The sequence below is a fragment of the Streptomyces sp. NPDC091292 genome (genome assembly GCF_044757265.1).
Lineage (GTDB): Bacteria > Actinomycetota > Actinomycetes > Streptomycetales > Streptomycetaceae > Streptomyces.
Genome location: NZ_JBIVUQ010000012.1, coordinates 54,858 through 168,249 on the forward strand (window position 1 = coordinate 54,858; position 113,392 = coordinate 168,249).

At 70.4% G+C, this 113,392-nt stretch carries 107 protein-coding genes, 5 tRNA genes and 1 riboswitch (1 of these 113 running past the window's edge); of the genes, 49 read left to right on the top strand and 63 right to left on the bottom strand.

Translation table 11 applies throughout. From position 1 onward, the window contains the following. Positions 1 to 141: 141 nt before the first annotated feature. Positions 142 to 777 carry a uracil phosphoribosyltransferase gene (upp, locus tag ACIQNU_RS27980; protein ID WP_401371724.1) on the bottom strand — a complete coding sequence of 212 codons (636 nt, stop codon included), beginning with the start codon at positions 775 to 777 and terminating at the stop codon, positions 142 to 144. A gap of 94 nt (positions 778 to 871) precedes the next feature. Here upp and ACIQNU_RS27985 point away from each other — a divergent pair, with 94 nt between their 5' ends. The 13 genes from ACIQNU_RS27985 (at position 872) to ACIQNU_RS28045 (ending at position 7,916) form a co-directional block, all read left to right on the top strand. Next, entirely contained in the window at positions 872 to 1,054 is a 183-nt protein-coding gene (locus ACIQNU_RS27985) for a hypothetical protein (protein WP_401371726.1), read from the top strand. Between the two features lie 264 nt (positions 1,055 to 1,318). Continuing rightward, complete coding sequence (locus ACIQNU_RS27990) at positions 1,319 to 1,858, top strand: hypothetical protein (RefSeq protein ID WP_401372067.1); 540 nt, start codon at positions 1,319 to 1,321, stop codon at positions 1,856 to 1,858. 64 nt (positions 1,859 to 1,922) lie between these two features. Beyond that, positions 1,923 to 2,420, top strand: a complete 498-nt coding sequence (gene tadA, locus ACIQNU_RS27995; protein WP_401371727.1) for a tRNA adenosine(34) deaminase TadA — start codon at positions 1,923 to 1,925, stop codon at positions 2,418 to 2,420. A 41-nt stretch (positions 2,421 to 2,461) separates the two neighbouring features. Continuing rightward, a tRNA-Ser gene (locus tag ACIQNU_RS28000) sits at positions 2,462 to 2,546 on the top strand. A 168-nt stretch (positions 2,547 to 2,714) separates the two neighbouring features. Further along, positions 2,715 to 2,963, top strand: coding sequence for a hypothetical protein (locus ACIQNU_RS28005; protein ID WP_401371729.1), 249 nt, complete (start codon positions 2,715 to 2,717; stop codon positions 2,961 to 2,963). Continuing rightward, positions 2,948 to 3,388 carry a type II toxin-antitoxin system VapC family toxin gene (locus tag ACIQNU_RS28010; RefSeq protein ID WP_401371730.1) on the top strand — a complete coding sequence of 147 codons (441 nt, stop codon included), beginning with the start codon at positions 2,948 to 2,950 and terminating at the stop codon, positions 3,386 to 3,388. The genes ACIQNU_RS28005 and ACIQNU_RS28010 overlap by 16 nt, the downstream gene beginning before the upstream one ends. Before the next feature lie 86 nt (positions 3,389 to 3,474). Next, complete coding sequence (locus ACIQNU_RS28015; RefSeq protein WP_401371732.1) at positions 3,475 to 3,714, top strand: type II toxin-antitoxin system Phd/YefM family antitoxin; 240 nt, start codon at positions 3,475 to 3,477, stop codon at positions 3,712 to 3,714. Then, positions 3,711 to 4,151: a PIN domain-containing protein gene (locus tag ACIQNU_RS28020; RefSeq protein WP_401371734.1), complete on the top strand. Its 441-nt coding sequence runs from the start codon at positions 3,711 to 3,713 to the stop codon at positions 4,149 to 4,151. The genes ACIQNU_RS28015 and ACIQNU_RS28020 overlap by 4 nt, the downstream gene beginning before the upstream one ends. A gap of 90 nt (positions 4,152 to 4,241) precedes the next feature. Beyond that, on the top strand, positions 4,242 to 4,418 hold the full coding sequence (locus ACIQNU_RS28025; RefSeq protein WP_389898673.1) for a hypothetical protein: 177 nt from the start codon (positions 4,242 to 4,244) through the stop codon (positions 4,416 to 4,418). A 54-nt stretch (positions 4,419 to 4,472) separates the two neighbouring features. After that, positions 4,473 to 4,766 carry a Dabb family protein gene (locus tag ACIQNU_RS28030; protein WP_401371736.1) on the top strand — a complete coding sequence of 98 codons (294 nt, stop codon included), beginning with the start codon at positions 4,473 to 4,475 and terminating at the stop codon, positions 4,764 to 4,766. Between the two features lie 203 nt (positions 4,767 to 4,969). Next, positions 4,970 to 5,917: an RNA polymerase sigma factor SigF gene (locus tag ACIQNU_RS28035; protein WP_401371738.1), complete on the top strand. Its 948-nt coding sequence runs from the start codon at positions 4,970 to 4,972 to the stop codon at positions 5,915 to 5,917. Positions 5,918 to 6,161: 244 nt separating this feature from the next. Beyond that, the gene (locus ACIQNU_RS28040; protein ID WP_401371740.1) at positions 6,162 to 7,043 is read left to right on the top strand and encodes an RNA polymerase sigma factor SigF; all 882 of its coding nucleotides are present in this window, start codon (positions 6,162 to 6,164) and stop codon (positions 7,041 to 7,043) included. A 78-nt stretch (positions 7,044 to 7,121) separates the two neighbouring features. Continuing rightward, positions 7,122 to 7,916: a hypothetical protein gene (locus tag ACIQNU_RS28045; protein WP_401371742.1), complete on the top strand. Its 795-nt coding sequence runs from the start codon at positions 7,122 to 7,124 to the stop codon at positions 7,914 to 7,916. Between the two features lie 11 nt (positions 7,917 to 7,927). On the opposite strand, the gene ACIQNU_RS28050 is transcribed toward ACIQNU_RS28045, so the two are convergent. Then, positions 7,928 to 8,149, bottom strand: coding sequence for a hypothetical protein (locus ACIQNU_RS28050; protein ID WP_401371744.1), 222 nt, complete (start codon positions 8,147 to 8,149; stop codon positions 7,928 to 7,930). A gap of 1,456 nt (positions 8,150 to 9,605) precedes the next feature. Between ACIQNU_RS28050 and ACIQNU_RS28055 the strand changes: the two genes are divergently transcribed. From ACIQNU_RS28055 to ACIQNU_RS28070, 4 genes are all read left to right on the top strand, one after another. Continuing rightward, the gene (locus tag ACIQNU_RS28055; protein ID WP_401371746.1) at positions 9,606 to 10,106 is read left to right on the top strand and encodes a MarR family winged helix-turn-helix transcriptional regulator; all 501 of its coding nucleotides are present in this window, start codon (positions 9,606 to 9,608) and stop codon (positions 10,104 to 10,106) included. A gap of 24 nt (positions 10,107 to 10,130) precedes the next feature. Beyond that, on the top strand, positions 10,131 to 12,653 hold the full coding sequence (locus tag ACIQNU_RS28060) for an MFS transporter (RefSeq protein ID WP_401371748.1): 2,523 nt from the start codon (positions 10,131 to 10,133) through the stop codon (positions 12,651 to 12,653). A gap of 118 nt (positions 12,654 to 12,771) precedes the next feature. Beyond that, the gene (locus tag ACIQNU_RS28065; protein WP_401371750.1) at positions 12,772 to 13,590 is read left to right on the top strand and encodes a YceI family protein; all 819 of its coding nucleotides are present in this window, start codon (positions 12,772 to 12,774) and stop codon (positions 13,588 to 13,590) included. 10 nt (positions 13,591 to 13,600) lie between these two features. Further along, entirely contained in the window at positions 13,601 to 14,068 is a 468-nt protein-coding gene (locus ACIQNU_RS28070; protein ID WP_401371752.1) for a PPOX class F420-dependent oxidoreductase, read from the top strand. Positions 14,069 to 14,142: 74 nt separating this feature from the next. On the opposite strand, the gene ACIQNU_RS28075 is transcribed toward ACIQNU_RS28070, so the two are convergent. Beyond that, on the bottom strand, positions 14,143 to 14,913 hold the full coding sequence (locus ACIQNU_RS28075; RefSeq protein ID WP_401371754.1) for a TetR/AcrR family transcriptional regulator: 771 nt from the start codon (positions 14,911 to 14,913) through the stop codon (positions 14,143 to 14,145). Positions 14,914 to 14,940: 27 nt separating this feature from the next. Further along, positions 14,941 to 16,503 carry an MFS transporter gene (locus ACIQNU_RS28080; protein ID WP_401371756.1) on the bottom strand — a complete coding sequence of 521 codons (1,563 nt, stop codon included), beginning with the start codon at positions 16,501 to 16,503 and terminating at the stop codon, positions 14,941 to 14,943. Positions 16,504 to 16,728: 225 nt separating this feature from the next. Between ACIQNU_RS28080 and ACIQNU_RS28085 the strand changes: the two genes are divergently transcribed. After that, positions 16,729 to 17,598, top strand: a complete 870-nt coding sequence (locus ACIQNU_RS28085; RefSeq protein WP_401371758.1) for an endonuclease/exonuclease/phosphatase family protein — start codon at positions 16,729 to 16,731, stop codon at positions 17,596 to 17,598. A gap of 19 nt (positions 17,599 to 17,617) precedes the next feature. On the opposite strand, the gene ACIQNU_RS28090 is transcribed toward ACIQNU_RS28085, so the two are convergent. The 14 genes from ACIQNU_RS28090 to ACIQNU_RS28155 form a co-directional block, all read right to left on the bottom strand. After that, entirely contained in the window at positions 17,618 to 19,783 is a 2,166-nt protein-coding gene (locus ACIQNU_RS28090; protein ID WP_401371760.1) for an ArnT family glycosyltransferase, read from the bottom strand. Then, a complete protein-coding gene (locus ACIQNU_RS28095) occupies positions 19,780 to 21,225 on the bottom strand; it encodes a glycosyltransferase (protein WP_401371762.1) in 1,446 nt (481 codons plus the stop codon). The genes ACIQNU_RS28090 and ACIQNU_RS28095 overlap by 4 nt, the downstream gene beginning before the upstream one ends. Before the next feature lie 26 nt (positions 21,226 to 21,251). Further along, a complete protein-coding gene (locus ACIQNU_RS28100) occupies positions 21,252 to 22,829 on the bottom strand; it encodes a sensor histidine kinase (RefSeq protein WP_401371764.1) in 1,578 nt (525 codons plus the stop codon). Then, positions 22,826 to 23,569: a response regulator transcription factor gene (locus ACIQNU_RS28105; protein ID WP_401371766.1), complete on the bottom strand. Its 744-nt coding sequence runs from the start codon at positions 23,567 to 23,569 to the stop codon at positions 22,826 to 22,828. The genes ACIQNU_RS28100 and ACIQNU_RS28105 overlap by 4 nt, the downstream gene beginning before the upstream one ends. Before the next feature lie 78 nt (positions 23,570 to 23,647). Next, complete coding sequence (locus ACIQNU_RS28110; protein WP_401371768.1) at positions 23,648 to 24,574, bottom strand: amidohydrolase family protein; 927 nt, start codon at positions 24,572 to 24,574, stop codon at positions 23,648 to 23,650. Next, positions 24,522 to 24,899, bottom strand: a complete 378-nt coding sequence (locus tag ACIQNU_RS28115) for an antibiotic biosynthesis monooxygenase family protein (RefSeq protein WP_401371770.1) — start codon at positions 24,897 to 24,899, stop codon at positions 24,522 to 24,524. Before ACIQNU_RS28115 ends, ACIQNU_RS28110 begins: the two co-directional genes overlap by 53 nt. A gap of 51 nt (positions 24,900 to 24,950) precedes the next feature. Continuing rightward, positions 24,951 to 25,859, bottom strand: coding sequence for a DUF2797 domain-containing protein (locus ACIQNU_RS28120; RefSeq protein WP_401371772.1), 909 nt, complete (start codon positions 25,857 to 25,859; stop codon positions 24,951 to 24,953). Between the two features lie 88 nt (positions 25,860 to 25,947). Then, on the bottom strand, positions 25,948 to 27,543 hold the full coding sequence (locus tag ACIQNU_RS28125) for a bifunctional 3-(3-hydroxy-phenyl)propionate/3-hydroxycinnamic acid hydroxylase (RefSeq protein WP_401371774.1): 1,596 nt from the start codon (positions 27,541 to 27,543) through the stop codon (positions 25,948 to 25,950). Between the two features lie 45 nt (positions 27,544 to 27,588). Further along, positions 27,589 to 28,866, bottom strand: coding sequence for a VOC family protein (locus ACIQNU_RS28130; RefSeq protein WP_401371776.1), 1,278 nt, complete (start codon positions 28,864 to 28,866; stop codon positions 27,589 to 27,591). Continuing rightward, positions 28,866 to 29,798: a fumarylacetoacetate hydrolase family protein gene (locus tag ACIQNU_RS28135; RefSeq protein ID WP_401371778.1), complete on the bottom strand. Its 933-nt coding sequence runs from the start codon at positions 29,796 to 29,798 to the stop codon at positions 28,866 to 28,868. The genes ACIQNU_RS28130 and ACIQNU_RS28135 overlap by 1 nt, the downstream gene beginning before the upstream one ends. A gap of 123 nt (positions 29,799 to 29,921) precedes the next feature. Further along, positions 29,922 to 30,500: a carboxymuconolactone decarboxylase family protein gene (locus ACIQNU_RS28140; RefSeq protein ID WP_401371780.1), complete on the bottom strand. Its 579-nt coding sequence runs from the start codon at positions 30,498 to 30,500 to the stop codon at positions 29,922 to 29,924. A 102-nt stretch (positions 30,501 to 30,602) separates the two neighbouring features. After that, the gene (locus ACIQNU_RS28145; protein ID WP_401371782.1) at positions 30,603 to 31,202 is read right to left on the bottom strand and encodes a TetR/AcrR family transcriptional regulator; all 600 of its coding nucleotides are present in this window, start codon (positions 31,200 to 31,202) and stop codon (positions 30,603 to 30,605) included. A 193-nt stretch (positions 31,203 to 31,395) separates the two neighbouring features. Next, a tRNA-Arg gene (locus tag ACIQNU_RS28150) sits at positions 31,396 to 31,468 on the bottom strand. A gap of 204 nt (positions 31,469 to 31,672) precedes the next feature. Continuing rightward, positions 31,673 to 31,763, bottom strand: a tRNA-Ser gene (locus ACIQNU_RS28155). Positions 31,764 to 31,990: 227 nt separating this feature from the next. Here ACIQNU_RS28155 and ACIQNU_RS28160 point away from each other — a divergent pair. Both ACIQNU_RS28160 and ACIQNU_RS28165 read left to right on the top strand, forming a co-directional pair. Further along, positions 31,991 to 32,449, top strand: coding sequence for an SSI family serine proteinase inhibitor (locus ACIQNU_RS28160; protein WP_401371784.1), 459 nt, complete (start codon positions 31,991 to 31,993; stop codon positions 32,447 to 32,449). Between the two features lie 272 nt (positions 32,450 to 32,721). Continuing rightward, positions 32,722 to 36,936, top strand: coding sequence for a PAS domain-containing protein (locus tag ACIQNU_RS28165; RefSeq protein ID WP_401371786.1), 4,215 nt, complete (start codon positions 32,722 to 32,724; stop codon positions 36,934 to 36,936). 71 nt (positions 36,937 to 37,007) lie between these two features. Here ACIQNU_RS28165 and ACIQNU_RS28170 read toward each other — a convergent pair whose 3' ends face one another. The 8 genes from ACIQNU_RS28170 to ACIQNU_RS28205 form a co-directional block, all read right to left on the bottom strand. After that, a complete protein-coding gene (locus ACIQNU_RS28170) occupies positions 37,008 to 38,717 on the bottom strand; it encodes a long-chain fatty acid--CoA ligase (RefSeq protein ID WP_401371788.1) in 1,710 nt (569 codons plus the stop codon). Between the two features lie 76 nt (positions 38,718 to 38,793). Beyond that, positions 38,794 to 39,426 (bottom strand): SigE family RNA polymerase sigma factor, encoded by a 633-nt coding sequence (locus ACIQNU_RS28175; protein WP_401371790.1) that lies wholly within the window; start codon positions 39,424 to 39,426, stop codon positions 38,794 to 38,796. Between the two features lie 185 nt (positions 39,427 to 39,611). Beyond that, on the bottom strand, positions 39,612 to 40,778 hold the full coding sequence (locus ACIQNU_RS28180) for a lipid-transfer protein (RefSeq protein ID WP_401371792.1): 1,167 nt from the start codon (positions 40,776 to 40,778) through the stop codon (positions 39,612 to 39,614). Next, the gene (locus ACIQNU_RS28185) at positions 40,775 to 41,260 is read right to left on the bottom strand and encodes a MaoC family dehydratase (RefSeq protein ID WP_401372069.1); all 486 of its coding nucleotides are present in this window, start codon (positions 41,258 to 41,260) and stop codon (positions 40,775 to 40,777) included. The genes ACIQNU_RS28180 and ACIQNU_RS28185 overlap by 4 nt, the downstream gene beginning before the upstream one ends. A 53-nt stretch (positions 41,261 to 41,313) precedes the next feature. After that, positions 41,314 to 42,510, bottom strand: coding sequence for an acyl-CoA dehydrogenase family protein (locus tag ACIQNU_RS28190; protein ID WP_401371794.1), 1,197 nt, complete (start codon positions 42,508 to 42,510; stop codon positions 41,314 to 41,316). Next, entirely contained in the window at positions 42,510 to 43,472 is a 963-nt protein-coding gene (locus ACIQNU_RS28195) for a bifunctional MaoC family dehydratase N-terminal/OB-fold nucleic acid binding domain-containing protein (protein ID WP_401371796.1), read from the bottom strand. Before ACIQNU_RS28195 ends, ACIQNU_RS28190 begins: the two co-directional genes overlap by 1 nt. Further along, on the bottom strand, positions 43,469 to 44,632 hold the full coding sequence (locus ACIQNU_RS28200) for an acyl-CoA dehydrogenase family protein (RefSeq protein WP_401371798.1): 1,164 nt from the start codon (positions 44,630 to 44,632) through the stop codon (positions 43,469 to 43,471). The genes ACIQNU_RS28195 and ACIQNU_RS28200 overlap by 4 nt, the downstream gene beginning before the upstream one ends. 416 nt (positions 44,633 to 45,048) lie before the next feature. After that, entirely contained in the window at positions 45,049 to 45,360 is a 312-nt protein-coding gene (locus ACIQNU_RS28205; protein WP_401371800.1) for a hypothetical protein, read from the bottom strand. A gap of 341 nt (positions 45,361 to 45,701) precedes the next feature. Here ACIQNU_RS28205 and ACIQNU_RS28210 point away from each other — a divergent pair, with 341 nt between their 5' ends. Next, a complete protein-coding gene (locus tag ACIQNU_RS28210) occupies positions 45,702 to 46,580 on the top strand; it encodes a bifunctional DNA primase/polymerase (RefSeq protein ID WP_401372071.1) in 879 nt (292 codons plus the stop codon). 189 nt (positions 46,581 to 46,769) lie between these two features. Beyond that, a complete protein-coding gene (locus ACIQNU_RS28215) occupies positions 46,770 to 48,326 on the top strand; it encodes a glycosyltransferase family 39 protein (protein WP_401371802.1) in 1,557 nt (518 codons plus the stop codon). Positions 48,327 to 48,375: 49 nt separating this feature from the next. Here the strand turns inward: ACIQNU_RS28215 and ACIQNU_RS28220 are convergent, their stop codons facing one another. The 14 genes from ACIQNU_RS28220 to ACIQNU_RS28285 form a co-directional block, all read right to left on the bottom strand. Then, positions 48,376 to 48,513, bottom strand: a complete 138-nt coding sequence (locus ACIQNU_RS28220) for a hypothetical protein (RefSeq protein ID WP_401371804.1) — start codon at positions 48,511 to 48,513, stop codon at positions 48,376 to 48,378. A gap of 96 nt (positions 48,514 to 48,609) precedes the next feature. Then, a complete protein-coding gene (locus ACIQNU_RS28225; RefSeq protein WP_401371806.1) occupies positions 48,610 to 49,035 on the bottom strand; it encodes an RICIN domain-containing protein in 426 nt (141 codons plus the stop codon). A 345-nt stretch (positions 49,036 to 49,380) separates the two neighbouring features. Beyond that, entirely contained in the window at positions 49,381 to 50,559 is a 1,179-nt protein-coding gene (locus ACIQNU_RS28230) for a tyrosine-type recombinase/integrase (RefSeq protein WP_401371808.1), read from the bottom strand. Next, positions 50,559 to 50,777, bottom strand: coding sequence for a helix-turn-helix domain-containing protein (locus ACIQNU_RS28235; RefSeq protein ID WP_401371810.1), 219 nt, complete (start codon positions 50,775 to 50,777; stop codon positions 50,559 to 50,561). The genes ACIQNU_RS28230 and ACIQNU_RS28235 overlap by 1 nt, the downstream gene beginning before the upstream one ends. Beyond that, on the bottom strand, positions 50,771 to 52,189 hold the full coding sequence (repSA, locus tag ACIQNU_RS28240; RefSeq protein WP_401371812.1) for a replication initiator protein RepSA: 1,419 nt from the start codon (positions 52,187 to 52,189) through the stop codon (positions 50,771 to 50,773). Before repSA ends, ACIQNU_RS28235 begins: the two co-directional genes overlap by 7 nt. A gap of 87 nt (positions 52,190 to 52,276) precedes the next feature. Beyond that, entirely contained in the window at positions 52,277 to 52,624 is a 348-nt protein-coding gene (locus tag ACIQNU_RS28245) for a SpdD-like protein (RefSeq protein WP_401371814.1), read from the bottom strand. A gap of 24 nt (positions 52,625 to 52,648) precedes the next feature. Continuing rightward, positions 52,649 to 52,804: a hypothetical protein gene (locus ACIQNU_RS28250; RefSeq protein ID WP_401371816.1), complete on the bottom strand. Its 156-nt coding sequence runs from the start codon at positions 52,802 to 52,804 to the stop codon at positions 52,649 to 52,651. A 12-nt stretch (positions 52,805 to 52,816) separates the two neighbouring features. Then, positions 52,817 to 53,008, bottom strand: a complete 192-nt coding sequence (locus tag ACIQNU_RS28255) for a mobile element transfer protein (protein WP_401371818.1) — start codon at positions 53,006 to 53,008, stop codon at positions 52,817 to 52,819. A 5-nt stretch (positions 53,009 to 53,013) separates the two neighbouring features. Continuing rightward, entirely contained in the window at positions 53,014 to 53,202 is a 189-nt protein-coding gene (locus ACIQNU_RS28260; RefSeq protein WP_401371820.1) for a hypothetical protein, read from the bottom strand. Between the two features lie 18 nt (positions 53,203 to 53,220). After that, on the bottom strand, positions 53,221 to 53,955 hold the full coding sequence (locus ACIQNU_RS28265) for a DUF2637 domain-containing protein (protein ID WP_401371822.1): 735 nt from the start codon (positions 53,953 to 53,955) through the stop codon (positions 53,221 to 53,223). Then, positions 53,955 to 54,179, bottom strand: a complete 225-nt coding sequence (locus ACIQNU_RS28270; RefSeq protein WP_401371824.1) for a hypothetical protein — start codon at positions 54,177 to 54,179, stop codon at positions 53,955 to 53,957. Before ACIQNU_RS28270 ends, ACIQNU_RS28265 begins: the two co-directional genes overlap by 1 nt. A gap of 84 nt (positions 54,180 to 54,263) precedes the next feature. Next, entirely contained in the window at positions 54,264 to 55,634 is a 1,371-nt protein-coding gene (locus tag ACIQNU_RS28275; RefSeq protein WP_401371826.1) for an FtsK/SpoIIIE domain-containing protein, read from the bottom strand. 2 nt (positions 55,635 to 55,636) lie between these two features. Continuing rightward, positions 55,637 to 56,005 carry a hypothetical protein gene (locus tag ACIQNU_RS28280; RefSeq protein ID WP_401371828.1) on the bottom strand — a complete coding sequence of 123 codons (369 nt, stop codon included), beginning with the start codon at positions 56,003 to 56,005 and terminating at the stop codon, positions 55,637 to 55,639. A gap of 138 nt (positions 56,006 to 56,143) precedes the next feature. Next, positions 56,144 to 56,923, bottom strand: a complete 780-nt coding sequence (locus tag ACIQNU_RS28285) for a GntR family transcriptional regulator (RefSeq protein ID WP_401371830.1) — start codon at positions 56,921 to 56,923, stop codon at positions 56,144 to 56,146. Between the two features lie 18 nt (positions 56,924 to 56,941). On the opposite strand from ACIQNU_RS28285, the gene ACIQNU_RS28290 reads away from it, so the two are divergent. After that, a complete protein-coding gene (locus ACIQNU_RS28290) occupies positions 56,942 to 57,406 on the top strand; it encodes an NUDIX hydrolase (protein ID WP_401371832.1) in 465 nt (154 codons plus the stop codon). A gap of 358 nt (positions 57,407 to 57,764) precedes the next feature. On the opposite strand, the gene ACIQNU_RS28295 is transcribed toward ACIQNU_RS28290, so the two are convergent. The 5 genes from ACIQNU_RS28295 to ACIQNU_RS28315 form a co-directional block, all read right to left on the bottom strand. Beyond that, entirely contained in the window at positions 57,765 to 58,436 is a 672-nt protein-coding gene (locus ACIQNU_RS28295; RefSeq protein ID WP_401371834.1) for a hypothetical protein, read from the bottom strand. 568 nt (positions 58,437 to 59,004) lie between these two features. After that, positions 59,005 to 59,307, bottom strand: coding sequence for a hypothetical protein (locus tag ACIQNU_RS28300; RefSeq protein WP_401371836.1), 303 nt, complete (start codon positions 59,305 to 59,307; stop codon positions 59,005 to 59,007). Next, entirely contained in the window at positions 59,304 to 60,035 is a 732-nt protein-coding gene (locus ACIQNU_RS28305) for a GntR family transcriptional regulator (protein ID WP_401371838.1), read from the bottom strand. Before ACIQNU_RS28305 ends, ACIQNU_RS28300 begins: the two co-directional genes overlap by 4 nt. 8 nt (positions 60,036 to 60,043) lie before the next feature. Next, the gene (locus tag ACIQNU_RS28310; protein WP_401371840.1) at positions 60,044 to 60,268 is read right to left on the bottom strand and encodes a hypothetical protein; all 225 of its coding nucleotides are present in this window, start codon (positions 60,266 to 60,268) and stop codon (positions 60,044 to 60,046) included. Between the two features lie 550 nt (positions 60,269 to 60,818). Beyond that, a complete protein-coding gene (locus ACIQNU_RS28315; RefSeq protein WP_401371842.1) occupies positions 60,819 to 61,097 on the bottom strand; it encodes a hypothetical protein in 279 nt (92 codons plus the stop codon). A 78-nt stretch (positions 61,098 to 61,175) separates the two neighbouring features. On the opposite strand from ACIQNU_RS28315, the gene ACIQNU_RS28320 reads away from it, so the two are divergent. Beyond that, complete coding sequence (locus tag ACIQNU_RS28320; protein WP_401371844.1) at positions 61,176 to 61,931, top strand: GntR family transcriptional regulator; 756 nt, start codon at positions 61,176 to 61,178, stop codon at positions 61,929 to 61,931. A 197-nt stretch (positions 61,932 to 62,128) separates the two neighbouring features. Here the strand turns inward: ACIQNU_RS28320 and ACIQNU_RS28325 are convergent. Both ACIQNU_RS28325 and ACIQNU_RS28330 read right to left on the bottom strand, forming a co-directional pair. Next, a tRNA-Ser gene (locus tag ACIQNU_RS28325) sits at positions 62,129 to 62,215 on the bottom strand. 42 nt (positions 62,216 to 62,257) lie between these two features. Further along, the gene (locus ACIQNU_RS28330; protein ID WP_401371846.1) at positions 62,258 to 63,781 is read right to left on the bottom strand and encodes a S1C family serine protease; all 1,524 of its coding nucleotides are present in this window, start codon (positions 63,779 to 63,781) and stop codon (positions 62,258 to 62,260) included. Positions 63,782 to 64,088: 307 nt separating this feature from the next. Between ACIQNU_RS28330 and ACIQNU_RS28335 the strand changes: the two genes are divergently transcribed. From ACIQNU_RS28335 to ACIQNU_RS28345, 3 genes are all read left to right on the top strand, one after another. After that, complete coding sequence (locus ACIQNU_RS28335) at positions 64,089 to 64,925, top strand: glycerophosphodiester phosphodiesterase (RefSeq protein ID WP_401371848.1); 837 nt, start codon at positions 64,089 to 64,091, stop codon at positions 64,923 to 64,925. Between the two features lie 53 nt (positions 64,926 to 64,978). Further along, entirely contained in the window at positions 64,979 to 65,608 is a 630-nt protein-coding gene (locus ACIQNU_RS28340; RefSeq protein ID WP_401371850.1) for an ATP-binding protein, read from the top strand. A 282-nt stretch (positions 65,609 to 65,890) separates the two neighbouring features. Next, positions 65,891 to 66,853: a DUF5926 family protein gene (locus tag ACIQNU_RS28345; RefSeq protein WP_401371852.1), complete on the top strand. Its 963-nt coding sequence runs from the start codon at positions 65,891 to 65,893 to the stop codon at positions 66,851 to 66,853. Positions 66,854 to 67,089: 236 nt separating this feature from the next. Here ACIQNU_RS28345 and ACIQNU_RS28350 read toward each other — a convergent pair whose 3' ends face one another. After that, complete coding sequence (locus ACIQNU_RS28350; protein WP_401371854.1) at positions 67,090 to 67,413, bottom strand: hypothetical protein; 324 nt, start codon at positions 67,411 to 67,413, stop codon at positions 67,090 to 67,092. A gap of 532 nt (positions 67,414 to 67,945) precedes the next feature. Further along, complete coding sequence (locus ACIQNU_RS28355) at positions 67,946 to 68,635, bottom strand: bifunctional DNA primase/polymerase (RefSeq protein WP_401371856.1); 690 nt, start codon at positions 68,633 to 68,635, stop codon at positions 67,946 to 67,948. Between the two features lie 574 nt (positions 68,636 to 69,209). Here ACIQNU_RS28355 and ACIQNU_RS28360 point away from each other — a divergent pair. Together ACIQNU_RS28360 and ACIQNU_RS28365 are read left to right on the top strand one after the other, a co-directional pair. Then, a complete protein-coding gene (locus tag ACIQNU_RS28360) occupies positions 69,210 to 70,652 on the top strand; it encodes a PP2C family protein-serine/threonine phosphatase (RefSeq protein ID WP_401371858.1) in 1,443 nt (480 codons plus the stop codon). Between the two features lie 156 nt (positions 70,653 to 70,808). Beyond that, positions 70,809 to 72,317: an aminopeptidase P family protein gene (locus ACIQNU_RS28365; RefSeq protein ID WP_401371860.1), complete on the top strand. Its 1,509-nt coding sequence runs from the start codon at positions 70,809 to 70,811 to the stop codon at positions 72,315 to 72,317. Positions 72,318 to 72,400: 83 nt separating this feature from the next. Here the strand turns inward: ACIQNU_RS28365 and ACIQNU_RS28370 are convergent, their stop codons facing one another. Next, on the bottom strand, positions 72,401 to 72,862 hold the full coding sequence (locus tag ACIQNU_RS28370) for an ATP-binding protein (protein WP_401371862.1): 462 nt from the start codon (positions 72,860 to 72,862) through the stop codon (positions 72,401 to 72,403). A 238-nt stretch (positions 72,863 to 73,100) separates the two neighbouring features. On the opposite strand from ACIQNU_RS28370, the gene ACIQNU_RS28375 reads away from it, so the two are divergent. From ACIQNU_RS28375 to ACIQNU_RS28415, 9 genes are all read left to right on the top strand, one after another. Beyond that, on the top strand, positions 73,101 to 74,006 hold the full coding sequence (locus ACIQNU_RS28375) for a hypothetical protein (protein WP_401371864.1): 906 nt from the start codon (positions 73,101 to 73,103) through the stop codon (positions 74,004 to 74,006). An 89-nt stretch (positions 74,007 to 74,095) separates the two neighbouring features. Next, positions 74,096 to 74,893, top strand: a complete 798-nt coding sequence (locus ACIQNU_RS28380) for a YcnI family protein (RefSeq protein WP_401371866.1) — start codon at positions 74,096 to 74,098, stop codon at positions 74,891 to 74,893. A 144-nt stretch (positions 74,894 to 75,037) separates the two neighbouring features. Next, a complete protein-coding gene (locus ACIQNU_RS28385; RefSeq protein ID WP_401371868.1) occupies positions 75,038 to 75,691 on the top strand; it encodes an SCO family protein in 654 nt (217 codons plus the stop codon). Further along, positions 75,688 to 76,191 carry a copper chaperone PCu(A)C gene (locus ACIQNU_RS28390; protein WP_401371870.1) on the top strand — a complete coding sequence of 168 codons (504 nt, stop codon included), beginning with the start codon at positions 75,688 to 75,690 and terminating at the stop codon, positions 76,189 to 76,191. Before ACIQNU_RS28385 ends, ACIQNU_RS28390 begins: the two co-directional genes overlap by 4 nt. A 49-nt stretch (positions 76,192 to 76,240) precedes the next feature. Then, entirely contained in the window at positions 76,241 to 78,241 is a 2,001-nt protein-coding gene (locus ACIQNU_RS28395; protein WP_401371871.1) for a copper resistance CopC/CopD family protein, read from the top strand. 6 nt (positions 78,242 to 78,247) lie between these two features. Beyond that, on the top strand, positions 78,248 to 79,615 hold the full coding sequence (gene efeB, locus ACIQNU_RS28400) for an iron uptake transporter deferrochelatase/peroxidase subunit (RefSeq protein WP_401371872.1): 1,368 nt from the start codon (positions 78,248 to 78,250) through the stop codon (positions 79,613 to 79,615). A 103-nt stretch (positions 79,616 to 79,718) separates the two neighbouring features. Beyond that, on the top strand, positions 79,719 to 80,654 hold the full coding sequence (gene pheA, locus ACIQNU_RS28405) for a prephenate dehydratase (protein WP_401371874.1): 936 nt from the start codon (positions 79,719 to 79,721) through the stop codon (positions 80,652 to 80,654). Positions 80,655 to 81,315: 661 nt separating this feature from the next. Then, positions 81,316 to 82,605 (top strand): serine--tRNA ligase, encoded by a 1,290-nt coding sequence (serS, locus tag ACIQNU_RS28410; RefSeq protein ID WP_401371876.1) that lies wholly within the window; start codon positions 81,316 to 81,318, stop codon positions 82,603 to 82,605. 2 nt (positions 82,606 to 82,607) lie between these two features. After that, positions 82,608 to 83,417: an HAD family hydrolase gene (locus ACIQNU_RS28415; protein WP_401372072.1), complete on the top strand. Its 810-nt coding sequence runs from the start codon at positions 82,608 to 82,610 to the stop codon at positions 83,415 to 83,417. Between the two features lie 169 nt (positions 83,418 to 83,586). Here ACIQNU_RS28415 and ACIQNU_RS28420 read toward each other — a convergent pair. From ACIQNU_RS28420 to ACIQNU_RS28445, 6 genes are all read right to left on the bottom strand, one after another. Continuing rightward, positions 83,587 to 83,672 (bottom strand) — tRNA-Ser (locus tag ACIQNU_RS28420). A 247-nt stretch (positions 83,673 to 83,919) separates the two neighbouring features. Then, complete coding sequence (locus ACIQNU_RS28425) at positions 83,920 to 84,162, bottom strand: hypothetical protein (protein WP_401371878.1); 243 nt, start codon at positions 84,160 to 84,162, stop codon at positions 83,920 to 83,922. A 158-nt stretch (positions 84,163 to 84,320) separates the two neighbouring features. Continuing rightward, entirely contained in the window at positions 84,321 to 85,040 is a 720-nt protein-coding gene (locus ACIQNU_RS28430) for an ABC transporter permease (protein ID WP_401371880.1), read from the bottom strand. An 11-nt stretch (positions 85,041 to 85,051) separates the two neighbouring features. Next, positions 85,052 to 85,963, bottom strand: coding sequence for an ABC transporter ATP-binding protein (locus ACIQNU_RS28435; RefSeq protein WP_401371882.1), 912 nt, complete (start codon positions 85,961 to 85,963; stop codon positions 85,052 to 85,054). Then, complete coding sequence (locus tag ACIQNU_RS28440) at positions 85,960 to 86,865, bottom strand: ABC transporter permease (protein WP_401371884.1); 906 nt, start codon at positions 86,863 to 86,865, stop codon at positions 85,960 to 85,962. Before ACIQNU_RS28440 ends, ACIQNU_RS28435 begins: the two co-directional genes overlap by 4 nt. Continuing rightward, positions 86,855 to 87,868 (bottom strand): ABC transporter ATP-binding protein, encoded by a 1,014-nt coding sequence (locus tag ACIQNU_RS28445; protein ID WP_401372074.1) that lies wholly within the window; start codon positions 87,866 to 87,868, stop codon positions 86,855 to 86,857. The genes ACIQNU_RS28440 and ACIQNU_RS28445 overlap by 11 nt, the downstream gene beginning before the upstream one ends. 346 nt (positions 87,869 to 88,214) lie before the next feature. On the opposite strand from ACIQNU_RS28445, the gene ACIQNU_RS28450 reads away from it, so the two are divergent. The 7 genes from ACIQNU_RS28450 to ACIQNU_RS28480 all read left to right on the top strand — a co-directional run bounded on the left by ACIQNU_RS28450 (position 88,215) and on the right by ACIQNU_RS28480 (position 95,902). Then, the gene (locus tag ACIQNU_RS28450) at positions 88,215 to 89,099 is read left to right on the top strand and encodes a M24 family metallopeptidase (protein ID WP_401371886.1); all 885 of its coding nucleotides are present in this window, start codon (positions 88,215 to 88,217) and stop codon (positions 89,097 to 89,099) included. Positions 89,100 to 89,250: 151 nt separating this feature from the next. Further along, the gene (locus ACIQNU_RS28455) at positions 89,251 to 91,011 is read left to right on the top strand and encodes an SDR family oxidoreductase (RefSeq protein ID WP_401371888.1); all 1,761 of its coding nucleotides are present in this window, start codon (positions 89,251 to 89,253) and stop codon (positions 91,009 to 91,011) included. After that, the gene (locus ACIQNU_RS28460; protein ID WP_401371889.1) at positions 91,008 to 91,928 is read left to right on the top strand and encodes a metal-dependent hydrolase; all 921 of its coding nucleotides are present in this window, start codon (positions 91,008 to 91,010) and stop codon (positions 91,926 to 91,928) included. Before ACIQNU_RS28455 ends, ACIQNU_RS28460 begins: the two co-directional genes overlap by 4 nt. 180 nt (positions 91,929 to 92,108) lie before the next feature. Beyond that, a complete protein-coding gene (locus ACIQNU_RS28465; protein ID WP_401372075.1) occupies positions 92,109 to 93,071 on the top strand; it encodes a MerR family transcriptional regulator in 963 nt (320 codons plus the stop codon). A gap of 123 nt (positions 93,072 to 93,194) precedes the next feature. Then, positions 93,195 to 93,743, top strand: coding sequence for an RNA 2'-phosphotransferase (locus tag ACIQNU_RS28470; RefSeq protein ID WP_401371891.1), 549 nt, complete (start codon positions 93,195 to 93,197; stop codon positions 93,741 to 93,743). 183 nt (positions 93,744 to 93,926) lie between these two features. After that, the gene (locus ACIQNU_RS28475) at positions 93,927 to 94,886 is read left to right on the top strand and encodes an LLM class flavin-dependent oxidoreductase (protein ID WP_401371893.1); all 960 of its coding nucleotides are present in this window, start codon (positions 93,927 to 93,929) and stop codon (positions 94,884 to 94,886) included. 41 nt (positions 94,887 to 94,927) lie between these two features. After that, positions 94,928 to 95,902, top strand: a complete 975-nt coding sequence (locus tag ACIQNU_RS28480; protein ID WP_401371895.1) for an HAD hydrolase family protein — start codon at positions 94,928 to 94,930, stop codon at positions 95,900 to 95,902. A gap of 70 nt (positions 95,903 to 95,972) precedes the next feature. On the opposite strand, the gene ACIQNU_RS28485 is transcribed toward ACIQNU_RS28480, so the two are convergent. The 5 genes from ACIQNU_RS28485 to hisC all read right to left on the bottom strand — a co-directional run bounded on the left by ACIQNU_RS28485 (position 95,973) and on the right by hisC (position 105,555). Continuing rightward, on the bottom strand, positions 95,973 to 97,703 hold the full coding sequence (locus ACIQNU_RS28485) for a GAF domain-containing sensor histidine kinase (RefSeq protein WP_401371897.1): 1,731 nt from the start codon (positions 97,701 to 97,703) through the stop codon (positions 95,973 to 95,975). 68 nt (positions 97,704 to 97,771) lie between these two features. Next, a complete protein-coding gene (gene cydD / locus ACIQNU_RS28490; RefSeq protein ID WP_401371899.1) occupies positions 97,772 to 101,506 on the bottom strand; it encodes a thiol reductant ABC exporter subunit CydD in 3,735 nt (1,244 codons plus the stop codon). A 99-nt stretch (positions 101,507 to 101,605) separates the two neighbouring features. Next, on the bottom strand, positions 101,606 to 102,613 hold the full coding sequence (cydB, locus tag ACIQNU_RS28495; protein WP_401371900.1) for a cytochrome d ubiquinol oxidase subunit II: 1,008 nt from the start codon (positions 102,611 to 102,613) through the stop codon (positions 101,606 to 101,608). Positions 102,614 to 102,630: 17 nt separating this feature from the next. Further along, positions 102,631 to 104,136, bottom strand: a complete 1,506-nt coding sequence (locus ACIQNU_RS28500) for a cytochrome ubiquinol oxidase subunit I (protein ID WP_401371902.1) — start codon at positions 104,134 to 104,136, stop codon at positions 102,631 to 102,633. 336 nt (positions 104,137 to 104,472) lie between these two features. Beyond that, positions 104,473 to 105,555 carry a histidinol-phosphate transaminase gene (gene hisC / locus ACIQNU_RS28505; RefSeq protein WP_401371904.1) on the bottom strand — a complete coding sequence of 361 codons (1,083 nt, stop codon included), beginning with the start codon at positions 105,553 to 105,555 and terminating at the stop codon, positions 104,473 to 104,475. 481 nt (positions 105,556 to 106,036) lie between these two features. Here hisC and ACIQNU_RS28510 point away from each other — a divergent pair, with 481 nt between their 5' ends. The 3 genes from ACIQNU_RS28510 to ACIQNU_RS28520 all read left to right on the top strand — a co-directional run bounded on the left by ACIQNU_RS28510 (position 106,037) and on the right by ACIQNU_RS28520 (position 109,503). Next, positions 106,037 to 107,158, top strand: coding sequence for a LacI family DNA-binding transcriptional regulator (locus ACIQNU_RS28510; protein ID WP_401371906.1), 1,122 nt, complete (start codon positions 106,037 to 106,039; stop codon positions 107,156 to 107,158). A gap of 241 nt (positions 107,159 to 107,399) precedes the next feature. Next, positions 107,400 to 108,458 carry a metallophosphoesterase gene (locus tag ACIQNU_RS28515; RefSeq protein WP_401371908.1) on the top strand — a complete coding sequence of 353 codons (1,059 nt, stop codon included), beginning with the start codon at positions 107,400 to 107,402 and terminating at the stop codon, positions 108,456 to 108,458. Positions 108,459 to 108,639: 181 nt separating this feature from the next. Beyond that, positions 108,640 to 109,503 (top strand): hypothetical protein, encoded by an 864-nt coding sequence (locus tag ACIQNU_RS28520; RefSeq protein WP_401371909.1) that lies wholly within the window; start codon positions 108,640 to 108,642, stop codon positions 109,501 to 109,503. Positions 109,504 to 109,614: 111 nt separating this feature from the next. Here ACIQNU_RS28520 and thiC read toward each other — a convergent pair whose 3' ends face one another. Then, positions 109,615 to 111,474, bottom strand: coding sequence for a phosphomethylpyrimidine synthase ThiC (gene thiC / locus ACIQNU_RS28525; protein WP_401371910.1), 1,860 nt, complete (start codon positions 111,472 to 111,474; stop codon positions 109,615 to 109,617). Continuing rightward, a riboswitch (TPP riboswitch) is annotated at positions 111,467 to 111,623 on the bottom strand. Its footprint overlaps the gene before it by 8 nt. A 71-nt stretch (positions 111,624 to 111,694) precedes the next feature. On the opposite strand from thiC, the gene ACIQNU_RS28530 reads away from it, so the two are divergent. Continuing rightward, complete coding sequence (locus ACIQNU_RS28530) at positions 111,695 to 113,212, top strand: YibE/F family protein (RefSeq protein WP_401371912.1); 1,518 nt, start codon at positions 111,695 to 111,697, stop codon at positions 113,210 to 113,212. Positions 113,213 to 113,334: 122 nt separating this feature from the next. Here ACIQNU_RS28530 and ACIQNU_RS28535 read toward each other — a convergent pair whose 3' ends face one another. Beyond that, positions 113,335 to 113,392, bottom strand: the 3' portion of a protein-coding gene (locus ACIQNU_RS28535) for an SsgA family sporulation/cell division regulator (protein WP_401371914.1). The gene runs 380 nt beyond the window's last position; 58 of the gene's 438 nt are visible here — the last part of the coding sequence; its start codon lies beyond the right edge, outside the window — the gene reads right to left on this strand; the stop codon is at positions 113,335 to 113,337.

Here is a 113,392-nt window from a genome sequence, read left to right on the forward strand (position 1 = left end):
GGAGTTGACGGGGACCGGCCTCCGCCCGAAAGTGGCTTTGGCGGGCGCCCACGGGCCGTTGCCATTCCGGGTGTACTTGGGCTGGGCGCTGAGCCCGGCAGCCGTGTCGGCAGACGTTGCTACTGTACCCCCGCGCGGTTGCTACTCCGCTGCTCCGTACATGCGGTCGCCCGCGTCGCCCAGGCCCGGGACGATGTAGCCGTTTTCGTTCAGGTGTTCGTCCACCGAGGCTGTCACTACCGTGACGGGGGTGCCGGCGAGTTCGCGTTCCATGACCTCGACGCCCTCGGGGGCGGCGAGGAGGACCACGGCGGTCACATCGTCCGCGCCGCGCTTGATCAGCTCCTGGATCGCCGCGACCAGCGTCCCCCCGGTCGCGAGCATCGGGTCGAGCACGTACACCTGCCGCCCGGACAGATCCTCCGGCATCCGGGTCGCGTACGTGGACGCCTGAAGCGTCTCCTCGTCGCGGATCATGCCCAGGAACCCGACCTCGGCGGTCGGCAGCAGCCGCATCATGCCGTCGAGCATGCCGAGCCCGGCGCGCAGGATCGGCACCACGAGGGGCCGCGGGTGGGACAGCTTGACGCCGGTGGTCGGTGAGACCGGGGTCTCGATGTCGACCAGCGCGGTCCGTACGTCGCGGGTGGCCTCGTACGCGAGCAGCGTGACGAGTTCGTCGGCGAGCCGCCGGAAGGTCGGGGAGTCCGTACGCCGGTCGCGCAGGGTGGTGAGCTTGTGGGCGACCAGCGGGTGGTCGACGACGTGGAGACGCATACCCATAACAGTAGCCGGGGCCCGCGCACCCTCGTACGGGCATCAAACCGCCCGACCGGGGGAAAGGGGGAGGGACCGAGTGGGGGTGTCGCGTATGCCGGAGCAGGAACCGGAGACCGGACGGGAGGTCGAACGGGAAGCCGAGCGCCGGCGGCGCCGCGCCCAGTTCCTCCGCGACCTCACCGAGGCGCGGGAGCTGCGCGACCGGGTCCAGCCGCGTCGCGTCCGCGCGGCCCGAATGCGGCAAGCGGTCCGGATGCGTACGTTCCGCTGGTGAGGGGGCGGCGCACACCGCAGCGTGCGCGCGCCGCCGTACACGCCCGCCGTTCGGCCCTGAACACCCCCCTGAACTTGCCCTGAACACGCCCTGAACACGCCGTCCGGACAAAGCGACGCGGACACAGCGGGCGGAAGACCTCTCCTCACGGCGTGGTTTCTGCCACGATTCCGAGTGGGCGGGAGTCTGGCTCAGCACCCCCGCCCCCGACCTCCGCCGGGGGGAACCCCAACCGGCACGCCTATGACCAGTGGGAGAGTCACGGTGTACTTCGCCGCACTGCTCGCGCGCACCGAAGACGGGTGGGAAGCGAGCGACACAGATCTGGACGATGTGGAAACCCTGTCGGACCTCACCGACCTGGCCCATGAGGCATCGGTCGACGACGACACGGTGCTCGTCCTCATCGAACAGGAAGGTGCGTGGTTCGGCGTCGTCCGCGTGGACGGCGAGGAAGACCCGCGTATCTACGTCTCGGACGCCGCCGCGGCGGCTCGCAGTTCCTACGGCGAGATCCTCCTCACCGACGAACTGCTCGGCCGCGATCCCGGCGACGACGCCGATCTCGACGCACTCGACCTCGACGGCACCGAGGACGGCGAACCCGACGCCTCCTCGTCCGACGACGAGGACGATGCCGCGCCGTCCGCCGACGCCGCGCCCTCGGGTCCGATCGGGGACAGCGCCGTCCTCGTGGACCTCGGAGTCACCGTCAAGGAGCTGCTCGCCCTGGAGAGCGGGGACGCGCTCGGAGAGATCGCGGAGGTGCTGGGAGTGGCGGAGGTACTCGAAACGGTCCGCTAGGACTGATGCCCAGGACGGATGCCGGGGCGGATGTCGGGGCGGGTGGCGCGTGTAGGTTCCCCGTATGAACGACCGTCCCGCCACCCCGCCCCAGGGACCGCCCGATCCCGTACGGGACCCCTGGCGGGCGGCGATGCGGCTCGCCCTGGACGAGGCGCGGCTGGCCGTCCGGGGCGGTGACGTACCGGTCGGGGCGGTCCTGCTGTCCGCCGACGGCACCCTGCTGTCGGCGGGCCACAACGAGCGGGAGGCGACCGGTGATCCGACCGCCCACGCCGAGATCGTGGCGATCCGCCGGGGCGCCGCGAAGCTCGGCTCGTGGCGGCTGACGGACTGCACCCTGGTCGTCACGCTCGAACCGTGCACGATGTGCGCGGGCGCGCTCGTGCAGTCACGCGTCGACCGCGTGGTCTACGGCGCCCGCGACGAGAAGGCGGGCGCGGCCGGCTCCCTGTGGGACGTCGTCCGGGACCGCCGGCTCAACCACCGGCCCGAGGTGATCGGCGGGGTCCTGGCCGAGGCGTGCGGACGGGTCCTCACGGACTTCTTCCGCGACCGATAGTGATTTCTGAGCACGCCCCACCGTGCGGTAAGGTCTCTCTCGGTAGCGTGTCCGAGCGGCCGAAGGAGCTCGCCTCGAAAGCGAGTGTGGCGCAAGTCACCGAGGGTTCAAATCCCTCCGCTACCGCTCTCACACCCTCTTGACCTGCGGAAACGCGGCCGGGAGGGTGTTTTGCGTGCGGCACGCGGGCTGATGACAGCACAATTGGCCTGCGCACGGGGCGTGTTACCCCTTCCACCGGACGAGCCCCCTCGAACTGGACAGAAGTCCTACTCCTAGTGGGATAATGCACGCATGGCTATTGATCACGCGCCTGCGGACGAGACCACAGTCAAGAAGTCCGTCACCATCCCCAGATCGCTTGCTCGGGAGGTAGAGGCCCGCACCGGCGCCCGGGGCTTCTCGCGCTTCGTCTCCGACGCTGTTGAACACGCCCTCGCCCTGACCAAAACCAGAGAGATCGTCGAGGCGTACGAGGACGAGCACGGCTCCTTCACGCCCGAGGAGATCGAGGAGGCCCGTCGGACATGGCACGGCGAGTAGCCCCGTCGTTCCCCCGCGCCCTCCTCGTCCTCGATGCGCAGCCACTGTCTCTCCTGGCCGACCAGGACCGCAGAATGGCACTGATGCTCAAGGTCGCAGAAGCCGAGGGGTACGCAGCCGCGATCTCCACGGTCAGCATCGCCGAGGTCCGCCGCACCGGACAGGCCGCGAACCACCTGCGCTGGCTGCGCTCCCGGCTCACCGTCATTCCCGCAACCGAGATCATCGCCGACCGCGCGGCAGAGCTACTGGAGGACGCCGGCCTGGACGGTCACGAAAACGTGGTGGACGCGCTCGTAGTCGCCACTGCCGCCTGCTCGGGCGGACCGATGAAGGTCGCCTCCACCGACGGTTCCCACATTCCGAAGCTCTGCCACGCGGCATCCGTAGGCCGCAGAAGCCCGGTGGAATGGGTCCGCGTCTGACCCTGTCCGGCAGGCCCTGGACGTCCAGGGGGCTCCTGACCCAGAGCGTCAGGGTGCGGGCGGGTGCGAGTAGTAACATGTACTACATGGAGACCACGGCTCGGGAGTTCAATCAGAAGTCCTCGCAGATACTCGCGGCGGCGGCGCGTGGCGAGACGATCACCGTCACCAAGAACGGCGTCGCGGTCGCGCGCGTGGTGCCCATCAACGACGATGTCCCGCCCTATCCCACCGACCCCATGGGCGAGATCGACCTTCCCGACCTCGGCCTCCCCAACCTCACCAACGACGAGATCGAGGACGTACTCGGGGGAATGGGCACGTGATCGCCATTGCCGACACCAACGCGCTCTACCGCCTCCTCGACCCCGGCCTTGACGGTCATGAGGCACACAAAAAAGCGCTGGCAACCATCAGCCACCTCATCGTCCCGCCCATGGTCCTCGCCGAGCTGGACTATCTGATCTCGGCGCGGGGTGGGGCCCGCAAAGCGCTGGCCGCGGCGCGGTTCATCGAGCGCTACGCCGCCACCCGCCGGTTCGAAGTGCCGCACGTCGCGGCGCACTTGAGTGCGGCCATCGCTGTGGCCGAGGGGTACGCGGATGCCGATGGCGGGAAGGGCGTCGGGCTGACGGACGCCATGAACGTCGCCCTGGCGGCGGCGTACGGAACCGCTGTCCTGTTCACCACCGACCGGCACTTCCGCATGATCCGGCCACTGACCGGACATCCGGCGTTCCGGCTTCTGCCCGATGACGCGTAAGGGCTCCCGTGGCACGTTGTTGACGGCGGGATACACTGCACCGCCGACAACAGGGGACGCGGGCGGGCGGCAGGTAGGGGAGGCCACGGCGTGGTGCAGACGAAAAAGATCGCGCTCTATGTGGTGGTCGTCTTTGTGCTGTATGTGATCATCACGGATCCGGGCAAGGCCGCCGACTACGTGCAGATAGGGTTCGAGGGCATATCGAGCGCCGCTCAAGCCATCGGTGACTTCATGACGTGGATCGTCAACGGCGCCAAGGACTGAGCGAGCGACGGAGCCCGTCCGTCCGCCTGTCCACCGGTCCGTCTAGGAGTCGCCGTGATCCGCCACCTGGTCCTGTTCAAGCTCAACGACGGCGTCGTACGCGACGATCCGCGCGTCGTCGCGGGTGCCGAGGCGTTCAAGGCGCTCGGCGGTCAGATCCCGGAGCTGGCGTTCTGGGAGTGCGCGTGGAACATCAGCGACCGGCCCATCGCGTACGACTTCGCGATCAATTCGGCGGTCGCGGACACCGACGCCCTCCGGCGCTATCTCGAACACCCGGCCCACCAGGCGGGCGTCGCCCTGTGGCGCGAGTTCGCCACGTGGGTGATCGCCGACTACGAGTTCTGAGGCCCCGCACCCCCGGAACGCCCCCCTCCGTACCCCGGAACCCCCCACGGCCTACCGGCCGCCCTGGGGGGTTCGGTCATATCTCCCCCATATCTCCCCCAACACGGCGTTATGCGGTGCTTGCACACAGTGCACATGTCTTGTGATGCTATGACCGCTTTTGACGGATGAGTTGAACGTTTTGTACGAACGTGGGTGAAGGGGTGGCGTTGACCGTGCCGGCCAGTACTGCGCCTCAGGCTCCACCCCAGCCTCCGCCCCAGGCCGCCGCGCCCCCGGCGCCGCCCCACCAGGCCACACCCCCGGACACTCTCGCGCCCCAGGACCCCCCGGCCGAGCAGCCGCCCCCGGAGGAACCCCCCGCCGGCGAGCCCGCCCCGCCCCGCAGCCGAGGCGCCGACACCCGCGCCCTCACCCAGGTCCTCTTCGGGCAGCTCAAACACCTGGAGCCCGGCACCCCCGAGCACGGCCGGGTCCGGGGCGCGCTCATCGAGGCCAACCTGCCCCTCGTCCGGTACGCCGCCGCTCGCTTCCGCAGCCGCAACGAGCCGATGGAGGACGTCGTCCAGGTCGGCACCATCGGCCTGATCAACGCCATCGACCGCTTCGACCCGGACCGGGGCGTCCAGTTCCCGACCTTCGCGATGCCCACCGTCGTCGGCGAGATCAAGCGGTACTTCCGCGACAACGTCCGTACCGTCCACGTACCGCGCCGCCTGCACGAGCTGTGGGTGCAGGTGAACGGCGCGACCGAGGATCTGACCACCAACTTCGGGCGGTCCCCGACCACCGCCGAGATCGCCGAGCGGCTGCGCATCACCGAGGAGGAGGTGCTGGCCTGCATCGAGGCCGGCCGCTCCTACCACGCGACCTCCCTTGAGGCCGCCCAGGAGGGCGACGGACTGCCCGGCCTGCTCGACCGGCTCGGCTACGAGGACCCCGCACTCGACGGCGTCGAACACCGCGACCTCGTACGGCATCTGCTCGTACAACTGCCCGAAAGGGAGCAGCGGATTTTGCTGTTGCGTTACTACAGCAATCTCACGCAGTCGCAGATCAGCGCCGAACTGGGTGTGTCCCAGATGCATGTGTCAAGGCTCCTCGCCCGAAGCTTCGCGCGCTTGCGATCCGCAAACAGGATCGAGGCGTAACCGGAACGGGTCGACCGTCTCCGGAGCCGGTTGCCGACCTCACACGCGCCGAAAACCCCCAGACCCCCTGTTTCCTGCGCAGACTCCCCCTCCACATGTCGACAAGTCACTACAGCGTGTTGCCGACATGTGACATTCTGCGGGAACCGCGTTTGCCGGGGCCCCACCGCCGGTATTCAGGTGGAGGCTGCGTTCCTCAGACGGGTGCGCCGGCCACGACCGTCCGCGACCTCAAGGGGGTGGCATGTCCGTAGACCAGGGCAGCTCGAAGGTGCTCACGCTCACGAAGAGCGCAACCGCGCCCGACGCGCTGAACAGCCCGGCGGTGACCGTTCACCGCTCGGCGCCGTCCACGACTTCGGAAGCCATCGACACCCGCACCCTGTCCCGCTCCCTGTTCCTGCGGCTCGCCGCGCTCGGCGAGGACAGCCCGGAGCGCGTCTATGTCCGGGACACCCTCATCGAACTCAACCTCCCGCTCGTGCGGTACGCGGCGGCGCGCTTCCGCAGCCGCAACGAGCCGATGGAGGACATCGTCCAGGTCGGCACGATCGGCCTGATCAAGGCGATCGACCGCTTCGACTGCGAACGGGGCGTGGAATTCCCCACGTTCGCCATGCCGACGGTCGTCGGTGAGATCAAGCGGTTCTTCCGGGACACCTCGTGGTCGGTGCGGGTGCCGCGCCGCCTCCAGGAACTCCGCCTGGCCCTCACCAAGGCCAGCGACGAACTCGCGCAGAAGCTCGACCGCTCGCCGACCGTCCCCGAACTCGCCGCCGTCCTGGGCGTGTCCGAGGAGGACGTGGTCGACGGCCTCGCGGTCGGCAACGCGTACACGGCCTCGTCCCTGGACTCGCCGGCCCCGGAGGACGACGGCGGCGAGGGCTCCCTCGCGGACCGCCTCGGGTACGAGGACTCGGCCCTGGAGGGCGTCGAGTACCGCGAGTCGCTGAAGCCGCTGCTCGCCAAGCTGCCGCCGCGTGAGCGGCGCATCATCATGCTGCGGTTCTTCGCGAACATGACGCAGTCGCAGATCGGCGAGGAGGTCGGTATCTCGCAGATGCATGTGTCGCGGCTGCTGACCCGGACGCTGGCGCAGCTCCGCGAGGGCCTGATCTCCGACTAGCCCTTCCTGGGGTTACGGGTTACCGGGTTACGGGTACCCAGGGTTCCTATTTGACGGACCGTCAGCCACACTGGCGCGATGCGACGGACTTGGACCCGGGGGCGCAGGGGTGCCGTGGCCGCGGTCTCGGTGACCGCGGTCGCCCTCGGCACGCTGCTGGCCGCGTGCGGCACGGGCGGCGGCCTGGACGGCTATGTGGCGGTGGGGCCGAACGGCGGCTCGGGGTCGTCCGGCAAGGCGGTGGGGCCGACGGGTGAGGTGGCGTTGGTGCCGCTGGACGGGGATCGGGGTTCCGGTGATGGCCCTTCCGGGGGTTCGGGGGGTTCCCGTTCGCCGGGGGCGGGGTCTGGTGGGGCGAGTACGGGTACGGGTTCCGGTACGGGTGCGCGTACGGGGGCGTCGAGCGGTGGGGTGAACTCGCCGGCCGGGCCCGGCACTTCGGCGCCGGGGCCGACCTCTGGGACGGGCGGTACAGGCAGTACGGGCGGTACGGGCGGTGGCGGCTCGGGTGGGGCTCCGGTGGAGGGGACGCCTGATCCCCCTTCGTCGTCTCCGACGCCGGACACCCCTGCGGCTCTGACTCTCGACGCACCCGAACGCGAGGCCGCCGACCACCGCTGGTGCGAGAACGTCACGGTCGCCTTCCACAACACCGGTGGCACGGCGGCGCGTTCCGGCACCGTCACCTTCGGCACCCACATCATCGGCGCCCTGGGCATCGACTGGGCAACCATCGAATCCACTCAGCCGCTGCCGGCGCCGATCGCGGCGGGCGGGACGAAGGAGAAGACGTACGAGGTGTGCGTGGACGCCTGGCGAGTGCCGCTGGGCATGCACATCGAGACCCGCGACGTGTCGGCGACGTGGAAGTGACGTGCCCGGAACTAGCTGAGGGCCAGCCAGGCGACCGCCGCGACGATGACGACGGCCGCGATCACCCCGGCGATAAGGCCGACACGGGGGCCGGACGAGGTGGCCTGGGGCTGCTGGGGGCCGCCTCCGGCCTGGGGGGCGCCTTCGTCGACGAAAGCGCGGAACATCTGGGTGCTGCCCGCGGGGTCGTAGCCGCCCTCGGGTCCCTGGGGAGCTTGGGGGTTCTGTGCCATGGGCGGACCTTAGCGAATGCACGTCCGTGCGGGAACAGGTGGGGTGGGCTGCGCCCGGCAGAACGGGTGGGGGTCGACTCCTGCCCCGCCGGACACAACCGGCGGTGGCCGAGCGCCGCTGCGGCGGGGACTGGCCTGCGGCCAGCAGACGACTGTGGTGAGGCCCGCGACAATTCCGCCGGACACAGCCCGGCCGTAGCTGAGCACCGCTGCGGCGGGAAGGGGCCTGCGGCCAGCAGGCAACCGAGGGTCGGGCCGGAGACCATTCCGCCGGACACAACCGGCCGTAGCTGAGCACCGCTGCGGCGGGAATTGGCCTGCGGCCAGCAGACGACTGTGGTGAGGGCCGTGACGATTTCGCCGGACACAGGCCGCTGTGGGTGAGCGCCGCTGCGGCGAACCTGGGGCTGCGCCCCGAGCGGAGAACGTTGGCGACAGTCGTGGCTGTTGCGCCGGACACGACCGGCGGTGGTTGAACAGCGCTGCGGCGGCAAATGGCCTGCGGCCGGCAGACGACTGTGGTGAGGCCCGCGACAATTCCGCCGGACACAGGCCCCTGTGGGTGAGCGCCGCTGCGGCGAACTTGGGGCTGCGCCCCGAGCGGAGAACGTTGGCGACCGTCCGTGGCTGTTGCGCCGGACACAACCGGCGGTGGCTGAGTACCGCAGCGGCGGCAAATGGCCTGCGGCCGGCCAACAACTTGGTGAGGGCCGTCACGATTTCGTCAGCACAGCCCGGCCGTAGCTGAGCACCACTGCGGCGAGAATTGGCCTGCGGCCAGCAGGCGACCGAGGGTCAGGCCGGAGACCGTCCCGCCGGACACAACCCGCCATGGTCAACCACCCCTGCGGCAGCAAATGGCCTGCGGCCAGCAGACAACCAGCCTGAGGCAGAGACCATTCCGCCGGACACAACCCCAAATTGCTGCGGTCGGCCAACAACTTGGTGGGGGCCGTGACGATTTCGTCGGGCACAGGCCGCTGTGGGTGAGCGTCGTTGCGGCGAACCTGGGGCTGCGCCCCTAGCGGGGAGAGCGTTGGCGACAGTCGTGGCTGTTGCGGCGGACGCGGTCGGCCGTGGTCAGCAGTGGTGTGGGAAGGGGGCTGTGGCGCGTCGACAGCCGGGAGTGGTGTCAGCGCCGTGGGCAAGCACCGCTGCGGTGGGGATTGGCCTGCGGCCGACAGGTAGGCAGGCTGCCTTGAATCAGGCCGGTGAGCAAAACCGAAGCGACCCTGGCGCCTCCAGCCTTCCCAGGGACCCCGCGCTCGCAAATGGGCCGCCCCTTCGCCTTCACAGGCCCATCCCGGCGCCCTTACCCCACCCCACCTGCACCTTTACCCGTCACCCCCCGCCCCTTTACCAGGTTTTTAGGGCGTTCGCACCCCTTTTCGTTTGCCTGTGGCAACCATGCTTCTCTATGGTTGCCCTAAGCAACAAGTAGTGTGGGAGGGGTTTCGTGGTGGCTCGGCGGCAGTATGAGGAGCTGGCTCGGCAGCTCGGTGCCATCGGGGCCGTGAAGCGCGGGATGGCGCGAGCGCTCCCGCAGGACTGTCCCCCCGGCTCGGCGATCGTTCTCACCCTGCTCGACCGGCACGGTGACATGCGGATGAGCCGCCTCGCGGAACTCCTCGCCGTCGACATGTCCGTGACCAGCCGCCATGTGGCGCACGTCGCGGAACGGGGCTGGATCGAGCGGTGCCCCGACCCCGCCGACAAACGCTCCCGCATCCTGCGGCTGACCCCTGCGGGCAAGGAGCGCCTCGACGACATGTCCGAGCGTTACGTGGAGACGCTCGCCCACTTTCTCGGCGACTGGTCCGACGACGAGGTCGACCAGCTCTGCACCCTGCTCGCCCGGCTGCGCGACAGCTTCGGGGACTGCCGGGCGCAGTCCGTGCGGCTCCCGAACCCCGGAACCCGGATCCCTTCCGCACCGACCACCCGTACACCCGTTTAACACCCGTTCAAGAAAAGGAAGTCCATGGCAACGACCACACCGGCCGGTGTGCGGGGCAGCCATGCCAAGCACGGAGGGGCGGCCCCGGACGGCGCCCCGATGACGCACCGGCAGATCATGGAAGCGCTCTCCGGACTGCTGCTCGGCATGTTCGTGGCGATCCTGTCGTCCACGATCGTCTCCAACGCCCTGCCGCAGATCATCAGCGACCTCGGCGGCGGGCAGAGCGCGTACACCTGGGTCGTCACGGCCTCGCTCCTCTCGATGACGGCGACCACCCCGCTGTGGGGCAAGCTCGCCGACCTCTTCTCGAAGAAGCTCCTGGTCCAGATATCCCTGGTCATCTATGTCGCCGGATCCGTCGTCGCGGGTCTCTCGCAGAGCGCCGGCATGCTGATCGCCTGCCGTGTCGTGCAGGGCATCGGCGTCGGCGGTCTCTCCGCCCTCGCGCAGATCGTGATGGCCGCGATGATCTCGCCGCGTGAGCGCGGCCGGTACAGCGGCTACCTCGGCGCCACCTTCGCCGTCGCCACCGTCGGCGGCCCGCTGCTCGGCGGTGTCATCACGGACACCTCGTTCCTGGGCTGGCGCTGGTGCTTCTACGTCGGCGTCCCGTTCGCCGTGATCGCTCTTGTCGTACTTCAGAAGACGCTTCGGCTTCCCGTCGTGAAGCGTGAGGGCGTCAAGGTCGACTGGGCCGGTGCCTTCTTCATCAGCGCCGCGGTCTGCCTGCTGCTCGTCTGGGTGACCTTCGCGGGCGACAAGTACGACTGGATGTCCTGGCAGACGGCCGCGATGGTCGGCGGCTCGGTCCTGCTCGGACTGATCTTCGTCTTCATCGAGTCCATCGCCAAGGAACCGATCATCCCGCTGCGGCTGTTCCGCAACCGCACCATCACCCTCGCCTCCCTCGCCTCCCTCTTCGTCGGTGTCGCGATGTTCGCCGGCACCGTCTTCTTCAGCCAGTACTTCCAGCTCGCCCGCGACAAGTCCCCGACGATGTCCGGTGTGATGACGATCCCCATGATCGGGGGGTTGTTCATCTCGTCCACCGTCTCCGGGCAGGTCATCACCAAGACCGGGCGGTGGAAGGCCTGGCTCGTCTCCGGTGGTGTCCTCGTCACGGCCGGACTCGGCCTGCTCGGCATGATCCGGTACGACACCCCGTACTGGCACATCGCGATCTTCATGGCGCTGATGGGGCTCGGCGTCGGCATGATGATGCAGAACCTCGTGCTCTGCACCCAGAACCAGGTCGACCCCTCCGACCTCGGCTCCGCCAGCTCCACGGTCACCTTCTTCCGCTCGCTCGGCGGCGCGATCGGCGTCTCCGCGCTCGGCGCGATCATGGCGACCCGGATCACCGGCTACGTCAAGGACGGCTTCGCCGCGCTCGGCCCGAAGGGCGAGGCGCTGGGCCACGGCGGCACCGGCGGCGGCGCCATCCCCGACATGGACACGCTGCCCCCGCCGATCCGTACGGTCATGGAGGCCGCGTACGGGCACGGCATCGCGGACGTCTTCCTGATCGCCGCTCCGATGGCGTTCCTGGCGTTCCTCGTGACCCTCTTCATCAAGGAGGTTCCGCTGCGGACCAAGGGGGCGCTGGCGCAGAGTGCGGAGGCGGAGGGTGAAGGGGAGCCGGCCCCGGTTCCCGTCGCGGCCATGGCGTCCGCTTCCGCCGCCCCTTCCGCCTCCCCTTCCACTGCCGCTTCCATACCCGGCCAGGCCCATGCCCCGGCCTTGGACGCCGTTCCGGTCCCGGTGGCCGCCAACGGCCTCGGTGGCATTCCGGTACGAGGTCACGTCCGGGGTGTCGAGAGCGCGCCGGTCTCCCGGGCCGCCGTCACGCTGATCTCGCTCGGCGGACGCCAGTTGGGCCGCGCGGTCGCCCAGGCCGACGGCTCCTACGCGGTCGACGCGCCGGGCTCCGGCTCGTACGTCCTGATCGCATCGGCCGACGGCTTCCAGCCGCAGGCGTCCACCGTCGTGGTCGACGGTGAACCCGTCGCGTACGACATCCTGCTCAGCGGGACCAGCGGGCTCGCCGGGCTGGTGCGGGCCGTGGACAGCGGGGCGCCGGTCGCCGGGGCGATGGTCGTCGTGACCGATGTCCGCGGTGACGTACTGGCCACCGGAACCACCGGCGACCAGGGCGAGTTCACCTTCGCCGAGCTGGTCCCCGGGCCCGTCACGGTCGCCGTGAACGCGGCGCGCCACCGTCCGCTCGCCCTGCCCGTCGAGGTCGGCTCCACCGGGGTCACCCGGATCGAGGTCGACCTGTACCCGGGCGCGCAGGTCCTCGGGACCGTACGGGCGCCGGGCGGCGGGCCGCTGCACGACGCGCGGGTCACCCTCGTCGACGCGGCGGGCAACGTCATCGGCACCGCACGGACCGGACCCGACGGGGCGTACGGGTTCACCGATCTCGACAGCGGTGAGTACACCGTCATCGCGACCGGGTACCCGCCGGCCGCCTCGACGGTCAGCGTGAACGGCCACGGGGTCGACGCGCACGACATCGAACTCGCGCACCCCGGCGAGTAGTCATCGGTCGGGTGAAACGGGGCGGGTGGCGAGTCCACCCGCCCCTTCCGGCAGGACGATGGCCCACGACGACAGTCACCGACCGATTCATCAGCGTGCATCAGAGGAGAACCACCAGATGGCAGTCCGTGGGCGGATTCGTACGCGGGACGGGTGGGCCGTGCCGCATGCCGTCGTCACCCTCACCGACATGACCGGTGCGCAGGTGCTGCGCGCCGGGGCCGACGACGAGGGCGCCGTACGCGACGCGACCGACCTCGCCCCCGGTTCGTACACGGTCATCGTGACCGCCGTCGGGTACGCGCCCGTCGCCTCGACCGCCCTGGTCACGACCGGTGGCCGGGCCGAGATCGGGAACGTCGTCCTCGCCCGCCAGGGCGGCACCGAACTCCCGCCGCCCGGACCGTGGACCGTCGACCCCGCGCACTCGTCCGTCGGCGCGGTCGCCCAGCATCTGGGGATCTCCAGCGTGCACGGGCGGTTCACGGAGTTCGGGGCGCGGGTCGAGGTCGCCGGCGATGTGGAGAAGTCCCGGGTCGAGGCCGTCATCAAGGCCGCCTCCATCGACACCGGCAACGGTATGCGCGACAGCCATCTGCGGTCGGCCGACTTCCTCGACGTCGAACGGCACCCGGAGATCACGTACCGCTCGACCGGGCTGACCCCCGCCGGGCCCGACCGCTGGACCGTCCACGGTGAGCTGGCGATGCGGGGTGTGGTGCGCGGGGTCGCTCTCGACCTCAGCTACCTCGGGACCGGGTCCGATCCCTGGGGCGGGGTGCGGGCCGCGTTCCGGGCCACCGCCGAGCTGCGCCGCGACGACTTCGCCATGCACTACAACCAGGTCGTCCAGGCCGGGATCTCCGCGATCGGTACGACGCTGAAGGTCACGCTGGACATTCAGGCGGTCCAGGGCGAGGCGCTGCCCGAGGCGTAAGGTGCCGGTCATGGCACCCAACATCGCTACGAACACCTCCGTCTCACTGGACGAGTTGCTGGACTTCGTCCGGCCCCGGCATCGCGGGATTCTGCTGACGCGCCGGAGTGACGGGTCACCGCAGAGTTCGCCGCTGGCCATCGGGGTCGACGATTCGGGGCGGATCGTCATGTCCACGTATCCGGAGCGGGCCAAGACGCGGAATGCGAAGCGGGACTCGCGGGTGAGTGTGCTGGTGTTGAGCGATGAGTGGAATGGGCCGTGGGTGCAGGTGGACGGGGTCGCGGAGGTGTTGGATCTTCCGGAGTCCGTGGAGCCGTTGGTGGAGTATTACCGGAATATCGCGGGGGAGCATCCGGACTGGGACGAGTACCGGGACGCCATGCGGAAGCAGGGGAAGTCCATTATTCGGGTTTCACCTACCCGGTGGGGGCCGGTTGCCACCGGGGGGTTTCCGGCTCGGTTGAGCGAGGACTGAGGGCGAACCGTTGGATTGGGTTGTGCCCACCCGTTCCGCCGTGCGGAACGCCTGCCCACAACGGGACCCGAGCGTTATCTCTCGGCCATTGCTTCGATTCCCTTGATCAGGAGTTCCAAAGCGAAGGTGAAGTCTCGTTCTCGCATTTCTTCTACCGTGTCGCCTCCCCTCGCTGCCATCAGGTCCGCTGATTGTTGGACCAGAGGGGCCAGGTCCGGGGTGCTTTTGATCGTGGACATCGCTTCGCTGTAGTACGCGTCCTGCGTCATGCCCGCCGCCGCCGCGCGCCGCGCGAAATGGCCCTCGATCGTGCCGAAGCCGTAGACGAACTGGAAGACCGCCGAGAGCGCGCCCGTCTGGCCCTGGGCGGGCACGCCCGTGCGGCGGATGACGCGCTGGACCGTCATGGAGAAGTCCAGCGAGTGCGGGCCGATGTTGAGGAAGGTGCCGGCGAGCGGGGACGTCCACGGGTGGCGGACCAGGAGCGAGCGGTACGCGCGGGTGAGGGCGCGGAGTTCGTCGCGCCAGTCGTCCGGGGCGTCCGGGTCCGGGAGGCGCAGTTCGCCGAAGACGTGGTCCAGGGCCAGTTCGAGGAGGTCGTCCTTGGTGTCCACGTACCAGTAGACCGACATGGCCGTGACGTTCAGCTCGGCGGCCAGGCGGCGCATGGAGAACTTGGCCAGGCCCTCCGCGTCGAGCAGCCGTACCGTCGCCTCGGTGATGCGGTCCCGGTCCAGGCCGGACGGGTGCTCGCTCCGGCGTCCGGACGCGGCGCGCGGCGCCTTGCCCTCCAGCCAGACGCTCGTCCGTGCCGGACGCTCGGCCCGGTCGGCTGCCCTCACCATGGCGCACCTCTTCCTTGTGCGCCGATGTTATGCGGCGCTCGTACGCTTATCCGTGTCAGTGTCGGTGGACTTGCCCGTGGTGGTGTCCGCCGACATCGCCGAGTCTGCCCGTTCCGCGCGCCGGAGCAACGCGGCGGCGAGCAGTCCGCCGAGCAGTACCGCCACCGCGCCCACCAGTTGGCTCGTCTCCAGGCCGGAGGCGAAGGCGTCGGCGATCTCCTGGCGTTCACCGGCCGACGACGCCGCGGCGAGCGCGGCCGGCAGGGATGCCGCGGAGACGGATACGAGCGCGAAGAAGCGGGAGTTCAGTACGGCGCCGAGTACGGCGACGCCCAGGCCGTTGCCGAACTCGGCGAGCGTGCCGTTGACGCCCGCGCCGACGCCCGCCTTCTCGGGCGGGATCGCGCTCATGATCGCGTTGGCCATGGCGGGCATGGCGAGCGCGATGCCCGCGCCCATCACGACCAGACCCAACAGCATCCCGCCGTACGCGCCGTCCGTGCCGCCCGAGAGGAGGGCGATGGCGGCGAGTCCGGCGGCCAGGAGGGTCATGCCGGAGGCGATGGTTCCGGGCGTGCCGAGCTTGGGCAGCAGCCGGGCGCCCAGGCCCGTCAGGTTGAGTGCGACGACGGTGACGGCGAGCGGCGCCGTGCGCAGACCCGCTTCCAGAGCCCCGTAGCCCAGTACGAACTGGAGGTGCTGGGTGAGGAGGTAGAGGGAGCCGCCCATGCCGAAGGCGACCAGGATCGCGCCGGCGACGGCGCCGACGAACCGCTGGTTGCGGAAGAAGTGCATGTCGAGCATCGGGTACGGGACGTGCAGCTCCCAGCGGACGAAGGCGCCGAGGGCGAGTACGCCGACGGTCGCCGACGCCAGGACCTGGGCCGACGTCCAGCCGTGCTCGGGTCCGGAGATGATCCCGTAGACCACCGCCGTCATACCGATCGTGGAGAGGACCGCGCCGAGCAGGTCAGGGCGGTCGCCCTGCGGGTTCTTGGACTCGGGGACCAGCCGGATTACGGCGATCAGGCCGAGCGCCGCCACGGGGATGTTGATGAGGAAGATCGCGCCCCACCAGAAGTGTTCGAGCATCACACCGCCGAGCAGCGGACCGACCGCGAAGCCCAGGGAGTTGACGGTCGACCAGATGCCGATCGCCTTGACCCGCTCGGAGTCGTCGAAGATCTGTACGACGACCGCGAGGGTCGTGGTGATCAGCAGGGCGCCGCCGATTCCCATCCCGGCGCGGGCCGCGATCAGCTGTCCGGACGTCTGCGAAAGGCCCGCGGCGAGTGAGCCGACGCCGAAGAGGGCGAGTCCTGCGGCGAGCATCTTCCGGCGGCCGTAGCGGTCCGCCGAGCTGCCGGCGGTGAGCAGGAGGCCGGACTGGACCAGCGAGTACGCGTTGATCATCCACTGGATGTCGGCGGTGGACGCGTCCAGTTCGCGGGTGAGCGAGGGGATCGCGACATTGAGCACGGTGTTGTCGAGCAGCACCGTGAGCTGCGCGAGCATGAGGACACCGAGGATCAGCCAGCGGCGGGGATGGCGCTGGAGGGTGCTGCTCGTCTCGGCGGCGGGGGCCGTCATGCCGGCTCACTCCTTATACGGTGTACGTCGGTCGGGTGACGTTCACCGTAGGGCAAGCCTTGTACGGCGTACAAACGGGTTTTGCTCCGCTGGTTGAGCCGTGATTCGTCTGGTTGAGCCGTGATTCGTCTGCCGGTCCGCTGTGGCTGGTCGCGCAGTTCCCCGCGCCCCTTCAAGGGCGCGTCCCGCACCCGAAGTTCAGCCGGCCCCCTTAGCCTCACGGCCATGACACAGCGACGACGCACCGTCAGATCCCTTTCCCTACTCGCCGCCGGGCTTCTTGCCGGACTCACCGGACTCACCGGGTCTCCCGCGCAGGCCGACTCCTCCGTCCCCCTCCGTGTCGCCTCGTACAACCTGCACGCGGGCTCCGGCATGGACAACGTCTTCGATCTCGACCGGCAGGAGGCCGTGCTGCGCGGGCTGCGGGCCGATGTCATCGGGCTCCAGGAGGTCGACGTCCACTGGGGCGAGCGCAGCGAGTGGCGCGACATGGCCGGGGAACTCGCCCGGCGCCTCGGCATGCACGTGTACTTCGCGCCGATATACAGCTTCGACCCGCCCGCCGACGGCGCGCCCCGGCGTGAGTACGGGCTCGCCGTGCTGTCCCGGTACAAGATCCGCTCCGCCGAGAACCACGACCTCACCCGGCTCTCCACGCAGGACCCGAACCCGGTGCCCGCCCCCGCACCCGGCTTCCCCGAGGTCGTCGTCAAGGTGCGCGGGGTGCCCGTCCATGTGTACGTGACCCATCTCGACTACCGGGGTGACCCGTCCGTACGCACCGCCCAGGTCGCCGACACCCGCCGGATCATGGCCCAGGACTGCGACGCGCGCGGGAAGTGTCCGGCGCGGATTCTGCTCGGGGACTTCAACGCGCAGCCGACCGCCCCCGAACTCGCCCCGCTGTGGAAGGAGTTGACGGCCGCCGATCCGGGCGGGCCGACCTATCCGGCGCGGAACCCGACGCAGCGCATCGACTATGTCGCCGTCTCGCACGACACCGTGCGGGTACGGGACGCGGCGGTGGTCGAGACGCTTGCCTCGGACCACCGCCCCGTCGTCGCCGATCTGACCGTCACGCGCGGCCGTTGATCGGTCAGCCATAGATCGGTCAACTCACCGGCTTGGTCAGGTCGTAGAACGTCGTGCTGCCCGCCGTGACCTCCGTGTAGTGCTCCTCCACCCAGGTCGTGATCGCGGACGCGGTGCCTTCTCCGCCGCCCATGCCGCCTCCGCCGCCGCCTCCTGAGATGAAGTAGTGGATCTTCCCGTCCTCGACGTACCGCTGGAACTGGGCGAGCGTCGGGGACGGGTCGCTCCCGTTGAAGCCGCCGATCGCCATCACCGGGTCGCCGGTGGCGAGCTGGTAACTCGCGGCGTTCTGGGCGCCGATGGCCGCGCCCGGCCAGGTGTAGTCCCCGGCGTTCGCCTCCAGGAGCTGCTTCGCCTCCGTGCTGACCTGGGCGCCGTCGAGCAGGCCGCCCATGCCGCCGCCTCCGCCGCCTCCGCCTCGGCCGAACTCACGGGCACCGGCACCCGGGGCCTGACCCTGGCCCTGTCGTCCGGCGCCCGCCTTGCCCGTCCCGCCGCCCGGTGCCGTACCCGCCTGGGGTGCCTGCCCGGTACCGCCCGCAGGCGGCTGCCCCTGCCCCTGCCCCTGCGCGCCGGGGGGTCGCATCCCGCCACCGGGACCTCCCCCGAACCCACCCCGCCCCGCACTCGCCGGACCCGCCGTCACGATCGACCCCGTGTGCGCGGTGTCCAGCGTCGACAGGGTGTACGCGGTCGGAGCCGCCAGCGCCGCCACCGCGCTCACCGCCACCGCGAGCAGCGCGACCCGGCGCCCTAGCCGCAGCGCGAGCAGCAGACCGAGGGCCCCCGCGATGCCCGCGACCAGGACCGCCGTCCGCAGCCACGACAGATAGTCCGGGGTCCTGCCCAGGAGTGTGTACGCCCACCAGGCCGTCACCCCGACCGTCGCCGCGAGGAACAGCGCCGCCCACGGCTTCGCCCGCTCCTCCCACAGGACCGTCGCGCCCATGCCGACGAGCGCCGCGATGTAGGGGGCGAGGGCGACCGTGTAGTAGTCGTGGAAGATGCCCGCCATGAAGCTGAAGACGGCGACCGTCGTCAGCAGCGCGCCGCCCCAGACCAGGAACGCGGCGCGCGCGGAGTCGGTGCGCCGGGCCTTCCACGTCACGATCAGACCGGCGGCCAGCAGGATCAGCGCGGCGGGCAGCAGCCAGGAGATCTGGCCGCCGGAGGATTCGTTGAACATGCGGCCGATGCCGGTGGTGCCCCACCGTCCGCCGCCCGCGCCACCCGCGCCACCGCCGCCTCCCCCGCCCACACTGCCGGCCTCGTCGCCGTTGAGCCGCCCGAGGCCGTTGTAGCCGAAGGTCAGCTCCAGGAAGGAGTTGGTCTGGGAGCCGCCGGTGTACGGCCGTGACGACGCGGGCCACAGTTCGACGATCGCGACCCACCAGCCGCCCGACACCAGCACCGCGAGCCCCGAGAGCAGCAACTGACCGAACCGCTTGCGCAGCCGAACCGGGGCGCACACCGCGTACACGATCGCCAGCGGCGGCAGGATCAGGAACGCCTGGAGCGTCTTGGCGAGGAAGGCGAAACCGACGGCGACGCCCGCCCACACCAGCCACTTGGTGCGGCCGTCCTCCAGGGCGCGCAGCACGCAGTAGACCGTGACGGTCATGAGGAGCGCGAGCAGGGCGTCCGGGTTGTTGAAGCGGAACATCAGTGCCGCGACGGGCGTCAGCGCGAACACCGCGCCCGCGAGGAGACCGGCGGCCGGGCTGAACCGGCGCCGCACCGCCGCGTACAGGACGGCGACCGTGCCGGTACCCATCAGGACCTGCGGGGCCAGGATCGCCCACGAGCTGAGGCCGAAGATCCGTACCGACAGCTCCATCGGCCAGAGCGAGGCGGGCGGCTTGTCGACGGTGATGGCGTTGCCCGCGTCGAGCGAGCCGAAGAAGAACGCCTTCCAGGACTGGCTGCCCGCCTGGACGGCCGCCGAGTAGAAGGAGTTGGCGTAGCCGGAGGAGGTCAGGTTCCAGAAGTACAGGGCCGTGGTGGCGAGGAGCAGGCCGAGGAAGGCGGGGCGTGCCCAGCGGGGGTCGTCGGGACGGCCGCGCCAGAGCCGGGCGGCGCGGCCTGCGCTTTGGCGGCGGTGGGGGTGCGCGGCGGCCAAGTTGTTGGGGACGGGTGCCGGGGGCGGGTAGCCCGCCAGGGACGGATCGGTGGGCGAGGTGGTCATCGGGTGTTCCTCGGGTCGGAGTCGAGCGGACGGCGGGCGTGGCGGGGGGACATGCCCGGGTCCTGGTGGGGGAGTTCCGTGTGGGGGAGTTCCGTGTACGGGGGTTGGTGCCTGTTCTCGAAGGGGGACCAGTCGGGTGCGGCGGCGGGCTTCTCCTGCGGGGCGTCCGGCTGCTGCCCCCGGTCCGGGAACACCCACGCCCTCAGCAGCAGGAACCGCAGGACGGTCGCCGCGAGATTGGCCGCGACGAGCACCGCCAGCTCCGTACCGTGCGAGGCGTCCGACGCCGCCGCGTCGAGTGCGGCGAGCGACCCGCTGGTCAGGGCGAGTCCGATCCCGAAGACGACCAGGCCCTGCGCCTGATGCCGTACGGCACGGTCCCGGCCGCGTACCCCGAAGGTGAGCCTCCGGTTGGCCGCCGTATTGGCGACGGCGGACACCAGGAGCGCGAGGGCGTTGGCGATCTGGGCGCCCGCGACCATCCGGAAGCCGGAGTACAGGAGGAGGTAGAACAGCGTCGACAGCGCCCCGACCACGCAGAACCCGACGAGTTGGCGGGCCAGTCCGCGCGGCACCCCGGTGAGCGCCCGGTCGCGCGGGTCGTCGCCGAACGGGCGGGCCAGCCGGTCGAGCGGCAGCGCGCCCACGGCGAGCGCCCGCCCCACCCGCCACACCCCCTTGAGGTCGTCCGTCGCGGTCCTGAGCAGGTGCACGGTCGAGTTGGGGTCGTCCACCCAGTCGACCGGCACCTCGTGGATGCGCAGCCCGGCGCGCTCGGCCAGCACCAGCATCTCCGTGTCGAAGAACCAGCCGGTGTCCTCGACGAGCGGCAGCAGCACCTGTGCGACGTCGCGCCGGATCGCCTTGAAGCCGCACTGCGCGTCGGAGAACCGGGCGGCGAGCGAGCCGCGCAGGATCAGGTTGTACGCGCGGCTGATGAACTCCCTCTTGGGCCCGCGTACCACCCGCGAACTGCGCGCGAGACGCGAGCCGATCGCCAGGTCCGAGTGGCCGGAGATGAGCGGGGCGACGAGGGGGAGGAGCGCGTTGAGGTCGGTGGACAGGTCGACGTCCATGTACGCGAGGACGTGCGCGTCGGACGCGGCCCATACGGTGCCCAGGGCCCGGCCGCGCCCTTTCTGTTCGAGCCGCACCGAGGAGACCTCGGGCAGCGACGCCGCGAGCCACGCGGCGACCTCGGGGGTGCTGTCCGTGGAGGCGTTGTCGGCGATCGTGATGCGGAAGCGGTACGGGAACGTGTGGGCGAGATGGTCGTGGAGCCGTACGACGCACGGCTCCAGATCCTTCTCCTCGTTGAACACGGGGACCACGACGTCGAGGACCGGCACACCGTCCGCACCGGCGGGAAGGTGCTGCCTGGCCGGCAGGGCACCCAGGGTCGGCCCGGTGGGGCCGGTGCCGAAAGAAGAGTCGGTTCGCATGCCACCGACACTCGCCAGACCCGCTGTCAGGGCTGTGTGGTCCGCCTGTGGCCCGCCTGTGAGTGCGTGACAGTCGTGTGAACTGCCGTACCGGGCAAGGCGCGCCCGCCCGTGACGGACCCGGAGACACCCACGTCGTACGCGGGCAGATGGACCGTGAACACCGTCCGCCCCGGCCCGCTCTCGACCGTCACACCACCCCCGTGCGCGGCCGTCACCGCCTGCACGATGGCGAGTCCGAGCCCGGTGGACCCCGAGATGCGGGAGCGCGAGGAGTCGCCGCGCGCGAACCGTTCGAAGACGTGCGGCAGCAGCGCGGGCGGGATGCCGGGCCCGTCGTCGGACACGTCCAGACAGACCCACCTCCCGTGCCGGTGCACCCGCGCGGTGACGGTGGTGCCCGGGGGTGTGTGGGTACGGGCGTTGGCGAGGAGATTGACGAGGACCTGTTGGATACGGGCCGTGTCGGCGAGGACGAGCTGCGGCTGCGACGGCAGGTCGAGGCGCCAGGCGTGGTCCTGGTCGGCGGCGCGCGCGTCGCTGAGGGCGTCCACGACCAGGGGCGACAGGTCGGCGCACGCGTACTCCAGGGGGCGGCCCGCGTCGAGCCGGGCGAGCAGCAGCAGGTCCTCGACCAGGCCGGTCATCCGGTGCGCCTCGGATTCGATACGGCCCAGGGCGTGCCGGGTGTCGGGTCCGGTGGGTTCGCGGCCCCGGCGGGTGAGTTCGGCGTAGCCGCGGATCGACGCCAGTGGGGTGCGCAGTTCGTGGCTGGCGTCGGCGACGAACTGGCGTACCCGGGTCTCGCTGTGCTGGCGGGCGTCCAGCGCCCCGTGGACGTGGTCGAGCATGCGGTTGAGCGCGGCGCCGACCTGGCCGACCTCGGTGCGCGGGTCGGCCTCGGTTTCGGGGACGCGCTCGTACAGGGCGACCTCGCCGCTGTGCAGGGGCAGTTCGGAGACGCGGGTGGCGGTGGCGGCGACGCGGCGCAGGGGGCGCAGGGCGACGCCGACCATGGCGGCGCCGGCGAGCGAGGCGGCGACGAGTCCGGCGGCGGTGACGCTGATCTCGACGGCGATGAGGGTGTGGAGGGTGTTGGTGACCTTGGCGGTCGGGATGCCGACGTAGAAGGTGCCGTTGACGCCTTGGGCATAGGTCACGCGGTACTCGCCGAGCCCGGGGAGGTCGACGTTGTGCTGCTGGTGCTCGACCTTGGGGACGCCGGAGAGCGCGGCCTCCTGGGCGGGCGTGAGCGCGTCGCTGGACAGGCGCAGGCCGTAGCTGTCCTGCGTCTCCTTGCTGACCTCTCCCTCCGCGATGGTGCCGTCGACGACGACCGCGCCCAGGGTGCCGGGTTCCTGTGGCCCCTTGGTGACGAAGTCGAGCGGCCCGTCGTCCGCCGCGTTGTGCCTGGGCGGGACGCCGACCGGGCCGGCCGCACGCAGCGCGAGAGGTTTGAGCGCGCCGTCGAGCTGGTCGTACAGATGCGAGTGAATCGCGATCGTGGTCACCGTGCCGATGACCGCGCAGACGACGGCGATGAGGGCGACCGAGCCCACGACGAGGCGGGTACGCAGGGACCTCGTACGCGGGCGCCGGGTCATGCCGGGACGGCGGGCTTGATCAGATAGCCGGCGCCGCGCCGGGTGTGGATCATCGGCGCCCGACCGGCGTCGATCTTCCGCCGCAGATACGAGATGTACAGCTCGACCACATTGGCCTGGCCGCCGAAGTCGTAGCTCCACACCCGGTCGAGGATCTGCGCCTTGCTGAGCACGCGGCGCGGATTGCGCATCAGGAACCGCAGCAGCTCGAACTCGGTGGCCGTGAGGTGGATCGAACGCCCGTCCCGCACCACCTCGTGGCTGTCCTCGTCCAGCGTCAGATCGCCCACGACGAGCAGCGACTCGCTGCGCCGGTCCGCCGCCCCCGCCCTGCGGATCAGCCCCCGCAGCCGCGCGACGACCTCCTCCAGGCTGAACGGCTTGGTCACATAGTCGTCGCCGCCCGCCGTGAGCCCCGCGATCCGGTCCTCGACGGCGTCCTTCGCGGTCAGGAACAGCACGGGTACGTCCGGCAGTTCACGGCGCAGCCGCCCGAGGACGGCGAGTCCGTCCATGTCGGGCAGCATCATGTCGAGGACGACGGCGTCGGGCCGGAACTCGCGGGCGGTGTGCACCGCGCCGGTCCCGTCGCCCGCGCTGCGGATCTGCCAGCCCTCGTAGCGCAGGGCCATCGACAGCAGCTCCGTGATGGACAGCTCGTCGTCCACGACGAGCACCCGGACCGGACTCCCGTCCGGCCTCAGCAGTTCGGTCCGCCCCTGGGGCGTGGTAGCGGTCATGCTGCACACCCTGGGACGCGGGCCTGAGAAGGCTCTTTCGGGAACCTGTGAATCTCCTGAGAAAGGGCCGCCCGGTCCTCACCCCAGGTCGAACAGCCGGACCCCGTTCCCGTAACAGACCGCGCGCAGCCATTCCGTACCGAGATCGAGCCGTTCGAGCGCGTCGAGCTGGTGGACGTACGGATACGGGATGTTCGGAAAGTCCGTGCCGAGCAGGACCCGATCCCCGAGGTCGCCCAGCCGCCCCAGCTCGGCCTTCGGGAAGGGGCTCATCCCTTCACTGAAATCGGTGAACGCCATCGTCGTGTCGAGCCGTACCTCCCGGTACCGCTCCGCGAGGTCGAGGAAGTCCGCGTACTCGGGCATGCCGAGGTGCGCCACGACCAGCCGCAGCCCGGGATGGCGCGCGAGGACCCGTCCGACCGGCTCAGGCCCGGTGTGCTTGCCGGGTACGGGCCCCGAGCCGCAGTGCGTCACGACGGGAACACCGGCCTCGGCCAGCAGCCCCCACACGGGGTCGAGCACCGGGTCCGCCGGGTCGTACCCCCCGACCTGCACATGCGCCTTGAACACCCGCGCCCCGTCGTCGAGCGCCCGCCGGACATACGCCTCCACACCCGGCTCCGGGAAGAACGTCGCGGTGTGCAGGACATCGGGTGTCCGCACGGCGAACCCGACGGCCCACTCGTTGAGCCACGCCGCCATGCCCGGCTTGTGCGGATACAGCATCGCGGTGAAGGCCCGTACGCCGAACGCCCGCAGCAGCGCGAGCCGTTGCTCCTCCTCCTGCCGGTACGCGATCGGCCACGCGACGCCCGTCAGCGGCCCCACACCGTCGAAGTACGCCCACACCTTCCGCAGGACCCGCTCGGGCATGAAGTGCGTATGGACATCGACCAGCCCGGGAAGCCGGTGCCGCTCCCGAAACCCCCGAACACTCTCGATCTCCCCCTCACTCACCGCGCCCCTCCGTCCCTCCGGCCTCGGGACCGCGCCGGAACTCATAACTCCGCTCGACCTTGGCGACGTGCACGGCGTACCGCTCGTACCACTCGTCGCGCCCCCGCCGCTGCGCGGCACGGTGGTCCACGACGGCCCGCCACTCCTTGATCGCGTCCTCGTCACGGAAGTACCCGACGGTGACGCCCAGTCCGCCGGGCGTCCGCGCGGAGTCCATCCCGAGAAACCCGGGGATCTCCTGGACCAGCTCCTCCATACGGTCGGCCGTCTCGCCGTACCCGTTGTCCCCGTCGGTCCGCAGGGAGGTGAACACCACGGCGTAGTACGGCGGCTCGTGCGCGGCGACAGGCGCCACAGGATGATCGCTCATGACACCCAAGATGGTTCCTGCCCCTGCTTCCTGTCCATTGCCTCCTGCCCCTCAGAACAACTCCTTCTGCACCGCGGACACATCCCGCACGGGCAGGGTGATACGCCCTGGACCGGCGCCGTCGGCGACCAGCGCCCATCCCCTCATGAGCCGGCTGTCGAGTACGACGACCTGCGGGGCGACGTCGAGATGCAGATCGGGCCCGGCGACGGCGAGCAGCCGCCCATGGACGACCCCGCCCTCGGCCAGTTCGCTGACGACGCCGCCGGCGGGCGGCAACCCGTCGAGCCCGAACACGGCACCGTGATCGACCACCGCGCACGGCAACGGCTCCAGCGCCTCGGGCCAGCCGTCCAGCGCGCGGGCGGTGCGATGGAGCCGGGTCAGCGCGGCGGCGCGATGCGCCGGACCGGGCAGCTCGGCCCGTACGGCGCGCTTGGCACCGTACGGGATCCGGTCGGGCACCCGCAGCGCGGCCCGCAGCAGCTCCTCGGTCCGTCTCGCGGCCATGAGCGGCCCGGCGCCGAGCCAGCTGAAGGCGACGGCACCCTGTTCGAGGAGCCGGTCCGCCCCTCGGTGCACCCCGGTGATCCCGACCTTGACCAGCCCGTCCCCGAACCACGCCAAATAGACGTGGTAAGGCCGGGGGTCGTCGAGAAAGGTGTCGGCCGCCACGGAATGAGCGCGGTCGACGCGAGCACACGCGTCACACTGCCCCCGGGTACTCCGCCCCGGCACCACGGCATGGTCCCCGCACCCGACCCACCGCCCACCCCGCCACACCCCGGGACACCGCCGTATCCCCACGACCCGAAAAGCGATGAGGCGCCCGTACACAAGAGGACTCTCCCGCTCCGCACCCGCGTCCCTCGCCCACCGAAGCCGGGGGCCTGTCTCCCCCCACCGCACACCCACACACGACCAACTCACACAGTCGAAGCTAGCCGCCCCCACCGACACCCTGTTTCAGAAAATGGCCAGATCCCCGATACCCACCGGAGATCTGGCCACTTTCGTCAGAGAGGGTTCCCCGGACACGGTTTCCTGTTCATGACAGCGACGCGCGCTCGGCGAGGACGCGTTCGGACAGGTTGTGCACGAGCCCGTCCGCCGCGTGCGGGGTGCGGACCCCGCCGAACAGGTGGAAGTCGGGGCGGATCAGGACGACCGACGCGTTCAGCTGTTCGAACCACGCGGCGTACCTGCCCTCGGTGTCCGTGAGTCCGCCGGGCCCGAAGTGGGCGCTGCGGCCTCGCAGTCGCTGCCAGGCCGTGCGCTGGACCGGCGACAGCAGCTCCAGCGGATCGCGGTCCCGTCCCAGCAGGAGGAAGCCGCCCGCGGGGAGCACCTCGTCGAGGAGACCGGTCCGCGTCCCCGAGCCGACCGTGGCCTGCAAGCCCAGGCCGCCGCCGATCCCGTCGTCCTGGAGGGTGCCGCCGCGCAGGGTCCAGTTCTCCCGCACTTCGTGGACCATGCCGACGCTTCCGCCCAGCATGGCGTCGCGCTCCGCGCACTCGTCCGGGTCGGTCATGCAGATCAGCCGGCCGAGGCCCACCGTGTCCTGGATGACCCGCGCGATCTGCCCGGAGCGTTCGGCCGTGTAGTCCTCCAGGAGCCGCTCGTCGCCCTCGCCCCGGACCAGCAGGACCAGACGCCAGGCGAGATTCGCGGCGTCACGGATGCCGGAGTTCAGTCCCTGGCCGGTGAAGGGCGGCATCTGGTGCGCGGCGTCCCCGGCCAGGACGACACGGCCCTTGTTCCACCGGTCGGCCCAGCGGCCCCGGAAGGTGTACCGGGCGTGCCTGACCAGCTCGGCGTTGCCGGGGTGGATCTCGAAGGACTTGAGCAACTCCCATGAGTTCTCGTCGGTGTCGACGGACTCCTGGTCGTCCGTCGGCATGATCATGAACTCCCACCGGCGCCGCCCCGGACCCGCCGGTACGAGGGTCGTCGGCCTGCCGGGACCCAGCACCTGGCAGGCGTAGGGCAGCCAGTCCGGCGGCGTGTGCGGGATGACGTCGACGACCAGCCAGTCACGGTTGAAGCCGAGGTCCGTCAGCTCAAGGCCCAGCAGCGCGCGTACGGTGCTGTTGGCGCCGTCGCAGCCGACGGCGTAGGCCGCGCGCAGGGTGCGCGGCGCTCCGTCCGGCACCGGGGCGAGGCCCGTGTGGGGCCGGATGGTGGCGCTGACGCCGCTCCCGTCGTCGGTCAGCCCGTCGAGCGAGAAGCCCCGGTACTGGTCGATCCGCGGCTCGGCCCGCACCCGCCGCTCCAGCAGGGTCTCCAGGTCGGGCTGGGAGAAGCCGGACATCTGGGCGAGGCCGGACTCCGACTCCAGCGGGTACTCCGAGTCACCCAGGGTCCGCCCCGCCCCGTCCGCGAAGCTGAACCGCTGCCCGTCCACGCCCCAGGGTTCGAGCATCCCGTCGAGTTCGGCGCCCATGCCGAGCTGCCGCAGGACCCGTTGGACGTCGTGGCTCATGGCCACGGCGCGGGGCAGCGGGTAGGGCTGCGCCCACCGCTCCACGACGCTCACGCGCAAGCCCTGCTGCGCCAGCAGGAGTGCCAGCACCTGGCCGACCGGGCCGGCGCCCGCGATCAGTACATCGGTGTCGTCTCCGCGCCGCGTCACGTCGTGGTTCACCGTTGTCGCCCTGTCGTTCGTCGTTCTCGCGTCGTCGCTCATCGTTCAGCCCAGGGGTCCCATGTAGGTCTGGTCGACGTAGGTGTCCGACAGCGGCTCCAGCGCGTCGGGCCAGGTGCCGGTCACGGTGCGGCGCTCGCTGCTCGGGCGCGGCCTGCCGTCCCAGCCGACCTGCTCCATGTAGTAGTAGAGACAGACCAGGTGGCCGTCCGGGTCGCGCAGGTGGGCCGCGTAGTCGATGCCCGCGTACAGCTCCGGCGGGATGCCCTCGACCAGGGTGTGGCCGTGGCTCTGAAGGAACTCCACCGCGGCGCGCAGCTGGCGGTAGCTGCCGACCTCCATGCCCATGCTCAGGCACGAGCTGTGCTCGCTCAGCCCGAGCATGCCGCGCAGCGCCTTGTCCGCCAGGACGAAGGAGTGGTGCTCGGTGCCGTTGCGCAGGAACACGATGCGCTTGCCGCGGTACGCGGACTCCTCGACGTGTTCGAAGCCGAGCAGCTCCGTGTAGTACGTGACCATCTCGTCCATGCGCTCGGTGAACACCGACACGGGGCCGAGCTTGGTGACCTTGAAGGGGCGCGGCAGAAGGATGCCGCCCACGTCGTGGGTCTCCGCCAGGTGCGACTCGGCGGGCCGCCAACCGGAGTGGATGTCGATGCCCTTGTCCAGCGCCTCACGGACCTCGGCGGCTTCCGACATCTGGGGCAGGGGCGGCCTGTCGTCGAAACCCCGGTAGTGCATCGCGTGCGGCTTGGAGTTGCGGGACCAGCCGACCTGCTCCATGCCGTAGTACAGCTCGACCATGTTGTCGTCCGGGTCGCGGAAGTAGATGTGCCAGTTCCCGCCGGGCATGTCCCGCCCGACGCGCCCGAACTCCACGCCCTTGGCGCGCAGGTACTCCTCCGCGTCGTGCACTTCCTGGAGGGTGCCGACCTGCCAGGTGATCTGGCTGAGGGTGATGTCCTTCGCGATCCGGTCGTTGCCGTTGACGGTGCCGAAGGTGCGGTGGGCGAGCAGCAGCGCGTGATGGTCGGACGAGTTGCTGGTGAAGATCATGCGCGGGTCGGTGACGACGCCCTCCACCAGGGAGCGCAGCTCCGGCGGCACCTGGTCGAGCAGGCTGACCTCGTCGGTGACGCGGAAACCCAGGAGGTCGGTGTAGAAAGCGATCGACTCGTCGAGGTGATCGGAGTTGAAGCCGAAGTGACCGAAGCGGCGGATCTTGAACGGGCGGGGCAGCAGCACTCCGCCGACGTCGTACCGCGCGGGTTCCGTGCCGGACGTGCCGGATGTGCCGGATGTGCCGGGTGTCGGGGTGGTCATCACTTGTCTCCGTCCTGGTCGTCCGCGGCCGGGTAACCGGGGCCCGCGGTCACGGGGTTGCTGAGTTCGCCGATGCCCGTCACCCAGGTGACGAGGGTGTCGCCGGGCTGGAGGAAGACGGGCGGCTCACGGAACAGGCCGACGCCCGCGGGCGTGCCCGTGAAGATCACGTCGCCGGGCAGCAGGGGGGTCACCCCGGAGATGTACGCGATGAGCTGGGGGACGGAGAAGAGCAGGTCCCCGGTACGCCCCGTCTGCATCACCTGGCCGCCCAGGCTGCACCCGATCTCCAGGTCGTCCGGATCCTCGAACTCGTCCGGCGTGACGAGCACGGGACCCATCGGGCCGAATCCGGGGAAGGACTTGCCCATGGAGAACTGCGGTGCGATGCCCTCCAGCTGGATCACACGCTCGGAGATGTCCTGTCCGACCGTGAGGCCGGCGACGTGGCTCCACGCGTCCTTCTCGGCCACGCGCTCGGCGTGCCGGCCGATGACGACGACCAGTTCGACCTCCCAGTCGACGTTCCGGGTAGGCAGCGGGACGGCGTCGTACGGGCCGGTGAGGCTGGTACGGAACTTGGTGAAGATCAAGGGTGTCCCGGGCGCCGGGATATCCCCCTGGTGCCCCTGCGCACGGCCGGCCTCCTCCAGGTGGTCCCGGTAGTTGGCGCCGATACCGTAGACCTGCCGCGGCGCGGGTACGGGATTCTGCAACCCGTCGAGCGGCAGTCGCTCCTGCTCGTCGTCCCAGGTGTACGAGGCGGCCCACTCGACCAGGGCGTCCCAGCTGTCGAAGACGCGCTCGGGATCGGCCGGGAAGCGGCCCTTGCTGGCCTGCTCCAGATCGACGGCGGTGCCCTTGTTGTTCTTGTGGTCCTTCTGGTCCTTGTCCACGAGGACCAGGCGGTTGGCGATGACTCCTAGGCGCATGACGGCGCGCTCCTTCGGCTCAAGAGGTGTGGGAGGTTCTGCGGTCCAGGAGGTCCCGGAGTCCGGGAGGTCCTGAAGTTGAGGGGGTCCTGAAGTTGAGGGGGTCCTGAAGTCGGTGAGGTTTCAGGAAGGGAATGCCGGAGCGGCACGGGGACCGTCGAGCGGCACCCCCAGGGACCGGAGGGTTCCGGCGAGCAGGACGTAGTGGCCCACCAGCATGGGCAGTTCGATCATCTGCTCCGTGGTCAGCAGCGCACGCAGCTCGCGCGAGGTGCCCTCGTGGATCACCTGGTTCACATGGAGCTGGTCGGCCGCGGCGATCAGCAGACGCTCGCGCGGGCACCAGTTCCCCGCGGCTTCACCGGTGAGCGCGGCCAGTTCGCCGTCGGACAGCCCTTCCCTGGCGCCGAGTTCGACGTGGTGGGCCAGCTCGTAGGCGCTTCCGCAGCGCCAGGCGGTCCGGATGATCAGCAGCTCGCGTTCCCTGCCGGGGAACACCGAGTGCGCCAGCAGTCGCAGGCAGAAGGGCAGCCAGGCCCGGAACAGCGCGGGGTGGCGTACCACGGTGCTGAAGAGATTCGGTGCGTCGTCCCCGAATACGCCGGAGAGCAGTTCACGCTGCTCCTCGGTGCGCTCGGCGGGCGCCAGGGGGGTGAGGACGGACGCGGTCGGCCGGGGGACTTCTGGAACTTCCTGGTTCATGACGCTGCCCCTATGTCTCGTTCTCCGTACTCAGGGGCTCGGCACGCTCCGGCTCGTCGGTGACGTCTCGGTCAGCGGGGCGGGTCAGGTGTGCGGGCCGAGTCAGGTGTGCAGCAGTGCGGGAAGCAGCGCCTGGTCGACGCAGCGCGCGAGGTACTCCGCGTCGGCACAGGCTCCCTCGAACACCGGCCGGGTCAGCGCCACACTGAGGAACAGCTGTGGCAGGAAATCCGTCGCCGAGGGTCTGGAGGCCAGCTCGCCCCGTTCGACGGCCCGGTCGACGACACCGGCGAGATCGGTGAACCACGGCTGCACCAGCGTGGTGCGCATCGCCTCGGCAAGCTCCTCGTCGGCGAGTACGGCATGGCCGAGCGCGGCGATCAGTGCCGAGTCCTTCTCCGCGGTGGGGCCGAACAGATCGACCATGGCCATCAGATCGCCCCGGAGCGTCCCGGTGTCGATCTCCTCCGGCCTGAGCGGCCGGGTGGCGTAGAGCGCCGCCGCGACCATCTGCGGCTTGGTCGGCCACATCCGGTAGAGGGTGGCCTTGCTGCACCGCCCGCGCGCCGCGACCAGGTCCATGGACAACTCGGCGTACCCGACCTCGCGCACCACGTCCATCACCGCGGCAAGCAGCTCCTCCTCCCGCTCGGGGGTCATCCGAGGACGGCGAATCGGCTCATCACCGCTGGTACGGGCCATCACGAGGCTCCCTTTAGTACAGAACTGTTTCGTACCATCACCGTAGACCAGGCCCCGGAGAAACGCAACCGTACTATTTCCCGGGGCCACCGGAGCAGCGAATCCGGCACGCGACAGGCACGCACCAGGCAGACAACACGCACGCGACAGAGAGACCCCGTGGATCACTCCACGGGGTCTCTCTCATCCAATGTGCACTCGGCAGGATTCGAACCTGCAACCTTCTGATCCGTAGTCAGATGCTCTATCCGTTAAGCTACGAGTGCCTGTTGTTCTGTTGTGTTTCTTGCTCTTCCTGGCCGGGTTGTGGCCCGGTAGGCGTTGCGGGAACAACATTACATGACCGGCGGCGTGAGGTGAAATCCGTTTGCCGGACCTGGGCTGACCTGCGCAGATGCCACTTTTGGCGGCGGTAACCGAGACGCACCGAAGCCCCGGTCGGGGTCGACCGGGGCTTCGGTATCAAGGTGCGGAGGCGGAGGGATTTGAACCCTCGATGGGCTTGAAGGCCCAAACCGCATTAGCAGTGCGGCGCCATAGACCGGACTAGGCGACGCCTCCCGCACAACCGCCTTCGCGCGAGCGCGATGCGGTGCGTGCAGATGATGACACAGCCGAGCGGGGTGTCACCAATCGCCCCCCACGGTACTAGGCAGCCCCAGCGCAGGGCAAAGCCCTTCCCCGTACCGCAACATCCCACGCGCCGCCGCGTTAAGCCTCCCGGACCCGTAACCCGTACGCGTACTCGTACCCCCGCACCCCTCACCCCCGCACCCCGTGGAGCCCGCATGCTGCGCCGTCTCGTCGTCACCGCCGCCGCGTCCCTCGCCTCCGTCGCCGCCCTCGGCGCCGGTCTCCCCGCCACCGCGCACGCCGAGGCGGCGCCCCTGCCCCTCCCCACGCTCCTCGCCGCGCCCGACCACCTCACCGTCACGGTGTCCGGATCGGAGCGGCGTATCGACGGCACGTACCGGCTCGACTGCTCGCCCGCCGGCGGCACCCACCCGGACCCGGAGGCCGCCTGCCGCCGCCTCGACCAGCTCACCGCCGAGCGCCGCGACCCCTTCGCGCCGGTGCCCGCCGACGCCATGTGCACCCAGCAGTACGGGGGCTCCACCACGGCCCGCGTCACCGGCCGCTGGCAGGGCCACGCCGTCGACACCACGTACTCGCGGACCAACGGATGCGAGATCGCCCGGTGGAACGCGATGGTGCCGGTGCTGCCGGCCCCCGGACGCGCCCGCTGAGGAAACTCCCCGGAGCACACCCCGTAGGGAAGCCCCCATAGGAAGCCCCCGCAGGAAACCCCCGTACGTGTGACCAGCGGCCCCGACCCGACGCCCGCCCGGGGCCGCGCGGGCGTCACAGCATCTGCCTCGCATCTGCGTGCGACCTCCCTCTCATCCGGCGTCGCGAGCGCAACCGCTCCCCGTAGACTCCCTCGCGTGACACGCTGCGGGCCGCGAGGCAAGATGGCCTGCGCGGTCGGCTCGATGCGGTAACAGGGAGGAAGCGTCTCGTGAGCAGCAGGCCATCCCGAGGCGCTGCTCGCCTCGCAGCGATACTCGACGCGCTCCCGGACGCGCTGGTCCTGGTCAACGCGAACGGGACCGTCGTCAACGCCAACACCATCGCCCTGGAGACCTTCGAGGCCCCCGGCACCGCGCTGGTGGGCCGCGGGCTGCTCGATCTGCTGCCCGAGTTCGACTCCCGGCTGATCCCCGGCTCGATGCGCCGCCCGGACACCATCGACACCCTCGGCCGTACCAAGCCGAAGCGCATGATCGCCCGCCGCACCGACGGCGGCGAGTTCCCGGTCGAGGTCACGAGCGCGAATCTTGAGAACGGGCAGCACGCGTACGACGGTCACGGCGGCGGGTACGGATACAGCGGCGACGAGCTGCTGATGCTCGTCGTCCGCGATCTGTCGGGCACCGTCGACACCGAGGCGGAGCTGGCGCGTTCGCAACGGCAGACGGAGATGATCCTGCGCGCCGCCTCCGAAGGCGTCGTCGGCACGGACACCGACGGGCGGGTCGTCCTCGTCAACCCGGCCGCCGCGCAGATACTCGGCTATCGCGCCAGCGACCTCGGCGGCCAGGAGCTGCACGCCCTCGTCCTGCACTCGCGCGAGGACGGCGAGCCCTTCCCGTTCGAGGGGTCGCCGCTCGCCGACACCCTCAAGTCCGGCCGCAAGCACCGCGTACGCGGGCAGGTCCTGTGGTCGAAGAAGGGCGAGAAGGTCCCGGTCGACCTGACGACCGCGCCCGTACGCGACGGGGACCAGCTCGTCGGCGCCGTGCTGACCTTCACCGACCGGCGCGGGTACGACGCCCTGGCCGCCGAGAAGGACGAGCTGGGCCGGCAGCACGCGGAGGCGGTGACACGTCTCCGCGAGGCGCACGCGCAGGAGCTGGCCGCACTCGCCGAGGAGCACGAGGAGCAACTCCACGCCGAGAAGGACCGGTACGCGGCGCTCGCCGAGCGCGAACAGGACCGGTACGAGGCGCTGGCCGAGCGGCACGAGCAACTGCTCGCCGTGCTGGACGGCTCCCTGCGCGGCCCGCTGGACGAGCTGCGCCGCGAACTGTCCGGGCTCGCCGCCGACGACGCCGGGCAGCTCTGGCCCGAGGCGAACCAGATCCTGCACCACCTCGCCGCCGGATACGCCCGCATCACGACCCTCGTGGACAACGTCCTCGGCTACCAGCGGCTCGACTCCGGCGCCGACACGCTCGCCAAACGGGCCGTGATGCTGGACGCCGTCGTCGCGGCCGGTGTCGAGGGCGCGGTCGAGCTGATCGGTCCGGGGCGCGCGCAGTTCGCGGTGCACGCCCCGCCGATCGAGGCCGAGGTCGACCCGGAACGCCTCGCGAACGCCCTCGCGCACCTCGTCGCGGACGTCGCGGGCGTCGACGCGACGGGCAACGCGCCGGTCGCGGCGGGCGGTTACATGGACTCGACGATCGTGGTGGCCGCGGCCCAGCGCGGCGAGGTCGTCCGGATCGAGGTACGCGGGCCCTACGCGGGCGGCGACCCCGTGCACGAGCCGATCGTGCGGGGGATCGTACGGGCGCACGGCGGTGTGCTCCAGACCCATGTGGTGCCGGGGATGAGCGGCAGCGCGTTCGTGCTTGAGGTGCCGATCGGGGGTGGGGCGGGGACGGTTCCGCCGCCCGGGGTGGCTCCGGATGGGGCGGGTGTGGGTACGGGTGCGGGTGTCGGTGCGGGTGTGGATGTCGGCGCGGGTGCGCAGGTGGCCGTGGCCGAGCAGGGGGCCGGGACGGGCGGTGGCCGTGGTGGGCGGCGGCGGGCCCGGCGGGCCTCGGTCGACGCGTTCCTGGAGAGCGAGGTCGCGGGCGACGGCACCGGGGCCGGGACCGGCGACGACGGTAGTAGTACGGGTGCCGGGCCGGAGTCGGGCGTACCGACCGGGCGACGGCGGGGGCGGCGCGCGCCCGAGGCATCCGTGACGCAGGAGACGGCCGGGGCCCTGGTGGCGCCGATGCCCGCGCCGGGTGGGACGGACGGGACGGTGGGCGTAGCGGCCGGCGGAGCGGTTGGTGGCGACGCGAGCGGCGGTACGGGGCGTCGGCGGGGGCGGCCCAGCCCCGCCGAGGGCTCGGTCGTGGCCTCGAACGAACAGGCCGCGCTGCCTCCGGGGCTCGGCCAGGCGGTCCCGCCGCAGGGCGTCCCCACACCGACCGGCCGCCGGGCGCGCCGTGACGACGAACAGCAGCACGCTTTGCCTCCGGGGGCGACGGGTTCCGGGACGGGTACGGGTTCCGGTACGGCCATGGGTGCGGCGCCGGTGTCTCCGTACGCGCTGCCTGCCGGCGCCGGGGCCGGGGCCGGAACCGGGGGAATGGACGACGGCGAGGGCGCGGAGATCCCGGGTCAGCAGTCGGGGCGCCGGGCGCGCCGCGCACTGGGCCCCGCCCCCGAACAGAACGGTCCACGTCCGGTCTTCGCCCTGCCCCCGGCCGACGCGGACCGCGCACCGACGGGACCGGAGGTACCGACTGCTGCGCAGGGCATGTCGGGTGCGCCGGGCGCGCAGGCACCGGGCCGTCAGGTCGACGGGCGGCGAGCCCCGGGTGCCGGACCGGCCGGTGCGTACGACGACGGTGGCTACGGGCACAGCGACCTCGACGGACACGGCGACACCGGCCAGCACGCCGCCGCGCTGCACGACCCGACCGAGGACCACACCCCGCCGCAGCCCCACCCGGCGGACCGTCCGACGGGGCGCCGCAGGGGCCAGCAGGCCGAGGGCGGGCCGTATCCCGGGGCGGGGGTTCCGGTGCCCGGGGTTCCGGGACAGCAGCCGGTGCCTGGTCAGGGCACGCCCGGCCAGGGAATCCCGGCCCAGGGCGGTCCCGTACCGGCCCATCCCGCACAGCCGACCCCCGCACAAGGCATCCCTCACCAAGGCGCACCGGCCCAGGGCACACCGGCACCCCTCGACCCCCGCGTCCGCGCCGCCCAAGCCCTGCCCGCCGAGGGCCAGGCCCCGACGGAGATCGCCGCAGGCGACCCGTCGTCCTCCACGCAGGGCCGTGCCATAAGCGTCCGTACGCTCGGCCAGGGCGTCCCCTTCGACCGCCAGATCGCCGAGCAGCAGCGCGCCACCGGCCAGCCCCAGCAGACCCCACCCCACGGCACTCAGGGAGCACCGGGCGCCCAAGGCACACAGGGGACGCTCGGCGGTGCGAACAGCGCCTCCGCCAACCGCCGCCGCAAACTCGCCACCCGCCCGGACCTCGCCCAGAACCAACCCCCGACACCGGCACCGGAACAGGCACCGGCACCGGGGGGCCAGCCCCAGGCCCAGCCGCAGGCGCACCCCCACCCCCAGTCCCGCCTCGCCACCGCCTCCGCCCCCAGCGGCCGTTCCTACGCCATAGGAGCGCCGGACGAGGACGCCGACGAGGGCCCCGAGCCGCTGGACGGCCCCGGCGGCGCCGTCGAGATCGCCGATCAGCCGCAGCTCCAGCCGATGGACGACGAGCTGCCCCCGGAGCCGCTGGACAATCCGCGCCGCCTGCTGGTGTGGCCCGCGCCCGACGTCAGTACCCAACAGGCCCTGAGCGACCGCGGCTACCGTCCCGTCATCGTCCACTCCCGCGAAGAGGTCGACGCCCAGATCGCCGCGTTCCCGGCCGCGCTCTTCGTCGACCCGCTGACCGGTCCCATCACCCGGACCGCGCTCCAGTCGCTGCGCCAGGCCGCGGTCGCCGCCGAGGTGCCCGTCCTGGTGACGGCCGGCCTTGGCCAGGCGACGCGCGAGGCCGCGTACGGCGCCGATCCCGCCGTACTCCTCAAGGCGCTCGCGCCGCGCGACAGCGAGCAGCATCCGCCGCGGGTCCTGCTCATCGAGCAGCATGCCGAGATCGCCCTTGCGCTCACGGCGACGCTGGAACGGCGTGGGATGCAGGTCGCGCGGGCGGAGACCGACGCGGACGCGGTGACCCTGGCCGCGCAGATGCGGCCGAACCTCGTCGTGATGGACCTGATGCAGGTACGCCGTCGGCGCGCCGGAATCGTCGACTGGCTCCGCGCGAACGGGCAGCTCAACCGCACCCCGCTCGTCGTCTACACCGCCGCCGTCGACCGGACCGAGCTGCCCCGGCTCGCGGCGGGCGAGACCGTCCTGTTCCTCGCGGAGCGCTCCACGAGCACCGAGGTACAGGCCCGGATCGTGGACCTGCTGGCGAAGATAGGGACCAACTAACGGCGATGGGCGGGTGTTTCACGTGAAACACCCGCCCGATGAGTCGCCCATGGAGGTCGCCCCGGTCGGCGTCAGATCTGCGTCACATCCAGCTCCCCGGACGCGTACTGCTTCCGGATCACCTTCTTGTCGAACTTGCCCACGCTCGTCTTCGGCACTGCCGGAATCACCGTCCACCGCTCCGGCAGCTGCCACTTCGCGACCCGCTCGGCGAGGAAGGCGCGCAGCGTCTCGAAGTCGGCGGTCGCGCCCTCCTTGAGGACGACCGTGGCGAGCGGACGCTCACCCCACTTGTCGTCCGGGACCGCGACGACGGCCGCCTCCGCGACATCCGGGTGCGCCATGAGCGCGTTCTCCAGGTCGACCGACGAGATCCACTCGCCGCCGGACTTGATGACGTCCTTGGCCCGGTCGGTGAGCGTCAGGAAACCGTCGTGGCTGATCGTCCCCACATCTCCGGTCTTGAGCCAGCCGTCCGCGCTGAACTTGTCCTCGGGCCGGAACGCCTCACCGTCCGTCCCACCGAAGTACGCCCCCGCGATCCACGGCCCGCGCACCTCCAGCTCACCCGCCGACTCACCGTCCCACGGCAGCCGCTCACCGCCCGGCCCGCTGAGCCGCGCCTCGACGCCCGCCGGGAAACGGCCCTGGGTGAGCCGGTAAGCGAACTCCTCGTCCGTGCCCACGGCGTGGGCCGGGGGCCGCGCGATCGTGCCGAGCGGCGAGGTCTCCGTCATGCCCCACGCATGACAGACCCGCATCCCCAGCTCGTCGAACGCCGCCATCAGGGCCGGCGGACACGCCGAGCCACCGATGGTGACCTGGGTGAGCGAGCTGACATCGCGCGGCTTCGCGGTGAGTTCCGCGAGGAGGCCCTGCCAGATGGTGGGCACGGCGGCGGCGTGCGTCGGCCGCTCCGCCTCGATCATCTCGGCGAGCGGGCCCGGCTGGAGGAAACGGTCCGGCATCAGCATGTTCACGCCGGTCATGAAGGTGGCGTGCGGGAGCCCCCACGCGTTGACGTGGAACTGCGGTACGACGACCAGGCTGGTGTCCGCGTCGGTCAGCCCCATCGACTGGGCCATGTTGACCTGCATCGAGTGCAGGTACACCGAACGGTGCGAGTAGACGACGCCCTTCGGGTCGCCCGTCGTGCCGGAGGTGTAGCACATGGCGGCGGCCTGCAACTCGTCCAGCTCGGGCCAGTCGTACGTGGTCGGCTTCCCCGCCAGCAACTCCTCGTACTCGTGCACCCGCGCGCTCGCGCCCTCCAGTACGGAACGGTCGCCGGGCCCCGAGACCACGACATGCTCCACTCCCGGCAGATGCGGCAGCAGCGGACCGAGCAACGGGAGCAGCGAGCCATTGGCGATGATCACGCGGTCCGACGCATGGCCGACGATCCACGCGAGCTGGTTCGCCGGGAGCCGCAGATTGAGCGTGTGCAGCACCGCCCCCATGGACGGCACCGCGAAGTACGCCTCCACGTGTTCCGCGTTGTTCCACATCAGCGTGGCGACCCGGTCGTCGCCCCGTACCCCGAGATCGTCGTGCAGCGCATGCGCCAGTTGGGCCGCCCGGGAGCCGATCTCGGCGAAGCTGCGGCGCTGCGGTGCGCCCTCGCCCGTCCAGGTGATCACCTGGGAGCCGCCGTGGATCGTCGACCCGTGGGTCAGGATCCTTGAGATCAGCAGCGGAACGTCCTGCATGGTGCTCAGCACGGCGGCCTCCGGTGGCTTGGCAGAGAAGGTCGGGGATCGGTGAGCCGATTCTGCGGCCATACCGCGTGGTATGTCACTACCCCCGCGTAACTTCTCGTACCCGATGCCTTCAGGCGGCCCCCGCCGCCCCCGGATGTCAGGCCGCCGTGAGTTCCGGATCCTCGCGGAGCTTGCCGAGCGCCCGCGACACGGCGCTCTTCACCGTGCCGATCGACACCCCGAGCACCGCCGCCGTCTGCGCCTCGCTGAGGTCTTCGTAATACCTGAGGACGACCATCGCCCGCTGCCGGGCCGGCAGCTTCATGATCGCCCGCCACATCGCGTCCCGCAGCGCCTGCTGCTCGGCCGGATCCCCCGCCGGAACCGTCTCCGGCTCCGGCAGCTCGTCACACGCGAACTCGTCCACCTTGCGCTTGCGCCACTGCGACGTCCGCGTGTTCAGCAGGGCCCGTCGCACATACCCGTCGAGGGCCCGGTGGTCCTCGATGCGGTCCCACGCGACATAGGTCTTCGTGAGCGCGGTCTGGAGCAGATCCTCGGCATCGCTCGGATTCGCCGTGAGCGACCGGGCGGTACGGAGCAGTACGGGCCCCCGTGCCCGTACGTAGGACGCGAACGACGGGTACGCCCGGTGTGCCGTCGGCGTCGTGGCCGGTGTCGTGGCCGTCGGTGCCGCGAGCGGCGTGGCCGTCGGAGCCACACGCGCCGTGGCCGTCGGTGCCACGTGCTTCGCTGCGCTGGTGCAGACAGGCGCCATGGTTGCGGTCATGGCTCCACGCTAGGAGCGCCCCCTACCTTTGGGGATCGGCCACAGGTCCCGAAGCCGTGTCCGCCTCAGGTTGTAGTCGGGGTGGTAGCCCCACCTCCTGAAGGTGGAGGGAGGGAGCACGCCACTGAGGGTTCATCCCTGAGTCGCCCCTCCCACGGACCCCCGGCCGTCCGCTCACCCCGCCGTCAATCGTCAGCCCCCAGAACGAGCCCCGATGTGGGAACGCCCGTGCCCGCCGTGACCAGAGTGCGGCGGGCGCCCGGTATCTGGTTCACCGCCGTGCCCCGTAGCTGCCGCACGGCCTCCGCGATCCCGTTCATCCCGTGCAGATATGCCTCCCCGAGCTGACCCCCATGCGTGTTGAGCGGCAGCCTCTCCTCGGCCACGAAGTCCGCCGCCTCGCCGGGCCCGCAGAACCCGAACTCCTCCAGTTGCATCAGCACGAAGGGCGTGAAGTGGTCGTACAGGATCCCCACGTCGATGTCCCCCGGCCCCAGCCCCGAACTCCGCCACAGCTGCCGCGCCACCACCCCCATCTCCGGGAGCCCGGTGAGCCCGTCCCGGTAGAAACTGGTCATCTGCTCCTGCGCCCGGCCCGCGCCCTGGGCCGCCGCGGTGATCACGGCCGGTGCGTTCGGCAGGTCGCGGGCCCGCTCGACCGACGTCACGACGAGCGCCTGTCCGCCGTCGGTCTCCTGGCAGCAGTCGAGCAGCCTCAGCGGCTCCACGATCCACCGTGATTCCGCGTGGTCGGCGAGCGTGATCGGCTTCCCGTGGAAGTACGCCGCCGGGTTGGTCGCCGCGTACTTCCGGTCCACCACCGCGACGTGCCCGAACGCCTCCGGTGTCAGCCCGAACGTATACAGATACCTTTGCGCCGCCATCGCCACCCAGGACGCCGGTGTCAGCAGTCCGAACGGCAGCGCCCAGCCGAGCGCCGCCCCCTCCGCCGACGGCTCCCGGTGCTGCACCCCCGAGCCGAAACGCCGGCCCGACCGCTCGTTGAACGCCCGATAGCAGACCACCACCTCCGCCACGCCCGTCGCCACCGCGAGCGCCGCCTGCTGGACCGTCGCACAGGCGGCGCCCCCGCCGTAGTGCACCCGGGAGAAGAAGGACAGCTCCCCGATGCCGCACGCCTGGGCGACCGTGATCTCCGGGCTGGTGTCCATCGTGAACGTGACCATGCCGTCGACATCGCCCGGAGCGAGCCCCGCGTCGTCCAGCGCGGCGCCCACCGCCTCGACAGCCAGCTTCAGCTCACTGCGGCCCGAATCCTTGGAGAACTCGGTGGCCCCGATCCCCACGATCGCCGCCCTGCCGCCCAGCGTGTCGCGCTTCCGCACACTCATGAGGGGCCTCCCGGGGGTGGGGGTGCGGTGGTGGTGGAGGCGGGCTCTCCGCTCGCGCCGGGTGTCCCGGTTTCCGGCGGTGGCAGGGTCACCGTGACCGTCCCCGTGATGTGTCGGCCGATCCCGTTCGCCCCCGTCACCCGCACCGTCACCGTGGTGTCGTCGCCGACCTCGGTGACCTCGGTGACCGCGCCGGTCAACACCATCGTGTCGCCCGGATAGTTGGGCGCTCCGAGCCGGATCGCCACCTTCCGCAGTACGGCCGCCGGGCCGAAGTGGTCCGTGATGTACCGGCCCACCAGGCCGTTCGTCGTCAGGATGTTCATGAAGATGTCCGGGGACCCCTTCTCCCGCGCCAACTCCGCGTCGTGGTGCACGTCCTGGTAGTCCCGCGAGGCGATCGCCCCGGCCACGATCAGGGTGCGCGTGATCGGGATCTCCAGCGGCGGCACCTCGTCACCGACCCTTGGCGCACCCGGCACCGCCTCTGCCGCGCCCCGCGCGCGCGTGCCTTCATCCGGCGCCCGTGTCTCCGTCATTCCGTCCCCTCCCTCTTCGCGATCAACTCGCCCAACTCCGCCAGGACTTCACCCCCGCAGCCCAGATACGCGTCCAACTGCCGCCCCCACAGGAAGTGCCGGTGCACCGGGTGCTCCAGGTCCGCTCCCATACCGCCGTGCAGATGCTGCCCCGCGTGCACCACCCGCCGCCCCGCCTCCGACGCCCACCAGGCCGCGGTCAGCGCATGGGTCCCGTACGGCAGCCCCGCGTCCCGCCGCCACGCCGCCTCGTACGCGGTGACCCGTATCGCCTCGGTGTCCATGTACGCGTCGGCCGCCCGCAGTTGGACCCCCTGCTTGGCGGCGAGAGGGCGCCCGAACTGTTCCCGCCCGTTCGTGTACTCCACCGCACGGGCCAGCGACCCCGCGCAGACTCCGGCCTGCAGCCCGGCGAAGGCGGTACGGGCGGTGGCCAGCACGTCGTCGTACGGACTTGCCGGCAGCGGGGTGCCGGTGGGCGGACTTCCGGTGCGGGCGCCTTCGGGCAGCGCGCCTCCGGTCGGCGGGCCGGCGGTCGAAGGGCCGGCCGTGGACGCGTACCCCTCGGCCGGGGCGCCCGCCCCCAGCCGCTCCGCCGGTGTCCCGTCCAGGACCAGGCGCCCGGCCGACCACGGGGCGGTCAGCTCGACCGGTTCGACGCCCGCCTCGGCCGTCCGCACCAGCCACAGGCCCCGGTCCTCGGCGGCCACGAGCACATGGGTCGCGTCCCGCAGCCACGGCACCACCGGGACGATGCCGCTCAGGGTCCCCACCGCCCCCTCGGCCCCGACCGCTTCGGCACTCCCGGCACTCCTGGCACCACGGGCCCGTACCCCCGCGCGCGCCGGGAACGCCCCGCTCACCACCACACCACCGTCCCTGATCCCCGGCAGCAGCCGCTCCCGCTGCTCCAGTGAGCCATGGGCCGCCACAGCGAGCAGCCCGTACACACAGCTCGCCGCGAACGGTGTCTGGGCCGTCGTCCTGCCCTGCTCCTCCAGGAGCAGCACCAGCCCGAGGAGCCCGATCTCCTCGACGGCGGCCGGGAGACCCGCGCCGCACAGCGCCTTCCACAGTTCCCCGTCCGTGCCGGTGCCCGCCGCGGTCAGCCGCTCGTGCGTGGACAGGTCGCCGAAGATCCGCGCCGCCAGGTCGCGCGCGGCCGACTGCTCCTCCGTGGGCGTGAAGTCCATCAGCCCTCACTCCCTCGGAACACGGGCAGCTCCACCTCGTCGTCCACCCGCAGGAACGCGAGCCGGACCGGCAGCCCGATCCGTACCTTGTCGGGTGGCACCCCCACCACATTGCTGACGATCCGCACGCCTTCGGCCAGCTCGATCAGCCCGACCGCGTACGGCGGGTCGAAAGCCGGGAAGGGTGGGTGGTGCATCACCACGTACGAGAACACCGTGCCCTCGCCGCTCGCCTCGACCGTGTCCCAGTCCTGGGATCCGCAGGTCCCGCAGCCGGGCAGCCAGGGAAAGCGGAGTGTGGCGCAGGCCGTGCAGCGCTGGATCAGCAGGCGGTGCCGGGAGACGCCCTCCCAGAAGCCGGCGTTGTCCCGGTTGACGACCGGTCTCGGCCGGCGGGGGACAGGGGCCGCTTCGGGCGCCCCGGTCCGCCGTGTGGCGCGCGCCGCGGGGGCGTATTTGAGGATGCGGAACCGGTGGGTGCCCACCAGTTCGCTGCCCGCTCTGACGTCCATGCGGGTCGTGACGAAGTGGCCCGTCCCCAGCTTCGTCGTCTTCCGCTCGGACACCGACTCGATGACCGCGTCGAACGTGATCTCGTCGCCGGGGCGCAGCGGCCTCCCGTACTCCTGCTCGCAGTCCGTGGCGACCACGGAGGTGCAGCCCGCCGCGTCGAGGAGGGCGAACAGCTCGTCGTACGCCGCCGACCGCCCCTGGTGCCCGGACAGGCCGCCCATCGTCCAGGCCTGGAGCATGGTCGGCGGAGCGATGGCGTCCGGCCCGGTGTACGCCGGGTTGGTGTCGCCCATCGCCTCGCACCAGTGCCGGATCATCGCCTCGTTGACCAGGTCCTTGCCGATGCCCGCCGTCGCCGCCGGGCGCCCCTCGAACTCCTTCAACCGCGCGTACACATCGCCCGGTTCACCGGCCTCGTCCCGCTTCCCCAATGGCTCGCGCTCGCTCATCGCCGCCCCCTCCGCATGCCGAGCCGCATCGTCGCCACGATCTCTCGCTGCACCTCGCTCACCCCTCCCCCGAAGGTGTTGATCTGCGCCGCGCGGTTCATCCGCTCCAGCTCGCCGTCCTCGAACGCCCCCGGCGAACCGGCCCGGATCACCCCGGCCTCCCCCACGATCTCCTGACATATTCGGTACACCTCGACCGCGGATTCGGTTCCCACGAACTTCACGCCGCTCGCGTCTCCGGGGGTCAGCCGGCCCGCCCCGACATCCCCCACCAAACGCCAGTTGAGCAGGCGTGATGCCGCCAGCCGGGCATGCGCTTCGGCCAGCCGGAAATTGATCCACGGCTCGTCAACCCGGCGCCTCCCGGTCACCGGATCGGGGGTACGGGCCGAGGCGAGCGCCGCCGCGTAGAAGTCCTCGGCCTGCATGCCGATCGCGGCGAGGGCGACCCGCTCGTGGTTGAGCTGGTTGGTGATCAGACCCCAGCCGCCGTTCTCCTCGCCGACCAGACGGCCGGCCGGGACCCGTACCCCGTCGTAGTAGGTGGCCGTGGTCGTCAGCCCGCCGACCGTCTCGATCGGGGTCCACGAGAAGCCGGGCGCGTCCGTCGGGACCAGGATGATCGAGATGCCCTGATGCTTCGGGGCGTCGGGATCGGTCCGGCAGGCGAGCCAGATCCAGTCGGCGTTCTGGGCGTTCGAGGTGAAGACCTTCTGCCCGTCGATGACCCAGGAGTCTCCGTCGCGGACGGCCCGGGTCCGCAACGACGCGAGATCGGTCCCGGCCGACGGCTCGCTGTACCCGATGGCGAAGACGAGGTCGCCGCTGAGGATGCGCGGCAGGAACGCCGCCTTCTGTTCCTCGGTGCCGTACCGCATCAGCGTCGGCCCGACAGTGTTGAGCGTGACCATCGACACGGGCGCGCCCGCGCGATAGGCCTCGTCGAAGAACACGAACTGCTCGTCGGCGCCGCGCCCCTGGCCTCCGTACGCGACGGGCCAGCCGAGGCCGAGCAGCCCGTCGGATCCGATACGGCGCAGCAACGCGCGCCCGCGCGCGGGGTCCGTCGATGGCGGCGGCCCGTCGGGCATCAGGCGCCTGAAGTACGCACGCAGTTCCGCGCGTAGCTCGTGCTGGCGTGGGGTGGGGGCGAGGTGCACGGGGCCTCTCCGTCTCCTGTGGCGGGCCGAGCGGACCGAGCGCGCCGGGGGGGCCGAACGGCCGAACTGGCTGGCATCGGGTTTCTGACTGTGTGTCAGATACGGTCGGGTGTCAACAGGTCACACCCGCACCGGCCGCCCGCGCCCCAACCACTGTGCGCACCCCACACACCCCCGCACCCCACAAGCCTGTGCCCCACACATGCGGACGCCCCACCTGACGCCACCCTCCATGTGCCGGCCCCACACACGCCTGCGCGGCGATGCCGAAGCACCGCCGCGAGGACGTTCATGCCACCCCATGAAGCCGTCGCCTGAGCGAGGGCCTTCCTGCTGTGAAGCCTTCAGCCGGTCGGCCGTTCGGCCGTTCGGGACCCGGGACCACTCGGGCCGTCACGGCCTCGCGGGCCGCCGGGTCACCACAGCTTGGTGAAGTGGACCGAGATGTTCTCGTTGGACTGGTGGATCGCCGTGAACGCGGAGCCGTTCACCTGGGCGGTGTTGTTCTGGTTCGAGGCGCCGGAGCCGACCGCCTGCTGCTGCGTGGTGGACGAGTTGCCGTGGTTGTTGCCACCGACGCCGCTGCCGACGATGTTCGCCACGGCGGCGTTCGATCCGTCGTTCGCGAAAGAGCCGTTGTCGGCGATGGCCACGCCCGAGAAGAGGGCTGCCGCCAGGGGTACGGCGGCGACTGCGGCGATGACGCGAGCGCTACGGATGCTTGCCATGTCAGATTCCTCCAGAACCGGATGTACACGCCGGTGAGTACCGGTAAGTGCGGCTTATTCCGGGGCAGTTGGCCGACCGCCTCGGGGTGGGTCACGACGTCGCGAGATCAGAGTTGCCCACCGAATCCCCGGCGAACCAGTCCGGATGCCCTGATTCGCTCGCAAGCGTGAGGACAAGTCGATAAACACCCTTCATGCACCTAAAGTGCGGACGCCCCGTTGCGCCGTCCCGGCAGGCCAGGCGCCGCACGGGGGGAAGCGTTTCGGCACATTCTCGACTAATGACCGTTCCCGGGCGCGCCGCCCTTCCCTTCATCGAACATGTGTACGAATATAGAGCCATGGCCACCACCGACCGGCATGCCGTGCCCCCCGCGACCCTGGCCCTCGCCCATGCCCTGTCCGCCGCCGAACGCGGACTGGCCGTCATCCCGCTCTCCCGCGCCAAGCTCCCCGCACTGCGCTCCCCCCACCGCGACGACCCCGAACCGGCCCTGTGCCGCGGCGAGTGCGGGCGCCCGGGGCACGGCGTGTACGACGCGACGACCGACCCCCGGCGGATCCGTGAACTGTTCGCCGCCGCGCCCTGGGCGAGCGGGTACGGCATCGCGTGCGGGCTGCCGCCGCACCACCTCATCGGCGTCGACCTCGACACCAAGTCCGGTACGGACGCGTCGGCCGCCCTGCGGGAGCTGGCGCTGCGCCATCTGTTCACGATTCCGGACACGGTGGTGGTCGTCACGCCGAGCGGGGGCCGCCATGTGTGGCTGTCCGGCCCACCGGACGTCGTCGTCCCGAACTCGGCAGGCCGACTCGCTCCCGGCATCGACATACGCGGCGCGGGCGGCTATCTGGTCGGCCCCGGATCCCGTACGGAGCACGGGGTGTACAGCACGGTTCCGGGTACGGCGCATCTGCCACCCGCGCCCTGTCCGCCGGCGCTGCTGCGGCTGCTCACGCCCCCGTCCCGGTCGCATCGGCCTGAACCGGCACCACCGGATCCGCAACACGGCCAGGGCCTTGTGCAGTTCGTCCTCGCGGCGCACGAGGGCCAGCGCAACACGCGCCTGTTCTGGGCGGCCTGCCGCGCGTACGAGAACGGGATCGGGCACGACCTCCTGGAGCCGCTGGTGGACGCGGCCATCCGCACCGGGCTCACGGACCGGGAAGCCCGCGCCACCATCGCATCGGCGGCCCGCCTCACGGGCAACCAGCCGTAGGGCACGCGCGCGGGAGGCCGTTTTCGGTCGCGGGGCCGCCTGCGGGGAGGCGCATCCGGGGACCGGTTCGTCGGGCACGCGCGCGTAGTGGGTGCCCCGCGGTCCGTGGCGCCGTGCGAGGCTGGCGGCTGGCGGGCGCCGGCGGATGACGTGCGGGCGCGTATCTGACAGCGCGGGGGAGTTGCGGGCATGACCAGCGGTACGAGGGATCACGCGGCGGAGACGGCACGGAATCCGCGGGTGCCCGACACACCCGGCCAAAGGGCTCCCACCATGCTCGTCTTCGCCCTTCCGTCATTACTGGCTCTCGCACTCAATCTCTGGGGGATAACGCGCGAGGGATCGATGTGGCGCGACGAGTCGGTCACCTATCAGGTGGCCCATAGAAGCATTCCAGAGATCTGGTCGCTACTGCACCACGTAGATGCCGTGCATGGGGCGTATTACTTCTTGATGCACGCTGTTTTCTCCATCTGGGACGGCGGACTCTGGGCCCTGCGACTCCCTTCGGTCCTCGCGATCAGCGTATGCGCCGGCTTCGTCGCCCTGACCGGACGACGCCTCGCCGGAAACCGCGTGGGAACCCTCAGCGGCCTGACCTTCGCACTGATTCCCCTGGTCCAAATGTACGCACAAGAGGGCCGTTCCTACGGGCTGGTGTGCGCCTTCGCGGGAATCTCCACGTACCTCTTCGTCCGAGCGGTGGACACCCCGTCGACGCGCCTCTGGACGGCATACTCAGCGACACTCGTCGCCGCCGTACTGCTCCACGAATTCGCCGTACTGTGCCTCTTGTCCCACGGCATCACATTGGCAATGTCGCCGATCTCTGCCCGCATTCGACGTCAATGGATCATCGCGGCAGCGGTCACGGTCGCCGTCACACTCCCACTCGTCCTCTTCAGCCTCGGACAGTCGGGCCAGGTCTCCTGGATCGGTATGCCCAAGCCACGAGAGTGGCTGGTCATCGGCGTGACCACGGCGATCGGCCTGCTCTGCGCGAAGGTGGTCGCGGGCCGATCGGAGAAGTCGGAGAGAATCGTCACGGGGCGTTTCGAGGGATCCGAACGGAATCCCCTCACGCTCCCCAAACTGTCCCTGCCACTACTGATCTTCCCGACAGCGGCCCTGCTCCTGGCCTCGCTTCGCGACCCGGTCTACCTGGACAGATACGTTCTCTTCTCACAGATCGGCCTAGCTCTGCTGGTGGCCGCAGCACTCGACACTCTGACCCGCCGCGTGCCGAAACCGAGCGTCGGGAACGCGAAATTCCGCGAAACTTGGACACTCTTCACCTTCACCCTCCTCGCGTTTATGGCACTCATCCCGGTCACGCTTCAGATGCGCACACCGGAAAGCCGCAAGGACGATGTAGCAGCAATCGCCGAAACGGTCCGCCAGACGTCGTCCGACGGGGACGGAATTCTCTACATGCCCGCACGCCGCAGAGAATGGGCCCTGTCCTACGTAAAGGACTACGCCCCCCTGAAGGACCTTGCCCTCCGCGATTCCCCGGTAGAATCGACCACGCTCCAGGGAACGGAACTTCCGGCGGAGGAAATCCGCCGCAACATCCTGAACAGCAAGAGAATCGTGGCCCTGATGGACCCGAAGGGCCAGCCCCTGGACCAGTACCCGGAAGAAACAACAAAACGACAGACACTCGACCAATTCTTCACGGAATGCTCCCGCACGGAGGTCAAGGGAGCCCAGGTGGTCCTTTACGCCCGCCCCGGCCATTGCTGAGGCGTGACGGCGAAGGACGAACGGCTCAGCGCGGCATGAACCGGCCGAGTTAGCCCACCTTCCCGCGCAGCGCGGCCTCCCACGCCTCGTCGTCGGGGGCCAGGCTCATCGGAACCTGGACGTCCCGGAGTTCATCATCCCGCGCGCGGGAGTCGGCCGGCGTCCAACGCACCTCGATCCCGCTCACCCACATCAAGGGTGAGCGGGACCGCAGCGGTTTCGGCGCCGTTCCGCGTGGTCACTTTCGGCACCCAGGTCCTCGTCCCCGGACCTGGCGCGACGATCAGCCGAGGCGGAACTGCTGGTGCGGCTGGTCTCCGCCAGGCCACTGGACCAGCGCGGCACTGTTGTCGGTGCTCTCACCGTCCACCGACAGGAACAGGTTGCTGTTGCGGTTCTGGAGCGCGAAGTAGCCGTTGTCCTTCTGGACCAGGCGCCACTCCTGGTGCGGCTTGGTCTCCCACTGCCACTGAAGGATCTTCGCGCCGTTGGCGGTGCTCTCGCCGTTCACCGACATGGCCTTCTGGCTGTGCACGGCGCGTACCACGTAGTACTCGCCGGTGGTGGCCTCCAGGTTCCACTTCTGGTGGTCCTTGCTCTGAAAGACGTACTGGATGACCTCCGCGCCGTTGTCCGTCTTCTCACCGTTGACCGACACAGCCTTGTCACTGTGGCGGGCGATCAGCGCCGCGGTGAACACAGCAGCCATGAACACTCCCCCTTCAAGAGAGCCGACCCAGCGCCGGCAGCGGGCCCACTCACGTGGACCACGCCTTCACGATGGCTGCCGCGCCACTTCTGGCTCAGGCATGCCAGAGCCAAACCCCCCTTACGGGCGCTGCCGTATCAGCACCAAACCCACACGCGCGGGCGTGCGCCCACCAAAGGCATCCCCTGGACGCAGAAGGGGCGCCCCACACTGGGGAACCCCTTCTGACCTGCGTCTATGTCGACCTGTGCGGAGGCGGTGGGATTTGAACCCACGGTTACATCGCTGCAACGACGGTTTTCAAGACCTTTCGGCGCTCATGGGCGGTGGGTTCTCCGCCGCAGGTCAGACGGGTACGAGAGCCCCGGAGAACCCGTCGTCATCGTCGTCGTGCCCGCTACGTGCCCCCGGCTCGTGATCGTGCCCGCTGAGCCAGGAGTCGGACGCTTCGGCCACCTGATCATCACGACCGGCGACCGGTCGGGCGTAGTGCCGGGTGGTGACGCTCGCGTTCGAGTGTCCGAGGCGATGCGCGGCGGTCATGACGCCGTACTTGTCGGCGACCCATGTTCCGTGCGAGGCCCGGAGATCGTGCGGGGTGACATCGGTCAGCCCGGCCGCCGCCACCGCAGGATCGAAGTACGCCTTGCGCCACTGGTTGTAGCGCAGCGGCTTGCCCCCGGGTGTGACGAAGAGAAGCGCATCCTCCCCGCCTGGCAGTGCCTCCAGGTGCCGACCGAGCCGTTTCGCGAGCGAGGGGCCGATCCGCAGGACCCGCTTCTGATGGGACTTGGGGGTGTCGAAGACAAGGGCGCCGTTTGCTTCGGCCAGATTCTCGTCGACCAGGACCAGGCCGCCGGAGACGTCGATGTCGGCGCGCCGCAGCGCGAATGCCTCACCGATGCGCAGGCCCCCGTACGCGAGAAGGGCGATGAGCAGGTCATGCGGCTTCGTCGCGCTCCGGACGATCCACGACGCTTCCAGCGGGGTGAGGATGTGCGGCTCGGTCTGCGGCATCCGGGGCAGCTTCACCCCTCGGCAAGGGGACTGGGCGATCATCTCGTTGTCGACAGCGGCGCGCATGATCTGCGACAGCACGCGGTACGCCTGCCTGATCCGCGAGGCACTGAGGCCCCGGGTCCTCATCGCGCCCACCCACTCGACGACGGTGATCGGCCGCAGGCTGGACAGCTCCCGATCCCCGAGTGCGGGAACGATCAGCGAGTTGACCAAGGACTGGTACGACGCCTGTGTCTTGTGCTTGAGCTGGGGTGAGACGGCAGTGAGCCAGCGCGCCGACCAGTCGCGGACGGTGGTCTGTCCCTCAGCCGGGTCCAACCAGCGCCCCTCTTCGATCTCGATGCGCTTCCGCCCCAGCCAGCGATCGGCGTCCGTCGAGGTGGCGAACGTCCGATCGGCAGCCCGCAGCACGCCGTCAGGGCCCGGATAGCGAGCCTGGAAGCGACCGGACGGCAGCTTGCGAACGCGGCCGAAGTTCCGGCGGGACTTGCGCTTGCCGGCCATCAGGCAGCCCTCCCGTATGCCGAGCGCCGCAGGCGAACCGGTTCAACCGTGTTGGCGCTGACATACGCGTCCACGACGCTCTCCGGGATGCGGACATGTCGGCCGACCTTGACGAAGGTGATGCGGCGTTCCTCGATGAGCCGACGCGGGAAGCGGATCCCGGTGCCGAGACGTTCGGCCACCTGATCCACGGTGAGGAGTCGGTCCACGGTCACCACTCCCCCTCGTCGGCCGACAGTTCGGTCAATGCCTCGCGCGCTGTATCGCGGTTGAGCTGGAGGTCACGGGCGGCAGTCGCGGCGAGAGCGGCTTCCCCCGGCGTGTGGCCGTGGCCCGCGTACTGCCAGTCCGTCAGGACGAGGACGGTGTCCGGCTCGCGGTCGTCGAGGCCGAGGGCGGATGCCTCTTGGGCGGCGCGGTAGTCGGCGCGTTCCTGGCGGAGAGCGCCGAGGGTCGTCGAATAGGTACGCGACTTGGACGAGAAGTGGCCGCGGAAGCCGAGCATGTGCGCCCAGGCCCAGAGACGTCGGTCCGGATAGAGCGCGTCCAGGTCGCGGCACGCGGTGATGAGTCGGCGGGCGTGGTCGGGGATGCGGTGGCGGTCGAGTTCGGCGAGTTCGCCGATGCGGCGGTCGAGGGTGCCGGTGTTCTCGGCTGCTTTGGTGGCGTACTTGGCTACGTACGAAGCAACGGCTTGTTCCGTGATGTCGGAGCCGTCGCTGAACGCTTTGACCGGGCGGACGTCGAGTTGCCGGCCCCAGCGGAAGGTACGGGCGGGTTGGTCACCGACGGTCGGGACCGAGACGGACGTGTACGAGTGCGCGGCGGCGGCGCGGATTGCGTCGATGAGGAGGTCGACCGTTGCCCAGGCCGGTGGCGGGGTGCCGGGGCCGTCCGGCCCATCGAGGCGGATGACGGCGTGGAAGTGGAGGGCGCCGCGCTTCTGGAACTCCGCGACCTTGCCGTACGAGACGCGGAGGTGTTCGGGGAGTTCGCGGCGGGGCAGGCCGGCACGGGCGGCGAGTTCGCGGCGGAGGCGGGTGGTGAAGCGCTGCCAGAGCTGTCCGGCGTGGTTGTTGAAGAGGACGGCGCCCGGGTAGTCGTAGGCGTCGGGGTCGAGGGCGGTGCCCAGCTCCGGCGCGTCAGGGGTGTGCGGGGTGCCGCAGCGGCAGACGCCGCCGTGGTCGGGGCGGTTGTGGACCGGGCCGAAGGAGGGGGCGGTGAGGGTGGTGAAGACGCGCGGGTGGTCGCGGACGGCGGCGGGGATGTCGCGGCGGTCGTCCCCGGCGAGGCCGGAACGGATCAGGTGGTAGGTGTCGCCCGCGTAGGTCCAGGCGCAGGAGGGGCAGCGGGAGGCTCGACGGTTGCCGCAGGCGAGGCGGAGGCGTCCGCCCGGTTCATTCGCGGTGGAGTAGTGATGCAGGGTCTCGCCGGTGGTCTTGTCTTTGGTGAGGGTCCAGCCGGTGAGGTGGATGGGGTCGGAGCAGCCACCGGTGCGGCGGATCTGGTCTTCCCAGCGGGTGTAGTCGGAGGCCGAGGCCACTCGGAGGATGTCTCCGAGCGTGATCGGGTCGAGCGAAGGGGCGGACGTGAGGGCGTTCGGCGGCGCGGGTGAGGCCCGGTGGGCCATGCTGGTGGTTCCTTCCGGTTGCGAGATCGGACAGGGGCGGCTCCCGGGCGGCGGATGCTTGGCGGTATCGAGGCCGCCCGGGGCCGGTCAGCGGCGCTTGGTTTCGGAGGCGAGCCGCTTGGCGTCGGAGGCGAGCAGGGAACGCAGGACGACGGCGCAGACGGCGACCGAGGCGCCGGTAATGGCGACCGCCAGGAGCAGCGAGACCAGGACGGCGCCGACGACCAGGACGACGGCCGTGCCACCGCCGACGAGGGCGAGAGCGGTGCCGGGGGTGAGCTGGACGACCGGGCGGGACGGCATGGGGGCGATGGGTGCCTGTGGCGGGAGTGGGGTGGCCGACGGGCCGGGGGTGATGGTGGTCGGCTGGATGACGGCGGGCGGGGTGGTCAGGCCGGTGGGCTGCGGCATCGTCGGGAGCTTGGGCCGGAACATGGTCGGATCTCCTTTCACAGGCGGTTACTTGACGGCGCTGTCGATCACGGGGGCCAGGACGCTGTCGGCGAAGAGGTAGCCGCCGATGAGCAGTACGCCGATGAGCCACCAGGGCGGGCGGATGAGCTTGACGCCGAGGTAGCCGACGGCCAGCAGGGCGAACCAGAGGGGGACGTCCATCGGGGCGGACTCCTAGCGGACGGTGCAGCGGTGGGTGCGGGCGGCAAGCTGGGCGGCGGTCCGGCTGAAGTAGTCGGCGGACCAGCCGCAGCGGTCGGCGGTGCAGACAGCGGCGTGCGTGGTGCGGCCGTTGCGGTCGCGGTGGGTGCCGATATGCACGGGGCCGATCCGCATCAGGGAGTGGAGGTTGTCGCGGGCGGGCATGGCGGTCAGTCCCTTCGGGTGGTGGTGGGGTCGGGGTACCAGGCGCGGATGCTCCGGGCGGTGGTCGGGTCGTCCACGCGTCGCGCGGCTTCCTCTGCGAGCAGGTGCGCGAGGTAGGAACGTCCGGCCGCCGCCATGTCCCGCGCCGCGTCGATGTAGTCGGACGCGGTCAAGTCGGCCGGGTCGGAGGTCATCTCTGTTCTCCCTCGCAGTCAGCTGAGGTGGGAGGCGATGGCGTCAGCGGGGTGGGGCGGGACGCCGAGGCGGGAACGGAGGGTGTCCGTGTCGATCGGGGAGCCGGTGCGGGCGCGGTACTCGTCGGCGACCTTGCGGGCGTGGTCGATGAGGACGGCGGGGACTGGAGGAACGGGGTCGGGCGCGGCCGGAGCCGTAGAGGCGGGGGCGTTCGCGACGGGAGCCGAGGTCGCGTCGGGCTCAGGCAGGGGTTCCGCCATCGCGGTCTCGGGCGGTGCTTCCGCCACTGGAGGCTTGGGGAGGGCTTCCGCCGCTACGGGCTGCTCGGCGTCCGGCGTATCCGTGACGCGGGCCGGCGGAACCGGCTCCGGCCCAGGCCCCGCAGCGGTTGAGTGCGCGAGAAGAGTTCCGCCGAGGAAGGCGAGCGCGGGCCATCCGACGACGCCGAGGCGGAGCAGGGCGGGCGGGTCGGCCAGGTCGAGGAACCCGGCGGTGGCGATGTTGGCGCCGAGCGAGGCGAACAGGGCGATGAGAAACCAGCACCAGGCCAGCCGGGACGGCCCCTCACTGCGCAGCCGCCGCCAGGCCGCGACCAGGAGCAGGTCGACGCTGACCGGGTAGGCCCACGCCTTCCAGCCGTTCTGTCCGGCAGCGGCGGCCAGGTCGTGCAGGTGAGCGAAGGACAGGGCACCGGCGATGACGGCCTGAATCAGAACCGCGTCGACCCGGATGCCGTGACGCGCGCTGCCCATCAGACATCGCCCCGGTCACTGGGACCGCCGTCCGGGCCGTTGTCGAGGCCGTTGTCGTAGTCGTCGTCCGGGAACATGCCGGGCGGCGGCTCGGGCAGCGAGACGGCGAGGGACGGGCTGACGGCGTCCACGAAGTCGAGATCGGCGCCGGCCATGTCGGCGTAAAGCGCGAGTTGGCCGAGCAGGAGCACAGTTCGGGCGAAGTCTTCGCAGGTCGGGCACATGGCGGGTTCTCCCTTCTCGGGGGCATAGCGGGGTAGGGACGTGGCGCGAAGGCGGTCACACCAACCGTGGGGATCCGGCAGGGATCAGGCGGTGGCCGAGGATGCCTTGACCAGCGGCACGAGCACCGCAGCATCGGACTCAGAGCCGGGGAAGGCGGGCCGGAACGGGGCCAGTTCGGGCAGGTCCGGGGTCCGGTCGGCGTATCGGTTGCAGATGTTCGCGGCCTGGCGCAGCGAGGTGTGCGGGGCGCGGATGCGGTGCCATCCTCCGGAGGAGTCGCCCGCGATGGCGATCCCCCGCATCTCGGCCGGAATCTGGATGGCGGCGAGGACAGCGTCCGGGGAGATGTCTCCGAAGGCCATGTTGGCGGACGTTTCATCGTTGACACGGTGGGCGGTACGGCCGGTGAGCTGGGCGCGGAGCATCGTGATCCCCTTGCCGAGTTCGGATCCGAAGCGCTGCCCGCAGATTTCGAGGTAGATGCCGGCCGCGCGGCCGAGTTGGGCGAGGTGGACCAGGGCGGTGATGATGCGATCCCGCCGCTTCTCCTCGTCTTTCGTTGCGTACAGGGCAAGTTCGGCAACCTCGTCGACCAGGACCACGACGGGGACCGGGCGTAACTCTGTCGGCAGGTCCCAGATGTCGGCGGCGACCTCAGCGTCCGGCAGGTCGGAGGTGATCCGCTGCTGAGACCGGATGAGCTGATAGACACGCTCCATCCGTGCCACGAGCGCATCAAGCACTTCGGCAGCGGTGTCGGGGTCGTCGGCCAGCGCGGAGAACCGGCGGGCCAGCGGGAACAGTTCCACCCCCCGCTTGCAGTCGACGCCGACGAGGGCGACGTCCATCGGGGCGAGTCCGGCGACCAGGTTGCGTTGGTAGACCGACTTCCCGGACTCCGTGGCGCCGAGGGTGAGGGCGTGGGGTATCGCCCGGTAGTCGCGGTAGTGCACCGAGCCGTCCTCCCGCAGGGCGACCGGCACTCGCATGGGCAGGGTCTCGGTCTCGGCGGGCATCCGCACCCGCTTGAGCACGTCGTAGCCGGTCATCCGCACCTCTACGACACCGGAGCGCAGCTCACGCGAGGTCACTCCGTACATCGAGAACGAGTGCCGCAGCCGGTCCGAGGCGGCGGCAATGTCGAACGCGTCCTGTCCGGGGCGGAGCTTGAGCCGCAGGACCAGACCGGTGCGACTCGGCCGCAACCGCAGGATGCGCGGCGAGCGCGCCTCCGGTATCGGCCGGTTGGTGGCCCGCGCCAGGGCGAGCCGCCACCGCGAGGGCGGAACGGTCAGCCCGCACGCGTCCATGACCGAGCCGTACCGGATCAGGACCCGCACCACGGCCACCGTGACCCCGAAGGTCAACCAGTACCAGGCGGGACGCCGCCACCGCAGGAGACCCACGGCGACGACGACCAGCACGAGAACTAGCACGACCACGAACCCGGTCATGATCAGGCCGCCTTGGACCCTGTGGCGACATCGGCGTCGACGTCGGCGAGCGAGGTGACCGCGACCGCGCGGAACGCGATGCCGTGCCGCTTCTGGCCGTTGAAGTCGTTCTCCCAGGGCCGGGCTATCAGGCCGGTGAGCGCGACCGACGTGCCCATGGACAGTTCACCGCTGATCCCGGGCTCCGGAACGGTGACGGACAGGATCTCCACCTCGTCGTTCGCCGCGAACATCACGTCGACCGTCATCAGCTTCGCTCCGGTCTCGGCATCGGTGGCGATCTCACCGGTACGGCGGTCACGCACCTTGACCTGCGGGGACTTGGCGACCATCACGACCGCACCGGAGGTGTCGACGGGAATCTGACGCACGTAGATCGCTCCTCTATAGATGCTGGACTCCGCCACTCATGTATATGAGTGACATGAAGAAGAGTGCCCCACTCCTATACATGAGTCAACCCGCCGCGAGGAAGAACTCGCGACGGGCTGTGGGAAGTTGAGCGGGCGTCAGTCGTCCGCAGGGATCCGGTACTCGAAAACGAACTGGTCAGCGGCCATGAGCGTGTCGCACACCTCTACAACGACACCTGCGGTCGTACGGGCTTCCCGCACCAGGTGAACCACGGGCGCCCCCGGACTCAGCGCCAGCTCCGAGGCTTCGAACTTCGAGGCCGGCCGGGCTTGCAGCGTCTCGACGAACTCCGCGAACTCATGCCCGTGGTCTTCGAGTCGGGCGTAGATGCCTCCACCGCCAGGGTTCTCGGCGAACAGCTCCGGAATCTCCTTCACGACGTCCCAGGGCAGGTACGACGTCGCCGTCTCGACCGGGGTGCCGTTACGGAAGTAGAGGCGCCGACGAGCCAGCACCTGTGTGCCGACCGGAACGCCCAGACGCTCGGCGGCACCCTCAGGCACCTCCATGGGCCCGATGTAGAGAACGCTGACCTTGGCACTGGCACCGGACTGCGCGGACTCTGCGAGATAGGCCGCCTGCCCACCCTGCCGAAGCGAGCGCCGAAAACGATCGGAGGAGCGGTGCCGCACCGGAGGCCGGTCCTTCACGATCGAACCCTTGCCGTGCCGGGTCTCGACCAGCCCGCTCGCCCGCACCTCGACCATGGCCTTTCGGATCGTCCCGCCGGCCACGCCATAGCGCTCCACCAGCTCGGACTCACTCGGCACCATGTCACCGGGCTTGAGAACCCCTGCCCGGATCTGCTGCACGATCTCGTCCGCGATCTGCACGTACCGAGGCCCGGAACCGACCCCTCCCGCCACAGTTCCCATAGTCCTTCTCTGCCTCCTATGCTCCTCTACATGAGTCAACCACAGGAAGCGACACCCTCCCCCCGGCACTCCGTATCCGTGGCCGGAGCAGTGGTGCGCGAGGACGGCCGCCTCCTGGCAATCCGCCGAGCCGACAACGGCACCTGGGAACTCCCCGGCGGCATCCTCGAACTCGACGAAACCCCCGAAGCCGGCGTGACCCGCGAGGTCCTGGAGGAGACCGGCATCCACATCGAGATCGACGAACTCACCGGCATCTACAAGAACATGACCCGCGCCATCGTCGCCTTGGTCTTCCGCTGCAAGCCTTCCGGCGGCACGGAACGCACCTCAACCGAGTCCACGGCCGTCTCCTGGCTCACCCCCGACGAGGTCAGCGAGCACATGTCCGAGGTCTACGCGGTCCGGCTCCTGGACGCCTTGGACGACAACGGCCCCCACGTCCGAAGCCACGACGGCAAGCGCCTCATCCCAGCGGGATAAAACCTTCTCTCCTTCATCAAGGCCCGCGCACAGCGCGGGCGCACGCCGCCTCTGCGGCGCGGCCTGCCTCCTGTCTGCGCCCCGGCTGGCCGCGCCCGGCGGTGCGCTGCGTGCATGCGGGCGAGGTCAGGAAACACCCTTTGTGGCTGGGGAGGTCGGCTCCACTGCTTGAGGCAGCCACTTTGGGGCGAGCCTCTAAGAACATGGCCCCAACGTCGTGCTTACTGGGCAATTCCACAAACCACCCGACGCACCGGAAGCTCACGGGGCAATGATCACTCGTCCCAAAGCCGCTCCAACCCAGAGTCGCTCCACTAACCGTGTTCCGTCTTGCCGATCCGCGCACGCTAAACGCATTTTATTCCGGTGACCTCGATCCCGAAGGGATATTTCCGTTGCGCCGAAAGGAGCGGCGCCCACTCAGGCTTTGTACATCCGCCATTTGACTCATTAGATCGGCTGCTGAAGTGGGATCAAGGTCAAGAACTGGTCGGGCGGCTTCAATGAAATCGCTCACCGTTTCCGCAGTGGCGAAGTATCTCTGACTCAGGTCGTCTTTGATCTGTTCTCGCGCGTCAGATTCGTCCACAACAGCGTGGACGTAGGCAGTGGCAATCCTCCCAGCCTCGGCTATGCCATGGAGTAGCACCAACCCGGCAGAAGCGACCCGGTGCGGGCCCAGTATTGCCACGCGCGACCAGAGCGGCTGCAAACCGTCGACTTCACCCTTTAAAGATCTGATGAACTGATCAGCCTCAACCCTTCCCATCCCCCGTGAATCAATAATGGCGTTATGGATTTTGTCCAGAACCGTGTACGATCCTCCAAGGAAAGCGTCATATGCGTCAACTCTTGGACCACGCTGCTGGTATAGCTGGTCCGACCGAAGCTGTAATCTGGTTTGCTGCAATTGCGTTGAAGCCTGCAATTTCGCCTGACTTCTTGCCCACCAACCCGTTGCGACAGCGGCCAGAGCCGTTCCTGTGGCCCCCACAGTTGCTCCCAGCACTGCGGCCAATCCGGCATCCATGGCGAGATTGTGCCCGAGGTCGCTGACGCTGTGGGCCAAGTTGGCCTAGTAAAGCCGAGGCGGACAGAGAATCGGCCCGCTGACCAGATCCGTTCCGCCCTGAGAAGAGTGAGAGCCCCCGCCGCCTGAGTGTCTAACTGCGTGACAACCGTGGACATCAGCGGACCATCAGCGCAGGTGGCAGGCATCGCACCCCAAGGACAGCGAGCATCCCGAGTTACATCGGGACGAAGAAGTCACGGCCCAATGCCTCGTCGCCACGGTTCCGCCGTCGCTGCTTGCCCTGGCATACGTCACCAAGCAGCGTGGCTGAGGTCGGCTGTGGTGCAGCGAGGCACACGCGCACCTCGTCGGTCGTCGCACCCACCATCGTGGCTGACTGTCGTCGGGCGCTGCTAAGGCAGTCGTCCGTTCCGAACGTAGCTTCTCGGTCAAGGCGTATGCACGGCGAAGTGATCGGGAACCATCCACGCAATAGGGAGAGGAGCCCGGGTTCTTCATTCGGGCTCCTCTCCCTATTGGGCTGAACGGAGCATTGTTACTGGCGGCTCCGTTGCCGAGCGCCCCTTCAGAAGGGATGAGGATCCCTCTCCGCCAGAAGGTGACCCCTGCTGGTTGCCACACGGAGCACGTCCTCCAGGGCCCCGGCCAGTTCCGTCGCCAGAAGTCGCACGCCCTCCGGGCTCGCGTGCTCGTCGTCGAGGGTTTCCGCTGCCTGCTTCAGCAGTTCGGCCGCCGAGCCGACCTGTACGGCTTCGATGTTGTCCGCCAGGCGGGACAAGTAGCCGTCCCTGTCGTCGGTGCTCAAGTAACAGGGCTTGCCGTCCAGTCCCGACCACGGGAGAAGCCGCAACTCGTTCCGTGCCGTCATGGCTGCGTCTGCCTCTCCTCGATCACATGGTGAGTAGTGAAGACCGCGTCAGCGCGATCCCCCGGGAGCACAAGGAGCGCTGCTTCGATGACGCGCCCCGAGGCATCGACCGCGACCCGCGTGATCGCGAGGACCGCCACGGCGCCGCTGATCCGGAGAGTCGACGCCTCCTCTGGTGTCGGGAGGCGGGCGGATACCGTCTCGCGAACCTCAGCCGGCGGAAAGCTCAGTACGGCAAAGGTTGCTTGCGCCCGCGTACTTGAGATTCCGTCGCCGAACACCGTGACGGGCTCCAAGTCGCGCGGGACATAGATGCGCGCCAGGCTGTGCGGGGAGTCGCCCTCGTAGCTGAGGCACTGGAACTGGGTCAGTGGGCTGCCGTCCGAAACCCGCAGCAGGGCTGTCAGATCCCCGTACGCGCCCATCGCGCTGGTACGGACCGTGACGCGGAAGTCCGCGTCGGCAGCATTCCAGAGATCCAGCGCGCCCCATCCGCCCACGTAAGTGATCTTGCGAAAGGAACGGCGAACGAAGTTCCCCTTGCCGTGGATCTTCTCGATGAGACCTTCCCTCTGAAGTACCGCGAGCGCACTCCGCAGCGTCGCCGTGCTGACCATGTAGTGACCGGCCAGCCTGGACTCTGACGGCAGAGGCTCGCCAGGCTTGACCCGACCAGTTGTGATTTGGTCCCGGAGGTCATCGGCGATGTCGCGATGGCGCGAGCGCATGGATCCGATCACCACCTTCTCGTCATCCGCACGGCGACGAGCCGGGTGCGCGTGTGCATCGTCAGCAGTTCGCCCGATTCGAAGACGAGTTGCTTGGCTCCCCCGCGGAGTTGGAAGAGGTCTTTCACGCAGCAGGCTCGGCCGCCGAGTTGGATGATGTCGCCGCGCTGCACGGTGGTCGCGGTGACCTCGATGTGGGAGGCCAGCGCGCCTCCGGGGGGCTGCCACCTCACTGCTCCACCTCCGCAAGCGTGGACCGATCGAACGTCGAGTGGCACGCGCACTCACACGCTTCATAGATCACCGGAAGGTCGACCGGCGCCGATGTCGGAGATGCCTCCGTACAAGCCAGATGCGTTCCGATGCGGCAGGCGGTCGACCGATAGGGCAGTGCCGAGGCGCCCGTGACGTGTGGTGGCTGTTGGCCAGGCGGAAGAGGAGGCATCAGTGGACCCCCGCGCCCGCGAGGGCCGACCACACATCGGCCGTCAGGTGGGGAACGGCAACCACCGAGCGCGTTCGCACCCGCCTCTCCCAAGCCAGCACATACGGGCGGACGAGCGCGATGTCCTCACCCCTGAGCGAATGGCGATGGGCCGGGCTGTCGGAGGTCCGTCCCAGGACGACGGTCGACGCGTCAGCGGATGCCGTGGAGGCAAGGGCGGCGGGTGCGGCCGGCGGCCGGACGGGTGTTAAGGGGCGGCGGTGCCTGCCCTTCGGAACGTGCCGCACCCTGGTGAGGGACACGAGGCGGCGGATACGGTTGAGCACGCTGCTCAGCTCCTATCGCTGATGGCCCGGTCCCCCGACATCGCCCGTCGTGGGGACCGCTTTGCGTACGACCGCCCAGAGAGTGCGGCCGTTCAGACTGGTGGCGATGAGTCCGAACCGGTCGGCCTCCGCCACCACTTCCAGCACCTCCCGCCATGTCTCGGCGGAGAGCGATTCCGGCACCTCCGCTTCGACCGACATGTGCAAGGTGTGCTCCTCCACGCGCGCGGGGAGTCCAACGGCGGACAGCCGGGCGGCGATGGCCGCCGCGCTAACTCCCGAAGCGGGCACAGGGCAGCCTCCGTCACCGGCGATCACTTTCAGTAAAGCTAGTTAACTAGATTAGAGCTAGTGGACTAGATTTTCCATATGTCTGAGCAACCGCCCTATCTCCGCATCGCCGACGAACTCCGGCGGCGGATCGCGGACCACGTGTGGGAGCCGGGGGACCGCCTGCCGTCCCGCGCCCAGATCGGCCAGGAGTACGGCGTGGGCGAGAACGTGGTGCGCCGGGCTCAGGAGCTGCTGATCTCCCAGGGCGTGTTGGAGGGCCGTGCCGGATCGGGCACATACGTCGCCGAGCCCAGGCAGCGGGTGCGGATGGTCCGCTCATCCGCGCGTGAGCAGCCCCAAGGATCGCCATTCCGGGCGGACATGAAGGCGGTGGGCAGGCAGGGCGGCTGGGAGAGCCGCACGGACGCCAAGGTGCCAGCTCCCGCAGGGATCGCGGCCCGACTCGGCATCTCCGAAGGCGACCTCTGCGTCCGGACGACCTACGAGTTCCTGGCGGACAGCAGGCCCACCCAGTTGTCGACGAGTTGGGAACCGTACGACCTCACCGCCGGCACCCTCGTCGTCCTCCCCGAAGGAGGACCCCACGCCGGGGCGGGCGTCGTGAACCGCATGGCCGCGATCGGCGTGACCGTCAGCCACGCGGTGGAACAGCCGGAACCACGACAGGCCACGGCCGAGGAGGCGTCACTTCTCGGCATCCAGAAGGCCGCACTCGTCACGCACATCCAGCGGACGTACTACAGCGACCAAGGCCGCCCCGTGGAGACCGCGGACATCGTGGTGCCCGCCGCCCACTGCGAGATCGTCTACGAGATCCCGATCAGCCGTTAGCAAGCATTGGGATACCGCCCGCCGCTGGATCTCGAAATGCCGTGCCCCGGACGTGCCCCAGACATGCCCCCGCGTGCCCCTTCCGTGCCCGATCGAGCAGGAAACCACGGGGAACACCGGACCGTCACAGCCACCGGAAACAAAAGCGGCCCCCGACCGAATTCCCAGGTCAGGGGCCGTTCTCACTGCTCATCGTGCGGAGGCGGTGGGATTTGAACCCACGGTTACATCGCTGCAACGACGGTTTTCAAGACCGTTCCCTTCGGCCGCTCGGGCACGCCTCCCCGCGCCGGCCCGTGGGGCGGCGCGGGGACAAGACTAGCCGGTCAGCTGTCGCCCTTGCGCTCGCCCAGGACCACGTCGACCGAGTGCTCCTTGCCGCCGCGCTCGTACGTGATCTTGACCGTGTCGCCCGGCTTGTGGGTCCAGATCTGGCCGATCAGGGTGGGGCCGCTGTCGACCACCGTCTCGTCCAGCTTCGTGATGACGTCGCCCGGCTTCAGGCCCGCCTTGTCCGCGGGGCCGTTCGGCGTCACGGACTTCGAGCCGCCCGCGCCCTCCTGGGTGATCGTCGCGCCGTCGCTCTGCTCGTCCAGGGAGACCGAGGCGCCGATCACCGGGTAGACCGGCTCGCCGGTCTTGATGAGCTGCTGTGCGACCGTCGTGGCCTGGTTGACGGGGATCGCGAAGCCCAGGCCGATCGAGCCCGACTGGCCCGAACCGCCCATGCCGCCGCCGCTGCTCGCGGGCTGGATCGCGGAGTTGATGCCGATGACCGCGCCCCGCGAGTCCAGCAGCGGGCCGCCGGAGTTGCCGGGGTTGATGGCCGCGTCCGTCTGCAGCGCGTTCATGTACGACGCCTTGCTGTTGCCGCCGTCGCTGGAGGCCACCGGACGGTTCTTCGCGCTGATGATGCCCGTCGTCACCGTGTTCGACAGGCCGAAGGGCGCGCCGATCGCGATCGTCGTGTCCCCGACCGCGACCTTGTCGGAGTTGCCGAGCTGCAGCGGCTTGAGGTTCGACGGGGCGTTCTTCAGCTTGATGACCGCGACGTCGTAGCCCTGCGCCTTGCCGACCACCTCGGCCTGGTACTTCTTGCCGTTCGAGAACGTCGCCGAGAGCTTTCCGCCGTCGGCCGCGGACGCCACCACATGGTTGTTGGTGAGGATGTGGCCCTGGGTGTCGTAGATGAAGCCGGTGCCCGTGCCACCCTCGCCGTTGCTGCCCTGCGCCTCCAGGGTGACGACGCTGGGGAGCGCCGCCTCCGCGACGCCCGCGACCGTGCCCGCGTCGCGCTTGGGCGCCGGTCCGGTGTCCGAAGCCGAGACCGTCGTCGAGTTGGAGGAGTTGTCGTTGCGCTCCGCCGCCCAGTAGCCGACGCCGCCGCCGATGCCGCCCGCGACCAGCGCCGCGACGGCCACCGCCGCGACGAGTCCACCGCGACGGCCGCCCGGCTTGGGCTCGGGCGCCTGGTACGTGGAGCCCCAGCCGCCCGCTCCCGCGCCGTCCCCGCTCGCGTACGCCGGGACCGCCGGGGGTGCGGGCGGCGGCCAGTCGCCCTGCGCGGCGGCCGGGGAGCCCGCCGCATGGGCCGCCGTCTCGTCCCCGCGCGCGGGGTCCACGGGAGCGGACGCGGCGGCCGGCTCGGGAGCCGACTGAGGGGCCGATTGGGGGGCCGATTGGGGGTACGCGGGTGCGTCGGCCGGGTACTTGGGCGTGCCGTCCGCCTCGGCGGGGGCCTCCGGGACGGAGCCCGGCGCGGTGTCCGCGGAAGCTGCGGGAGTGTCCACCGGCACGGGGGGTGCGGACGGGGCCGGGGGTACCGGGTTGCCCTCGTTCTCGGTGCTCACAGCTTTTCTCCTCGGTCCACTGCTGTCTCTGTCAGTTCTCTGTCAAACCAAAAACGGGCCATACAGGGTCATGCAGGCTGTCTCGCTGTGTTGTTGTACGCGGTCAGCTTTTCCCACGGGCCGTCAGGGCACCATAAGACGTTCCTGTGCGTCCGATGCCATCCTTTATGTCGGACGAAACGGACGCATCCCCAGAAGGCCACCAGAAGGTCGCCGGAAGGCCGTCAGAAGGTCCCCGAGGACTCTCCCCAGGACCACCGATCGCCCACTACGCGCGCGCACCCGCTCTCGATGGCACCATGACGCGGTGACCCACGCACGACAGCACCCGATCCAGGTCGTCGCCCACCGAGGAGCCTCCGAAGACGCTCCCGAGCACACTCTGGCCGCGTACAAGAAGGCCATCGAGGACGGTGCCGACGCTCTCGAATGCGACGTACGGCTCACCGCCGACGGCCATCTCGTGTGCGTCCACGACCGCCGCGTCAACCGTACGTCGAACGGTCGCGGCGCCGTGTCCGCGCTCGAACTGTCCGAGCTGGCCGCACTCGACTTCGGCTCCTGGAAGCGGCGTTCCGAGGGACAGGAGGGGCCCGGCTGGGAGGAGAGCCCCGACTGGGAGGCGAGCCCGGACCGTGCGGACACGTCCGTACTGACGCTGGAACGGCTCCTGGAACTCGTCTCGGACGCGGGCCGCCGTATCGAGCTGGCCATCGAGACGAAGCACCCCACGCGCTGGGCGGGGCAGGTCGAGGAACGCCTCCTGGTGCAGCTCAAGCGGTTCGGACTCGACGCCCCGCGCGCGGGGGAGACGTCCCCGGTGCGGATCATGAGCTTCTCGGCGAGGTCGCTGCACCGGGTGCGGGCGTCGGCGCCGGGTCTGCCGACCGTGTACCTGGTGCAGTTCCTGTCGCCGCGGCTGCGGGACGGGCGGCTGCCCAAGGGCGTACGGATCGCGGGACCCTCGCTCCGGATCGTGCGCAACCACCCCGCGTACATCGCACGGCTCCAGCGCGCGGGGCACCAGGTGCATGTGTGGACGGTCAACGAACCCGAGGACGTCGATCTCTGCGTGAAGCTGGGCATCGACGCGATCATCACCAACCGCCCGAGGCAGGTGCTGTCCCAGCTGGGACGCTTGTAGCCGCAACTACGGGGAGTGCACCGGCGCGTTCGCTCCGTGTTCGATCGTTACGAGTGCGTCACCGGGCGGGGATTGGCCGGTTTCCGGTCCAGTCCAGGGGGGCATTCACACCGTGGCGTGGGGCGAAGGAGGTCTCGGGGGTGGCGTTGGTGGTGGCACAGGAAGTGCCCACGTCGTCGAGCATGGCCGTACCCCATGGTCCTGCGGGCGTGGGGGAGGCGCGACACCGGATGCGGGCGCAGTTGCGCGGCAGCGGGGTGTCGGAGTCGGTCATCGACGACGCCGTTCTGATCCTTTCCGAACTGCTCAGCAATGCGTGCCGGCACGGTCGGCCGCTGGGTGAGGCGTTGGCGGGGGACGGCGACGTCCGGGCCGCGTGGCGCGTCGACACCGGGGGCCGGCTGACGGTCGAGGTGACGGACGGCGGTGGCCCGACCCGCCCGGTTCCGGCCACACCGTCGGTCACCGCGCACGGGGGCCGCGGGCTGCACATCATCACGGCGCTCGCCGACGACTGGGGCGTACGTGACGACGCGCGCGGTGAGGTGACGGTCTGGGTGGTCGTCCACGACGACGTGCCCGCCGAACACCGCCGCGACGATTTCGCGACGCGGATCGCGTCGCCACCGGTCTCGGGGATACCGGACCTGGACTTCGCGGACGCCTTCGACGACATGGACTAGACGTCGCGTCATCAGCACCGCGCGCACCACGCGCGCACCACGCGCGCACCACGCACACCGCGCGAGCACCGCGCACACCGCGCGCGTCACGGGCGCGGAGCACACGCCTCCGATACGGACGCCCATGGCGCTCGGCGTCACACACCCCGCCACGCACCCGCCGCACCCCGTCCTCCCCCAGGAAGCCACCCGGTACCCCCACGAGCCTCGCCCCCCTGCAAACCCCCGCAGCGGCTAGGCTCGCCGCCGTATCGCACGAGCTGTCACCGGGAGACATCCACCATGGCCAAGAAGCGCCCCCAGACCAAGGCCAAGCCGCGCGTCAGTGACGCGGACATCCCGGTCGTCAAAGCCCGGGAACCCTGCCCCTGCGGATCGGGGCGGCGCTACAAGGCGTGCCACGGGCGCGCCGCGTCGCACGCCGTCACCGAGCTGGTGCAGCGGCCCTTCGAGGGCCTCGCGGGCGAGGGCGACTGGGTGGCGCTGCGCGAACTCGTGCCGGCCGCCACCGTCGCGCTGACGCTCACGGACGGGCTGCCCGACGGCATCCCCTCGGTCACCCTCGCCACCGTCCTGCCCATGGCGTGGCCCGCACTGCGCCGGGACGACGGCTCGGTCCTGCTGGGCCTCCAGAACGACACGTCGTCCGGCGACATCAGCCGCGACCTCGCGGACACCCTCCTGCGCGCGCTGGAGGCCGAACCGGGCACCCCCGTGCAGGGGCGTCGGGTTCCGGCCGAAGGTCCCCGGCTCCAGGACCTGCTCGACCCGAAGGCCACGTTCGAGCCGGTCGTCCACGCCGGTTTCGAGTTCTGGGTGCCGGACGCGGAGAACGCGACGCCCGAGGTCGGCGCGTCCCTGGAGCGGGCCAACGCCGCCGCCATCCCCACCGCGAAGCTGTCCGGCGTGGACTGCGCGTACTGGTGCGAGACCCCCGAGAAGAACCATCTGCGCTGGGTCATGCCGTACCCCGAGGAGCAGCTCCTGGACGCGCTCGCGCGGCTGCACGCGGCCGGTACGTCGTCGCTCGGCGAGGGCACCCGCCTGGTCGGCTCGTTCCGCGCGCACGGGCTGACCGTCCCCGTCTGGGACCTGCCCACGGGCGTCGGCGCGGATGACGTCGAGAAGCCTGCCGCCGCGTTCGCGGAGCGCCTTGCCGTCGCCCTCGCCACCGACACCCCGCTCACCGGCGACGAGCGCCGCGCGCGCGGGGGTCTCACCAACCGGCAGGTGACCCTTAGCTGACCGACCGGTCAGCCGCCGGAAGTGGTGACTCCGGTCACAACTGCCCGTGCGCGCAGGTAAATCGCTGTCCGAATAGGCGGGATCGAATTTGCGAACCGCCGATCTCTTGTTACCGTTCAGATAGCCCGGTTGCTGGTGCATCCCCCGTCGCCAGCAACCGGGCGTTGACGTTTCCGCTCACAGGCCGCCCGCGTACGCCTCGCGCGCCCCCCGAGCGCCCCGCCCACACCTCCGCGTCAACCGGCCTCCGGCGCCGCCGAGTTGCTGCCCGAGCGCAGCAGCAGCGGCCCGCTCTCCGCACTGCTGGTGGGCCCGTGGGCGCCGTCCCCGCCCCCGGCGGTGGCCGCGAACTCCGCGATCGCCGCATACGCCTCCACGCTCCCGCGCGTGCGCCCTCGTGGCGTCTCGCACGCCCCCGGCTCATCGGCCGTACCGACCACGCAGTGCGTCTGTACGGTGAGCCCTCCGGGTGCCATCAGGGTCAGCAGGGAACTCACGGCCATCCCCGACGCGTTCCGGTAGTAGGTACGCGCCCAGGTCTCGCCCCCCTGGGTCAGCACACAGGTCTGGGCTTCGAGGCCGTCCGGAGAAGCCAGTTCCGGCCCGCACCGCGCACCGCTGGTGAGACCGAGCCCGCGAAGAAGGGAGGAGGAAGCAGGAGAGGAGGAGTCTGACGACAAGGACGACGAAAGCGACGAAGGCGAGGACGACAGCGTCCGGGGTGCCACGGTCCCCGAGGCCGGCCATCCCCGCGCCCCCGATTCCGCCCGCCCCGACGCTCGCGATTCGGACGACTGCGACGCGTTCGACCGAGACGCAGACGACTGGGACGCGGACGACCGGGATTTCGACAATCCCGGTTCCGACCGCTGCTGGGCCGCCGTCCGCCCGACGGTCCCGCCGCCCTGTGCCGCGGTGCCGCCACCGACCCGGCCGTTCTCCTCAGCCGCCCCCAGGGGTCCCGCCGACGCCCCGGCGAGCGGCAGCAGAACCGTGAGCGCCACCACGCCCATGAGGGTGACCAGGCGAAGGTTCATGGGCCCGAAGATAGCCGCGGGGCGGGGCGCCAGGCGCCCCGCACACCCGATTCCCCTACAACTCCGGCGCGCTCACACCCGTACGAGTGAGGGCGTCCACCACACCGTCCACGACGGCCTCGACGTCGGGCACCCAGGGGGTGGCCGAGCCGGGCAGCGGGGCGCGCTCCCAGCGGACCTGGCCCTGGCCGGTCTCCGAAGGGGGCAGCGCGAGATAGCCGCCCTCGCCGTGGAACCGGAGGGATCCGGGGACGAAGTCCTTGGCGTGCAGCAGCTCCCCCAACTGCTCGAAGGAGTACGGCGCCACGAGCACGGCCCAGCGGGTCGGCGTCGCGACGACGGGGCCGACCCGGATGCCGCGCTGGTCGAGGGCTTCCAGCGCGCGGGCGCCCGCGAGTGCGGGCAGGCTGACGGCGCAGGGGGCGTTGCCGCCGGTGGCGAGGATGACGGGCGCCGCGGGGCGGTTGGTCCACCACCAGCGCACCATGCGCTCGTCGGTGGTGGCCGCGAGCAGGCCCGGGTCGAAGGGATGCGCACCGGGCACCGTGCAGTCGGGGTCGGGGCAGGCGCAGCGGCCACCGCCGCGGGGCTCCGTCCCCACACCAGGGAGTACGGGCCACTGCCAGGTGGCCGCGAAGGTCAGGGCCGCGCTGAACGACTCAGGCTTCCCGTTGTCACGCCGGTTGTCACGGCGGTTGTTGCGCCTGGACAGGAGCCTGCGTCCCTTTCCGAGGATCTCGCGCATGAGCGCTCGTTCCTTTCCGTTGAAACGCCGAAGACCACTCACACCATGTGTCGATCACTTCACCGTGCGTACCTGCTGGCGCGTCACACCCCAGCCGTGGGCATGGGGAACCCCTATGGGCCGAGCATTCTGGCTGCGTCCATAGTGCGTCTGTCTCAAGCATGGGCATGGCGTGGGGTGGCGGCGCCTGGCGCTTTGCCGTCCCGTGCTGCTTCTTGCCGCCTCCGCCACGGAGGATGGGGCACGGTCACTGGTGGTTAAGACGCCCGGGTCCGTCGCCAGGTTCCAGGACGATCCCAACCGCCCCCGGCCTTCTCCGAGTACGTACCCATCACAACCGCTATGACGCTCCGTCGAACGATGTCAGTCGACCCCAATATGCCATTACCGGGGTCACTTTTTTGCCAAGTTCTCACAACCGCCTGCGCCTCGTGGACATCAGCGAACCCAGCAGGACAATGCTGGACATCCCCTCATCAGTGCGTGTAGATGTGGAGACAATGCTCGCGGCGCAGAATGACAGGGGGTTTGCGATGCTATTGAGCAATACGCACCGGCCTGAGAGTCGCACACCATGACCGCCCCACAGCTTCCGAAAGTGGCTGGAATCGATTCATCGGTTCCCTCGCCCGCACACACTGTCGCGCCCATCGCGCCCTCCTCAGCCACCTCGGCCACCTCATCAGCCTCCCCCGCCGGCTCGACCGCGGGCTCCGCCGCCGCGTCCCCCGTCGGCGCGGTCCTCCAGGACCGGCTCGCGAGCTGGGTCTCCGACCTCACCACGCTGCACGAACTCACCGAACGCCTCGCGCGCACGGCGACACTGGACGACGCCCTCCATGAACTCCTGCGCGCCGGAGCCGCCCTGGTGGGCGCCCGGCGCGGCCTGGTCGTCCTGGAACCCGCCGACGGGCTCGGCCCCGGCAGAACGGTCGGCCTGGGGCTGGCCCGCGCCGATCTCGGCCACATCGAGACGGTGCCGCGCTGCTCCACCGCGTACGGACGGCTGCTCGACACCCCGGCCGGGCTGCCGGGCGGCGAGAGCGAGATCGCGCAGCCCGATCTCCTCGCCGACGACGGACTGGACCCGCGCCACCGCGAGGTCGCCGACCGCCTCGGCTATGCGGCGAGTTACGCGCTGCCGCTCGCCACCGAGCAGGCGGGCCGCCTCGGCGCGGCCGTGTGGCTGTACGACGAGCCCGCCGAGCCCGTGGACCGCCAGCGCCATCTGATCGGCCTCTACGCGCGCTATGCGACCGAACACCTGGCCAGACTGGTCGAACTGGAGCGGACCCGTTCCACGCTGGCGACCGTCGCCGCCGAACTGCTGCCCGCACGGCTGCCACGCGTGCCGGGTGTGCAGGTGGCCGTGCGGCATCACAGCGGGCCGCGCGGCGGTGGCGACTGGTTCGACGCGCTGCCGCTGCCGGAGGGCGCGCTCGGGCTCTCGGTCGGCTCCGTCACCGGCTCCGGGCCCAGCGCTGTCGCCGCGATGGGCCGGCTGCGGGCGTCCCTGCGCGCGTACGCGGTGATGGAGGGCGAGGATCCGGTCGCCGTCCTGTCCGACCTCGAACTGCTGTTGCGGCTGACGGAGCCCGCGCGCAGCGCCACCGCCCTGTTCGCGTACTGCGAGCCGCCGCTGCGGAAGATCACGCTCGCCGGGGCCGGGCACTGCCCGCCGCTGATCGTGGGCGAGCGGCGCACCGAGTTCGTGGAGACGTCCCTGTCGGCCCCGCTCGGCATGCTCGCGTGCTGGGAGGCGCCGAGCGTGGAACTTCAGCCGGAGCCCGGAGAAACGGTGCTTCTCTACACCGACGGCCTTCTCCAGCGCACCCGCGACCCGATGGACCGGGCCTTCGCGCGGCTGCACGCGGCGGCGGCGAGCGCGCCGCGCGCCGCGCGCGACGACCCGGACGCGCTCGCCGACCATGTGCTGCGGTGCGTGCTGCCGGAGGATGTCCTGGACGATCAGGGCAGCGAGGAGGACGTGGTACTGCTCGCGGCCCGCTTCGAGTGAGCCGCCCGCTTCGAGTGACCAGCCCTCCGCCGAGCCATCCTCCGCCGAGCCTCCCTCCGCGCTCTCCGCATCGGTAATGGGTCTTCCGGCCCTGTGCCCCCTTCCGCACGCCCGTACGATGGAAGGGGTCCAAAGCCGTATCCAAGGAGGAAGACCGTGTCGGAGCAGCTCACGCCGGACAACCCGGGTGTCTCGCCGGACAACCCGGATGTCTCAGAGGTCGCGGACGACGAGGCGGGCGAGCCGATCAAACAGCGCAAGAACGGGCTGTACCCGGGCGTGTCCGACGAGCTGGCCGCGAGCATGAGGTCGGGCTGGGCGGACACCGAGCTGCACGACCTGCGTCCGATCGCCCAGGCCGAGCACACCGCGGCCCGCCGCGCCGCGCTGTCCGCGCGGTTCCCGGGTGAGCGCCTCGTGGTGCCCGCCGGCAACCTCAAGACGCGCTCGAACGACACCGAGTACCCCTTCCGCTCGTCCGTCGAGTACGCGTACCTGACCGGCAACCAGACCGAGGACGGCGTCCTGGTCCTGGAGCCCGGCGCGACCGGCCACGACGCGACGATCTACCTGCTGCCGCGCTCCAACCGGGAGAACGGCGAGTTCTGGCTCGACGGCCAGGGCGAGCTGTGGGTCGGCCGCCGGAACTCCCTCACCGAGGCCGCACAGCTGTACGGCATCCCGGCGTCGGACGTCCGCGAGCTGCCGGACCGGCTGCGCGAGGCGACGGGTCCCGTCCGGGTCGTACGCGGGTACGACGCCGGGATCGAGGCCGCGCTCACCGACAAGGTCACCCGTGAGCGTGACGACGAGCTGCGGGGCTTCCTGTCCGAGGCGCGGCTGGTGAAGGACACGTTTGAAATCGGAGAGCTGCAGAAGGCCGTCGATTCGACCGTGCGCGGCTTCGAGGACGTCGTGAAGGTCCTCGACAAGGCCGAGGCGACCAGCGAGCGCTACATCGAGGGCACCTTCTTCCTGCGCGCCCGCGTCGAGGGCAACGACATCGGCTACGGCTCGATCTGCGCCGCCGGCGCCCACGCCTGCACCCTGCACTGGGTCCGCAACGACGGTCCGGTCCGCTCCGGCGAGCTGCTGCTGCTCGACGCGGGCGTCGAGACGCACACCCTCTACACCGCCGACGTGACACGCACGCTGCCGATCAACGGCCGCTTCAGCGAGATCCAGAAGAAGATCTACGACGCGGTGTACGAGTCCCAGGAGGCGGGTATTGCCGCCGTCCAGCCGGGCGCCAAGTACCGCGACTTCCACGACGCGTCGCAGCGGGTGCTCGCCGAGAAGCTGGTCGCGTGGGGCATCGTCGAAGGGCCGGTCGAGAGGGTCCTGGAGCTGGGGCTCCAGCGCCGCTGGACGCTGCACGGCACCGGTCACATGCTCGGCATGGACGTCCACGACTGCGCGGTCGCGCGCACCGAGACCTATGTCGACGGCACCCTGGAGCCGGGCATGTGCCTGACGGTCGAGCCCGGTCTGTACTTCCAGGCCGACGACCAGACCGTGCCGGAGGAGTACCGCGGCATCGGCGTCCGGATCGAGGACGACATCCTGGTCACCGAGGACGGCAACCGGAATCTGTCCGACGGGCTGCCGCGCCGCTCGGACGCGATCGAGCTGTGGATGGCGAAGCTCAAGGGCGACAAGGGCTGAGCCGACCGGACCAGTTGCTCAAAGACCCGTTCGCCGACTTGTTCGAGGACTCACCGTCGCGCCCGTTCAAGAAGCCATCAGCTTCAGGACGCCATCAGCGGTGAGTCCTCGCGCCATTTGAGGATCTTGTCGAAGCTCACCACGGCGCCGCCTTTGCCCGGCTTGTTGCCGAAGTGGACATGGTCGGCCAGTTCCTGGATGAGACAGAGGCCTCGGCCGTGCTCGGCGTCGTCGGGGGCGGCCGGCAGGGCCTGGGGGCGGACGCGGCCCACGGCGGGGAAACCGGGTCCCGAGTCGGCCACCTCGATACGGCACTTCTCGCCGTCCAGATACGCCGTCACGCGAAACGCGCCGGTGGCTCCGCCCGAAGCCGCACTCCCGCCGTGCTCGACGGCGTTGGCGCACGCCTCGCTGAGGGCCACCGACAGGTCGTAGGAGATGTCGGGGTCGACGCCCGCGGTCTCCATGGTGCCTACCAGGAGGCGCCGCGCGAGCCGAACGCTCGCGGCGTCGCGCCGCAAATGGAGAGACCACCAGATGCTCATGCTCCAGCCTCCTGGCTGCGGCTCGACATACCGATACGTATTGCCGCAACCGGCAACGCGCAATCGCGCGCCGGACGTGATACCGCCCATACGGCGGACGCGCGACGGGATGGCGTCGGTGTATGTGGCCGAGCGTTCGGGGTGATGGTCGTCGGCGTGATGTTGACGCATACCCAGAACGTGACCTTCCGGACCTGCCGTACGGTGCCCATGGGGCCGGTGCGATGATGGGCCCGCCATGACTGCCCCCCACCAGCGCGAGGAACGGGCCGGGTTCGATCTCCGGCTGTTGCGGGCCGCGGTGTTCACCGCGGTCTGCGTCGCGTTGTCCGCGGCAAGTCATCAACTCGCCTCCGCCGATGCGGTCCCGCTGTGGACGCTGGCCGCCGGGTTCCTCGTTCTGCTCGCCGTGGTCGTCCCGCTGGCGGGGCGCACGCGCTCGCTGCCGGGCATCGCGGCGCTGCTCGCGGTCGGGCAGATCGCCCTGCACACACTGTTCGGGCTCGGTCAGCACGGCACCGCCGCTTCCGCTTCCGCTTCGGCCGGGGCGTCCGACGCCTCGCTCGTGCAGCAGGCCGCGCGGCTGGTGTGCGGCGCGGGCGCGGTGGCCATCGGACCCGCCCAGGCGCGGCGCCTCCTCGCCGACGTGGGCGGGGGACACGGGGTCGGCGCCGGTGCGGCTTCCGGTACGGGCGCGGTCATGGGGCACGCGTCCGGCGCGATGGACGCGATGGGTGCCGTGGGCGCGGCGGGCGGCGACGCATCCGGAACTGTGTCCTCCATGGACTCCATGGCGTCCATGCCCTCCATGGCGCTGGTGCCCTCGCTGCCCATGCTGGTCGGGCATCTGCTCGCGGCGCTGGCCACGGGCTGGCTGCTGCGCCGGGGCGACCTCGCGCTGTTCCGGCTCGTCCGGCTCTCCGCGCACGGGGTGGCGGAAGGGGCGCTCGTCCGTGCCCTGCGCGGCGCGCTCGCTCTCGTACGCGCCCTCCTGGCCGGACTGCCCCGGGTACCCGGCGCGGCGCCGCGGGTGCCGCGTACGGACCGGCGGGCGGTACCGAAGCCGCGTACCGCCGCACTTCAGCACTCGGTGATCAGACGAGGGCCGCCCGCCAAGGCCGCCGCTCTCGTTCTCGCTGCCTGACGCGACCCTCTGTCGCGCGGCACGCGCGCGTGTGTGCTCACGCGCGCCCTCTCACCGTCACCACCGCTGAAAGTGGAGTGCTTTCTGCCATGAAGATGTCCCGCGTGTCCCTCGTCGGCGCCACCGCCGCGACCGCCGTACTGCTGCTCTCGGCCCCCGCCTTCGCGCACGTCAGCGTGCAGCCGGACGGGCCGGCCGCCAAGGGCGGTTACGCCACCATCAACTTCAAGGTGCCCAACGAGCGCGACGACGCGTCCACGACCAAGCTCGAAGTGAGCTTCGACGGCGACCACCCACTCGCCTCCGTGATGCCGCAGCCCGTGCCCGGCTGGAAGGCCGTCGTCACCAAAAGCGCGCTCGACAAGCCGCTTGAGCTGCACGGGAAGAAGATCACCGAGTACATCTCGAAGGTGACCTGGACCGCCGACGGCAAGGGCGTCGAGCCGGGCTACTTCCAGAGGTTCCCGCTCTCCGTCGGCCAGCTGCCCGAGGACACGGACCAGTTGGTGTTCAAGGCCGTCCAGACGTACTCCAACAAGGAGGTCGTCCGCTGGATCGAGCCGCAGCAGGAGGGGCAGGCCGAGCCGGAGAACCCGGCGCCCGTGCTCCAGCTGACCGCCGCGTCCGACGACCACCACGGCGGCGCCGCCGCGAGCCCCACGACCGCCGCGGACAAGGACGCCAAGACCGGATCCGGTGACACGACCGAGACGGCGTCCGCATCGGCCGACAGCAGCGACACGACCGCACGGGCGCTCGGCATCGCGGGGATCGTGATCGGTGTGCTGGGGGTGGCGTACGGGGTGCTCGCGGGCCGTCGGCGTCCCGCTGCCGCCGAGCCGGGTGCGGGTTCCGGTTCCGGTTCCGGTTCCGGTTCAGCGAGCTGAGCCTCCGCTTCCTCGGATCCCTTCGAGTCCCTACGGCTCGCTCCGAGTCCGTACGAATCCCTTCGAACGTCCCGGATTCCCCCGGGCCCCCCGGCCGGACCCCTCCGGCCGGGGGCCGCGGGGGGTCCGCCTGGAGAATGCAGTATGCGCAAGAAGACCCTGCTCGCCGCCGCCCTGCTGACCGCGGCCACCCTGACCCTGTCCGCGTGCGGCAGCAGCGACGAGAGTTCCGCACCGACCGTCAAGGTCGAGTCCGAGACGGACCAGAAGGTCGCCACGGTCCTCGACTCCCCGTACACCAAGCCGGATCTCGTCCTCACCGACACCAAGGGCGAGAAGTTCGATCTGCGGGCCGCCACCAAGGGCAAGCCCACGCTGATCTACTTCGGCTACACCAACTGCCCCGATGTGTGCCCGCTGACCATGGGGAACATCGCGCAGGCCAAGAAGAGCCTGCCGAAGGCCGACCAGGACAAGCTCCAAGTCGTCTTTGTCACGACCGACCCGGAACGGGACACTCCGGAGTCGCTGGGCAAGTGGCTCAAGGCGCAGGACCCCGAGTTCATCGGGCTGACCGGTGACTTCTCGACCATCCAGGCCGGCGCCCGTCAGCTCGCCATCGCCATCGACGCGCCGTCCAAGGACAAGAACGGCAAGGTCGTCTCCGTCCACGGCAAGCAGGTCATCGCCTTCTCGCCCAAGACGGACGCCGGGTATGTCCTGTACGACGGCGACTCCACGACCATCGACGACTACGCCAAGGATCTGCCCCGGCTCATCAAGGGGGAGAACCCGTGAGCCTCCGCACCGGCCGTACGGGGGTGCTCGTGCTGGTGGCCGGGGTCACGGCCGTCGCGCTCGCCGGGTGCGGAAGCGATTCAGGTTCCGGTTCCGAGTCCGGTGCGGCCGGTGCCAAGCCCGAGTTGAAGGTGGACGGCGCCTTCATTCCCGCGCCGCCGACCGGTGACATGGCCTCCGGGTTCTTCACGGTCACCAACTCCGGTGGCGCCGACGAGCTGACCTCCGTCACCAGCGACCTCGCCACCGACGTCACCCTGCACACCAGCACCGACGGCGGCGCGATGGTGGAGAAGACCTCCTTCAAGGTGCCCGCGAAGGGCACCCTCGACTTCGCGCGCGGCGGCAACCACGTCATGTTCGAAAAGATGACGCACCAGCCGAAACAGGGCGAAAAGGTCGCCGTGACCCTGCACTTCAAGAAGGCCGGTGCGGTCACGGTCGAGGTTCCGGTACGGGAAGCCACGTACAACCCGACGTCCACGAAGAAGCACCACTGATGAACGCCACTGAGCGCCAACTGAACGCCAACTGAGGGAGGGCACGTAGATGCGGACCGTCGTTCCCCGCTTCCGGAACCTGCTCCTGCTGTTCCTCGCGGTCGCCGGCGCGCTGCTCGCCGGCGCCGCGCCGGTCTCCGCGCACGCCGCGCTGACCGGGAGCGACCCGAAGCAGGGATCGGTGGTCGACACGGCCCCGGACCGGGTGTCGCTGACGTTCTCCGAGGGCGTGGCGCTGTCCGACGACTCCCTCAGGGTGCTCGACCCGTCGGGCAAACGCGTCGACAAGGGCAAGGCGGCCTCCCTCGGCAACGACACGTACGCCGTCGCGCTGCACGCGGGGCTGCCGGACGGCACGTTCACCGTCACCTATCAGGTGGTGTCCGCCGACAGCCACCCCGTCTCGGGGGCGTACACGTTCTCGATCGGGGCGCCGTCGAAGACCACCGTGGACCTGCCGTCCGAGGCCGCGGGCGGCGGGGTCGTCGGCGCGCTCTACGGTGCCGCGCGGTATGTGTCGTACGCCGGTTTCGTGCTGCTCGTCGGCGGGGCGGCGTTCGTCCTGGCGTGCTGGCCGCGTGGTGCGGGGGTGCGGCCGGTGCAGCGGGTCGTGGTCTCCGGCTGGGTCGCGCTGACCGCCGCCACGCTGGCGATGCTCCTGATGCGCGGCTCCTACACCGGGTCCGGCAAGGTCGCCGACATCTTCGACCTGAACCTGCTCGGCCAGATACTCCAGACGAAGACGGGCGCGGCCCTCGTCTCGCGCCTCCTGCTGCTCGCGGCTGCCGCGCTGTTCATAGCGGTGCTGTTCGGGGCGTACGCGCGCGGGGCGGGCGAGAGCGGAGACGAAGGCGACGGTACGGGGGACGAAAAGGGTACGGAGGGCTCGGACGGTACGAGGGCCGGCGAAGGTGCGGACCGTGCCGAGGGCGCCGTTCCCCAGCGGGACCTGGCCTTCGGGCTCGGTATCGGCGGGGTGGTCGTGGCCGCGGGACTCGCCGCGACCTGGGCCATGGCCGAGCACGCGTCGACCGGCATCCAGGTCGGGCTCGCGATGCCCGTGGACGTGCTGCATCTGCTCGCGGTCGCCGCCTGGCTCGGCGGTCTGAGCACGCTGCTCGTCGCCCTGTACCGGGCACCGTTCATCGAGGCCACGGCCGTACGGCGGTTCTCACGGCTCGCGTTCGGCAGTGTGGTCGCACTGGCCGCGACCGGGTTGTACCAGTCCTGGCGTCAGGTCGGCTCGTGGTCCGCGCTCACCGGCACCTCGTACGGCCAACTGCTGATGATCAAGGTCGCGCTGGTCGCCGTGGTGGTCGGTCTCGCGTGGTTCTCGCGCGGCTGGACGGCACGGTTGTCGGAGACGGTGGCGGAGTCGACGGAGGAGACGGTGGCGGAGACGGCGGTGCCTGTCGGCTCCGATGCGTCCGTCGACTCCGGTGATTCCGATGACTCCGTGGAATCCGACACCGCCGTCGACCCCGCCCGTACCGCCCAGCTCGCGCGGCAGCGGACCGCCCTCACCACCGCGCGCCGCAAGCGGGACCGGGACGCCGACCCGGGGCGCTCGGGCCTGCGGCGCTCGGTGCTGGCCGAGGCGTCCGTCGCCGTCGTGCTGCTCGCCGTCACCACGGTGCTGACCTCCACCGAACCGGGCCGTACCGAGGAGGAGGCCGCGCGGGCGACCCAGGCCGCGTCCACGGACTCCGGGCCGCTCTCGCTGCGGCTGCCGTTCGACACCGGGGCGCAGGACGGCAAGGGCACGGTGGTGATCGACCTCGCGCCCGGCCGGGTCGGCAGCAATGGCATGCACCTCTATGTCGAGCGCCCGAACGGCAGCGGGTTCGACGTCCCCGAGGTGAAGGTCGCCTTCACGCTGAAGTCGAAGGACATCGGTCCGCTGCCGGTCGTCCCGGACCGTATCGCCACCGGACATTGGAGCGCGGGCGGCGTCCAGCTCCCGCTGGCCGGTGACTGGCAGATCGCCGTGACCGTCCGCACCTCCGACATCGACCAAGTGACCGTGACCAAGAACGCGAAGATCGGCTGAACGACCATGGCGGAACCTTCGAAGACTCCGACCGCCCCGACGACCGCCCCGACGGCGCCGACCGCCCGGACCGGCGCCGGATCCTCGGCCCCGGCCTCCCCCTCCACGGACGGCTCGGGCTCCACGGAAGCCCCCGGCTCCCGGATCTCCCGGCGCCGGCTCCTCGGGACCGCCGGTGCGACGGGCCTGGTCCTGGGGGCGGCGGGCGGTGCCACGGGCTACGCGGCGGCGCGCTCCGGTTCCGCCGATACGGCCGACGCAGCGCCGCTGACCTCTCTTGGCGCGGACACAGCAATGTTTCACGGGAAACATCAGGCCGGTATCACGACGCCCATGCAGGCATCGGGCCATCTCGTCGCCTTCGACCTCGCGCCGGGCGCGGGCCGCAAGGAGGCGACGGCGCTGCTGCGGCGCTGGTCGGCGACGGCGGAGCGGCTGATGGCGGGCGAGTCGCCGAGCGGGGACACGGATGTGGCCCGCGACGCGGGGCCGTCCCTGCTGACCGTGACCTTCGGTTTCGGGCACAGCTTCTTCGGCCGCACCGGTCTGGAGAAGCAGCGGCCGGTCGCCCTCGATCCGCTGCCCGACTTCTCGTCGGACCGGCTGGACAAGGCGCGCAGCAACGGCGATCTCTGGGTGCAGATCGGCGCGAACGACTCCCTTGTGGCCTTCCACGCCCTGCGCACCCTCCAGAAGGAGGCGGGGAGCGCGGCGCGGGTGCGGTGGCAGATGAACGGGTTCAACCGTTCGCCCGGGGCGACCGCGCGGCCGATGACTACGCGGAATCTGATGGGCCAGGTCGACGGTACGAGGAATCCGAAGCCGTCCGACCCCGATTTTCAGCAGCGGATCTTCGTACCGGACACCACGGGCGGCGACGTACCGGCCTGGATGGCGGCGGGCTCGTACGCGGTGGTGCGCCGGATCCGGATGCTCCTCGACAACTGGGAGAAGCTGCCGGTCAAGGACCAGGAGGGGATCATCGGGCGCCACAAGTCGGACGGGGCGCCGCTGACCGGCGGGACCGAGACGACCGAGCCCGATCTGGAGAAGCTGGGCGCCGACGGCACCCTGGTCGTCCCGATCAACGCGCACGCGCGCATCACACGTCCGGATCAGAACGGCGGCGCCGCGATGCTGCGCCGGCCCTTCTCCTTCCACGACGGATTCGACGCGGACGGGGTGCCCGACGCGGGTCTCCTCTTCGTCTGCTGGCAGGCGGACCCCGCTCGGGGCTTCGTTCCGGTGCAGCGGAAGCTCGACCGGGGCGACGCGCTGTCACCGTTCATCCGTCACGAGGCCAGCGGTCTGTTCGCGGTGCCGGGGGGCGCGGAGAAGGGCGGGTATGTGGGGCAGGGGTTGTTGGAGGGGTAGCTCACGCGGGAGACCTCGGTGGGGTCGCCGCTGGGGACCTCGGTAGTGGTCACCGGTCGGACGGCGGGAGCCGGTGGCTGCCGGAGACCATTAGGGTGACCGTATGTCGGCCACCCGGTATACGTATCTCGGTCCCGAGGGCACCTTCACGGAGGCTGCCCTGCGGACGCTCCCCGAAGCCGCCACGCGCGAACTCGTACCGATGGTGTCGGTGCCGGTCGCGCTCGACGCGGTCCGCGGCGGGGAGGCCGCGGGTGCGCTGGTCCCGATCGAGAACTCGGTCGAGGGCGGTGTCACGGCCACGCTCGACGAGCTGGCCAAGGGCGAGCCGCTGATGATCTACCGCGAGGTGGTCCTTCCGATCGCCTTCGCGCTGCTGGTACGCCCCGGTACCGCGCTGCACGAGGTCAAGACGGTGACCGGGCACCCGGTCGCCCAGCCCCAGGTGCGCAACTGGCTGGCCGCCCACCTCCCGCACGCCCTGTGGGAATCCGCCGCGTCGAACGCGGACGGCGCCCGTCTGGTCCAGGAGGGCCGTTACGACGCGGCCTTCGCGGGCGAGTTCGCCGCCGCGACCTACGGCCTCGAACCGCTCGTCACCGAGATCCACGACGCGGCGAACGCCGAGACCCGCTTCGTCCTCGTCGGCCGCCCCGCCCGGCCCGCCGCTCCGACCGGTGCGGACAAGACGTCGGTCGTCATCTGGCTGGGCGACGACCACCCCGGTGCCCTGCTCGAACTGCTCCAGGAGTTCGCCGTACGCGGGGTCAACCTGATGCGGATCGAGTCCCGCCCGACTGGCCAGGGCATCGGCAACTACTGCTTCTCCGTCGACGCCGAGGGACACATCACGGACCGCCGGGTCGGTGAGGCCCTCATGGGTCTGAAGCGGATCTGTCCCCAGGTGCGGTTCCTCGGCTCGTATCCGCGGGCGGGTGTGGCGCTGGACGCGGTGAGCCCGGTGCGGGCGGGGACGTCGGACCGTGCGTTCACGGAGGCGTCGGACTGGCTGACGCGCTGCCAGGACGGGCGTTTCTAGAACCAAGGTCTTCGGGGGCCGAGGTCTTCAGGGCGGGGTTTTCGACGGCCGTCCACGGGTGGGCAAGGGGTTCCCGTGCGTCCCGGCCGCCGGTCCTACCAGCACATTTTCGCCATCCACAGAAGTTATCCACAGGTGAGCAACTCGACCTGGGGACAAGTCGACAACGAAGCACGACATGGTCGACAAATCGGCTCAGAGTCCACAACTCCGTCCACAGTCGCGCACGTCACCCCTCGTCCACCCTTTTCCCTTGATCAACCCTTTGGAGCGAACCATTTCCACCCGAAAGTGGGTGTGAGGTCAGTTTGAGCCGGGAATCCTTCGTCCCGCATGCGGCTTTCGGAACGATCACTTCCGCCATCCACAGATCTTCCACACAGCCTGTGGATAACTCTCCGGGAGTTATGGGCCCCTGTGGACAACCGGATCGGCCCGGGTACCAAGTCCCCCTCCCCACAAGGGAATCCGGTCAAGGCACCGCATCACATCACCCCGTATCGAAGGAATGGCGGTCTTTTATTGACGCTGCTCGATTCCTTCACGACTCTTCTGACGGCGACGCATTTCATCACTCCCGAAAACCCCGGCAATTCCGACATACCGCACAGAATGCAATAGGGAGTCGTGGCGCCGAACCCCGCACCGGTAGCCTTGAAGGGTGATTGACCTTCGCCTGCTCCGTGAGGACCCCGACCGTGTGCGCGCTTCGCAGCGCGCCCGTGGAGAGGACGTCGCGCTCGTCGACGCCCTGCTCTCCGCCGACGAGCGCCGCAGGTCGTCGGGCGTCCGCTTCGACGAGCTGCGTTCCGAGCAGAAGTCGCTGAGCAAGCTCATCCCCAAGGCGTCCCCCGAGGAGCGCGCGGAGCTGCTGACGCGGGCCGAGCAGCTGAAGGCCGACGTCAAAGCGGCCGACGCCACGCAGGACGAGGCCGACGAGGAGACCAAGCGCCTCCTCCTCCAGCTCGGCAACCTCGTCCACCCGGACGTCCCGGTCGGCGGCGAGGAGGACTTCGTCGTCCTGGAGACGCACGGCACGATCCGGGACTTCGGCGCGGAGGGCTTCACCCCCAAGGACCACCTGGAGCTGGGCGAGGCGCTCGGCGCGATCGACGTCGAGCGCGGCGCCAAGGTCTCCGGCTCCCGCTTCTACTATCTGACGGGCGTCGGCGCGCTCCTGGAACTCGCCCTGGTCAACGCGGCGATCGCCCAGGCGACCGAGGCCGGTTTCATCCCGATGCTGACGCCGTCGCTGGTCCGCCCGCGCGCGATGGAGGGCACCGGCTTCCTCGGCCAGGCCGCGGAGAACGTGTACCACCTGGAGAAGGACGACTACTACCTCGTGGGTACCTCCGAGGTCCCCCTCGCCGCGTACCACATGGACGAGATCATCGAGGCCGACAAGCTGCCCCTGCGGTACGCGGGCTTCTCGCCCTGCTACCGCCGCGAGGCCGGCACCTACGGCAAGGACACCCGGGGCATCTTCCGCGTCCACCAGTTCGACAAGGTGGAGATGTTCTCGTACGTCGCTCCGGAGGACGCCGAGAACGAGCATCAGCGGCTCCTCGACTGGGAGAAGCAGTGGCTCAACTCCCTTGAGCTGCCGTTCCAGGTGATCGATGTCGCGACCGGTGACCTCGGCGCGTCCGCCTCCCGCAAGTTCGACTGCGAGGCGTGGATCCCGACGCAGGGCAAGTACCGCGAGCTGACCTCCGCGTCGAACTGCAACGGATTCCAGGCCCGGAGGCTGTCGATCCGGATGCGCGAGAACCGCGACGGCAAGAAGGTCCTCCAGCCGCTGGCGACGCTGAACGGCACGCTGTGCGCCGTACCGCGCACGATCGTCGCGCTGCTGGAGAACCACCAGCAGGCCGACGGTACGGTCCTGGTGCCGAAGGTGCTGCGGCCGTATCTCGGTGGCCGCGAGGTCCTGGAACCCGTGGCTCCGTGAGCATGTCGTCCTCCTTCCCCTACCGGCTCGTCGCGACCGACCTCGACGGGACGCTGCTGCGCGCCGACCACACGGTCTCGGAGCGCACACGGGAAGCGCTCGCCGCGGTCACTTCGGCGGGCGCCGCGCACATCATCGTCACGGGCCGGGCGGTGCCCTGGACCCGGCACATACTCGACTCCCTCGGGTACGAGGGGCTCGCGGTGTGCGGCCAGGGCGCGCAGGTCTACGACGCGGGGACGCGACGGCTGCTCACCTCGGTGACCCTGGACCGGCAGCTCGCCGGTCTGGCGCTCGCCAAGATAGAGGCCGAGGTCGGACCGCTCGCGCTGGCCGCGAGCAGGGACGGTCTGGACGGCGACGTCGTCGTGGGCCCCGGCTACGAGGTGTTGGAAGGCCCGCTTCCGGTGATCCGCTGCACGGACATCGCGGACATGTGGTCGAAGCCGCTGAACAAGGTGTACATCCAGCACCCCCGGCTCACCGACGACGAATTGGCGCAGGCCGCGCAGGACGCGGCGGGCGGTCTGGTCGGCGTGACCATGGCCGGCGAGGGCATCGTCGAACTCCTCCCCCTGGGCCTCACCAAGGCCACGGGCCTCTCCCTGGCAGCTCGCCGCCTCGGCCTGAAACCCGAACACACCATCGCCTTCGGCGACATGCCCAACGACATCCCCATGTTCACCTGGTCCGCCCACACCGTAGCCATGGCCAACGCCCACGAGGACGTGAAGGCAGTGGCAGACGAAATCACCACGTCGAACGAGACGGACGGCATCGCGGTGGTATTGGAACGGCTGTTGAGGGGCTGATTCCGGGGGGCGGTGGTACGGGGGCCGCATCCGCGGAACTCCCGACCCGACGGAACCGGCACCTTCATCCAACCCGGCGGGGTCCAGGGGCCGCAGGCCCCGGTGTCGGCCCCCTGCCCGGGGATCTCGGTGCCGTATCACCGGGTCAGCCACAGCGGTCAGCGTCTTGCGGAGGATGCGCGGTTCGAACGCGCGCGGGTTTTCGGCCCGACCACGGCTTAGCAAGCCGGTGCTTTACCACTCAGCCAATCCTCCGGGGGGTGGGCGGTCCGCGCGGAGTGCGCTCTCGAAGCGACCGCCCCGGGCAGCTCCCGTGGAGGGACTCGACGGAGACCGGTGGGTTACTCCGGAGCCGCACTCCACGGGCTGCCCTGTCGGAAGCGTGACGCCCTCGTACTACTGGACACGTCACGCTCCTCTCCCCGACAGTGGCACCGCATCCGGCGCTCACATGACTACTGTGCGCTCACGCGGAAGGTGGTCGCCACCGATTATTCGCGGCTCACCGCTTGCGCTTCTTACGGCGCCGCGCCCTGCTCCAGAACCACCCTGCGGGGGGTTCATCGGAGCGCCACGGCTGGGGCTCCGGGGCCCCCGACCGCCAGCGGGCAGCGAGCATCCGCGCCCGCGCGGAGGGCTCGGTCGTCTCCGCGGACCGTATGAAGTCGTCGTCGAGCTGGACTTCGTCCCAGGCTTCGGCGTCCCCCGACGCGTCGTCCTCCCCGGACGTCGGCCCCTGCGCCATCGTGACTCCTTCCCTGGAAGGCTTGCGAGCGGGCAGCACCGACCGCCCTGCCCACTTTCCAGTGTCGCTGTACGAAGGTGAAGAAGCCGTCAAGATCAGGGTCCGGTCCCGTACCGGACGGTTCCGGTACGGGACGGTGCCGATCCGTGACCGGTCCCTTACTCCTCGCCCGCCAGCTTCAGCGTCCGCAGCTTCTGGCCCGCGTACCAGGTGGCCAGGACCGTGACCCCGATGAGGAGCACGGTCGCGACCGGCAGGCTCACATCGGAGGTGACGAGGTCCGCGTCGGCCACCTTGTGGGCGACGGCGAGCGACCACTGCTGGACGCTCAGGGTGCGGGCGCCCGCCACCAGCGTGCCGAACAGCGCCTCCCACACCAGCGCGTACACCAGGCCGAACACCACCGCGTGGCGCGTGATCGTGCCGAGGAGCAGGAACAGCGCGGCATAGGCGATGGAGCTGACCAGTGCGGCGATGGTGTAGGCGACGGCGACCTGCTGACCGTTGCCGTTGAGGATGAAGCCCGCGATCAGGGTGGGGATCGCGGAGAACGCCATGGTCACGCCGATCGCCACGATCAGCTTGGTGAAGATGATCGTGGGCCGCTTGACGGGCTTGGCCAGCAGATAGACCACGGAACCGTCGTCGATCTCGGGGCCGATCGCGCCCGTACCCGCGATGACGCCGATGATCGGCACCATCGTGGCGAGGGCGAAGCCGCCGAGCAGGTCGGCGGCGATCTGGTCGTCGGCGCCCGCGAAGCCGCGGACCGCCGCCGAGATCACGATCAGCAGGGCGGGCAGGGCGAACAGGATGAGGGCCCGGCGGCGGCCGAGCAGGGCTCGATAGGTGAGCCGGGCGACTGTGGGGTCGTACATCTTTCGGCCTCCTACGCCGCGACCAGATACGAGAACACGGACTCAAGGGACTCGTCGGACGGCGAGACCGTGAGCAGTCGGATGCCGTGGTCGCGCGCGACGCGCGGCAGCAGGGCGGTGAAGCGGCCGAAGTCGACCGCCTGGATACGCAGCGCGCCCTCCTTGAGGTCCACCTCGATCCCGGCCGTGGACGGGTCGGCGATCAGCGCGGCGGCCAGCGCCCGGTCGTCGCTGGAGCGGATCGTGTAGAGGTGCGGCCGGTCCGTCATCAGCCGGCGGATACGGCGGAAGTCACCGCTCGCCGCGTGCCGGCCGGCGACGATCACCTCGATGTGCGAGGCGAGCTGTTCGACCTCTTCGAGGATGTGCGAGGAGAACAGGACGGTGCGTCCCTCCGCGCCCATGCGCCGCAGCAGGTCCATGAGCTGCATGCGCTGGCGCGGGTCCATGCCGTTGAACGGCTCGTCGAGCAGCAGCACCGACGGCTCGTGCACCAGCGCGGACGCCATCTTCACGCGCTGGCGCATGCCCTTGCTGTATGTGGAGATCTGGCGGTCCTGCGCGTACTCCATCTCGACCGTGGCGAGCGCGCGCTGCGCCTCCTTGGCACCGAGTCCGTGCAACTCGGCGTTGGCGACGACGAATTCGCGGCCCGTCAGGAAGTCGTACATCGCCTCGCGCTCGGGGACGATGCCGAGCTGCCGGTAGATCTGCTCATTGCGCCAGACCTGCTGGCCGTCGAGCGTGACGGTGCCCGTGGAGGGGGCGAGGAAGCCGCCCATCATGTTGATGAGGGTGGACTTTCCCGCGCCGTTCGGCCCGAGGAGGCCGGTGACGCCGGGGCCGATCGTCATCGTGATGTCGTTGACGGCGACCACATTGCCGAACCAGCGGGACGTGTGGTCGATCTTGAGGGTGGTCACAGCCCGACCTTTCGGTAGCGGCGCATCAGAATGCCGTAGCAGCCGGCGATGACGCCCAGGACGACGATCACGTACAGCACGCCCGCGCCCGTCGACGGGCCCTGCCCGCCGGGGAACGCCGAGGTGGCGCCGAGGAACGCGGACTGCACGCCGTCGATGAGGGTGATCGGTGAGAAGAGTCCGAGCCAGCCGACGGCTCCGTCGCTGCCCTGTTCATGGGCGATGGCCTGGACCGTGGACACCGCGCCGTACGAGATGGTGAGGACCGCGATGACGGCGGCGATGCCGAAGCCGCGGCGCGGGGTGACCGCCGAGATGACGAGTCCGACACCGGCGAAGAGGAGGGAGAGCAGGGCCACGGACACCAACCCCTGGAGGAAGCCCTTGGTCTGGTCGGCGAAGTCGAGCTTGGCGAGCAGCGCGCCGACGTACAGGATCAGCAGCGGCGCCGCCGTGATCACGAACAGGGCCGATGCCATCGCGCTGTACTTCGCGGTGACATAGTCCACGCGCTCGATGGGGCGCGAGAAGTACAGCGGCACCGTCTTGAAGCGCAGGTCACGGGAGACGGACTGCGGCGCCTGCGAGGCGACGTACAGGCCGATGACGGCCTGGAGCAGCACCGCATAGCGCGTGTAGTCGACGGGCAGGTCCTTCGCCTTGGTCGCGACGGCCACCGCCACCATGATCAGCGCGGGGGCGCACATCACGGCGAACAGCAGCATCGGCAGGACCTTCGACTTGACGGATCTGCCGAGTCCGTAGGCACCGCGCAGGGACTGCGAGTAAAGGGAGCGGCGTGCGTACGCCCGACCCAGGCGGGGGCCGTCGTAGTTGCGGTACCCGATGTTGTGGATACGGGTCTGCTCACCGGCCTGGGCCGTGGGCTGATCAACCGCCATGGGGGACCGCCTCCTTCCGCTCCTGCTCCGTACGGGCTCCGTTGTTGTCGGTCCCGCCCGATCCGTCGGCTTCTGTCTCTTCGGCCTGGAAGACCTCGGCGATGTGGTGGCGGCGCTGTTCCATCCGGATCAGGCCGATGCCGAGGTCGGCGACGAGGTCGCGCACCACGTCGTACGTCTCCTCGCCCTCCGCCGTGAGCAGGAGGGTGTGTCCCGCGCCGGGCAGGGAGCTGCCCGCGTCGGTGGTGATCCCGCGCGCCTTGAGCGCCTCGCGCAGCGCGCCGGTGCCGTCGGGGTGCTCGTCGGTGTCGGTGACCTCGACCGCGAGGGTCGTCGTGGTCTGGGTGAAGTCCGTGGTGGAGCTGGAGCGCAGCAGCTTGCCGCCGTCGACCACGACGACGTGGTCACAGGTCCTCTCCAGCTCGCCCAGGAGGTGCGAGGTGACCAGGACCGAGATCCCGAAGTCGGTGTGGACGCGGCGGATGAGGTTCAGCATCTCGTCGCGGCCGACCGGGTCCAGGCCGTTCGTCGGCTCGTCGAGGAAGACCAGGCGCGGGTCGTGCACCAGGGCCTGCGCGAGTTTCACGCGCTGCTTCATACCCGTCGAATAGCCGCCGATGGGGCGATACCGCTCCTCGTACAGCCCGACATGGCGCAGCGTGTCCGCGGTGCGCTCCCGGGCCGCGGCGGGCGGCAGTCCCGACATCCGCGCCATGTGCACGACGAACTCGGTGGCCGAGACGTCGGGCGGGAGGCAGTCGTGTTCGGGCATGTACCCGACACTCTCGCGGATGGTGGCGCCCTCGGTCGCGACATCGAGACCGAGCACGGCGGCGCGGCCCTCGGTGGCGGGGGACAGACCCAGAAGGATCTTGATCAGTGTGGACTTGCCGGCTCCATTGGCACCCACAAGTCCGGTCACACCGGGCCCGATGTCCACGGAGAGCCGGTCAAGCGCGGTCACCCGGGGGAACCGCTTGCTCAGGCTTTCGGTCACGATCACAGTCACGGTTCGACCGTAGTGGCGCGCACCACACCGCCGCGTCAGACCAGGGTGCTGTCCCCGCGTCAGACTCCAGTACTACGGGCCCGTAGGGGTCAGTCCTGGGTGCGAGATCACCGGGGCTCTGCGTCAGCCCGGGGAAGGGTGCCGCCCCCTCCCGGGAAGGGCGCCGCCACCTCGGGACATGGGCTGAGGCGGCTCGGGACGGGGGACCGGGAGAGGGCCGCGCGAGGTTTTCCACAGGCTCCCGCACGCCCCTTGACGTAGCCGCTGAGCATTGTCACATTCATCAGTGTCAAGTTACGACTACGTAGCGCACAGGCCGGGACGGCGGACGGACGGTGGCATGACACTGGCAGTGGGAGGTGGACGCGCGGTGGCGGGTGAACTCTCCGTGGGACTCCCCGTGGGACTCTCCGCGGAGCTCCAAGGGTTCCGAGAGGTGCAGCGGCTCGCGTACGCATGTGCGGAAGCGGTCGCGGCGCAGCTCAAGCCAGGTGTGACGGAGCGCGACGCGGCGCGGATGCAGCGCGCCTGGCTGCGTGAGCGGGGTGTGCGGGACTGGTTCCATCTGCCCTTCGCCTGGTTCGGCGACCGCACCGCGTTCGTGAACTTCCGCATCCCGCTCCAGTTCTTCCCCACGGACCGCAGGCTGGAGCCGGGGATGCCGTTCATCCTCGACATGGCCCCGGTGTTCAACGGCTTCACGGCGGACATCGGTTACTCGGGATGTCTGGGCCTCAATCCGGTGCACGACAAGCTGCTCGCCGACCTGGAGGCCCATCGCGGGCTGATCCTCCGCGAGGTCCGCGAGCGCCGGCCGCTGCGGGAGATCTACGAGGACGTGGACCGGCTCATGGTCCGCCAGGGCTATGCCAACCGCCATCGCGCGTATCCCTTCGGCGTCATCGCGCACAAGGTCGACCGGGTCAAGGAGCGCCGTTTCTCACCGCATCTCTTCGGCTTCGGCACCCAGTCCCTCAAGGGTCTGGCGAGCGACGCGCTGCGCGGCCACCGGGACGGCTGGTCGCCGCTCTGGTCGCCGTACAAGTTCTCGGACCACCCGCCGCAGCCCGGTCTCTGGGCGGTCGAACCCCACCTGGGCTTCCGGGGCACGGGCGCGAAGTTCGAGGAGATCCTCGTCGTCACCGACTCGCGGGACCCGGAGCAGAGCGCGTTCTGGCTGGACGACGACCTGCCGCATGTGCGGCGCTGGGCGGAGGCCGCGTGAACGGGGGAGGCGGGGTGGGCCGGATGAGCGGCGGGGGTCGCGTGAGCCGGGCCGGGGAGAGCGCGCGCGAGGTCAGGGAGAGCGCGTGTGACGTCGGGGAGAGCGCGTGCGGGGCTGTGCGCGTGGAGGCGAACCAACGGGAAGGTGCCGCATGAGCTTGCAGGGAGCGCGTGAGCGCTGGGTGCGTACGGGGGGCGTGGAGCTGTGCGTCGCCGAGTTGGGCGACCCCACGCGCCCGACGGTGCTGCTCGTCCACGGCTATCCGGACTCCAAGGAGGTCTGGTCGGAGGTCGCGGTCCGCCTGGCCGACCGCTTCCATGTGGTGCTGTACGACGTCCGGGGCCACGGCAGGTCGACGGCACCGCGCCCGCTGCGCGGCGGCTTCACCCTGGAGAAGCTGACGGACGACTTCCTCGCCGTCGCGGACGCCGTCAGCCCGGACCGTCCCGTACATCTCGTCGGGCACGACTGGGGCTCGGTGCAGTCCTGGGAGTTCGTGACGGTGCCGCGCACCGAGGGCCGGATCGCGTCCTTCACGTCGATGTCGGGCCCGTCCCTGGACCACTTCGGCCACTGGATCAAGCGCCGTATGACCCACCCCACCCCGCGCGCGGTGGGCCAACTCCTCGGCCAGGGCGCCAAGTCCTGGTACGTGTACATGCTGCACACCCCGGTCCTGCCCGAGATGGCGTGGCGCGGCCCTCTCGGCAAGCGCTGGCCCGCGATCCTCCAGCGCGTCGAGAAGCTCCCCGCGGGCGACTACCCGACCCCGTCCCTCCCGTCGGACGCGGCCCACGGCGCCTGGCTCTACCGGGACAACATCCGGTCGCGGCTGCGCCGGCCCCGCGCCGACGCCTACGCGCACGCGCCCGTGCAGCTCATCACACCGACGGGGGACGCGTTCCTCTCGGAGCGGCTCTACGACGACCTGGCGGAGTGGGCGCCCCGGCTGGTCCGCCGCAGCGTGCCCGCCAAGCACTGGGTGCCCCGCACCCGGCCGGACCAACTGAGCGCGTGGATCGCGGAGTTCGTCACCGCGCACGAGGACGGTGTGCCGCCCCGCGAGACCCCGGACACGGGCAGGTACGGCGAGCGGTTCGGCGGCCAACTCGTCCTGGTGACCGGTGCGGGCAGCGGCATCGGGCGGGCCACGGCGTTCGCGTTCGCCGAGGCCGGCGCGCGCGTGGTGGCCGTCGACCGGGACGCCGAGACCGCCGCGCGCACGGCGGAGCTGTCCCGGCTGATCGGCGCGCCCGAGGCGTGGAGCGAGACGGTCGACGTGGGCGACGAGCAGGCCATGGAGAAGCTCGCCGAGAAGGTCGCCGCAGAGTACGGCGTGGTGGACGTCCTCGTGAACAACGCGGGCATCGGCCTCTCCGGCTCCTTCCTGGACACCTCGGCCGACGACTGGCGGAAGGTCCTCGACGTCAATCTGTGGGGCGTCATCCACGGCTGCCGACTCTTCGGCAAACAGATGGCCGAGCGCGGACAGGGCGGCCACATCGTCAACACCGCGTCGGCGGCGGCGTATCAGCCGTCGAGGGCGCTGCCCGCGTACAGCACGTCGAAGGCCGCCGTCCTGATGCTCAGCGAGTGCCTGCGCGCGGAGCTGGCCGGGCAGGGCATCGGCGTCTCCGCGATCTGCCCCGGCTTCGTCAACACCAACATCACGTCCACCGCCCGCTTCGCCGGGGTCGGCGAGGACGAGGAGAAGCGCCGGCAGAAGAAGTCCGCGCGGCTGTACGGGCTGCGCAACTACCCGCCGGAGAAGGTCGCCGACGCGATCCTGCGCGCGGTGGTCCGCAACCAGGCAGTCGTCCCGGTCACCCCGGAGGCGCGCGGCGCGCGTCTCCTGTCCCGGTTCGCCCCGAGGGCGCTGCGCGCGATCGCACGGATGGAGCCGCCGCTATGAGCGACCCGCGGAGTGAACCGGACCGCGTCGTGATCAGCCCGCGCCGTGTCTCGTTCGACTGGGACACGACCCCGCTGCACTGGATCCCGGACGAGCCCACCGCCACGCACGTCATCAATGTGCTGCATCTGCTGCTGCCGGCGGGGGAGCGGTGGTTCGTGCGGGTCTTCAAGGAGGCGCTGCCGCTGGTCGAGGACGACGAACTACGTCGGGACGTCAAGGGGTTCATGGGCCAGGAGGCCACGCACAGCGTCCAGCACGCGTATGTGCTCGACCACCTGGCGGCCCAGCGCCTCGACACGGCCGCGTACACGAAGTACGTCGACTTCCTCTTCGAGCGGCTGCTCGGTGACCGTCCGCCGCTGGGCGCACCGGTACCCGCGCGCGAGTGGCTGCGGGTGCGGCTGGCGACGATCGCGGCGATCGAGCAGTTCACCGCGGTCCTGGGCGACTGGGTGCTGGGCGCGGACGCGCTCGACGGAGCCGGGGCGGACGAGATCATGCTCGATCTGCTGCGCTGGCACGGCGCGGAAGAGGTCGAACACCGGGCGGTCGCCTTCGACATGTACCAGCACTGCGGCGGCGAAGGTCTCCCCCGCTACGCACGGCGCATCGTGGCCATGGGGATCACCGCGCCGGTGATGCTGTACCTGTGGGTGTGGGGCGCCGCGTATCTGATCCGCCACGATCCGCAGCTCGCGGGCCGCCTGCGCTATTCGCTCACCGAGCACAACAAGGCGGCCCGCAAGGGCCTGTTGCCGACCTGGGGCGACCTCGGCCGGGCCGTGCCGCGCTATCTGCGCCGGTCGTACCATCCCTCCCAGGAGGGCTCGCTGCGCCGGGCCGTCGAGTATCTCGCGAGGTCGCCCGCGGCGCGGTCGGCGGCGGGAGCGATCGGCCGTGCGGCGCTCGGGTAGGGGGTGAGGAAACCCCTGACGGCACGGAAGCGGGGGCGTACGGGCACCTGCGGGTGAGCCGGGTCGAAACCGGGATGGGGACCGGGCGGTCCGAAACCGGGCGGTTCGGGACGAGTGGGCAGGAGCGAGGGCGTGGGTGAGGGCGACGGTGTGGGCGGGGCCGTGAGTGAGGGGTCGGCGGTGACCGTGGACCGGTCCGTTGACCGGTCCGAGTACCGGGCCGAGTACCGGATCGAGGACCTGGCGCGGCACAGCGGAGCCACGGTCCGGACGATCCGCGCCTACCAGGACCGCGGTCTGCTCCCCCGCCCCGAGCGCCGGGGCCGGGCCAATGTGTACGGCGATCCGCATCTCGCGCGGCTGCGGCAGATCGCCGATCTCCTCGACCGCGGCTACACCCTGGCGTCGATCAAGGAACTCCTGGAGGCGTGGGACGCGGGGCGCGGTCTGGGCGGCGTACTCGGCCTGGTGGCCGAGGTCGACGGGCCGTGGACGGACGAGGAAGCCGCGCGGATCTCCCGGGCGGAGCTGGACGAGAGGTTCGGGGGCCGCTCGGACGAGGCCGCCGTCGCGGACGCGCTCGCTCTCGGGGTGCTTGAGCCGGTGCCGGGCCGGGACGACGAGTTCCTGGTGCCGAGCCCCCAAGAGCTTTCCGTGGCGGCCGAGTTGCACGCGGCGGGTGTGCCGCTGTCCGCGATCTCGGGCCATCTGCGGGAGTTGAGGGTCCAGGTCGAGCACATCGCCTCGCGTTTCCTGGAGTTCACGACCGAGCACGTGTTCGCGCGCTACCTCGGCCAGCACACGCCGTCGGACGCGGAAGCGGCGGAGGCGGCGGAGCTGGTACGCCGACTGCGCCCGCTCGCCCAGCAGGCCGTCGACGCGGAACTCGCCCGCGCCATGCGCCTGTTCGCGACCCGCCATCTCCGTCAGCACCTTGCGGCGGACACCCCGGCTCAGCGGCCCGGCGAGCCCCGGTCGGTCAGGCTCCCACTGTCCACAACACGGGCTGTGGAAAAGCTGGTTGGCGCGGACCAGCTCGAAGCGTTCGTTGCCGCAGCGGCGGAACGAGAGGTACAGACGAGGACATTGAACGCTCTCACCTCAAAGTTCAGCAATTCGCCCCAAGTTGACCAAAACACCTGAAATGCAAGACCAGTTGTCCACAGAATCGCCAAATCCCCTGTGGATAACCGCACTTGGCTGTGGATCAAACGTCCGGACCCAAAATCGGGTGCGCGAAATCCGGGCGGCCGGGACCCTGGCGACATGGACGAAAGACACACCGTGAAGGTGTCCAAGTATCTGTCGAAGCATCTACGACATCGGCCCGAGCGCATCGGGCTGACCCTCGACGACGGCGGCTGGGTGGAGATCGACACCCTGATCGCGGCAGCACGCGCACATGGCTTCCGCATCACCCGGGCCGATCTGGACCACGTCGTCGCCGCCAACGACAAGCAGCGGTTCGCCGTCGAAGGCGACCGGATCCGGGCCAGCCAGGGCCACACCGTCGAGGTCGACCTCGGGCTGTCCCCGGCCACCCCGCCCGCGTACCTGTACCACGGCACCGTGGCGGGCAGCCTGTCCGCGATCCGCGCCGAAGGCCTGCGGCCGATGAACCGCCATGACGTGCACCTGTCCGCCGACCGAGAGACCGCGATCCGAGTCGGTGCCCGCCGTGGCCGGCCCGTCGTCCTCTCGGTCGACTCCGCCACCATGCACAGCGACGGCCATGAGTTCCGCGTCAGCGCCAACGGCGTCTGGCTGACGGCCGCCGTACCCCCGGCCTACCTGCGCTTTCCGCAGGGCCACTGACCCCGGGGCCGCTGACCCGCAGGCGACCGCCTGCCTCGAAGGGTCACGGCCCCGGGGCCCACTGATTCGGGTCCCACCGACCGAGCGCCTGCGGAACCCGCCCCGAAGACAACTTCCCGGAGACGGCTTCCCCGAGGCCACTGCCCCGGTCCCCGCCGAGATGCCTTGCGTAGGCTCTGAGGCATGAGTCTGCGTCTGAGCACAGTGATCCTCCCGCACCGCCGCTGGCACGAGGGCGGCGGCGCCACCTGGCAGCGCGCCGAGGATCTGGGCTTTCACGCCGCGTACACCTACGACCATCTGTCCTGGCGCGTTCCGTTCCGGGACGGCCCCTGGTTCGGCGCGGTGCCCACGCTGACCGCCGCCGCCGTCGTCACCGACCACATCCGCCTGGGCACCCTCGTGACCTCGCCGAACTTCCGGCACCCCGTCACGCTCGCCAAAGAGCTGATCTCGCTCGACGACATCTCCGGTGGCCGGATCACGCTAGGCATCGGAGCGGGTGGCTCCGGCTTCGACGCCACCGCGGTCGGCCAGGAGCCCTGGACCCTGCGGGAGCGCGCCGACCGTTTCGCCGAGTTCGTCCCACTGCTCGACCGCCTGCTCACCGAGGACACCACGACGTATACGGGGAAGTTCTACGCGGCGGGCGACGTCCGCAACATCCCCGGCTGCGTCCAGAACCCCCGCCTCCCCTTCGCGGTCGCCGCCACCGGCCCGCGCGGGCTGCGCCTCGCCGCTCGGTACGGGCAGGCATGGGTGACGACCGGCGACCCCCAGTTGTACGAGACGGGGACCCCCGACCAGTCGATTCAGGCCATTCGCGGCCAGGTCGAGAAACTCGGCGAGGCGTGCGAGGAGATCGGGCGGAGCGCCACCCCCGACGTCGAAAACGGTGGGATCGAGAAGATCCTGCTGACCGGCTTCACCCCCGAGTTCCGATCGCCCGGCGGGTCCGCAGAAGGCCACCCTCTCGACTCCCTGGACGCCTTCGTGGACTTCGCCGGCCGCCACGCCGAGCTGGGATTCACCGAGATCGTCGTCCATTGGCCCATCCCCGACACGCCCTTCGCGGCCGATGAGAAGGTGTTCGAACAGATCGCCACGGAGGCCGTCGAACAACTCGGCCGACCAGGGTCGTAAAGCACTCACATGTGCGCCCCACCGCACGCCCGTGCAGGCATATGCGGGAGAATGGGCCGGTGACCTCAGCTTCGCTACGACCCCGTCCCCCGGCCCCCTCGCTTCCGACCCGACTGATCGCCACGGACCTGGACGGCACCCTGCTCCGCGACGACAAGTCGGTGTCGCCGCGTACGGTCGCCGCCCTCGCCGCGGCCGAGGAGGCGGGCATCGAGGTCTTCTTCGTGACCGGGCGACCGGCCCGCTGGATGGATGTCGTCAGCGACCATCTGCACGGCCACGGCCTCGCCATCTGCGGAAACGGCGCCGCCGTGGTCGACCTGCACGGCGGCCCCGGCGACCACCGGTTCGTGAAGATCCGGGAGTTGCCCCGCCCGCGCGCGCTCGACGTCGTCCGGCTGCTCCGCGCCGCCGCGCCCGGCACATCGTTCGCCGTCGAACGCACAGGCGGGCTGCACCACGAGCCGACGTACCCGCCGCTGCACCTCGACCCGGGCGAGAGCGTCGCGTCCGCCGAGAAGCTGCTCGCCGAACCCGCGGCCCCCTCCGACGGCAGCGACCGCCCGTACGCCCCGGCCACAGACAGCGCCACGGACACGGACACGGGCACCGGCACCGGCCAACACCCCGACCCCGCCGACCAACCCGTACTGAAGCTGCTCGCCTACCACCCGGAGCTGAGCCCGGACGCGTTCCTCGCCCTCGCGCGCACGGCCGTGGGGGAGCACGCCACGATCACCCGCTCCAGCCCCAGTGCCCTCCTGGAGATCAGCGGCGCCGGGGTCTCGAAGGCGAGCACCCTCGCGCAGTGCTGCGCCGAGCGCGGCATCCTGCCGGAGGAGGTCGTCGCCTTCGGTGACATGCCCAACGACGTGGAGATGCTGACCTGGGCGGGCACCTCGTACGCCATGGGCAACGCGCACCCGGACGTCATCGCCGCCGCGTCCGGCCGTACGGTCGCCAACAACGAGGACGGCGTCGCGGTCGTCATCGAACAAATCCTCGCGAACCGCTAGCCGAAGAAACGGAATCCGAAGCACCCGTAGCCGACAACCCCGTAGCGGCGATCCCCGTACACCGAACGTCTCAATACGGCGCCTGCCACACGACCGTCGTCCCGCCCCCACCCTCACCGATCCCGGGCCCGTACCAACTGTCGCCCCCCAGGGATTCCGCGCGCCGCCTGAGGTTCTTCAGGCCACTGCGGCGCCCTCCCCGGGGGATGCCGACGCCGTCGTCCGCGACGGTCAGCCGTACGCCCTGCTGCCCGTCCGGCAGGATCACCGACGCGTCCACGACGACGTCGATACTGTCCGCCGCCGCGTGCCGGAACGCGTTCGACAGGGCCTCTCGCAGGGCCGCGATCAGATTTTTGCCGGTGAGTTCGCCGACCACCGTGTCGACCGGTCCGACAAAGCGGTGCGCGGGCTTGAACCCGAGCGGGACCGCCGCCATGTTGATCTCGCGCAACACCCGGGTCCGCAGCCCGGACGGCGCCTCGGCCGGCTCCTGTTGGAGCGCGAAGATCGCCGTACGGATCTCCTGAATGGTCACGTCCAGTTCGTCGACGGCCTTGCCGACACCCTCCTGCACGGACGGCACGACGGATCTGCGCTGGGCGCTCTCCAGCATCATCCCGGTCGCGAACAGCCGCTGGATCACGAGATCGTGCAGGTCACGGGCGATCCGGTCGCGATCCTCGTACACCGCGAGCCGCTCCCGGTCGCGCTGGGCCTCGGCCATCATCAGCGCGAGCGCGGCCTGGGCGGCGAACTGGGCGGCCAGCGTCCGTTCGGCCTCCGTGAACGGGCGGGCGCCCCGGGCGCGCGGGGTGACGAGGCTGCCGAGGACACGGCCGTCGCTCTGGAGCGGCAGCAGCATCGCGGGCCCGTAGTCGCGGGCGAGATCGGTCAGTACGCGCGGGTCGTCGGCCGCGTCCTCGATGAACACGGCGTCGCCGTCCAGGAGCCGCCCCACGATCTCGCTCTCCGCGGGGATGATCACGCCGAGCGCGCTCGACGGATGGTCAGACGACACGGCGACGATCTCCAAACCGCCCTCGTCGGCAGGCAGCAGCACGATGCCGGCCGCCGAGTCGGAGAGCCGGCGGGCCTGTTCGGCGACGACCTGGAGGGCGTCGTCCGCGTCGCCGCCCGACAGCAGCGCGGTGGTCACGGCGACGGAGCCGTCGATCCACCGTTCGCGCTGCCGGGCGGCCTCGTACAGCCGCGCGTTGCCGATCGCGATGCCCGCCTCGGTGGCGAGGACGCGGACCATGCCGAGGTCGTAGTCGTTGAACTCGGCGCCGCCGTGCTTCTCGGTCAGATAGAGGTTGCCGAAGATCTCGCCCTGCACCCGGATCGGGACGCCGAGGAAGGTGCGCATCGGCGGATGGTTCGGCGGGAAACCGCAGGAGCGCGGGTCGTCGGCGAGGTCCGCGAGCCGCACCGGACCGGGGTCGTGGATGAGCGCGCCGAGCAGCCCCTTGTGCCCGTCCGGCAGCCGTCCGATCCGCTCCGCTGTCTCCGCGTCGATGCCGTGGTACACGAAGTCCGCGAGCCCCTTGCCGTCCTCGTCCACCACGCCGATCGCCGCATACCGGGCGTCGGCCAGCTCGGCGGCCGTCTCACAGATGCGGTCGAGCGTGGAGTGCAGCTCAAGCCCGGTGCCGACGGACCGCATGGCCTCCAGAAGCTGCGGCACCCGCGCGGTCAGCTCGGCGGACAGCCCCTGGAGCCCACGGGCCGCCTGATCGGCGGCGTCCATGGGGTCGGAGGCGCGGTCCGGTGCCTGGTCGGGGTCCGGTGCGGCTGGCATGCCCCTGAGCCTAGTTATTCCTATTTGTACGGGAAAGTCGGCGCCCCGTGCCCTGTACGGGCAGCCCGCTACCCGCCCAGGGCCAGCAAATCCGCCGCCCCCTCCCGCTCCCGCATCCGCCGCAGCGGCCCGTCGACCGCGATCAGCTCGGCGTACCGGCCGCGCTGCGCCACCCGTCCCCCGTCGAGGACGATCACCTCGTCCACCGCGTCCAGCCCCGCGAGCCGATGCGTGATCAGCAGCGTCGTACGGCCTTCGGTCGCGGCCAGCAGATCGGCCGTGAGGGCGTCGGCGGTCGGCAGGTCCAGATGCTCGGCGGGCTCGTCCAGGACCAGCACGGGGAAGTCGGCCAGGAGCGCGCGGGCCAGCGCGAGCCGCTGCCGCTGCCCGCCGGAGAGCCGTGCGCCGTGTTCGCCCACCAGGGTGTCGATGCCGTCGGGCAGCGAGTCCACCCAGTCCAGGAGCCGGGCCCGGCCGAGCGCGTCCCGCAGCTCGGCGCCGGTCGCGTCCTTGCGGGCAAGGAGCAGGTTCTCGCGTACCGAGCTGTCGAAGAGGTGCGCGTCCTGCGCGCACAGCCCGACGAACCGCCGCACGGTGTCCCCGTCGAGCCCGTACGCGTCCACTCCGCCGAGCGTGTACGAACCCTGCGAACCAGTCGCGCCGGACGCACCATCCGCGCCGCCCCCACCGCCCGAGCCGCCCGCGTCGAGGAACCGCAACAACACCTGCGCGAGCGTCGTCTTGCCCGACCCTGACGGACCGACCACGGCGACCCTGCGCCCCCGCTCCAGCGTCAGATCGACCCCGCCGAGCGCGTCCCTCGCCTGCCCCGCGTACCGCGCCCGCAGCCCCCGCAGCTCCAGCGGGAACGGCGATCCGGGCGCCTCACCCGGCACCTCGGGTTCGTGTACGGGGACGGGGGCGTCCAGCACTTCATGGACCCGCTCGGCGCTCCTGCGGACCCGCTGCCGGTACTGCACGGCGAGCGGCATCCCCATGACCGCCTCGAACGCGGCGAGCGGAGTGAGGACGACGACGGCCAGCGCAACGCCGCTCAGCCGCCCGTCCGCGACCGCCCGCGCGCCGACGAACGCGGCGCCCGTCACGGTCAGCCCGGAGGCGAGCGCGATCAGCCCGTCGCCGAGCGCGGTGGCCGTCGCCGCCCGGGACGCGATCCGGGTGAGCACCCCGTCGGCCCGCCCGACCTGCGCGGTACGGGCGGGCAGCGCGCCGGCGACCGTCAACTCGGCGGTCCCGGTGAGCAGCTCGGTGACCCGGGTGGCCAGCGCCCCGCGTGCGGGAGCCAGCCTCCGCTCGGCACGGCGGGCGACGGCTCCGGAGAGCAGCGGTACGCCCGCCCCGGCGACGAGCAGGCCCACGGCGAGTACGGCACCGGCCTCGGGCAGCAGCCAGGCGGTGAAGCCGACGGACGCGGCGGACACGGCGACGGCGCAGCCGGCGGGCAGCAGCCAGCGCAGCCAGTAGTCCTGCAACGCGTCGACGTCGGCGACGAGCCGCGACAGCAGGTCACCGCGCCGGGTGGTCCGCAGCCCGGCGGGCGCGAGCCGTTCGAGGCGCCGGTAGACGGCGACCCGGGTGTCGGCCAGCATCCGCAGCACCGCGTCGTGCGACACCAGCCGCTCGGCGTACCGGAACACCGCCCGCCCGATGCCGAAGGCGCGGGTCGCGGTGACGGCGACCATCAGATACAGCACGGGCGGCTGCTCGGAGGCCCGGGAGATCAGCCAGCCGGACGTGGCCATGAGCCCGACGGCACTGCCGAGCGCGAGACTGCCGAGCAGCAGGGCGAGGGCGAGCCGCCCGCGCCGGGGCCCGGCCATCGCCCGCACCCGACCGAGTACACCGCCGCGCCCCACCGGGCCAGCGGATCCCCCGGAAGGCACGTCACCACCGCCACCTTCCCCGCCGCCACCTTCCGCACCGCCGTCAACCGGCCGCCCCGCCTCGGGAACCCCGTCGAGAAAGCCCCCGAAGGAATCACCGAGCGCCCCACCGGACGGGTCCACGGAGCTGCCGAAATCGGACGAAGACGCGGGCGCCGGCACCCCAGCCACGACCGGCACCCGGGCCCCCGCCACCCCGGCACCGGACCCCGACCCCAACTCCGCCCCCCGCACCCGCTCCCCCGGCACCGCCAACCGCACCACCCGGTCCGCGACCGAAAGCAGCGCCGGCCGATGCACCACCAGCAGCACGGTCCGCCCCACCGCCAGCCGCCGCACCGCCTCCACGACCTCGGCCTCGGTGTCCCCGTCGAGCGAGGCCGTCGGCTCGTCGAGCAGCAGCACCGGCCTGTCCGCGAGGAACGCCCGTGCCAGCGCGAGCCGTTGCCGCTGCCCGGCCGACAGCCCGGCACCGTCCTCACCGAGCACCGTGTCCACGCCGTCGGACAGCGCGTCCACGAACTCCAGCGCCCCGGCGTCCCGTAGCGCCCCGCGTACGGCGGTGTCGTCGGCGTCGGGCCGCGCCAGGCGTACGTTCTCGGCGATCGACGCCGCGTACAGATGAGGGTGTTGCGGCACCCACGCCACCTGGGCGTGCCAGTCGTCAGGGGAGAGGCCCGTGAGGTCGGCGCCCCCGATCAACACCCGTCCCGCATCGGGCCGTACGAAGCCGAGGGCCACCGCGAGAAGCGTCGACTTCCCGGCGCCACTGGGCCCGACGAGGGCCACGGTCTCGCCGGGCGCGACGCTGAACGACGCGTCGGCGACGGCGTCGGCCGACCGCCCCGGGTAGCGGACGGTCACTCCGTCGAACCGGATCGCCTCCTCGGCCACCCCGCCATCGCCCCGGAGCGCCGGCACAGCACCCGTGCCCACCTCCGGCACCGGCACCTCCAGCACGGCGAAGATCTCCTCCGCCGCCGCAAGCCCCTCAGCCGCCGCGTGGTACTGCGCCCCGACCTGCCGTACCGGCAGATACGCCTCGGGCGCCAGGATCAGGATGACCAGGCCGATGTAGAGATCCATCTCGCCGTGGACCAGGCGCATCCCGATGGTGACGGCGACCAGGGCAACCGACAGGGTCGCGAGGAGTTCCAGGGCGAAGGACGACAGAAAGGCGATCCGCAGCGTACGGACCGTCGCCTGCCGGTATGCGTCGGTGATACGCCGGATCGACTCGGCCTGTGCCTTGGCCCGGCCGAACACCTTGAGGGTGGGCAGGCCCGCGACGACATCGAGGAAGTGGCCCGACAGTCGGGAGAGAAGCCGCCACTGACGGTCCATCCGGGACTGTGTGGCCCAGCCGATGAGCACCATGAAGACGGGGATGAGCGGCAGGGTGCCGACGATGATCGCGGCGGAGACCCAGTCCTCCGTGACGATCCGGGCGAGCACCGCGACCGGCACCACGATCGCGAGCCCCAACTGCGGGAGGTAGCGCGAGAAGTAGTCGTCCAGCGCGTCGATCCCCCGGGTGGCCAGCGCCACCAGCGACCCGGTCCGCTGCCCACTCAGCCACCCGGGCCCGAGCGCCCCCGCCCGGTCGAGGAGCCGCCCGCGCAGCTCGGACTTGACGGCCGCGCTCGCCCGGTGAGCGGCGAGTTCGGTGAGCCAGCCGACGAGAGCGCGGCCCAGCGCGACCGCCACCAGAAGGAGCAGCGGTGTACGCAACGCCTCGACCCCGAGGCCGTGTTGGAAGGCCCCGACGACCACCTCGGCGATGAGCATGGCCTGAGCGACGACCAACCCCGCCCCGACCAGCCCGAGGCCCACCACGGCGGCCAGGAAGAGGCGGGTGGCACGGGCGTAGCGGAGCAGACGCGGGTCGATCGGTTTCACGTGAAACACACCCTCGGGGTCGATCCGGGATGTTTCACGTGAAACACCCCGGACGGTAGGGGACGAGTGCGCGCCATCCGCTCAGTACGCGCCATCCGCTCAGTGCGCGGCATCCGCGGCGATGCTGTGGGTGCCGATCCGCTTGCGGAACACCCAGTACGTCCAGGACTGGTAGAGCAGCACGACCGGCGTCGCGATCCCGGCACACCACGTCATGATCTTCAGGGTGTAGGGGGTCGACGAGGCGTTGGTGACCGTGAGGCTCCAGGCCGGGTCGAGCGAGGACGGCATGACGTTCGGGAAGAGCGTCAGGAAGAGCATCGCGACGGCCGCGATGATCGTGATGCCCGAGAACGCGAACGACCAGCCTTCCCGCCCTGCCAGATTGGCGCCGAGCGCGGCGACCAGGGCGACCACGGCGGCGATCATGGCGATCAGGCTCCAGCCGTCGCCCTTGTCGAGCTGGGTCCAGATCAGGAAGCCGAGCGCCAGGACCGCCGTGAGGAGCCCGACCAGGGTGGCGAGCTTACGGGCCCGTTCCCGGATGTCCCCCAGGGTCTTGAGCGCCACGAACACCGCGCCGTGGAAGGTGAACAGGGTCAGCGTCACCAGTCCGCCGAGAATCGCGTACGGGTTGAGCAGATCCCAGAAGTTGCCCACGTACTCCATGTCCGCGTCGATCTTCACGCCGCGCACGATGTTGCCGAAGGCGACGCCCCAGAGCACGGCGGGGATCAGCGATGCCCAGAAGATCGCGTTCTCCCAGTTGCGCTGCCAGTTCTCCTCGGGCCGCTTGGCGCGGTACTCGAAGGCGACGCCGCGCACGATCAGGCAGACCAGGATGATCAGCAACGGCAGATAGAACCCGGAGAACAGGGTCGCGTACCACTCGGGGAAAGCGGCGAAGGTCGCGCCGCCCGCGGTGAGCAGCCACACCTCGTTGCCGTCCCAGACCGGACCGATCGTGTTGATCAGGACGCGCTTCTCGGTCCGGTTCCGGGCGAGCAGCTTGGTGAGGACACCGACCCCGAAGTCGAAGCCCTCCAGGAAGAAGTAGCCGATCCAGAGGACCGCGATGAGCACGAACCAGACGTCGTGGAGTTGCATGCCTCAGCTCCTGTCTCTCAGTACGAGAAGGCCATCGGCCGGTCGGGATCGCGGTCGCCGCCGATCTTGGTGGGCGGATTGAGGTCGGCCTCCGTCAGCTCCGGCGGCCCGGCCTTGACGTACTTCACGAGCAGCTTGACCTCGATGACGGCGAGGATCGCGTACAGCAGGGTGAAGACGGTCATCGAGGCGATGACCTCGCCCTGGGAGACGCTGGGGGAGACCGCGTGCCGGGTCTGGAGGACGCCGTAGACGACCCAGGGCTGGCGGCCCGTCTCGGTGAAGATCCAGCCCCATGAGTTGGCGATCAGCGGGAAGGCGAGCGTCCACAGGGCCACGACCCAGTACCAGTTCGTGAACTTCGGGCTGAGGGCCTTGTTGCGGAACAGCACCAGGTTCGGTGTCTCGTCCTCGCCGACGCGCAGATGCTGGGGGAGCAGGAACTTCTTGCGGGTCAGCCAGAGTCCGAGGATGCCGATGGCGAAGGACGCCATCCCGAAGCCGATCATCCAGCGGAAGGCCCAGAAGGCGACGGGGATGTTGGGGCGGTAGTCGCCGGGCCCGTACTTCTGCTGCTCCGCCTTGTTGATGTCGTTGATGCCGGGGACGAACGAGTTGAAGTCGTCGTGGGCGAGGAAGGACAGTATCCCGGGGATCTCGATGGCCACGGTGTTGTGGCCCTTGTCGACATCGCCGTACGCGAAGAGGGAGAACGGTGCCGATGTCTGCCCGTCCCAGAGCGCTTCGGCCGCGGCCATCTTCATGGGCTGCTGCTCGAACATCACCTTGCCGAGCCGGTCTCCGCTGAGGGCGGTGAGCGCTCCGGCGATGATGACGGTCACCAGGCCGAGGCGCAGTGAGGTCTTCATCACGGGGATGTGCTTCTTGCGCGCGAGGTGATAGGCGGCGATGCCGACCATGAACGCGCCGCCGGTGAGGAACGCGGCCGTGAGGGTGTGGAACACCACGGTGAGCGTCGTGTTCTGGCTCAGCACGGCCCAGAAGTCGGTGAGTTCGGCCCGGCCCGCCGCCTGGTTGATCTTGTAGCCGACCGGGTGCTGCATCCAGGAGTTGGCCGCGAGGATGAAGTACGCGGAGAGGATCGTCCCGATCGCGACCATCCAGATCGTGGCGAGGTGGATCTTCTTGGGGAGCTTGTCCCAGCCGAAGATCCACAGCCCGATGAAGGTGGACTCGAAGAAGAAGGCGATCAGCGCCTCGAAGGCGAGGGGCGCTCCGAAGATGTCCCCGACGAAGCGTGAGTAGTCGGACCAGTTCATGCCGAACTGGAACTCCTGCACGATGCCGGTGACCACGCCCATGGCGATATTGATCAGGAAGAGCTTGCCCCAGAACTTGGTCGCTCTGAGGTACTTCTCCTTGCCCGTCCGCACCCACGCCGTTTGCAAGCCGGCGGTCAGCGCCGCGAGCGAGATCGTCAGCGGGACGAACAGGAAGTGGTAGACGGTGGTGATGCCGAACTGCCATCGCGCCAGGGTCTCCGGCGCCAGAGCGAGGTTCACGTCTCCTTCTCCTTACGTGCCGTGTTCACAGCGGCAGTTTGCCCCTTTGATCACCCGCATAACAGGATCATCCGGGCGAGCTTGTGAACGCGTTCACATTCACAAGCATTATGTACTACCACCGACCCGCTCTTCCAGGGGGGTCCCCCTTACCCGCAGTCGCCCCTCGAACCGGGGCGAACCCACCAGCGCGCGACCCGCTCCGGACATGCCGACGGGGCGACGGAAGCCCCCTGGAGAGCCCCGGCCGCCCCGATCGGTACTGCTCAGCACCGCCCAACCATGCCCCCATATGCCCCACTTAAGGGCATATGGCCCGCGCAACTGCGGCTGACGCTACGGCTGAAGCTCCTTGTGGAACGTCTCCGCCGTGTGCAGGAAGATGTCGTTCGCCTCGGTCTCCCCGATCGTGACCCGCACCCCTTCGCCGGCGAACGGCCGTACGACCACACCCGCCTTGTCGCACGCCGCCGCGAAGTCCAGGGTCCGCTCTCCCAGCCGCAGCCAGACGAAGTTCGCCTGCGTCTCGGGCACCGTCCAGCCCTGCGCCGCCAGCGTCTTCACGACCCGCGCACGCTCGCTGACCAGGGAGCCGACCCGCCCGAGCAGTTCGTCCTCGGCCCGCAGCGAGGCGACCGCCGCGTCCTGCGCGATCTGCGTCACACCGAACGGGACCGCCGTCTTCCGCAGCGCCGCCGCGACCGGCTCATGGGCGATGGCGAAACCGACCCGCAGCCCGGCGAGCCCGTACGCCTTCGAGAAGGTCCGCAGCACACAGACGTTCGGCCGCTCACGGTAGATCTCCACGCCGTCCGGCACCTGGGGATCGCGGATGAACTCCCGGTACGCCTCGTCGAGCACCACCAGCACATCGCCGGGCACCCGGTCGAGGAACCGTTCCAGCTCCGCCCTGCGCACCACCGTGCCGGTCGGGTTGTTCGGGTTGCAGACGAAGATCAGCCGGGTGCGCTCGGTGATCGCGTCCGCCATCGCGTCCAGGTCGTGCACCTCGCCCGGGGTCAGCGGCACCCGCACCGAACGCGCCCCGCTGACCTGCGTGATGATCGGGTACGCCTCGAAGGACCGCCAGGCGTAGATCACCTCGTCGCCGGGGCCCGACGTGGCCTGGAGCAGCTGCTGCGCGACGCCGACCGAGCCGGTGCCGGTGGCGAGGTGCGAGAGGGGCACGCCGAAACGGTCCGCCAGCTCGCTCATCAGCCCGGTGCACGCCATGTCCGGGTAGCGGTTGAGCGACCCGGCAGCGGCGACGGCCTGCTCCATCACCCCGGGCAGCGGCGGATAGGGGTTCTCGTTGGAGGACAACTTGTACGCGACCCGCCCCGCGTCCGCGGGCTTGCCCGGCGTATAGGCGGGGATGCCCTCCAGCTCGGCGCGCAGCCTGGGGTTCGTCTCGCTCACCGTCGTCCTCCTCGTGCGTCTGCGAACTCGCCGATCGGCATATGGCCCACCTTAAGAGGCGGGACGCCCGCTGCGAATGGCTGAACGGCCCCGGCTCCGGAGTCCGGCCGTCGAACGCCGGACTCCGGCCATCGGACTCCGGGCCCCGGCCATCGGACACCAACCCCGGAGACCCGCTGGATCACGCGGCCCGGGAGACCGCAATCGGCCCCGATTTCAGGGGGAGCATTTACTCCCCCGCCGCGCGCCGGTGGCTCGCGCCGTGGCGCGCATCCCCCGTGAAGGTGAGTTGAGACCTCTTCGAAACATGGCTCATTTGGCAGGCCCATACAGGCTGACAAGCGCCCAATCACTCGCTGGAGGCTCAACTCCCTTTGTTTGCAAGGCAATTGACCCCCATTCGCCATGCAGAAACGTGCCTGTCAACGCGTGAATATGCGTCCGCACCACCCCACCCCCTGAGCCCTACTATCGGCTCGCCATGACAGCAGCAGGGAAGCACCAGGTGAGCCGGGCGGAAACCTCCCGCCGTGGCGGCCGGCCGGGCCGAGCGGGCATCAGAGACGTGGCCGCCGCCGCCGGTGTCTCCATCACGACGGTCTCGGACGCCCTCAACGGGAAGGGCCGGTTACCGGACGCCACCCGACGCCACGTACGCGAGGTCGCCGACCGACTGGGCTACCGCCCGTCGGCCGCCGCCCGCACGCTCCGCACCGGTAAGTCAGGACTCATCGGACTGACCGTGACGACGTACGGGGATGAACCTTTCACCTTCACGGAATTCGCGTACTTCGCGGAGATGGCGAGAGCCGCGACCTCGGCCGCTCTCGCCCGGGGGTACGCCCTCGTGATCCTCCCGGCGACCTCCCGCCGCAGCCCGGTCGACGTCTGGTCGAACGTGGCGCTCGACGGCACGGTCGTCATCGATCCGTCGGACAAGGATCCGGTCGTCTCCGAACTCGTCCGCCAGGGCCTGCCCGTCGTCTCGGACGGCCGCCCCGGCGGCTCGCTGCCGGTCACGGCCTGGGTGGACAACGACCACGAAGCCGCCGTCCTCGGCATCCTCGACCATCTCGCCGAGGCCGGCGCCCGACGCATCGGCCTGCTCACGGGCACCACCACGGACACGTACACGCATCTCTCCACCACCGCCTATCTGCGCTGGTGCGAGCGGGTGGGGCAGGACCCGGTGTACGAGGCGTACCCCGCGCACGACCCGTGCGCGGGGGCCGTCGCCGCCGACCGGCTGCTCGCGCGCCCCGACCGGCCCGACGCCGTCTACGGTCTGTTCGACCCCAACGGCACGGACCTGCTCGCCGCCGCCCGGCGCTACGGACTGCGCGTCCCGGAGGACCTCCTCCTCGTCTGCTGCAGCGAGTCGACCGTGTACGCCACCACCGAACCGCCGATCACCACGCTCTCACTGAAGCCGCGCCGGATCGGCACGGCCGTCGTACAACTCCTCATCGACGCGATCGAGGGGATCGATTCGGACCAGCCCGTCGAGCAGGTGATACCGACGGAGTTGATCGTGCGCACGTCGTCCGAGCGGCGCCCGCCGCGCACGACCGTCAGCCCGCCGCGGTCTCCTTCGCAGGGGTAGCCCCACCTCCGGAAGGGTGGGGGACATCGCGAAAGGGGTGGGGGGCGCCTTCAGACCCGAGGCGACCTCCACCCAATTCGGGAGAAAAGCTCGGTGAGCCGGGGTCCTGCTCCGATTCACCACCCCTGGGTCATCACACAGCGCGATCCGCATTCCTATGATGGGCGGACGACACCGCGGGCCGCTGCGACCAGGCAGTCCGAATCCGGTGCAGTTGCGGCGCAAGGTGGTGGAGGGGTCGATGGTTCAGGGGGCCGGTCAGGGACCCGACGTACGGACGGCGACGCTGCGCGACTTCCGGGTGCCGGCGTACGTCCATGAGACCGGTCCGTCCGGCGCGCCCGGCGAGGGTGAGGAGCCGGCCGACGAGCCGGAGGGCTACACCCCCACCCAGCGCGACCTTCCGATCATCAACCGGGGGGACACCCTCCAGGTGCCGGTCGTGCCCGACCCCGTACCGGATCCGCGCGGTCCGGAAGGGCTCGGACCGCTGTATGTCGTCGGCGATGTGCACGGCTATCTCGACGAGCTGGTCGTCGCGCTGCGCGAGAAGGGCCTCATCGACGAGGCCGGCAACTGGTCCGCGGGCACCGCGCGCCTGTGGTTCCTCGGCGACTTCACCGACCGCGGCCCCGACGGCATCGGCGTCATCGACCTCGTGATGCGGCTGTCCGCCGAGGCCGCGGCGGCCGGCGGCTACTGCAAGGCCCTCATGGGCAACCACGAACTGCTGCTGCTCGGCGCCCGCCGCTTCGGCGACACGCCCGTCAACTCGGGCGCGGGCACCGCCACCTTCCAGGCCGCCTGGCTGCTCAACGGCGGCCAGAAGTCGGACATGGACCGGCTCCAGGACCACCATCTCCAGTGGATGGCCCGCCTCGACGCGATGGAGGCGGAGGACGGCCATCTGCTCGTGCACTCCGACACGACCGCCTATCTCGACTACGGCGACTCGATCGAAGCGGTCAACGACACCGTCCGCGAGACCCTGACGCGCAATGACGCCGACGAGTGCTGGGATGTCTTCCGCAAGCTCACCAAGCGCTTCGCGTTCCGCGACGAGTCGGGCCCCGAGGCCGCCCGCAAACTCCTCGCCACCTACGGCGGCACCCGCGTCGTCCATGGTCACAGCCCCATTCCGTATCTCCTCGGCGAGGTCGGGTCCGAGGACGGCGAGGGCGGTGCGGGTCCCACCGTCGAGGGACCGCATGTGTACGCCGACGGGCTGGCCATCGCCATGGACGGCGGAGTGACCATGGCCGGAAAGCTACTGGTCTGTCAGCTCCCCCTGGATAGCTGAGCGTTCCCCGGGCAGACGCAGAACCGGAGGGTCCCCCTGGCCGGGGAGCCAATTTTCGGAAACCCCCTGTCACCGTGTGCCGTGACCGCTCTACCATCGGCTTATCCGTAGCAGGCTCCCCTCCGTTTCTGCCCGACGGCTCGCAGCCATGCGAGCCCCAAGCCCTACGGAGCATCGGGGGATGCACATGAACAGCGTTCCGCAGCACCTGCTGAGTGAGGACCGCCAGGAGTACGAGCGGTTCCTCGACGAGGCGCTGCGCGCCGCCCCGTACCGACCTGAACTCCAAGCGGTCGGTCGTCGGCTCAACACCGAGCAGTTGCGCACCATGGCGCTCAACGCCACCGCGCTGATCACGGCCGCCGCCGCGGCCGAGTACCAGCAGTTCGTGCAGGTCCGTGAGGAACGGCGTGCGCCCTCACGGAGGACAGGTCCCGCCACCACAAGGAACGGATCCACGGAGTCCGGTTCGGGCACCGTGGGCATCGCCACCACCATGGGGGAGGTCACCGAGCCGGCGGGCGCCGGTGTCGTGGCCGTCCTCGCGGTCCTCGCGCCCGTCCTCGCGGGGGCGGCGGCCGTGATATTCCTCCTCGTCGGATACCTCCTGAGAGTGCTCGACCCCGAGCAGGCGTTCGCCCGGACCCTGCTCACCACGGGGTGGGTGTTCGGCGCGGTCACCGCGGCGGCGATCCTCGTCGCCGGGACCGGACTGCTGCTCACCGCCCTGCGCAACGACGCCACCTCGCTCCACGCCGACGAGGACGACGAACTCGACGAGAAGGTCGAACTGGCCAGAGAGGCGTGGCACGACGCGCTTCTGGAGCGCGGCATCATGCCGTTCCTCCGTGAGGCCCTCGCCGATCCGGCCGCGACGACCTCAGGGCCGTCACGCCCGGCCGCCAACCGGATGCCGCACCTGGGCTACAACCGTCCGGGCTTCAGCAGCCCGGACGGCGGATCGAACTCCGGTCCGCGCCCGAGCTATTCGAGCCCGGACTTCACCAGCCCGGACTTCGGCGGCCCCGACCACCGGCCGGACTAGCGACGGCCGGACTGGCGACGGCGGTACGGGGTCCCGGCCGACGGCGCCAGTGAGCGGTGGGGTTCCCCAGGAACCGGGCCCAGTGGCCCGGAACTTGGGGGCGCCATCGCCTCAGTCAACGAGCGGCAGATACACCCGGTTCCCGCTCGCCGCGAACTCCTTCGACTTCTGCCGCATACCCTCCTCGATCTCCACATCGGTACTCGCCGCGGTGCCCGATGCGACACCCGTCCCGGCAACCGCCCCTGCGCCCGAACCGCCGCCGTGCTCACGGCGGATGTCCTGCGAGATCTTCATCGAGCAGAACTTCGGCCCGCACATCGAGCAGAAGTGGGCCGTCTTCGCGGGCTCGGCCGGCAGGGTCTCGTCGTGGAATGCGCGGGCCGAGTCCGGGTCGAGCGCCAGATTGAACTGGTCCTCCCAGCGGAACTCGAAGCGGGCGTCGGACAGCGCGTCGTCCCACTCCTGCGCGCCGGGATGCCCCTTGGCGAGGTCGGCCGCGTGCGCCGCGATCTTGTATGTGATGACACCGGTCTTCACGTCGTCGCGGTTGGGCAGGCCCAAGTGCTCCTTCGGCGTGACGTAGCAGAGCATCGCGGTGCCCCACCAGGCGATCATCGCGGCGCCGATGCCCGAGGTGATGTGGTCGTACGCGGGCGCGATGTCCGTGGTGAGCGGGCCGAGGGTGTAGAACGGCGCCTCTTCGCAGATCTCCTGCTGGAGGTCGATGTTCTCCTTGATCTTGTGCATCGGGACATGTCCCGGGCCCTCGATCATCGTCTGCACGTTCATCCGCTTGGCGATCGTGTTCAGCTCACCGAGCGTCCGCAGCTCCGCGAACTGTGCCTCGTCGTTGGCGTCGGCGATGGAACCGGGGCGCAGCCCGTCGCCGAGTGAGTACGTCACGTCGTACGCCGCAAGGATCTCGCACAGCTCCTCGAAGTTCTCGTACAGGAACGACTCCTTGTGGTGCGCCAGGCACCACGCCGCCATGATCGAGCCGCCACGCGAGACGATGCCGGTCTTGCGGTTCGCGGTGAGCGGCACGAAGGGCAGCCGCACGCCCGCGTGCACCGTCATGTAGTCGACGCCCTGCTCGGCCTGTTCGACGACCGTGTCCTTGTAGATCTCCCAGGTCAGCTCCTCCGCTCTGCCGTCCACCTTCTCCAACGCCTGGTAGAGCGGCACCGTTCCGATCGGGACGGGGGAGTTGCGGAGCACCCATTCGCGGGTGGTGTGGATGTTGCGGCCGGTGGAGAGGTCCATGACGGTGTCGGCGCCCCAGCGGGTCGCCCAGGTCATCTTCTCCACCTCCTCCTCGATCGACGAGGTCACCGCGGAGTTCCCGATGTTGGCGTTGACCTTCACCAGGAACCGCTTGCCGATGATCATCGGTTCGATCTCGGGGTGGTTGACGTTGGCGGGCAGCACGGCGCGCCCCGCCGCGATCTCCGCCCGTACGACCTCGGGTTCGACGTTCTCCCGGAGCGCCACGAACTCCATCTCGGGCGTGATCTCGCCCCGCCGCGCGTACGCGAGTTGGGTCACCGGCGTCCCGGTGCGGCCCCGGCGCGGCTGCCGTGGCCGACCGGGGAACACCGCGTCGAGATTGCGGAGTCCGCCGCGCGGCGAGGTGTGCTTGATCCCGTCGTCCTCGGGCCGGACCGCCCGGCCCGCGTACTCCTCGGTGTCGCCGCGCGCGACGATCCAGTTCTCGCGCAGCGGCGGAAGTCCGCGCCGTACGTCGGTCCCGGTCGACGGATCGGTGTACGGCCCGGAGGTGTCGTACAGCGTGACCGTCCGGCCGTTGGTGAGGTGGACCTGGCGGACCGGCACCCGCAGATCGGGGCGGGTACCGGTCGCGCCGGTGACATAGCCCTTGTGCCAGCCGATTGACCTTTCGCCCGATTCACCCTGGTTTCCCGATTCGTCCTGATTTGAGGCGGGCGGGCGTGCGTCCTTGATGGTCATGTGACCTACTCCCTACGCCGGCATTACCCGGTAACAGGTTCGGCGGTCGACGCAGCGGATTCCGTAGGCCGACTCGTCGTGCGAGTACGTCCGTTTACGGAGGTCAGCGCCCTCTCAGCCCGGTGCTCCGAGCTCCCGCGTGTGCAAAGGTGCCTCCACGCTAGCGTCATATCGGGCGTGCTGAACAGTGGGCCTCCGGCGTTCTTGCGATGATCGGGCGGTGACGACCTCGCAGCAGCCCCCCGTTCCGCCGTCCGGCCCCGGCCCGCACGGCCCCGCCGACGGCGACCACGGCCACGGCCACCCGCACGGCGCGGGCCATGGGCATGGGCATGGCCATGGGCACGGTCCGGCCGCCCCGGTCTCGCGGCATCTGCGCAAGGTCATCGCCGCGATCCTGATCCCCTTCGCGGCGGCGGTCGCCGTGGGCCTCGTCGTGCTCTGGCCCGGCGGCGCACCGCCCCACGAGCGCACGGGCGTCGGCTTCGACCGGCAGACGCAGCAGGCGCAGATCACCCGTGTCGACCGCGTGGACTGCAGGTCCGTGAACGCCTCCGGCGACACCCCCACCGGCGACACGTCGACCGCCGAGGGCAGCTCGGCCCAGCAGCAGTCGACCGGCAGCTGCGGCAAGGCGACCGTCGAGGTCACCACGGGCAAGGACAAGGGCCGTACGTTCACGGAGATCGTGCAGCCCGACTCACCACGGCAGTTGCACACGGGCCAGAAGGTCATCGTCGCCTACGCCCCGGACGCGCCACGGGAGTTGCAGTACGCGGTGACCGATGTGGACCGGAAGATTCCGATGGCGCTGCTGGCCGGGATCTTCGCGGTCGCGGTGGTCGTGGTGGGCCGGCTGCGCGGGCTGATGGCGCTGGTCGCGCTGGCCGCGAGCTTCCTCGTGCTGACCTTCTTCATCCTGCCGGCGATCCTCCAGGGTTCGAATCCGCTGGTCGTCGCGGTGGTCGGGGCGAGCGCCATCATGCTGATCGCGCTCTATCTGTGCCATGGGCTGACGGCCCGTACGTCCGTCGCGGTGCTCGGCACGCTCGTGTCGCTGCTGCTGATCGGGCTGCTCGGTTCGCTGTTCATCGGCTGGGCCGCGCTCTCGGGCAACACCGACGACAACACCGGTCTGATCCACGGGCTCTATCCGTCGATCGACATGAGCGGTCTGCTGCTCGCGGGCGTCATCATCGGTTCGCTGGGTGTCCTCGACGATGTGACGGTGACGCAGACGTCGGCGGTGTGGGAGCTGCACCAGGCGGATCCGACGATGGGCCGGCGGGCGCTCTACCGCGCGGGCATCCGGATCGGCCGCGACCACATCGCGTCCGTCGTGAACACGCTGGTCCTGGCCTACGCGGGCGCGGCGCTGCCGCTGCTGCTGCTGTTCTCGATCGCGCAGAGCAGTGTGGGGACCGTCGCCACCAGTGAGTTGGTGGCCGAGGAGATCGTGCGCACGCTCGTCGGCTCCATCGGCCTGGTCGCCTCGGTGCCGGTGACGACGGCGCTGGCCGCGCTCGTGGTGGCGGCGGACCGGCCGGGCGAGGGAGCGGGCCCGGCGCTCGCCGGCGCGGGGGTGCCGGGCGGGGGCGTGGGGGTACAGGGCGGCCGGGGCGCGGAGGTGCCGGGCGGGGGCTCAGGGGCGCTTGGCGGCGCGCTGGGGGGGCGCGTGGACGCGCTGGGGGCGCGGGTTCCGATGCGGGGCGGACGGGGCAAGCGGCGCAAGCGCTGAAGCGTTACGGCAGGGCGGGTGCCCTGCGCGTGCGGTGCGTTCGGTGAAGCGTTACGGCGTCTTGGGCGCCGTGGGCCCGCGACCTCGCCCATCCCCTCGACCGTTCCCTCGGCCATCCCTGTTCACCCGGCGCTCTGCTCCTCGGCCAGGATCCGGTCCAGCGTCTCGTCGAGGAGGGAT

Coding starts and splice junctions, on each gene's coding strand:
- cydB (WP_401371900.1), bottom strand. CDS start 102,613: ATGCAACTCCACGACGTCTGGTTCGTGCTCATCGCGGTCCTCTGGATC.
- ACIQNU_RS27985 (WP_401371726.1), top strand. CDS start 872: ATGCCGGAGCAGGAACCGGAGACCGGACGGGAGGTCGAACGGGAAGCC.
- repSA (WP_401371812.1), bottom strand. CDS start 52,189: ATGGCCCACCGGGCCTCACCCGCGCCGCCGAACGCCCTCACGTCCGCC.
- ACIQNU_RS28255 (WP_401371818.1), bottom strand. CDS start 53,008: ATGCCCGCCCGCGACAACCTCCACTCCCTGATGCGGATCGGCCCCGTG.
- ACIQNU_RS28380 (WP_401371866.1), top strand. CDS start 74,096: ATGAAGATGTCCCGCGTGTCCCTCGTCGGCGCCACCGCCGCGACCGCC.
- ACIQNU_RS28190 (WP_401371794.1), bottom strand. CDS start 42,510: ATGGACTTCACGCCCACGGAGGAGCAGTCGGCCGCGCGCGACCTGGCG.
- ACIQNU_RS28375 (WP_401371864.1), top strand. CDS start 73,101: ATGACTGCCCCCCACCAGCGCGAGGAACGGGCCGGGTTCGATCTCCGG.
- ACIQNU_RS28360 (WP_401371858.1), top strand. CDS start 69,210: ATGACCGCCCCACAGCTTCCGAAAGTGGCTGGAATCGATTCATCGGTT.
- ACIQNU_RS28345 (WP_401371852.1), top strand. CDS start 65,891: ATGGCCAAGAAGCGCCCCCAGACCAAGGCCAAGCCGCGCGTCAGTGAC.
- ACIQNU_RS28300 (WP_401371836.1), bottom strand. CDS start 59,307: ATGACGGCACGGAACGAGTTGCGGCTTCTCCCGTGGTCGGGACTGGAC.
- ACIQNU_RS28170 (WP_401371788.1), bottom strand. CDS start 38,717: ATGGCCGCAGAATCGGCTCACCGATCCCCGACCTTCTCTGCCAAGCCA.
- ACIQNU_RS28430 (WP_401371880.1), bottom strand. CDS start 85,040: ATGTACGACCCCACAGTCGCCCGGCTCACCTATCGAGCCCTGCTCGGC.
- ACIQNU_RS28140 (WP_401371780.1), bottom strand. CDS start 30,500: ATGAACCAGGAAGTTCCAGAAGTCCCCCGGCCGACCGCGTCCGTCCTC.
- ACIQNU_RS28070 (WP_401371752.1), top strand. CDS start 13,601: ATGGCACCCAACATCGCTACGAACACCTCCGTCTCACTGGACGAGTTG.
- ACIQNU_RS28130 (WP_401371776.1), bottom strand. CDS start 28,866: ATGACCACCCCGACACCCGGCACATCCGGCACATCCGGCACGTCCGGC.
- ACIQNU_RS28450 (WP_401371886.1), top strand. CDS start 88,215: ATGACACTGGCAGTGGGAGGTGGACGCGCGGTGGCGGGTGAACTCTCC.
- ACIQNU_RS28290 (WP_401371832.1), top strand. CDS start 56,942: ATGCTCCTCTACATGAGTCAACCACAGGAAGCGACACCCTCCCCCCGG.
- ACIQNU_RS28515 (WP_401371908.1), top strand. CDS start 107,400: ATGGTTCAGGGGGCCGGTCAGGGACCCGACGTACGGACGGCGACGCTG.
- ACIQNU_RS28215 (WP_401371802.1), top strand. CDS start 46,770: ATGACCAGCGGTACGAGGGATCACGCGGCGGAGACGGCACGGAATCCG.
- ACIQNU_RS28425 (WP_401371878.1), bottom strand. CDS start 84,162: ATGGCGCAGGGGCCGACGTCCGGGGAGGACGACGCGTCGGGGGACGCC.
- ACIQNU_RS28175 (WP_401371790.1), bottom strand. CDS start 39,426: ATGACCGCAACCATGGCGCCTGTCTGCACCAGCGCAGCGAAGCACGTG.
- tadA (WP_401371727.1), top strand. CDS start 1,923: ATGAACGACCGTCCCGCCACCCCGCCCCAGGGACCGCCCGATCCCGTA.
- ACIQNU_RS28485 (WP_401371897.1), bottom strand. CDS start 97,703: ATGCCAGCCGCACCGGACCCCGACCAGGCACCGGACCGCGCCTCCGAC.
- pheA (WP_401371874.1), top strand. CDS start 79,719: ATGTCGGCCACCCGGTATACGTATCTCGGTCCCGAGGGCACCTTCACG.
- ACIQNU_RS28050 (WP_401371744.1), bottom strand. CDS start 8,149: ATGGCACAGAACCCCCAAGCTCCCCAGGGACCCGAGGGCGGCTACGAC.
- ACIQNU_RS28010 (WP_401371730.1), top strand. CDS start 2,948: ATGGCACGGCGAGTAGCCCCGTCGTTCCCCCGCGCCCTCCTCGTCCTC.
- ACIQNU_RS28045 (WP_401371742.1), top strand. CDS start 7,122: ATGCGACGGACTTGGACCCGGGGGCGCAGGGGTGCCGTGGCCGCGGTC.
- ACIQNU_RS28320 (WP_401371844.1), top strand. CDS start 61,176: ATGTCTGAGCAACCGCCCTATCTCCGCATCGCCGACGAACTCCGGCGG.
- ACIQNU_RS28265 (WP_401371822.1), bottom strand. CDS start 53,955: ATGGGCAGCGCGCGTCACGGCATCCGGGTCGACGCGGTTCTGATTCAG.
- ACIQNU_RS28440 (WP_401371884.1), bottom strand. CDS start 86,865: ATGGCGGTTGATCAGCCCACGGCCCAGGCCGGTGAGCAGACCCGTATC.
- ACIQNU_RS28005 (WP_401371729.1), top strand. CDS start 2,715: ATGGCTATTGATCACGCGCCTGCGGACGAGACCACAGTCAAGAAGTCC.
- ACIQNU_RS28210 (WP_401372071.1), top strand. CDS start 45,702: ATGGCCACCACCGACCGGCATGCCGTGCCCCCCGCGACCCTGGCCCTC.
- ACIQNU_RS28415 (WP_401372072.1), top strand. CDS start 82,608: ATGTCGTCCTCCTTCCCCTACCGGCTCGTCGCGACCGACCTCGACGGG.
- ACIQNU_RS28355 (WP_401371856.1), bottom strand. CDS start 68,635: ATGCGCGAGATCCTCGGAAAGGGACGCAGGCTCCTGTCCAGGCGCAAC.
- ACIQNU_RS28160 (WP_401371784.1), top strand. CDS start 31,991: ATGCTGCGCCGTCTCGTCGTCACCGCCGCCGCGTCCCTCGCCTCCGTC.
- ACIQNU_RS28195 (WP_401371796.1), bottom strand. CDS start 43,472: ATGAGCGAGCGCGAGCCATTGGGGAAGCGGGACGAGGCCGGTGAACCG.
- ACIQNU_RS28085 (WP_401371758.1), top strand. CDS start 16,729: ATGACACAGCGACGACGCACCGTCAGATCCCTTTCCCTACTCGCCGCC.
- ACIQNU_RS28295 (WP_401371834.1), bottom strand. CDS start 58,436: ATGGATGCCGGATTGGCCGCAGTGCTGGGAGCAACTGTGGGGGCCACA.
- efeB (WP_401371872.1), top strand. CDS start 78,248: ATGGCGGAACCTTCGAAGACTCCGACCGCCCCGACGACCGCCCCGACG.
- ACIQNU_RS28475 (WP_401371893.1), top strand. CDS start 93,927: ATGAGTCTGCGTCTGAGCACAGTGATCCTCCCGCACCGCCGCTGGCAC.
- ACIQNU_RS28105 (WP_401371766.1), bottom strand. CDS start 23,569: ATGACCGCTACCACGCCCCAGGGGCGGACCGAACTGCTGAGGCCGGAC.
- ACIQNU_RS28470 (WP_401371891.1), top strand. CDS start 93,195: ATGGACGAAAGACACACCGTGAAGGTGTCCAAGTATCTGTCGAAGCAT.
- ACIQNU_RS28075 (WP_401371754.1), bottom strand. CDS start 14,913: ATGGTGAGGGCAGCCGACCGGGCCGAGCGTCCGGCACGGACGAGCGTC.
- ACIQNU_RS28090 (WP_401371760.1), bottom strand. CDS start 19,783: ATGACCACCTCGCCCACCGATCCGTCCCTGGCGGGCTACCCGCCCCCG.
- ACIQNU_RS28460 (WP_401371889.1), top strand. CDS start 91,008: ATGAGCGACCCGCGGAGTGAACCGGACCGCGTCGTGATCAGCCCGCGC.
- ACIQNU_RS28060 (WP_401371748.1), top strand. CDS start 10,131: ATGGCAACGACCACACCGGCCGGTGTGCGGGGCAGCCATGCCAAGCAC.
- ACIQNU_RS28385 (WP_401371868.1), top strand. CDS start 75,038: ATGCGCAAGAAGACCCTGCTCGCCGCCGCCCTGCTGACCGCGGCCACC.
- ACIQNU_RS28095 (WP_401371762.1), bottom strand. CDS start 21,225: ATGCGAACCGACTCTTCTTTCGGCACCGGCCCCACCGGGCCGACCCTG.
- ACIQNU_RS28145 (WP_401371782.1), bottom strand. CDS start 31,202: ATGGCCCGTACCAGCGGTGATGAGCCGATTCGCCGTCCTCGGATGACC.
- ACIQNU_RS28080 (WP_401371756.1), bottom strand. CDS start 16,503: ATGACGGCCCCCGCCGCCGAGACGAGCAGCACCCTCCAGCGCCATCCC.
- ACIQNU_RS28285 (WP_401371830.1), bottom strand. CDS start 56,923: ATGGGAACTGTGGCGGGAGGGGTCGGTTCCGGGCCTCGGTACGTGCAG.
- ACIQNU_RS28135 (WP_401371778.1), bottom strand. CDS start 29,798: ATGCGCCTAGGAGTCATCGCCAACCGCCTGGTCCTCGTGGACAAGGAC.
- ACIQNU_RS28225 (WP_401371806.1), bottom strand. CDS start 49,035: ATGGCTGCTGTGTTCACCGCGGCGCTGATCGCCCGCCACAGTGACAAG.
- ACIQNU_RS28260 (WP_401371820.1), bottom strand. CDS start 53,202: ATGACCTCCGACCCGGCCGACTTGACCGCGTCCGACTACATCGACGCG.
- ACIQNU_RS28455 (WP_401371888.1), top strand. CDS start 89,251: ATGAGCTTGCAGGGAGCGCGTGAGCGCTGGGTGCGTACGGGGGGCGTG.
- ACIQNU_RS28305 (WP_401371838.1), bottom strand. CDS start 60,035: ATGCGCTCGCGCCATCGCGACATCGCCGATGACCTCCGGGACCAAATC.
- ACIQNU_RS28040 (WP_401371740.1), top strand. CDS start 6,162: ATGTCCGTAGACCAGGGCAGCTCGAAGGTGCTCACGCTCACGAAGAGC.
- ACIQNU_RS28115 (WP_401371770.1), bottom strand. CDS start 24,899: ATGAGCGATCATCCTGTGGCGCCTGTCGCCGCGCACGAGCCGCCGTAC.
- ACIQNU_RS28370 (WP_401371862.1), bottom strand. CDS start 72,862: ATGAGCATCTGGTGGTCTCTCCATTTGCGGCGCGACGCCGCGAGCGTT.
- ACIQNU_RS28270 (WP_401371824.1), bottom strand. CDS start 54,179: ATGTGCCCGACCTGCGAAGACTTCGCCCGAACTGTGCTCCTGCTCGGC.
- ACIQNU_RS28100 (WP_401371764.1), bottom strand. CDS start 22,829: ATGACCCGGCGCCCGCGTACGAGGTCCCTGCGTACCCGCCTCGTCGTG.
- ACIQNU_RS28065 (WP_401371750.1), top strand. CDS start 12,772: ATGGCAGTCCGTGGGCGGATTCGTACGCGGGACGGGTGGGCCGTGCCG.
- ACIQNU_RS28510 (WP_401371906.1), top strand. CDS start 106,037: ATGACAGCAGCAGGGAAGCACCAGGTGAGCCGGGCGGAAACCTCCCGC.
- ACIQNU_RS28395 (WP_401371871.1), top strand. CDS start 76,241: ATGCGGACCGTCGTTCCCCGCTTCCGGAACCTGCTCCTGCTGTTCCTC.
- upp (WP_401371724.1), bottom strand. CDS start 777: ATGCGTCTCCACGTCGTCGACCACCCGCTGGTCGCCCACAAGCTCACC.
- thiC (WP_401371910.1), bottom strand. CDS start 111,474: ATGACCATCAAGGACGCACGCCCGCCCGCCTCAAATCAGGACGAATCG.
- ACIQNU_RS28245 (WP_401371814.1), bottom strand. CDS start 52,624: ATGTTCCGGCCCAAGCTCCCGACGATGCCGCAGCCCACCGGCCTGACC.
- ACIQNU_RS28015 (WP_401371732.1), top strand. CDS start 3,475: ATGGAGACCACGGCTCGGGAGTTCAATCAGAAGTCCTCGCAGATACTC.
- ACIQNU_RS28480 (WP_401371895.1), top strand. CDS start 94,928: ATGCGGGAGAATGGGCCGGTGACCTCAGCTTCGCTACGACCCCGTCCC.
- ACIQNU_RS28250 (WP_401371816.1), bottom strand. CDS start 52,804: ATGGACGTCCCCCTCTGGTTCGCCCTGCTGGCCGTCGGCTACCTCGGC.
- ACIQNU_RS28205 (WP_401371800.1), bottom strand. CDS start 45,360: ATGGCAAGCATCCGTAGCGCTCGCGTCATCGCCGCAGTCGCCGCCGTA.
- ACIQNU_RS28275 (WP_401371826.1), bottom strand. CDS start 55,634: ATGACCGGGTTCGTGGTCGTGCTAGTTCTCGTGCTGGTCGTCGTCGCC.
- ACIQNU_RS28520 (WP_401371909.1), top strand. CDS start 108,640: ATGCACATGAACAGCGTTCCGCAGCACCTGCTGAGTGAGGACCGCCAG.
- ACIQNU_RS28180 (WP_401371792.1), bottom strand. CDS start 40,778: ATGAGTGTGCGGAAGCGCGACACGCTGGGCGGCAGGGCGGCGATCGTG.
- ACIQNU_RS28110 (WP_401371768.1), bottom strand. CDS start 24,574: ATGAGTTCCGGCGCGGTCCCGAGGCCGGAGGGACGGAGGGGCGCGGTG.
- ACIQNU_RS28230 (WP_401371808.1), bottom strand. CDS start 50,559: ATGGCCGGCAAGCGCAAGTCCCGCCGGAACTTCGGCCGCGTTCGCAAG.